The 113,425-nt window shown below is 74.8% G+C and carries 108 protein-coding genes, 2 pseudogenes and 1 riboswitch (2 of these 111 running past the window's edge); of the genes and pseudogenes, 59 read left to right on the forward strand and 51 right to left on the reverse strand.

The features are described from left to right. The 18 genes from C569_RS0101410 to C569_RS0101500 all read right to left on the reverse strand — a co-directional run. Positions 1-5: the 5' end (the start) of an HD domain-containing protein gene (locus tag C569_RS0101410; RefSeq protein WP_018784037.1), read on the reverse strand. It extends 721 nt beyond the left edge of the window; only the first 5 of its 726 coding nucleotides appear in the window; the start codon lies at positions 3-5; its stop codon lies beyond the left edge, outside the window. 7 nt (positions 6-12) lie between these two features. After that, the gene (locus C569_RS0101415; protein ID WP_018784038.1) at positions 13-471 is read right to left on the reverse strand and encodes an ATP-binding protein; all 459 of its coding nucleotides are present in this window, start codon (positions 469-471) and stop codon (positions 13-15) included. A gap of 408 nt (positions 472-879) precedes the next feature. Next, positions 880-1,644, reverse strand: a complete 765-nt coding sequence (locus C569_RS0101420; RefSeq protein WP_018784039.1) for a hypothetical protein — start codon at positions 1,642-1,644, stop codon at positions 880-882. A gap of 18 nt (positions 1,645-1,662) precedes the next feature. Then, positions 1,663-2,139, reverse strand: coding sequence for a hypothetical protein (locus tag C569_RS0101425; protein WP_018784040.1), 477 nt, complete (start codon positions 2,137-2,139; stop codon positions 1,663-1,665). After that, positions 2,136-3,056 (reverse strand): hypothetical protein, encoded by a 921-nt coding sequence (locus tag C569_RS0101430; protein ID WP_018784041.1) that lies wholly within the window; start codon positions 3,054-3,056, stop codon positions 2,136-2,138. The genes C569_RS0101425 and C569_RS0101430 overlap by 4 nt, the downstream gene beginning before the upstream one ends. Then, the gene (locus C569_RS0101435; protein ID WP_018784042.1) at positions 3,053-3,745 is read right to left on the reverse strand and encodes a phage tail protein; all 693 of its coding nucleotides are present in this window, start codon (positions 3,743-3,745) and stop codon (positions 3,053-3,055) included. Before C569_RS0101435 ends, C569_RS0101430 begins: the two co-directional genes overlap by 4 nt. Beyond that, positions 3,726-6,347: a putative baseplate assembly protein gene (locus C569_RS0101440; protein ID WP_018784043.1), complete on the reverse strand. Its 2,622-nt coding sequence runs from the start codon at positions 6,345-6,347 to the stop codon at positions 3,726-3,728. The genes C569_RS0101435 and C569_RS0101440 overlap by 20 nt, the downstream gene beginning before the upstream one ends. After that, the gene (locus C569_RS0101445; RefSeq protein WP_018784044.1) at positions 6,344-6,784 is read right to left on the reverse strand and encodes a GPW/gp25 family protein; all 441 of its coding nucleotides are present in this window, start codon (positions 6,782-6,784) and stop codon (positions 6,344-6,346) included. The genes C569_RS0101440 and C569_RS0101445 overlap by 4 nt, the downstream gene beginning before the upstream one ends. Further along, complete coding sequence (locus C569_RS0101450) at positions 6,781-7,119, reverse strand: hypothetical protein (protein ID WP_018784045.1); 339 nt, start codon at positions 7,117-7,119, stop codon at positions 6,781-6,783. Before C569_RS0101450 ends, C569_RS0101445 begins: the two co-directional genes overlap by 4 nt. Further along, positions 7,119-8,690, reverse strand: a complete 1,572-nt coding sequence (locus tag C569_RS0101455; protein WP_018784046.1) for a phage baseplate assembly protein V — start codon at positions 8,688-8,690, stop codon at positions 7,119-7,121. The genes C569_RS0101450 and C569_RS0101455 overlap by 1 nt, the downstream gene beginning before the upstream one ends. A 49-nt stretch (positions 8,691-8,739) precedes the next feature. After that, a complete protein-coding gene (locus C569_RS34830) occupies positions 8,740-9,498 on the reverse strand; it encodes a hypothetical protein (protein WP_018784047.1) in 759 nt (252 codons plus the stop codon). Positions 9,499-10,842: 1,344 nt separating this feature from the next. Then, complete coding sequence (locus tag C569_RS0101470; protein ID WP_018784049.1) at positions 10,843-11,325, reverse strand: phage tail protein; 483 nt, start codon at positions 11,323-11,325, stop codon at positions 10,843-10,845. Between the two features lies 1 nt (position 11,326). Continuing rightward, complete coding sequence (locus C569_RS0101475) at positions 11,327-12,559, reverse strand: phage tail sheath subtilisin-like domain-containing protein (RefSeq protein ID WP_018784050.1); 1,233 nt, start codon at positions 12,557-12,559, stop codon at positions 11,327-11,329. A 17-nt stretch (positions 12,560-12,576) separates the two neighbouring features. Continuing rightward, complete coding sequence (locus C569_RS0101480) at positions 12,577-13,257, reverse strand: carboxypeptidase-like regulatory domain-containing protein (RefSeq protein WP_018784051.1); 681 nt, start codon at positions 13,255-13,257, stop codon at positions 12,577-12,579. Next, positions 13,254-13,862: a hypothetical protein gene (locus C569_RS0101485; RefSeq protein WP_018784052.1), complete on the reverse strand. Its 609-nt coding sequence runs from the start codon at positions 13,860-13,862 to the stop codon at positions 13,254-13,256. The genes C569_RS0101480 and C569_RS0101485 overlap by 4 nt, the downstream gene beginning before the upstream one ends. An 11-nt stretch (positions 13,863-13,873) precedes the next feature. Continuing rightward, on the reverse strand, positions 13,874-14,218 hold the full coding sequence (locus C569_RS0101490) for a hypothetical protein (RefSeq protein ID WP_018784053.1): 345 nt from the start codon (positions 14,216-14,218) through the stop codon (positions 13,874-13,876). Between the two features lie 135 nt (positions 14,219-14,353). Then, the gene (locus tag C569_RS0101495) at positions 14,354-15,196 is read right to left on the reverse strand and encodes a DUF3153 domain-containing protein (protein ID WP_231394686.1); all 843 of its coding nucleotides are present in this window, start codon (positions 15,194-15,196) and stop codon (positions 14,354-14,356) included. A 66-nt stretch (positions 15,197-15,262) separates the two neighbouring features. Further along, entirely contained in the window at positions 15,263-16,477 is a 1,215-nt protein-coding gene (locus C569_RS0101500) for an FAD-dependent oxidoreductase (protein ID WP_018784055.1), read from the reverse strand. 68 nt (positions 16,478-16,545) lie between these two features. On the opposite strand from C569_RS0101500, the gene C569_RS0101505 reads away from it, so the two are divergent. Then, on the forward strand, positions 16,546-17,169 hold the full coding sequence (locus C569_RS0101505; RefSeq protein WP_026267573.1) for a TetR/AcrR family transcriptional regulator: 624 nt from the start codon (positions 16,546-16,548) through the stop codon (positions 17,167-17,169). Positions 17,170-17,178: 9 nt separating this feature from the next. Here C569_RS0101505 and C569_RS0101510 read toward each other — a convergent pair whose 3' ends face one another. Continuing rightward, on the reverse strand, positions 17,179-17,652 hold the full coding sequence (locus C569_RS0101510) for a nitroreductase/quinone reductase family protein (protein ID WP_026267574.1): 474 nt from the start codon (positions 17,650-17,652) through the stop codon (positions 17,179-17,181). 149 nt (positions 17,653-17,801) lie between these two features. Next, positions 17,802-18,791: a LacI family DNA-binding transcriptional regulator gene (locus tag C569_RS0101515; protein ID WP_018784058.1), complete on the reverse strand. Its 990-nt coding sequence runs from the start codon at positions 18,789-18,791 to the stop codon at positions 17,802-17,804. 118 nt (positions 18,792-18,909) lie between these two features. Between C569_RS0101515 and C569_RS29625 the strand changes: the two genes are divergently transcribed. Continuing rightward, positions 18,910-20,160 carry an MFS transporter gene (locus tag C569_RS29625; RefSeq protein WP_018784059.1) on the forward strand — a complete coding sequence of 417 codons (1,251 nt, stop codon included), beginning with the start codon at positions 18,910-18,912 and terminating at the stop codon, positions 20,158-20,160. A gap of 87 nt (positions 20,161-20,247) precedes the next feature. After that, positions 20,248-20,580 carry a hypothetical protein gene (locus C569_RS0101525; protein WP_013476546.1) on the forward strand — a complete coding sequence of 111 codons (333 nt, stop codon included), beginning with the start codon at positions 20,248-20,250 and terminating at the stop codon, positions 20,578-20,580. A 17-nt stretch (positions 20,581-20,597) separates the two neighbouring features. Here C569_RS0101525 and C569_RS0101530 read toward each other — a convergent pair whose 3' ends face one another. Then, positions 20,598-20,960: a CrcB family protein gene (locus C569_RS0101530; RefSeq protein WP_018784060.1), complete on the reverse strand. Its 363-nt coding sequence runs from the start codon at positions 20,958-20,960 to the stop codon at positions 20,598-20,600. Then, on the reverse strand, positions 20,957-21,427 hold the full coding sequence (locus tag C569_RS0101535) for a CrcB family protein (RefSeq protein WP_026267575.1): 471 nt from the start codon (positions 21,425-21,427) through the stop codon (positions 20,957-20,959). The genes C569_RS0101530 and C569_RS0101535 overlap by 4 nt, the downstream gene beginning before the upstream one ends. A 225-nt stretch (positions 21,428-21,652) precedes the next feature. On the opposite strand from C569_RS0101535, the gene C569_RS32945 reads away from it, so the two are divergent. Both C569_RS32945 and paaI read left to right on the forward strand, forming a co-directional pair. After that, positions 21,653-21,859 (forward strand): hypothetical protein, encoded by a 207-nt coding sequence (locus C569_RS32945; protein ID WP_018784062.1) that lies wholly within the window; start codon positions 21,653-21,655, stop codon positions 21,857-21,859. Between the two features lies 1 nt (position 21,860). After that, positions 21,861-22,268 carry a hydroxyphenylacetyl-CoA thioesterase PaaI gene (gene paaI, locus C569_RS0101545; protein WP_018784063.1) on the forward strand — a complete coding sequence of 136 codons (408 nt, stop codon included), beginning with the start codon at positions 21,861-21,863 and terminating at the stop codon, positions 22,266-22,268. A gap of 84 nt (positions 22,269-22,352) precedes the next feature. Here paaI and C569_RS0101550 read toward each other — a convergent pair whose 3' ends face one another. Next, a complete protein-coding gene (locus C569_RS0101550) occupies positions 22,353-24,365 on the reverse strand; it encodes an adenylate/guanylate cyclase domain-containing protein (RefSeq protein ID WP_026267576.1) in 2,013 nt (670 codons plus the stop codon). A 189-nt stretch (positions 24,366-24,554) separates the two neighbouring features. Between C569_RS0101550 and C569_RS0101555 the strand changes: the two genes are divergently transcribed. From C569_RS0101555 to C569_RS0101570, 4 genes are all read left to right on the forward strand, one after another. Further along, a complete protein-coding gene (locus C569_RS0101555) occupies positions 24,555-27,494 on the forward strand; it encodes a helix-turn-helix transcriptional regulator (protein ID WP_018784065.1) in 2,940 nt (979 codons plus the stop codon). Positions 27,495-27,610: 116 nt separating this feature from the next. Then, entirely contained in the window at positions 27,611-28,381 is a 771-nt protein-coding gene (locus tag C569_RS0101560) for a DUF5995 family protein (protein WP_018784066.1), read from the forward strand. Positions 28,382-28,477: 96 nt separating this feature from the next. Continuing rightward, a complete protein-coding gene (locus tag C569_RS0101565; protein ID WP_018784067.1) occupies positions 28,478-28,915 on the forward strand; it encodes a hypothetical protein in 438 nt (145 codons plus the stop codon). A 63-nt stretch (positions 28,916-28,978) separates the two neighbouring features. Further along, on the forward strand, positions 28,979-31,075 hold the full coding sequence (locus tag C569_RS0101570; protein WP_018784068.1) for a hypothetical protein: 2,097 nt from the start codon (positions 28,979-28,981) through the stop codon (positions 31,073-31,075). Positions 31,076-31,119: 44 nt separating this feature from the next. Here C569_RS0101570 and C569_RS0101575 read toward each other — a convergent pair whose 3' ends face one another. From C569_RS0101575 to C569_RS0101600, 7 genes and pseudogenes are all read right to left on the reverse strand, one after another. Next, on the reverse strand, positions 31,120-32,079 hold the full coding sequence (locus tag C569_RS0101575) for a TIGR03557 family F420-dependent LLM class oxidoreductase (protein ID WP_018784069.1): 960 nt from the start codon (positions 32,077-32,079) through the stop codon (positions 31,120-31,122). A 176-nt stretch (positions 32,080-32,255) separates the two neighbouring features. Next, the gene (locus tag C569_RS0101580) at positions 32,256-32,462 is read right to left on the reverse strand and encodes a hypothetical protein (RefSeq protein ID WP_018784070.1); all 207 of its coding nucleotides are present in this window, start codon (positions 32,460-32,462) and stop codon (positions 32,256-32,258) included. Between the two features lie 109 nt (positions 32,463-32,571). Then, positions 32,572-32,892, reverse strand: a complete 321-nt coding sequence (locus C569_RS33995) for a low temperature requirement protein A (protein ID WP_018784071.1) — start codon at positions 32,890-32,892, stop codon at positions 32,572-32,574. Between the two features lie 103 nt (positions 32,893-32,995). Beyond that, positions 32,996-33,433 (reverse strand): annotated as a pseudogene (locus C569_RS34000) (low temperature requirement protein A); the annotation flags it as partial. Between the two features lie 33 nt (positions 33,434-33,466). Continuing rightward, positions 33,467-34,447, reverse strand: a complete 981-nt coding sequence (locus C569_RS0101590) for a helix-hairpin-helix domain-containing protein (protein WP_018784072.1) — start codon at positions 34,445-34,447, stop codon at positions 33,467-33,469. Positions 34,448-34,700: 253 nt separating this feature from the next. Continuing rightward, positions 34,701-35,048, reverse strand: a complete 348-nt coding sequence (locus C569_RS0101595; RefSeq protein WP_026267578.1) for a TcmI family type II polyketide cyclase — start codon at positions 35,046-35,048, stop codon at positions 34,701-34,703. A 62-nt stretch (positions 35,049-35,110) separates the two neighbouring features. After that, entirely contained in the window at positions 35,111-35,935 is an 825-nt protein-coding gene (locus C569_RS0101600; protein ID WP_018784074.1) for a BTAD domain-containing putative transcriptional regulator, read from the reverse strand. 427 nt (positions 35,936-36,362) lie between these two features. On the opposite strand from C569_RS0101600, the gene C569_RS0101605 reads away from it, so the two are divergent. The 8 genes and pseudogenes from C569_RS0101605 to C569_RS0101640 all read left to right on the forward strand — a co-directional run bounded on the left by C569_RS0101605 (position 36,363) and on the right by C569_RS0101640 (position 44,073). Beyond that, on the forward strand, positions 36,363-36,710 hold the full coding sequence (locus C569_RS0101605) for a TcmI family type II polyketide cyclase (protein WP_026267579.1): 348 nt from the start codon (positions 36,363-36,365) through the stop codon (positions 36,708-36,710). Further along, positions 36,707-38,416 (forward strand): acetyl-CoA carboxylase carboxyl transferase subunit, encoded by a 1,710-nt coding sequence (locus tag C569_RS0101610; protein ID WP_018784076.1) that lies wholly within the window; start codon positions 36,707-36,709, stop codon positions 38,414-38,416. The genes C569_RS0101605 and C569_RS0101610 overlap by 4 nt, the downstream gene beginning before the upstream one ends. A 26-nt stretch (positions 38,417-38,442) precedes the next feature. Continuing rightward, positions 38,443-38,901 (forward strand): annotated as a pseudogene (accB, locus tag C569_RS0101615) (acetyl-CoA carboxylase biotin carboxyl carrier protein); the annotation flags it as partial. Further along, positions 38,901-40,394 (forward strand): acetyl/propionyl/methylcrotonyl-CoA carboxylase subunit alpha, encoded by a 1,494-nt coding sequence (locus tag C569_RS29635; protein WP_018784078.1) that lies wholly within the window; start codon positions 38,901-38,903, stop codon positions 40,392-40,394. The pseudogene accB and the gene C569_RS29635, both read left to right, overlap by 1 nt. Beyond that, the gene (locus tag C569_RS0101625; protein ID WP_018784079.1) at positions 40,391-41,098 is read left to right on the forward strand and encodes an SRPBCC family protein; all 708 of its coding nucleotides are present in this window, start codon (positions 40,391-40,393) and stop codon (positions 41,096-41,098) included. Before C569_RS29635 ends, C569_RS0101625 begins: the two co-directional genes overlap by 4 nt. Beyond that, entirely contained in the window at positions 41,095-41,505 is a 411-nt protein-coding gene (locus C569_RS0101630) for a cupin domain-containing protein (protein ID WP_018784080.1), read from the forward strand. Before C569_RS0101625 ends, C569_RS0101630 begins: the two co-directional genes overlap by 4 nt. After that, complete coding sequence (locus tag C569_RS0101635; protein ID WP_018784081.1) at positions 41,502-42,770, forward strand: beta-ketoacyl synthase; 1,269 nt, start codon at positions 41,502-41,504, stop codon at positions 42,768-42,770. Before C569_RS0101630 ends, C569_RS0101635 begins: the two co-directional genes overlap by 4 nt. A gap of 55 nt (positions 42,771-42,825) precedes the next feature. After that, entirely contained in the window at positions 42,826-44,073 is a 1,248-nt protein-coding gene (locus C569_RS0101640; RefSeq protein ID WP_018784082.1) for a beta-ketoacyl synthase N-terminal-like domain-containing protein, read from the forward strand. A 198-nt stretch (positions 44,074-44,271) separates the two neighbouring features. Here the strand turns inward: C569_RS0101640 and C569_RS0101645 are convergent, their stop codons facing one another. Then, positions 44,272-44,748 carry a GNAT family N-acetyltransferase gene (locus C569_RS0101645; protein WP_018784083.1) on the reverse strand — a complete coding sequence of 159 codons (477 nt, stop codon included), beginning with the start codon at positions 44,746-44,748 and terminating at the stop codon, positions 44,272-44,274. A gap of 220 nt (positions 44,749-44,968) precedes the next feature. Here C569_RS0101645 and C569_RS0101650 point away from each other — a divergent pair, with 220 nt between their 5' ends. The 13 genes from C569_RS0101650 to C569_RS0101710 all read left to right on the forward strand — a co-directional run bounded on the left by C569_RS0101650 (position 44,969) and on the right by C569_RS0101710 (position 57,803). Then, entirely contained in the window at positions 44,969-46,366 is a 1,398-nt protein-coding gene (locus C569_RS0101650; protein ID WP_051090443.1) for a class I adenylate-forming enzyme family protein, read from the forward strand. 179 nt (positions 46,367-46,545) lie between these two features. Further along, positions 46,546-46,809 carry an acyl carrier protein gene (locus C569_RS0101655; protein ID WP_018784085.1) on the forward strand — a complete coding sequence of 88 codons (264 nt, stop codon included), beginning with the start codon at positions 46,546-46,548 and terminating at the stop codon, positions 46,807-46,809. Beyond that, complete coding sequence (locus tag C569_RS0101660; protein WP_018784086.1) at positions 46,809-47,054, forward strand: hypothetical protein; 246 nt, start codon at positions 46,809-46,811, stop codon at positions 47,052-47,054. The genes C569_RS0101655 and C569_RS0101660 overlap by 1 nt, the downstream gene beginning before the upstream one ends. After that, complete coding sequence (locus tag C569_RS0101665; RefSeq protein WP_018784087.1) at positions 47,047-48,177, forward strand: beta-ketoacyl synthase; 1,131 nt, start codon at positions 47,047-47,049, stop codon at positions 48,175-48,177. The genes C569_RS0101660 and C569_RS0101665 overlap by 8 nt, the downstream gene beginning before the upstream one ends. 107 nt (positions 48,178-48,284) lie before the next feature. Continuing rightward, positions 48,285-48,785, forward strand: coding sequence for a beta-ketoacyl synthase chain length factor (locus tag C569_RS0101670; protein WP_018784088.1), 501 nt, complete (start codon positions 48,285-48,287; stop codon positions 48,783-48,785). Beyond that, positions 48,782-50,401: a class I adenylate-forming enzyme family protein gene (locus C569_RS0101675; protein WP_018784089.1), complete on the forward strand. Its 1,620-nt coding sequence runs from the start codon at positions 48,782-48,784 to the stop codon at positions 50,399-50,401. The genes C569_RS0101670 and C569_RS0101675 overlap by 4 nt, the downstream gene beginning before the upstream one ends. Continuing rightward, positions 50,398-51,660 carry a beta-ketoacyl synthase gene (locus C569_RS0101680; RefSeq protein ID WP_018784090.1) on the forward strand — a complete coding sequence of 421 codons (1,263 nt, stop codon included), beginning with the start codon at positions 50,398-50,400 and terminating at the stop codon, positions 51,658-51,660. The genes C569_RS0101675 and C569_RS0101680 overlap by 4 nt, the downstream gene beginning before the upstream one ends. A gap of 60 nt (positions 51,661-51,720) precedes the next feature. Then, a complete protein-coding gene (gene hppD, locus C569_RS0101685) occupies positions 51,721-52,797 on the forward strand; it encodes a 4-hydroxyphenylpyruvate dioxygenase (protein WP_018784091.1) in 1,077 nt (358 codons plus the stop codon). After that, positions 52,794-53,717 carry a phytanoyl-CoA dioxygenase family protein gene (locus C569_RS0101690; protein WP_020608571.1) on the forward strand — a complete coding sequence of 308 codons (924 nt, stop codon included), beginning with the start codon at positions 52,794-52,796 and terminating at the stop codon, positions 53,715-53,717. The genes hppD and C569_RS0101690 overlap by 4 nt, the downstream gene beginning before the upstream one ends. Before the next feature lie 2 nt (positions 53,718-53,719). Continuing rightward, entirely contained in the window at positions 53,720-54,517 is a 798-nt protein-coding gene (locus tag C569_RS0101695; protein WP_018784094.1) for a DUF3050 domain-containing protein, read from the forward strand. Then, entirely contained in the window at positions 54,514-55,485 is a 972-nt protein-coding gene (locus C569_RS0101700) for a thiamine pyrophosphate-dependent dehydrogenase E1 component subunit alpha (protein ID WP_018784095.1), read from the forward strand. Before C569_RS0101695 ends, C569_RS0101700 begins: the two co-directional genes overlap by 4 nt. Next, entirely contained in the window at positions 55,485-56,450 is a 966-nt protein-coding gene (locus C569_RS0101705) for an alpha-ketoacid dehydrogenase subunit beta (RefSeq protein WP_018784096.1), read from the forward strand. The genes C569_RS0101700 and C569_RS0101705 overlap by 1 nt, the downstream gene beginning before the upstream one ends. A 3-nt stretch (positions 56,451-56,453) precedes the next feature. Further along, positions 56,454-57,803 (forward strand): hypothetical protein, encoded by a 1,350-nt coding sequence (locus C569_RS0101710; RefSeq protein WP_018784097.1) that lies wholly within the window; start codon positions 56,454-56,456, stop codon positions 57,801-57,803. 203 nt (positions 57,804-58,006) lie between these two features. Here the strand turns inward: C569_RS0101710 and C569_RS0101715 are convergent, their stop codons facing one another. From C569_RS0101715 to C569_RS0101735, 5 genes are read right to left on the reverse strand one after another with little or no spacing between them, the layout of a single operon-like run. Then, on the reverse strand, positions 58,007-58,687 hold the full coding sequence (locus C569_RS0101715; RefSeq protein WP_018784098.1) for an SGNH/GDSL hydrolase family protein: 681 nt from the start codon (positions 58,685-58,687) through the stop codon (positions 58,007-58,009). Positions 58,688-58,728: 41 nt separating this feature from the next. Continuing rightward, positions 58,729-59,361 (reverse strand): HAD family hydrolase, encoded by a 633-nt coding sequence (locus tag C569_RS0101720; protein ID WP_018784099.1) that lies wholly within the window; start codon positions 59,359-59,361, stop codon positions 58,729-58,731. Beyond that, positions 59,358-59,750: an MmcQ/YjbR family DNA-binding protein gene (locus C569_RS0101725; RefSeq protein WP_018784100.1), complete on the reverse strand. Its 393-nt coding sequence runs from the start codon at positions 59,748-59,750 to the stop codon at positions 59,358-59,360. Before C569_RS0101725 ends, C569_RS0101720 begins: the two co-directional genes overlap by 4 nt. A gap of 36 nt (positions 59,751-59,786) precedes the next feature. Then, entirely contained in the window at positions 59,787-61,007 is a 1,221-nt protein-coding gene (locus tag C569_RS0101730; RefSeq protein ID WP_018784101.1) for an MFS transporter, read from the reverse strand. Beyond that, positions 61,004-62,566, reverse strand: a complete 1,563-nt coding sequence (locus C569_RS0101735) for a class I adenylate-forming enzyme family protein (protein WP_018784102.1) — start codon at positions 62,564-62,566, stop codon at positions 61,004-61,006. Before C569_RS0101735 ends, C569_RS0101730 begins: the two co-directional genes overlap by 4 nt. A gap of 285 nt (positions 62,567-62,851) precedes the next feature. On the opposite strand from C569_RS0101735, the gene C569_RS0101740 reads away from it, so the two are divergent. The 6 genes from C569_RS0101740 (at position 62,852) to C569_RS0101765 (ending at position 69,132) form a co-directional block, all read left to right on the forward strand. Continuing rightward, positions 62,852-64,162 carry an SGNH/GDSL hydrolase family protein gene (locus C569_RS0101740; protein ID WP_026267582.1) on the forward strand — a complete coding sequence of 437 codons (1,311 nt, stop codon included), beginning with the start codon at positions 62,852-62,854 and terminating at the stop codon, positions 64,160-64,162. Positions 64,163-64,226: 64 nt separating this feature from the next. Further along, complete coding sequence (locus tag C569_RS0101745; RefSeq protein ID WP_018784104.1) at positions 64,227-65,450, forward strand: cytochrome P450; 1,224 nt, start codon at positions 64,227-64,229, stop codon at positions 65,448-65,450. Continuing rightward, on the forward strand, positions 65,447-66,412 hold the full coding sequence (locus C569_RS0101750; RefSeq protein WP_018784105.1) for an alpha/beta hydrolase: 966 nt from the start codon (positions 65,447-65,449) through the stop codon (positions 66,410-66,412). The genes C569_RS0101745 and C569_RS0101750 overlap by 4 nt, the downstream gene beginning before the upstream one ends. Next, positions 66,405-67,508, forward strand: a complete 1,104-nt coding sequence (locus C569_RS0101755; protein ID WP_018784106.1) for an alpha-hydroxy acid oxidase — start codon at positions 66,405-66,407, stop codon at positions 67,506-67,508. Before C569_RS0101750 ends, C569_RS0101755 begins: the two co-directional genes overlap by 8 nt. Position 67,509: 1 nt before the next feature. After that, complete coding sequence (locus C569_RS0101760; protein ID WP_018784107.1) at positions 67,510-68,853, forward strand: PLP-dependent aminotransferase family protein; 1,344 nt, start codon at positions 67,510-67,512, stop codon at positions 68,851-68,853. Positions 68,854-68,880: 27 nt separating this feature from the next. Beyond that, positions 68,881-69,132, forward strand: coding sequence for a hypothetical protein (locus C569_RS0101765; RefSeq protein ID WP_026267583.1), 252 nt, complete (start codon positions 68,881-68,883; stop codon positions 69,130-69,132). Between the two features lie 58 nt (positions 69,133-69,190). Here C569_RS0101765 and C569_RS0101770 read toward each other — a convergent pair whose 3' ends face one another. The 5 genes from C569_RS0101770 to C569_RS0101790 form a co-directional block, all read right to left on the reverse strand. Next, complete coding sequence (locus C569_RS0101770) at positions 69,191-70,627, reverse strand: glycine hydroxymethyltransferase (protein WP_018784109.1); 1,437 nt, start codon at positions 70,625-70,627, stop codon at positions 69,191-69,193. Between the two features lie 18 nt (positions 70,628-70,645). Next, a riboswitch (ZMP/ZTP riboswitch) is annotated at positions 70,646-70,735 on the reverse strand. 180 nt (positions 70,736-70,915) lie between these two features. Continuing rightward, on the reverse strand, positions 70,916-71,416 hold the full coding sequence (locus tag C569_RS0101775) for a hemerythrin domain-containing protein (protein WP_018784110.1): 501 nt from the start codon (positions 71,414-71,416) through the stop codon (positions 70,916-70,918). A gap of 107 nt (positions 71,417-71,523) precedes the next feature. Beyond that, positions 71,524-72,993 (reverse strand): S8 family serine peptidase, encoded by a 1,470-nt coding sequence (locus C569_RS0101780; RefSeq protein ID WP_018784111.1) that lies wholly within the window; start codon positions 72,991-72,993, stop codon positions 71,524-71,526. Positions 72,994-73,141: 148 nt separating this feature from the next. Further along, the gene (locus C569_RS0101785; protein WP_018784112.1) at positions 73,142-74,005 is read right to left on the reverse strand and encodes an NAD(P)H-hydrate dehydratase; all 864 of its coding nucleotides are present in this window, start codon (positions 74,003-74,005) and stop codon (positions 73,142-73,144) included. Next, a complete protein-coding gene (locus tag C569_RS0101790; RefSeq protein WP_018784113.1) occupies positions 73,989-74,720 on the reverse strand; it encodes a histidine phosphatase family protein in 732 nt (243 codons plus the stop codon). Before C569_RS0101790 ends, C569_RS0101785 begins: the two co-directional genes overlap by 17 nt. On the opposite strand from C569_RS0101790, the gene C569_RS31945 reads away from it, so the two are divergent. The 7 genes from C569_RS31945 to C569_RS0101825 all read left to right on the forward strand — a co-directional run bounded on the left by C569_RS31945 (position 74,705) and on the right by C569_RS0101825 (position 86,164). Further along, positions 74,705-74,899: a hypothetical protein gene (locus tag C569_RS31945; RefSeq protein WP_081635883.1), complete on the forward strand. Its 195-nt coding sequence runs from the start codon at positions 74,705-74,707 to the stop codon at positions 74,897-74,899. The genes C569_RS0101790 and C569_RS31945 overlap by 16 nt on opposite strands. A 63-nt stretch (positions 74,900-74,962) precedes the next feature. Further along, positions 74,963-78,601: a DUF4132 domain-containing protein gene (locus C569_RS0101800; protein WP_018784114.1), complete on the forward strand. Its 3,639-nt coding sequence runs from the start codon at positions 74,963-74,965 to the stop codon at positions 78,599-78,601. Then, positions 78,598-79,728, forward strand: coding sequence for an AAA family ATPase (locus tag C569_RS0101805; RefSeq protein WP_018784115.1), 1,131 nt, complete (start codon positions 78,598-78,600; stop codon positions 79,726-79,728). The genes C569_RS0101800 and C569_RS0101805 overlap by 4 nt, the downstream gene beginning before the upstream one ends. Continuing rightward, a complete protein-coding gene (locus tag C569_RS0101810; RefSeq protein ID WP_018784116.1) occupies positions 79,725-82,025 on the forward strand; it encodes a DUF5682 family protein in 2,301 nt (766 codons plus the stop codon). The genes C569_RS0101805 and C569_RS0101810 overlap by 4 nt, the downstream gene beginning before the upstream one ends. Then, on the forward strand, positions 82,022-83,134 hold the full coding sequence (locus tag C569_RS0101815) for a VWA domain-containing protein (protein WP_018784117.1): 1,113 nt from the start codon (positions 82,022-82,024) through the stop codon (positions 83,132-83,134). Before C569_RS0101810 ends, C569_RS0101815 begins: the two co-directional genes overlap by 4 nt. 8 nt (positions 83,135-83,142) lie before the next feature. After that, positions 83,143-85,149, forward strand: a complete 2,007-nt coding sequence (locus tag C569_RS0101820) for a hypothetical protein (RefSeq protein WP_018784118.1) — start codon at positions 83,143-83,145, stop codon at positions 85,147-85,149. Between the two features lie 34 nt (positions 85,150-85,183). After that, complete coding sequence (locus C569_RS0101825) at positions 85,184-86,164, forward strand: DNA polymerase domain-containing protein (RefSeq protein ID WP_018784119.1); 981 nt, start codon at positions 85,184-85,186, stop codon at positions 86,162-86,164. Between the two features lie 4 nt (positions 86,165-86,168). On the opposite strand, the gene C569_RS0101830 is transcribed toward C569_RS0101825, so the two are convergent. Continuing rightward, entirely contained in the window at positions 86,169-86,675 is a 507-nt protein-coding gene (locus C569_RS0101830) for an Lrp/AsnC family transcriptional regulator (RefSeq protein WP_018784120.1), read from the reverse strand. Positions 86,676-86,747: 72 nt separating this feature from the next. On the opposite strand from C569_RS0101830, the gene pdhA reads away from it, so the two are divergent. The 5 genes from pdhA to C569_RS29645 all read left to right on the forward strand — a co-directional run bounded on the left by pdhA (position 86,748) and on the right by C569_RS29645 (position 92,763). Further along, positions 86,748-87,947, forward strand: a complete 1,200-nt coding sequence (pdhA, locus tag C569_RS0101835) for a pyruvate dehydrogenase (acetyl-transferring) E1 component subunit alpha (protein ID WP_026267584.1) — start codon at positions 86,748-86,750, stop codon at positions 87,945-87,947. Continuing rightward, the gene (locus tag C569_RS0101840; RefSeq protein WP_018784122.1) at positions 87,947-88,951 is read left to right on the forward strand and encodes an alpha-ketoacid dehydrogenase subunit beta; all 1,005 of its coding nucleotides are present in this window, start codon (positions 87,947-87,949) and stop codon (positions 88,949-88,951) included. The genes pdhA and C569_RS0101840 overlap by 1 nt, the downstream gene beginning before the upstream one ends. Further along, entirely contained in the window at positions 88,948-90,381 is a 1,434-nt protein-coding gene (locus tag C569_RS0101845; protein ID WP_369752898.1) for a dihydrolipoamide acetyltransferase family protein, read from the forward strand. The genes C569_RS0101840 and C569_RS0101845 overlap by 4 nt, the downstream gene beginning before the upstream one ends. Before the next feature lie 428 nt (positions 90,382-90,809). Continuing rightward, positions 90,810-92,081 carry an Ig-like domain-containing protein gene (locus C569_RS0101850; protein WP_026267585.1) on the forward strand — a complete coding sequence of 424 codons (1,272 nt, stop codon included), beginning with the start codon at positions 90,810-90,812 and terminating at the stop codon, positions 92,079-92,081. Positions 92,082-92,364: 283 nt separating this feature from the next. After that, a complete protein-coding gene (locus tag C569_RS29645; RefSeq protein ID WP_051090433.1) occupies positions 92,365-92,763 on the forward strand; it encodes an STAS domain-containing protein in 399 nt (132 codons plus the stop codon). 91 nt (positions 92,764-92,854) lie between these two features. Here C569_RS29645 and C569_RS0101860 read toward each other — a convergent pair whose 3' ends face one another. Next, on the reverse strand, positions 92,855-93,223 hold the full coding sequence (locus C569_RS0101860; protein WP_018784126.1) for an FKBP-type peptidyl-prolyl cis-trans isomerase: 369 nt from the start codon (positions 93,221-93,223) through the stop codon (positions 92,855-92,857). Positions 93,224-93,376: 153 nt separating this feature from the next. Continuing rightward, positions 93,377-93,940 (reverse strand): DoxX family membrane protein, encoded by a 564-nt coding sequence (locus C569_RS0101865; protein WP_026267586.1) that lies wholly within the window; start codon positions 93,938-93,940, stop codon positions 93,377-93,379. 219 nt (positions 93,941-94,159) lie between these two features. Between C569_RS0101865 and C569_RS0101870 the strand changes: the two genes are divergently transcribed. Next, on the forward strand, positions 94,160-94,489 hold the full coding sequence (locus C569_RS0101870; RefSeq protein WP_026267587.1) for a CBS domain-containing protein: 330 nt from the start codon (positions 94,160-94,162) through the stop codon (positions 94,487-94,489). On the opposite strand, the gene C569_RS0101875 is transcribed toward C569_RS0101870, so the two are convergent. Both C569_RS0101875 and C569_RS0101880 read right to left on the reverse strand, forming a co-directional pair. Then, complete coding sequence (locus tag C569_RS0101875; protein ID WP_018784128.1) at positions 94,413-95,135, reverse strand: helical backbone metal receptor; 723 nt, start codon at positions 95,133-95,135, stop codon at positions 94,413-94,415. The genes C569_RS0101870 and C569_RS0101875 overlap by 77 nt on opposite strands. 31 nt (positions 95,136-95,166) lie before the next feature. Beyond that, positions 95,167-96,258 carry a DICT sensory domain-containing protein gene (locus tag C569_RS0101880; RefSeq protein WP_026267588.1) on the reverse strand — a complete coding sequence of 364 codons (1,092 nt, stop codon included), beginning with the start codon at positions 96,256-96,258 and terminating at the stop codon, positions 95,167-95,169. Positions 96,259-96,364: 106 nt separating this feature from the next. Here C569_RS0101880 and C569_RS0101885 point away from each other — a divergent pair, with 106 nt between their 5' ends. Then, on the forward strand, positions 96,365-97,231 hold the full coding sequence (locus C569_RS0101885) for a DUF2726 domain-containing protein (RefSeq protein WP_018784130.1): 867 nt from the start codon (positions 96,365-96,367) through the stop codon (positions 97,229-97,231). Positions 97,232-97,540: 309 nt separating this feature from the next. Further along, positions 97,541-98,746 carry a hypothetical protein gene (locus C569_RS0101890; protein WP_051090434.1) on the forward strand — a complete coding sequence of 402 codons (1,206 nt, stop codon included), beginning with the start codon at positions 97,541-97,543 and terminating at the stop codon, positions 98,744-98,746. 206 nt (positions 98,747-98,952) lie between these two features. Here C569_RS0101890 and C569_RS0101895 read toward each other — a convergent pair whose 3' ends face one another. Next, a complete protein-coding gene (locus C569_RS0101895) occupies positions 98,953-99,300 on the reverse strand; it encodes an Lsr2 family protein (protein WP_026267590.1) in 348 nt (115 codons plus the stop codon). A gap of 235 nt (positions 99,301-99,535) precedes the next feature. Between C569_RS0101895 and lon the strand changes: the two genes are divergently transcribed. Continuing rightward, entirely contained in the window at positions 99,536-101,872 is a 2,337-nt protein-coding gene (gene lon / locus C569_RS0101900; protein ID WP_018784132.1) for an endopeptidase La, read from the forward strand. Positions 101,873-101,945: 73 nt separating this feature from the next. On the opposite strand, the gene C569_RS0101905 is transcribed toward lon, so the two are convergent. Further along, positions 101,946-103,703 (reverse strand): DEAD/DEAH box helicase, encoded by a 1,758-nt coding sequence (locus C569_RS0101905; RefSeq protein WP_018784133.1) that lies wholly within the window; start codon positions 103,701-103,703, stop codon positions 101,946-101,948. A 117-nt stretch (positions 103,704-103,820) separates the two neighbouring features. Continuing rightward, entirely contained in the window at positions 103,821-103,994 is a 174-nt protein-coding gene (locus tag C569_RS31950; protein ID WP_231394687.1) for a hypothetical protein, read from the reverse strand. A gap of 365 nt (positions 103,995-104,359) precedes the next feature. Between C569_RS31950 and C569_RS0101915 the strand changes: the two genes are divergently transcribed. From C569_RS0101915 to C569_RS0101935, 5 genes are all read left to right on the forward strand, one after another. Further along, positions 104,360-104,893 (forward strand): 2'-5' RNA ligase family protein, encoded by a 534-nt coding sequence (locus tag C569_RS0101915; RefSeq protein WP_018784135.1) that lies wholly within the window; start codon positions 104,360-104,362, stop codon positions 104,891-104,893. Between the two features lie 193 nt (positions 104,894-105,086). After that, entirely contained in the window at positions 105,087-105,830 is a 744-nt protein-coding gene (locus C569_RS0101920; RefSeq protein ID WP_018784136.1) for a helix-turn-helix transcriptional regulator, read from the forward strand. 143 nt (positions 105,831-105,973) lie between these two features. Next, positions 105,974-106,768, forward strand: a complete 795-nt coding sequence (locus C569_RS0101925) for an isocitrate lyase/phosphoenolpyruvate mutase family protein (protein ID WP_018784137.1) — start codon at positions 105,974-105,976, stop codon at positions 106,766-106,768. A 101-nt stretch (positions 106,769-106,869) separates the two neighbouring features. Then, positions 106,870-107,829 carry a hypothetical protein gene (locus C569_RS0101930; protein WP_026267591.1) on the forward strand — a complete coding sequence of 320 codons (960 nt, stop codon included), beginning with the start codon at positions 106,870-106,872 and terminating at the stop codon, positions 107,827-107,829. 3 nt (positions 107,830-107,832) lie between these two features. Then, positions 107,833-109,443: an asparagine synthetase B gene (locus C569_RS0101935; RefSeq protein WP_018784139.1), complete on the forward strand. Its 1,611-nt coding sequence runs from the start codon at positions 107,833-107,835 to the stop codon at positions 109,441-109,443. Between the two features lie 6 nt (positions 109,444-109,449). Here C569_RS0101935 and C569_RS0101940 read toward each other — a convergent pair whose 3' ends face one another. Continuing rightward, positions 109,450-110,325 (reverse strand): transglutaminase domain-containing protein, encoded by an 876-nt coding sequence (locus C569_RS0101940; RefSeq protein ID WP_018784140.1) that lies wholly within the window; start codon positions 110,323-110,325, stop codon positions 109,450-109,452. Positions 110,326-110,569: 244 nt separating this feature from the next. Between C569_RS0101940 and C569_RS0101945 the strand changes: the two genes are divergently transcribed. Continuing rightward, positions 110,570-111,565 (forward strand): carcinine hydrolase/isopenicillin-N N-acyltransferase family protein, encoded by a 996-nt coding sequence (locus C569_RS0101945; RefSeq protein ID WP_018784141.1) that lies wholly within the window; start codon positions 110,570-110,572, stop codon positions 111,563-111,565. 189 nt (positions 111,566-111,754) lie between these two features. On the opposite strand, the gene C569_RS0101950 is transcribed toward C569_RS0101945, so the two are convergent. Next, a complete protein-coding gene (locus C569_RS0101950) occupies positions 111,755-113,206 on the reverse strand; it encodes an LVIVD repeat-containing protein (RefSeq protein WP_018784142.1) in 1,452 nt (483 codons plus the stop codon). Between the two features lie 138 nt (positions 113,207-113,344). Between C569_RS0101950 and C569_RS0101955 the strand changes: the two genes are divergently transcribed. Further along, on the forward strand, positions 113,345-113,425 hold the 5' end (the start) of the coding sequence (locus tag C569_RS0101955; RefSeq protein ID WP_018784143.1) for a DUF305 domain-containing protein. It continues 642 nt past the right edge of the window; the window shows 81 of its 723 coding nt (coding positions 1-81); its start codon is at positions 113,345-113,347; its stop codon lies off the right edge, out of view.

Here is a 113,425-nt window from a genome sequence, read left to right on the forward strand (position 1 = left end):
TCCATGCGTCCCTTATAGCTGATCATCGCTCGATTCGGTGCCCGCCGGGCCGCTCGCGTCGCCGGTCAGGCGCTTGACCAGGCGTACGCAGGTGCCCGACGGTGTGCCGACGATGGTGGCCTCGTCCATCACCCGTGCCATGATCAGTCGCCCGCGCCCCCGGTCGCCGCTGTCGTCGCCGTCGGCCGCGCGCCAGCCGCCGTGGTCACGTACCTCGATCTCCAGCCGGTCGCCGCGCAGCTCGGCCCGCAGGGTGGTGATGCCCTCGCGGGCGAAGCGGTAGCCGTGCTCGATGGCGTTGGCGCACGCCTCACCGGTGGCGATGAGGACGGTGTCGACGTCCCACTCGCTCACGCCCCGGGCGTGCAGCCAGCCGCGTAGCCGCTCCCGGGTGTCGGCGAGCCGGGCCGGGTCGGCCGGCAGGTCGATGGCGAGGACCGGGCCGACGTCGCCGGATGTCCCACCCGTCACGTCCGGCCCTCCGTCCCGTGCCCGTCCCCGGACCTGGGCGCCCACTCGCGCTGTCACCGCCCGGTTCTCACCCTGTTGTCCCCGGTGGCCGCCGTTTCATTCCGCCGGCGGCGGTGTCCGTCAAACATGATCATTGCGCATCGGGGGCGGCGTGTCAGCCGGCGGGCCGGTGACGGCGCCGGGCCGGCGTCCGCAAAGGGACGCCGGCCCGGTCGCCGGAGAGGGCTCCGGCGCAGGTCAGAGCGGCAACCGGCCGGCGCCCGCCCAGGCTTCCACGACGAACGGGCCCACCGGGGTCGGCAGCGGCCGGGGGCCCGCAAGGTGGGCGTCCATCCGGCGTCGCCGCCGAGGTCGGGGGCGTGGGCGGCGTTGTACGCGGCGAGCAGGTCGACCGGCCGGGGCAGCCGGTCACCTGACCGTACGGCCGGACGTGGTGGCTGTGGTCCGGATCGCCTTGACGATCGCCGGGATCGACCCGATCAGCAGCACCAGCGCCCAGATCAGCGCCACCACGGCGAACACCACGGCGCCCAGGTCGTCGAGGATGCTGACCAGGATCACCGGCACCAGGCCGTGCAGGAACTGCAGCGCCACCGTGCACAGCAACGTGGTCAGCGCCAGCGCGACGAGGCCCTTGTTGCGCAGGAACCGGGGCTGGGCGGCGAGCAGCAGCCCGGCCCAGACCAGTTTGAGCAGCAGCACCAGCCCGAGCAGCACCGCCGCGTCGCCGACCGGGAAGAACCCCCACACCGCGAGGTACGCCAGCGTGCCGAACGGCGGCGCCAGGAACAGCGACACCATCACCGTCAGCTCGACGAACGCGACGATCAGCAGGACCAGCGACACCAGCAGCAGCACGATCGAGAAGACCAGCGTGGCCACGCCCTGCACCCGGCCCTGCACCCGGTCCGGCAGCACCAGGCTCAGGCAGAACAGCCCGGTCGTCCAGAGCGCCACCACGTCGATCAACGCCAGGTGGCCGATGCCCCGCCCGGCCGGTTCGGACACCGCGCCGACGTCGCCCAGTTCGACGCCGAGCCGACCGGCGTTGTCGCGGAGCGCGCCGCTCGCGTCCCCGCCGCCGGTCAGCGCCGCCGCGCCCAGCTCCACGCCTACCACGAGCGCCACCGCGAGCAGGGCCAGCAGCAGGAACGGTTTGCGCAAGTCACCCATTCCGCGCCTCCGCCCCGGTCAGGAGCGGGTCAGCGTGACCGAACATCCGCCACCTCCCGGACAGCGCAGGAGCACCTCGGTCACCCGGTCCACCGCCACCTTCGCCACCGCCGGGCCGTCCGCGCCGGGCGCGACCTCGTCGGTGACTGTGACGTCCGCGTCGCCGGGGGCGCGGGAGGTCACCTCGAACGGCGTCGTACCGCGCAGCACGAGCGTGCGCAGCGCGCCCGGGTCGGCCACCCGCAGCCGGCACGCGGTGCCGAAGGCCAGCGTCACCCCGTCGGCGGTGGCGGCGGGCTCGGCGGCCGGGGGCAGGCACGTCACGGCCACCGTCGCCGGGTCCACCGTCCCGGTCCCGCGCCCGAGCCGGGCCAGCGCACCCAGCTCGGCCGCCGGGTCGCCGCTGTCGTCGCGCCGCCCGGCCACCGCCACCACGTACAGCCCCACCAGCAGCACGGCCACCGCCACCAGCAGCACCTTCTGCCTGGTAGTCATGGCCGGACCACGGGCGTGAGGCGGATCTGGTCCACCCCGGCGAAGTACCTGTCGGTGCCCTGCGTCTTGCTCACTGCCACGAGCGTCAGCCTGTGCGGTCCGCGGGTCAGCTCCACGGTGCCCACATCCACCTCGTCGGTGCGGACCACAGTCGGGCTGAACCCGAAGAACGTGTCGCCGACCTGCCGGCCGTCGACCAGCCAGATCGTGTTCGCGTAGTCGAACGACGTGGTGCGCACGGTGGAGAACCGCCAGGTGCCGTCGGACGGCACGTCCACCTGCACCGTCACCCGGTCGCCGACGCCCCGGCCCAGGAAGAACAGTTGCGCGTCGCCGGACCACACCACGTCGCAGCAGTTCTCCTGCGCCACCACCTGCGCCTTCGCGCCGGTGGTGGACTGCACCGCCGCGCCGGAGACGAGCGTCTCCGCCTCCACCGTCACCGCGTCTGCGCGCGGCGGGGGCGGGGTGTCCGGTCCGCGGGTCACCAGCCAGGCCACCACCCCGGCCACGACCAGCACCAGCGCCGCGGCAGCGGCGATCCACGGCCACGGCGCGCGCTTCGGGGGTACGACGGCCCGCACGTCGTACGTGACCCGGCCGCTGGACCGGGAACTCTCCTCCGGCGCGGTGTTCGCCGAGTACGCGAACCCGGTCATGTCGTAGCGCCGGGGCGGCGTGCCGGGCGGCACCGCGAGCCGGACCAGGAACGACACCGACCCCTGCCCGGGCACCACCCGCTGCGGCTCGGCCACCGTGAACCAGGCCCGCTGGCTGCCCTCGCCGGGTGCCACGTCGAAGACGACTGTGTCCGGCGCGGTGCCCGGGTTCGACACGGTGAACGTCAGCTCGCCGGCGTTGCGGGCGTCCAGTGTGAACTGCTCGGCGGCGGCGACGACTGTCCATTCGGTGGTCATGACGGCTCCTCGGGCGGATCGTGGGGCAGGGGTGCGGGAACGTGGGCCCGACCGACCGCGCGGACCGTCGCCACCCCGGCGGCGGGTTCGGCGGCGTCCGGCCCGGCCGGCGCGGCATCGGAGGGCGGGCGCGGGAGGGCCGGAACCGGATCGGCCGGAACCGGATCGGCCGGTTCCGTGCCGGCCGGAGATGCGACGACCTCGACGGTGACCGCCGCCGGTTTCTCCGTCTCGACGATGCGGGTGACCAGCGCGAACCGGTCGGCGGCGGCCGGCGGCACCCGCACCACCAGGTGGAACGGCCGCTCGGGTGGCTCGTCCAGCACGAACCCGGTCACGCCGGTGGCCAGCTCCAGCGCGGTCCGCATGCCGTACGGGGTGCCGCGCCACCGGGCCAGCAGTGCGCCGTGCGCCACCAGGTCGCGCAGCCGGCCCACCGGCAACGGCAGCGGCGCGTCGGCGCGGGGCGCGGCGACCACGTGGTCCATCGCCACCCAGCGGGTCAGGTAGGCGACGAACCCGTCCGGCGTCCGGTACGGCCCGAACAACGCGTCGACGTCGGCGAGCACCGCCTCGTCCGGGGCGTGCAGCGCCTCCATCACGTCGAGCAGCGCGCCCAGCACGCTGCCCGGGCCGGCGGCCCGCTGGTACGCGGCCGGCAGCAGCCGCTCAATCGCCGCTCGGCGCATCCTGCCGCACCACCTCGATGTCGTGCTCGCCGGAGCAGAGCAGCCACGTGCCGGGAACGGTGACCACGTCGGCGGTGGCCTGGTTGGCGCTCGCCGTCCAGTCCTCGCCGTCGCCGCTGCGGAACACGCCGCGCTCACCGCCGGCCAGCACCAGCCGCCCGGCACCGGACGTGCCGGTGGGCGCGGTGGCGGCGATGGCGTCGACCGGGACGAACCGGGTCCGGTCCCGCAGCGGCAGGCCGCAGTTGACCATTACCGGAGACCACTGCGGCTGCCCGGCGAGCGGGTCGAGGCGGACCACGCCGCCGCTCTGCGTCGCCGCCAGCGCGAGCGGACCGCTGAACGCCAGATCCCGGCAGGTGCCGCCGATCCAGCCGGCCGCCATCGACTGCCACTTCACGTCCGACTCGAACAGCCGGGTGCGGTGGCAGCCCTGGCCGGGCTTCTTCGGGTCCGGCTCGCCCGCGCCGCACCACAGCAGCGTCGCCGGGCCGTCGTACTGCACGGCGAGCACCCGGTTGTCCGAGTTGGCGAGACCGGCGTGGGCGAACGTGCCCGGACGTCCGGCCGCGACGGACAGATAGACCCCGAATCCGGCCTGCGCGGCCACCGCCACGCCCGGTGCGCCGCGCTCGGAGACGAACGCGCGCACCGCGTAGAAGCCCCGGTCCGCGTCGGCCGGGTCGACCAGGATCTGCAACGGCACCGCGCCCGGCAGCAGCGGCACCTCGTACAGGCCGGTGTCGGTGGCCAGCAGCAGCGCGCCGGTGCCGTCCCGGTCGATCCAGGCCAGATCGCGGACGCCGGAGTCGAGGTCGGTCAGCAGCGTCCACGTCTCGCCCAGGTCGGTGCTCAGCCGGACCCGGGAGCCACCGGCGTCGCGGGTGGTCACCACCGCCACCGAGCCGGCCCGGGGGACCACGCCGGGGCGTACCGGGGCGGGCGCGGGCACCACCCGCACCACCGTCTCGTCGTCGAACCGGCCGGCCGGTTCCCAGCCCGCACCGGCGTTGGTGGAGCGGAACAGCACCGGGCCGCCGCCCGCGTACCAGGTGCCGGCCTGGTACTGGTCCACCGCCACGGTGCGCACCCGCGCGTCGGGCGCCTCGTCGACCACGAACCGCACCGACTCGACGTAGCGCACGCCCGGCTCGGCGTGCTCCAGCATCCGGTACACGTTGGAGGCGCGCAGCGGCTCACCGAACGCCCAGCCGGCCGGGTTCAGCGGCGTCGGCAGCGGGCTGAGCGTCTGGTGCAGCCGGTCGTGGATGCGGCGGCGCACCGCCTCCACGTCCTCCTCGCGGCGCACCACCACCCGCGCCCGGATGGACACCGCCTTGTACCGGGCCCAGCCCGCCCGCACCGCCGTACCCAGGGCGCGACGGTGCTCCAGGTCGGCCTCGACCCGGCGGCGGGCCTCCTCCACCTCGTGCTCCCGCAGCACCGCCACCGGCAGCCGCCCACCGGGGCGGGCCGCCTCCGGCACGTACGGCACCAGCACCACCTCGACCTCGCCGGGCCGGGCGAAGCTGTAGACGGCGGCCCGGGTGAACGCCCGCGCCCGCGCCACCGCCCCGGAGCCGGTGGCCAGGATCTCGAAGTCCCGGGCGGTCACCGCGCGTTGCTGGGCGAAGAACTCGTACGGCCCGCGCGCCAGCACCGACTCCAGCGACTCCAGATCCCGGCCGCCGGTGGCCGGGTCCGGGTTGTCCACCGTCACCCCGGGCAGCGGGTCGCGCAGGCTGGTCAGCACACCCGCCGCGACGTTGCCGGCGGGCCCGCCGCCGCAGCGGTACCAGAGCCGCACCTGCCGCCCGGCCGGTGGCACCGCCGCCACAGGGGTCGCCCCGGCCGCCCCCTCGACGGCCGGCGCCCCCACGTCCGGGCGCAGGTCCAGCGCCGGGGCGAACGTGACCACCCCGGAGGCCCGGTCCACCAGGTAGACCTTCGCCTGCGGGCCGACCCCGGCGAAGCTGACCACCGGACGCCAGATCTCGTACGTGCGCCCCTCGTGGTCCCGGGCCGCCGCGCCCAGCTCCACCGACCCGGCCGGCACCTCCACCCCCAGCAGCAGGTCCAGCGCCTCGGTGGTCCGGGTCAGCGGCGCGCGGGCGGCCCGGAACACCTGGCCGGGCTGCCCGGTTCCGGTGCCCAGCAGCTCCGCCTCGACCGGTTCGCAGTGATGCACGCGTACCGTCGTCGTGGTCTCCCCGGCGGGCAGTACCGCCGGTTCGGTGGTCACGAAGACGACCGGCCGGGGGTCGGCGCCGCGCGCCGCGGCGACGCGGGTGCCGGCCGGCACCCGCACCGGGCCCCGGTCCGGGCCGGTGCGGGTCAGCCGCACGTCCGCCCAGGCCGCCGCCGGTGGGTGCCGGGTGACGCCGAGCAGGTTCAGGAACGCCACGTACGCCTTCTCCGGCAACTGGTTCAGCCGGTAGATCATCACCTCGGTCAGGTAGGCGAACGCCTCCACCAGCGCCATGCCCGGGTCGTGCGCGGACAGGTCGGTCCAGTCCGGGCAGGACCGGGCGATCCGATCCCGCGCCTCGGTGACCAGGTCGAGGAAGGCGCGGTCGTCCAGGTGCGGCACCGGCAGCGTCATGACGTGCCCTCCTCGTCTGCGGTCTCCTCGTCGGCCGGGAGCAGGTCGACGGAGAACACCAGGTGGCCGGGGGAGAGGCTGGCCCGGACCCGGTAGTCCAGCCGGATCACCAGGCGCCACGGGTCGTCCGGGTCTCCGTCGGCGTCCACGTCCAGCACCTCCACCCGGGGCTCCCAGCGGCGGATCGCCTGCCGCACGTAGTGGATCGCCAGCCCGGCGGTGGTGTCGTCGTTGGGCGCGAACACCAGCCGGTGCAGCCGCGACCCGTAGCCGGGACGCATCAGCCGCTCCCCGGGCGTGGTGGACAGCAGCAGGTACAGCGCCTGGCGTACCGTCTCGTCGCCGTCGGTCATGGCGAGCCCGCCGGTGGCGGTGAGCGCGAGACCACCGGCGCGGCCGGCGTCGAAGCCGGCGCCGACGAAGCGGAAGGCCCTCATGCGTCCGCCCCCAGGAAGCCCTGCCGCACGTCGCGTACCTGGTGGTGCACGGTGCCCGGCGGGGTGCCGTCGGTGCGGCCGTCCAGGTGCGACAGCACCACCGGCTGCCGGTCCACCCGCACCCACGTGCTGTAACCCACAGTCACGGTCAGCGTGTGCAGGCACGGTTTGATCGTCGGGCCGTAGTTGGGGCAGGCGGTGATGTCGCGCCCCTCCGGGTCGGGCCGCACCAGCACCGGCACGTCCTGGACCGTCACCCACTGCTGGGACGGGCGGTTGCGCACCCGTCCGTCGTGCCCGCAGGTGATCAGCGAGTCGCGGTGGATCCAGCGCATCAGCCACCTCCGGCGGAACGGGCGAGCGTACGGGCCTGCGCGGCGGCGGTCTCCGCGTCCTCGGCCGCCGGGGCGTGCAGGAAGTCGACGGTGCGCCCGCGCACCACGACGGCCCGGCCGGGCGCGGAGAGCACCAGGTCACCGGCGGCGTGCACGGTGGTCAGTTCGGGCCGCAGCTCGACGAAGCTGCCCGCGTCGGTGGCCAGCCGCAGCGCCCGCCCGTCGTCGTCGATCACGATCGACTGCCCGGTGCCGGTCCGCATCGACCAGCGGCGCGACCGCCCGGAGACGATCCCCGCGTCGTACGGCTCGGCCGCGCCGAACAGCGAACCGAGCACCACGCCCGAGGCGGGCTCGCCGCCGGGCAGCGCCACCAGCACGGTGTCGTCCGGGTCGGGCAGCGCGACGATCCCCTTGCCCCGGCCCGCGCCCGGGCAGAGCACCGCGAGCCAGCCGGCGTCCAGATCGCCGTACGCGGGCAGCGTCACCCGGGCCCGGCCGAGCCCGTCCGGGTCGTCGACGTCGGTGACGGTGCCGAGCGTGACTGTCGCCGCCGGGGGCGCGGCCGACGGCGGCGGGCCGGGCGGCGCGGTGCAGAACCGGGTCAGGTGCCCGTCCGCGTCCACCGTGTGCACCACCTCGGTGAGCACGTACACCCCGGCGACCGGCTCCGGGACACCGGCGAGCGCGATCCGCCGGCCCGGCCGCAGCGCCGGGTCGCCCTCGGCCGTGCCCTCGGCGGTGACCAGCGCCGCCACCCGGGCGTCCAGGCCGGCCTGGGCCAGCGCGGCCAGCTCGTCGCCGCTGCGGCCCGGCTGGTCCACAGCCGTGCGCACGCCGTCCGCGCCCACGTCGCCCGGGTCCGGGCGCAGCGGGATCCGCCGCCCGCTGCGCGCCTCGCCCGCCCGCTCGCCCAGCGGCTCGGCGCGCTGCGGATGCCAGCCGAGGACGGCGCACTGGGCACCCGCCCGGTCCAGGTTCTCGGTGACCCGCAGCGCGTGCACCGTCTCGCCGAGCGTCAACGGCAGCGGATCCCCGTACCCGTCCAGCGTGAACAGCCGCAACCGGTCATCGTCGACGCCCAGGTGCAGCCCGGCCCGGCCGGCCACCTCGCACAGCAGTTCCAGGTCGGTGTGCCGGTGCTGGAGCAGCCGGTCCAGGCGCGGCCCGTCGACCTCGGCCGTCACACCCAACCCCAGCCCGGCGCACAGCTCACCGGCCAGCTCGGCGGCCGTCACCGACTCGAACACCCGCAGCTCCTGCCGCTTGCGCAGCCGGTGCAGCGGGTCGTACGCCCGGATCCGGGCCAGCGCTGAGCCGTCGCCGGCGTACTCCCGCTCGACCGCTGTCACCTCGCCGGTGAACAGTGCCTCCGCCCGCCCGTCGAGCCGTACGCCGACCGTGGCGCCGGGGCGTACCGGTGGGTCGAGAGGGCCCGCGCCGGGCGCGGCGGCCAGCGTCAGCTCGCACTGCGCCGGCCGGTCGAGCCGGGCGGCGACGCGGACGCCGCGCAGCCGGGCCGGGTCGGCCAGCGGCCGTCCGTCCACTGTCACCAGCACGGCCCGGTTCACGGCGTGCTCCCGGCGGCCGCTCGCCGCGCCGGGCTGGTGGCGTGGTGGGTCACGGGGTGCCTCCCGTGGTGGCGGCGTCCGGTGGGACGGTGGCGGCCCCGGCCGGGGGGACGGCGAGCGCGGTGCCCGCGGGCACGGTGAGCGGATCGGTGACGCGGTTGTGCTCGGCGAGCAGCCGCCAGCGCAGCGGCGAGCCCAGCGCGTCGTGGGCGAGCAGGTCGAAGCGCACCCCGGACCAGCCCGGCTCGGCCGCCCCGTCGGCCGCGGCGACCACCGCCGACCCGGGCGCGACACTCGGCGTGCTCGCCGCGGCCAGTTCCTCCTCGAAACCGGCCCGCGCCGCCTCCGCGCCCTCCGCGACGCGGACCAGCTTCAGCCGTAGCCAGGACCGCCGGGGTGCGCCGGTGAGGGTGAACGCGTCGAAGCGTTCCGCGATCGCGGTGATCACGCCGGGTACGTTCCAGGTCTTGCCCCAGACCAGGCGGACCAGCGGCGGGCGCAGCCAGCCGTGCTCGACCGCCGAGTTCTCGGCCAGCATCCACAGCGGCCGGGTCAGCGCGCGGACGTCCTCGGGCCGGGCCGGGGACTCCACGAAGTCGACGTCGAAGAGCAGGTCGAGGACCAGCTCGGTGCGCCCGCCGCCGGTGAAGACGAGCGGGTCGTCGGCCAGCCCGGCGCCGGTGAGCGGCCCGTCCGGTCCGCCGCGCGGGCGTACCCCGGCCAGCCGCGTCACCTGCACCGTCTCCGGGTTGAGCAGGCAGTCGACCCGGGTGCCGGACTCGTCCACGAGGAAGGCGACGCGCTCCATCAGTCACCCGCCTGTTCCCGGTCCAGCCGGGCCGTGTCACTCCACGGTGTGGCCCGGGTCGCCGGGTTCCACCACGCCGGTTCGCCCGGCAGCGCCGGCCAGGGATCCGCGTGTGCTCCGCGGTTCCCGGCCGCTCGGCCTGCGGCGGCCGGGGCCGTGATCGCCGTGCGGGCCGGGGCGGCGTCGTCCGGCAGGGCCGGCCACGGGCCGGCGGGCGCTGGCCGCGCGTGTCGCTGTCCCTGTCGTGCCCGGAGATCGCCATCGGGCACGGGGGCGTGCCCGTACGGCGTGGTGGCGGCCCGCACCGGGTAGTGGCCGGCGGATCCGTCCCCGGTCCCGCCGCGACCGTTCGCCGCTCCGACCGGGCTGCCCGGGGTGTGCGTGGCCGGTCCGTGCGGCGACGACCGTGGCGCGGCCGCGAACACGAGCGGACGTCCGTCCGATCGGCCGGGCGGAAGGTCCGTCGCGGACGGGTCATCCGGGTGCGGCTTCCGGCCGCGGTCGGCCGGCGCGAGGTGAGAGCGGCCGGACCGCCGCTCGGGTGGTTCCGCTCCGCCGGATGGTCTACCGCCGCGCGATGCGGCAGTGCCCGTTGTGTCGACCATGCACACCGGGCCGGCTGTGCCTGCTGGTCCGGACACGTGCGCCGGTTCCGTGAGGTGCGGCGTTCTCGTCGGGCCGCCTGACTCGGGCAGGGACCGGCACGCCGGCGCGATGGAAAGCGCCGCGTCGTCGTCCGGCCGCGACGATCCTGTTTCGGACGGTGCCGTGCCCCGTTCCGCCGGCCCGGCGTCGACCCCCGTCCCCGGAGCACCATGACCGGAGTCGACACACATCTCCGGCGCGGATCTCCCACCACCCGAGACGCCTGTCTCGTCCTCCGGAACCTGCCGGAGATCTTGGTACGACACGGCCCCCATGGGGGCCCTTTCGTACCAAGATCTCGACGGATCGGGCGTGAGAGGGCCTCTGCGGGATCGGGGGTCACCGAGCAACAGCGCTTTGCCGGTCCGCCACAGCCGGCCCACCTGAGCGCTTCGCGTCTGAGCCCGGTCCGCGTCGCCGCCACCCGGCCGGTCCGCGTCGCCGCCCGCTGGCCGGCCGGCACGCGAAGAGGCGACGGGCGGCCGGTCGGCGGAGGACAGGTGCTGGGGTGGGGACGAGGGCGGGGGAAGGTCGCGCAGCAGACCCGGGGCGTGCGCCGCCACCAGACGCCGCCAGTGCTCGGGCGGCTCGCCGGGCGGGCGCGGCACCTCGGCCGGCGACTCCGGTGCGGACGGCGCGGACGGTGCGGACGGCGCGGACAGGCGGTCGGCGGTGGCCCGCAGCACGCGGGCCAGCCGGTCACGCGGTCGCCGGGGCGGCGGCACCGCCGGCCTCCAGTTCCAGGCCCTCGTACGCCAGGGTCAGCGCCTCGATGGCGATCTCCTGCGACAGCGTGTTCAGGTGCGCGCCCCGCCACCGGGTCGGCCAAGCGTTGATCATGTTCCAGCGCAGTACCTCGGCGGTGCCGGCCGGGTCCAGCAGCACCACCGACACGTTGCGCCGGTTGACGGTGCCCTTCGCCGCCGCGTTCACCCAGTCCCACAGCTCGCGTGAGCTGGTCAGGCCGAAGTGGAGGGTCACCGGGGCGTACTCGACCTGGCCGGGCACGGCCCGGATGCGCTCGTTGCCGGCCTCCCGGTACGACAGCGCCGGTATCGTCACCTCGAAGCCGCTGACCTCGGTGAAGTGCCCGTTGGTGATGCCGTTGATCAGCAGCTTGAAGTGGTACGCCCGGTACGGGTCGACGGGCGCCCCCGGCTGCGGCGTCGCGGTGGTGGGCATGTCAGCCTCCGATCGTCTCGGTCTCGGTGCCGCCGGCCCACTGGCTCAGCCGGAACACCACGAACTCGGCGGGCTTGACCACCGCGATGCCGATGTGGGCCACCACCATCCCGGCGTCGCGGACGTCGGCCGGGTTGGTCTCCTCGTCGCACTTGACGAAGAACGCCTCCTCGGGCGTACGGCCGAGCAGCGCGCCGTCGCGCCACACCCGGGTGAGGAACGCCCCGATGTCCCGGCGGATCGAGCGCCACAGCGTGAAGTCGTTCGGCTCGAACACCATCCACCGGGTGCCATTGGCGATGGCCTGCTCGATGGAGATGGACAGCCGCCGCACGTTCAGGTAGCGCCACTCGCTGGCCTCGGCGGCGAGCGTCCGCGCGCCCCATAGCCGGATGCCCTCCCCGGCGAAGAAGCGGATCACGTTGACGCCCTTGGGGTTGAGCACGTCGTGCTCCGGCCGGGTCACCCGGTACGCGAGGTCGACCGCGCCGCGCACCGGCTCGTTCGCAGGCGCCTTGTGCACGCCGCGCAGCGCGTCGGTGCGGGCCCAGATACCGGCGACGTGCCCGCTCGGCGGGGTGGACACGAGGTCGCCGCCGAGCGGGTCGCGGACCCGGATCCACGGGAAGTAGAAGGTGGCGTAGTCCGTCTGCCGGGGCCGGTCGCCACCGGTGCCGGGTGGCTCGCCGTCGCCCGGCGTACCCTCGGCGGGCTTGCCGACCGACGCGGCCGACGCGGGCTTGCCGGGCGTGGCGACGCGGGTGAGCCGGGAGACGTCGGTGACCTCCGGCGGCGGGTCGCAGATCGCCACCATGGTGCGCAGCCGCTCGGCCATGCTGATCAGGGCCTCGTGCGAGACCGGGTCGTGGTAGCCGGGCGCGGCGAGGATGGAGATCTCGTCGATGGCCTCCAGCAGTTGCAGGCCCGCACGCCGCCCGCCGGTGCCGGTGAGCCGGCCGCCCTCGCCGACGTTGACCACCCAGCAGCGGGTACCGCCGTTGTCCAGGAAGCCGAACACGGCGCGGGCCAGCGGGGTGCTCTCCAGCTGCTCGCCGTCGGCGTACAGCCGCAGGAACTCGGTCCAGCTGTTCACCGCCAGCGCCTCGCCGACGTGGGCGCCGCGGTCGGGCGCGACGCCGACGAACGCGGCGGTGCTCATGCCGACCGGCCCGATCGGGCGGGCCCCGCCGGGCACCTCCTCGACGTAGATGCCGGGGGAGAAGTAGGTGGGCATCGGTCCTCCTCGGGACGTCAGTCGGGGGCGCGGACGACGATCAGGCCGTCGCCGTGCGGGTCGAGCTCGGCGGTGTGGACGCGCCCCGCGCCGGTGAGCCGGATCCGCACCGGGGCGTCCGGCGCGTCGGGGTCGTGCGGGACGCCGGCCAGCCGGAACCGGCCGGCCGCGTCGGTCTCGGTGGCCTGGGCGGCGCCCACCAGCTCCACCCGGACGGCGGCGAGCGGCTGGTCCTGCGGTCCGACCACCCGTCCGTCGAGCGTGCGCATGCCGAGCTGCCGCAGCCGCAGCGGCTGCCGCACCGGCGGCGCGACCGGGACCGGCCGCTGCACCCGGGCCGGCGCGTCGAGCAGCAGCGCGGGCCGGGGCGCCACGCCGAGCGCCCGCCACAGCGCCGGGTCACCGGCGGCGAGCACCAGCTCCGGCCGGCCCGCCGCGGTGGCGGCGGCGAGCACCCGGTCCAGCGCGGGCAGCGCCGCCGGCCCGCCGCCGGAGACCAGCAGGCGGACCACGAACCGGTACGGCTCGCGCGTCGCGCCGCCGGTGGCGGTCTGCCGGGCCGGCCGCAGCTCCAGCGGCCAGAGCGTGAGGCCGCCGTCGGGGTCGTCGCGCGGCGGACCGACCGGAACGGGTTCACCCGCGGCCCCGGCCAGCCAGCTCGCGACGTCCGCGACGGCCGCCTCGATCGCGCCGGTCATCGCGGTGGCGTCCCCTGGACGCGGTACGCGATGGCCTCGTTCCACACGTGCGGGTAGACGCCGATCTCGAAGTAGCGGGCGAACCGGTTGATCGGCGCGTTGGTGTGGTCGTGCCAGAGCAGCCACACCGGGGCGATGGTGAACAGCACGTAGTTGAGCGCCACCAGCGGCAAGTAGAACGGGCCGAGCAGCCGGGCCTGGAACACGTGCACGTCCTCGTGCCGCTGGATGCCGGGGCTGGACCCGGCGCACACGGTGCCGATGGTGGTGGCGTACCGGGGGGAGACGCCCTCGACCACGTTGACCCGGCCGCTGCCGGCCGAGACGACCCGGTCGAGCTGGTGGCCGAAGACCAGGTGCAGCGCCAGGAACAGCGCCCCGGCGAACGTGTTGAGCAGGCTCCAGGTGTGGTCGACCACGAAGAGGAAGATCCCCTTCGGATCGGCCCCGTACGTGCCGGCCGAGGCGGACGCCCAGCCGAACGGTGCGCCGAGGAGCAGTCCGACGACCGTGCCGACCAGCAGGCCGACGGTGCCGGCGGCGAGGTGCCCGAGTACGGCGCCGAAGACGACCTGGACGGTCGCGCTGAGCATGCCGAAGATCATCGGGTCACCTCTCAGACCCAGGAGCGGACGAAGCGGGGCGCGTGCCCCTGGGCGAGCTGGGTCGGCGACGCCTGCGTCGCCTGCCGGTTGCCCGGGGGGAGCTGGTTGACGCCGAGCGCGGCGGAGAAGATCACCAGTCCGTTGAAGAACGCGATGACCCACCTCTCCGGGCCGGCGTCGGTGGCGAACGCGGCGGTCAGGTACGACAGCAGGAGCGCGACGCCCAGCGCGATCCACTTGCGCGCCTTGTCGCCGCTCGGGCCGATCAGCCCGCCGATGACGTTGGTGGCGAGCAGGGTGGCGGCGCTGGCGCCGGTGAGGCTGCCCAGGGCGGCCCAGGTGAAGAGATCGTTCACGGCGATCCCCCTCTTTCCACGGTGCGGTGGTGCGGTCGGGGTGGATGGTGCGGCGGTGCCCGGGGTTCACTGCCCGGGTTCCGCCCGGTGTGCTGGTGGGCCGCCGGCGCGGGCGCCGTCGGTGGTCGGTGGGTCTCAGGCCGGCGGACCGGCGGGCGGTGCGGGTGCGGCCGGGCCCCCGGTGGCAGGCGGTGCCGGTCCGGCGGGCGCACCCGGGCCGGTGGCGGTGTCCGGGCCGGTGGTGGCCGCTGCGCCCGCGCCGTGGCGGGAGCGCCGCCGTATCAGCAGCACGACCGCCACGGCGACGGCCAGCAGCAGGACGACCGCGCCGGCGACGACCGGCAGCCAGGGGAAGGAACCGTCCCCGGTCACCACGGCGGCGGGGCTGGTGGCGGGCGGCGGGGGCGCCTGGGCGACGGCCCGCAACTCGGCCGGCTTGGGCTGGTTGGCGACCACCTTCCAGCTGACCGAGCGTCCGGTGATCGTGCCGTTGGTGTCGAGCACCCGGCCGGGGAACGTCACCGAGATCTCGAACGCCATCAAGGTCATGAAGGCCTGCTGCTGGCGCGGATCCTGCTGCCCGAATTTGCCGCCGTACTTCTTCGGGTCCAGCGGGAGCGAGAAGCGATAGAGGTCGTCGTCGCGGACAAGATTCACGCTTTCGCTCGTGAATTGCGCCAGCGGCGTTTTCCGGTACGTGATCTGAATGCCGTACGAGGTGGCGTCCTCGTACCCGGTCTCCGCTCCGGGCGGAAGTGAGGGAATGTTCGGCCGCAGTTCGGCGAACGCCACCGCCGGGTCCGGGTTCCGCTGCTTGAGCAGGGATTTCGGCGCGGTGAGCAGGAGCTGACCGGAGACGGTGTCGTCGTCGTTCACGGTCAGCCCGAGGTTGAGCTGCATGCAGCCGCTCATTATCGCCACGAGGGCGAGACACACCGCGAGGCCGAGTGCCCGGCTGCGGCGGAGTCTCGTGTTCATGCGCTCAGTGTGAGCCGGTGCCGGCCGCCGTGCAGTCCGTGATCGGTCGCCGTTCTGTCGCCGATCTTACCGGCTCCCTTTCCCGTTCGGACGACCTCGACAAGGCGAGCGATATTTTGACGGGTTTCGGTGCGGCGGCTGCCGGTCGGTGTACCGGGCCATGCCGCGCAGCGCCGTCCTCGACGGGATCAGCCGGATCGTCGTGTCGCGCAGAGCCACCGCCACCGGGTGGCGCAGTTGCTGGCCGTACCGGGCGGTGCGCAGGGCCGCGCGGGCGACGGCCTGACTGCGCGGCCGCCGCTGCCGGTCGTACGCGGCCAGCGCGCCGGCCAGGTCAGCCGTGCCGTTCGCGCAGACGGCGCCCAGCACCACGGCGTCCTCGATCGCCTGACCCGCGCCCTGACCCAGGTGCGGCGTCATCGCGTGCGCGGCGTCACCGAGCAGCGCCACCCGTCCCCGTACGTAGGTCGGCAGCGGGGTGTCCAGGTGCAGCAGGTCGGTCCGGAGCACCGCGTCGGGCGGCGTGGCCGCCAGCAACGCCGGGATCGGCTCGTGCCAGTCGCCGAAGCGCTCCCGCACGGCGGCCAGTTCGTCCGGCTCGCGCCCGCCCGGCGGCGCGACGTCGGCCGCGTACCAGTAGAGCCGGCCGTCGCCGAGTGGAACGGTGCCGAACTCGCGGCCGGGCCCCCAGGTGACCGCCGTCGCCACCGGTGCGGGCCAGGTGATCGCCGCCCGCCAGGCCGTCGAGCCGGAGTACGCCGGTGGCGGCGCTTCCGGCCACAACCGGCGGCGCACCGTGCTGTTCAGCCCGTCCGCGCCGACGACCAGGTCCGCCGCGAGGACGTCGGTGGTGCCGTCCGTCCGGCAGGTCACCGACGGCGTGGTGGCGTCGATGCCGACCGTCTCGACGCCGGTGCGGAGTGCCCCGGACGGCAGCGCGTCGCGTAGCAGGCGGTGCAGGGCGGTCCGGTGGATGCCGAGCGCCGCGGTGCCCAGGGCGGCCTCCAGGTCGGCGCCCTCGATCCGGGACAGCCACCGGCCGGCCCGGGTGCGGAGTCCGCCGGGCGTGTCGGGGCGGCCGTCGCGCCGGACGGCGTCACCGAGGCCGAGCGCGTCGAGCCCGCGCAGCGCGTTGGCCATCAGCGTCAAACCGGTGCCGAGTTCGCGCGGCCGTTCGGCGCGCTCCAGCACTGTGACGCGCCATCCGCGCCGGTGCAGCGCGACGGCCGCGGCCAGCCCACCGATGCCGGCGCCGACCACCGCCGCGTGTGGTTCGCCCACCCCGCACCTCCTTCTACAGCTGTAGAAAAGCGATACTACGCCGGTACGGCGTGGTTGAGGAGAGTGACGTGAGCGCACGAACGGCCCGGGTGGCCCTGCTCGCCGACGCGGCGGTGCGCCTGCTCGCCGCCGGCGGCATGCGCGCGCTGACCCATCGGGCGGTCGACGCCGCCGCCGGGGTGCCGCCCGGCACCACCTCGGCGTATCTGCGTACCCGGCAGGCGCTGATCGAGGCGGTGGTGCAGCGCCTGGCCGACCTCGACCGGGCGGACCTCGCCGACCACGACCTGCCCACCGCCCCGACCGGGCCCGCGCCGGCGCTCGGGCCGGACGGGCTCGACCACCTCGCCGCCGGGGTGGCCGACGTGCTCGACCGGTGGCTGACCGCAGGACGCGACCGGACCCTGGCCCGCTACGCCTGCCTGCTGGAGGCGACCCACCGGCCGGAACTGCGCCCGATCCTGCACCACGGCAGCGTCCTCCGCGTGCAGGCCCGCGAACTGCTGTCCCGGGCGGGCGCCGCGGACCCGCACCGGCAGGGCGACCAGTTCGTGGGGTTCGTCGACGGACTGCTCTTCGACCGCCTGGTCGGCGCGGGCGCGCTCAGCGCGCCACCGCCCGGCACGCCGGCGAGCCGGGACGACCTCCGGGCGGCCGTCCGCACCCTGCTGCGCGCGTTCACCGGAGCCTGAGACCGGCCCTCACCGCGCCGAGGATCCCTCCGCGACGATCCGGAACACCGGAATGCCGGCGGCGACCCGGGCGAAGTCGGCGAGCGGGGCGTGCCGGTCCACCGGCACGTGCGCCCGGGCGCCGGGGGCGAGCGCGAGGTGCCGGCGCAGGATCGGGGGGCGCCGCGCCACCGGCACCTCGACCAGCCGCACCGGCTCGCGGCCGCGACGGCGCAGCACCACCCGTCCGCCCGCGGCGCGCACGTTCGCCACCCAGTTGACCCGCTCGCCCAGCATCGACACCACGTACCGCTCGCCGTCGTGGTCGGCCACCACGATCGGCACCGAGACGGTCCGGCCGGTACGGCGGCCCGGCACCTCCATGGTCACCCAGTGTCGCGGGGCGAGGCCGGCACCGTACTGCCAGGCCGACAGCGCGTTCATCGTCCGGGCCAGCCGGTTCGGCCGGCCACCCCGGTACATCCACCTCATGACTCCGCCCATCGAACCCACCTTCTCCTGTGTGCGCCGACGTCCCGTGTCCATTGACGGGCGGGCGCACGGCGGCGGCCAGGGCCGACCGGCCCGAACACGTCCCGGCAGCGTGAACCACCGCCGGACGGGGCCACCGGCCGGGCCGCGGGTGGCTGCGCTCAGGCGCTCTCCCGGGTGACGAGCGTCGACGGGAAGGCGGTGCTCGGGGCGACCGGCGCGCGCGTCAGCACGGCCGTGGCCGCAGCGGCGGCGATCCGGTCGACCGGGTGGGTCGCGGTGGTCAGCGGCGGGCTGCTGATCGCCGCGTACGGCAGGTCGTCGAACCCGGCCACCGCCACGTCGTGCGGCACCCGCACACCGCGCCCGCCCAGCGCGGCGATCACACCGAACGCGGTGGCGTCGCTGGCCGCGTACACCGCGTCGGCGTCCGGCCACCGGCGCAGCGCCGCCAGCGCCGCCCGGCCGCCCCGCGCCGCGGTGAAGTCGCCGGTCACCAGCCGCTCCGGCGACCCGGTCTCCCGCATCAGCTCCCGGTACGCGGTGACCGAACGCTCGGCGCAGCTCAGCCAGCGCGGCCCGGTGACCATGACGATGCGGCGCCGGCCGGTGGCGTACAGGTGGCGCAGCACCTCACCCGCACCGCCGGCGTTGTCGACGTCGAACGACGGCACCGTCGCCGAGCCCTGACCGATCGAGGCGACCCGGCCGCGCAACCTCGGCGGCACCGCGTCCAGCGCCGCCTGGGTGGTGTTGACCAGGATCGCCCCGCAGACGCCCCGGTCGGTGCCGAGCCGGGTCAGCCCCGACGGGTCGGCCAGCGGCAGCCACTCCAGGGCCACGCCGACGCCGTGCGGCGCGCACACCCGCGACGCCGTGCTCACCACCCGGTGCACGTACGGGTCGTCCAGCACCGTGTCGTCGCGGCCCCCCACCGCCACCACCAGGCGTACCCCGCCGCCGCGCACCAGCGCCCGGGCCGCGAGATCCGGCACGTAGTCGAGCCGTTCGGCGGCGGCGCGTACCCGGGTGCGGGCGTCCGCCGAGGTGAACCCGTAGCCGCCGAGCACCCGGGAGGCGGTGGCCCGGGACACCCCGGCGTCGCGGGCCACGTCGTCGAGCGTGGCGGGACGTGCGGTCGGCGAACCCATGCCCGCATCATGCCTGCTGCGGCGCGAACGGGCTAAGCCATAACGGCGCTTGTGGTGGTAGCGCTCTCAGGTGTGCGATTGTCGTCGGGATCCATACGGGGGAAGGAACTGACGCACCGTGAGCAGCACCATCGACGCGCCGGCCGGAAAGCGGCCACCGGCGCCAGAGGCGGTGCTGACCGCCCGCAACGGCGTCGCCGTGGTCTTCGCCCTCAACGGGCTCGCGGTGGCGAGCTGGTTCTCCCGCGTCCCGGCGGCCCGGGAGGCGCTCGACCTCAGCCCGAGCCGGCTCGGGCTCCTGCTGCTCTGCGTCTCGGCCGGTGCGCTGCTGGCCATGCCGACCGCCGGCCTGGTCACCCAGCGGCTCGGGCCCGCGCGCACGGTGGCCGTGTCGGTGGTGCTCGTCATGCTCGGCCTCACCGGCGCCGGGCTCGCCGCCGGCCTGGCCGGATCGGTCGTCGGAGTCGGGTTCGGGCTCGCCGCGTTCGGCTTCGGCTCCGGCATGTGCGACGTGGCGATGAACGTCGAGGGCGCGACGGTGGAGAAGCGCCTCGGCTACACCATCCTGCCCCGGTTCCACGCCGCCTGGAGCCTCGGCTCGGTGGCCGGGGCCGGGCTGGGCGCGGCGGCCGCGCGGTTCGGCGTACCCGTCGGGGTGCACCTGCCGGTCCTGTCCGTGCTCGTTCTGGCCGGCACACTGCTCGGCGCCCGGGCGTTCCTCGCCGCACCGGCCGACCCGGCCGGCGACGGGGAGCCGGCGGCCCGGCGGCGGGCGCTGCTCGCCGCCTGGCGCGAGCCCCGCACCCTGCTGATCGGGCTGCTCGTGCTGGTCATGGCGTTCACCGAGGGCAGCGCCAACGACTGGCTCGCGGTCGCCTTCGTGGACGGGTACGGGGTCGACGAGTCCGTCGGCGCCGCCGTGTTCGGCGTGTTCGTGGTGGGCATGACGCTCGGCCGCACCGTCGGCACGGTCGCCATCGACAGGTGGGGGCGGGTGCCGGTGCTGTTCGCGACAATCGCGATGGCGTCCGCCGGTGCCGCGCTCGCCGTGCTGGCCGGCTCCGGCCCCCTCGCCGTGGCCGGCGTCGCGCTGTGGGGACTCGGCGCCTCGCTCGGCTTCCCGGTCGGGATGAGCGCCGCCGCCGACGACGAGGACAAGGCCCCGGCCCGGGTGAGTGTGGTCGCCGTGATCGGCTACACCGCCTTCCTCGCCGGCCCGCCGCTGCTCGGCTTCCTCGGCGACCACTTCGGGGTGCTGTCCGCGCTCGGCGTGGTGCCGCTGCTCCTGTTGCCCACGCTCGCGCTGGTGCCGGTCCTGCGGGAGCGCCCCGCCGCGCCGGCCGGCACCCCGGCGGCGAAGGTCGGTTGAGCCGGTCCAGCCGACTCCCACCGCGCTCCCAGCCGCCTGCCAGGCGGGCGTGCTGCACTGGAACGAACGCGAGGAGAGGAGGCGGGCATGGGCTGGTTCAGCCGCCGGGCCGCCGACCCGACGACGCCCACGAAGCTCGACCGCGAGGCGAACAAGGAGGACCTGGCGCAGCTGGAGGCGTTCGTCACCAGCCGGCGCGGGGTCGAGTTCTACCTGGAACCGGAGACCACCGCCACCGACACCACAGTCGTCGCCATCGCGGACGACGGCGAGTGGATCCGCCGCCGTACCGGCTCGCCCCGGGTCGCCGGCCGGATCGCCCAGAAACACGCGGTGCCGCTGTACGAGGCGGCCCGCACCGGCTACCCGGAGCGGATGCGGGCGTGGAACCGGGCCCACCCGGAGCGCCGGGCCCGCTGACCGGCCGACTGGCGCGGTCAGCCGGCCAGCGCGGTGACGAGGACGTAGCCGAGGAACGCCGCGCCGAGCCCGGCGACCACACTGAGCGCCATGTTCGCGTACGCGACGCGGCGCTCGCCGGTGCGGGCCAGGCGCAGCGTCTCGTAACCGAGCGTGGACCAGGTGGTAAGCGCGCCGCAGAAGCCGGTGCCGACAAGCGCGGTCACGCGCGGGCCGACGGGCGCCGCGAGCAGGCCGCCGAGCAGCAGCGACCCGGCCACGTTGACGGTCAGCGTGCCCCACGGGAACGGCGCGGCGTGCCGGGACTGCACCGCCCGGTCGGTCAGGTAGCGCAGCGGGGCGCCGATCGCGGCGCCGAGCGCGATGAGCAGGACGGTCACCGCCGCCTCCCGTCCCGGGCGGCCAGCGCTCGCGCGGTCACCGCGTCCCCGGCCGCGACCGCCGCCAGCGCGGCGAGCACCGTCGCGGTCAGGTAGCCGCCCGCCGTGACGGCCGCGCCGTCGGCCAGCAGCCGCTGCGCGTCGACCGCGTACGCGGAGAACGTGGTGAACCCGCCGAGCACGCCGACGCCGAGGAACGGCCGGGTCAGCGGGTGGGCCGGACGGGCGGCGAGCGCCGCCGTCAGCACGCCGATGAGCAGGCACCCGGTGACGTTGACGGCGAACGTGGCCCAGGGGAAGCCATCGGCCTGGTGCGGCACCGCCGACTGGGCGCCCGCCCGCGCGAGCGCCCCGAACACACCACCGGCGGCGATCACGCCGAGTACCGCCGCCGGGTGCGCGGACAGTTCCGCCCGGTCCGCCGGTACGCGCAGGTCGACGTCGGGGTCGACGCGGGGATCGGACACCACACCTCCCACCAGCACCCGCGAGCATAACCCCGCCCTCGCGCCCGGCTCTCCGGTCTCCGCGATCTTGCAGGTTCTGCCCCGGCGGACCGGACATTCGGGGCGCCTGAGGGGCGGGAAGTGCAAGATCGCGGGGGAGAGAGCGGGGGAGGGGTGGCGGGCGTACGGTGGGCGGCAGCGCCCGGCGCGGCGGTGCCGGGCCACTCCCGTGCCAGGAGGTGCCCCGTGCAGGACCGCACGCCCCGTCCGGACGAGCTGGATCCCGTCGAACGGATCGGCGTCGACGAGGCCGAGCGGGCCGGCGCCACGCTGGTCGAGCAGGTCAAGAACACCGTCGGGGTGTCGGTGGCGGTACGGGTGATCGAGCCGGACGGGGTGGAACGCTCGATGGGCAAGACGCGCCGCATCGTCGACCGGCGGCGGGAGTCCTGAGATGGCGGGCGACGGCGGCCGTACCGCGGCGCACGACATGTTCGACGCCGACGTGGCGTCGAAAGGGCTCGGCATCGAACTCGTCTCGGCCGGCGCCGGTGCGGCGGTGGCCCGGATGCGGGTCACTCCGGCGATGCTCAACGGGCACGCGATCGGGCACGGCGGCTTCGTGTTCCTGCTCGCCGACACCGCGTTCGCGCTGGCTTGCAACAGCCACGGCCCGGCCACGGTGGCGGCCGGCGGCGAGATCAGCTTCCTGCGTCCGGTACGCGAGGGCGACCTGCTGGAGGCGTACGCCACCGAGCGGGTCCGGTACGGCCGCAGCGGCATCTACGACGTGACGGTGCGGCGTGGCGACGAGGTGGTGGCCGAGTTCCGGGGCCGCAGCCGCACCATCGCCCGCGACTGACCCGCCCGCCCGGCCCGTGTTCGCGGGCCCGCAGGCCGGTGACGTCCGGGCCGGAGCGGCCCCGTGCCCGCTCCGGCCCGGACGTCATGCGGCCGGCCCGAGCGCGTGCCCGCCGGGCCCGGTTCTTCGCCGGCCCACCCGCCGGAGCGGAACGGGCTGCGCGGGAGCGCCGGCCGTCGCCGGTCCGGCGCGCGCCGGCTGCCCCGCCGGCCCGGGCACCGCCCGGAGCGCACCGGCCCGTCCGGGCGGTGCGAGGACCGGATCCCCGGACACCCGACGGAGCGGGCCGCGACGATCGAGCCGGTCCGGCGGGTCGGGCGCCGGTCGGGCCCCTCCACCCGACCGGCGCGACCGCCCCGCCCCGAGCGGGCAGACCTCCCGCCCGCCGGCGTCCCGGGACGGGACACCGGTTCCCGCTCCCGGCGCACGGCCGGCAGCGGTGTCCTTCGCGGCGCGCAGGCGGCGGGCGAAGTCCGCCCGTACCGCACGGGACAACCGCAGCGCGGCCACCCGCGCCACCAGCACGTCGATCGCCCAGCCGCCCGCCGCGACCGGGCGCAGCAGCCCCGCCGAGGCCAGCGCCCGCAACGCCGGCCCGGCCCGGCCGGCGGGCCAGCCGAGCATCGCCTCGACCGAGGCGGCCACGACCGGGCCGCTGCCGGCGGCACCGGCCAGCAGCACCGCCCGGTGCGTACCGTCGAGCCGGTCCAGCCGGGCGTCCACCAGACGGCGCGCGGCGGCCGGCACTCCGCCCGGCTCGCCGGCCGGGTCCGCCGACGCGTACGCGGCCGCGAGCGCCGGACTGCCACCGACCAGCCCGACCAGGCGCGCGGCGAGCGCGGCCGGCCGCCCGGCCCGGTCGAGCAGGTGCCGCAGCAGCCGCCCGGTGTCCGGCGGTCCCAGCGGCTCCACCGGGATCCGCCGCGCCGGGGTGGGCAGCGGGTCGGCCGAGCCGGAGCCGCACGTGGTGACCACCGCCAGCGGCAGCCCTCGCTCACCCGCCGCCACGTGGAGCTGGTGCAGGAACCGGCGCAGCGCCGGGGCCGCCCGGTCCAGGTCGTCCACGGCCACCACCACCGGCGCGCCGGCGGCCAGGCCGAGCAGCGCCTCACGGCAGGCGCCCACGGCGCGGGCCGCCACCGTGTCGTCGTCCGGCGCGGCGAGGAACGCGGCGAGCACGCCGCCGCCCGGACCGTCCGCGACAGTGCCGTCGGGCCGTGGCCGGACCAGGTCGGCCAGCGGCGCCAGTTCCCCGCACGGGTACGGCGGGCAGGCCGTCACCCGCCGGCGCACCGGCACCCCGTCCACGTGCGGCACGGCGCGGGTCACCTCGTGCAGCAGCCGGCTACGGCCGCTGCCCGGCGGTCCGACCAGCGAGATCCACCGGGGACGGCGCTCGCGCAGCGCCCGGGCTACCTCGTCGGCCGCGCTCGCCAGCTCCCGGCCGCGGCCGACGAGCGGGACGCCGTGCCGGGCCGGCCCGCTCCCGGCCACCCCGGTCACCCGCCACACGTCCAGCGGAAGCGCCTTGCCGGCGAGCGCCAGGGTGGCGAGTGGACGTTGCTCGACCAGTCCCGCCACCGCCGCGCGGGTCACCGGGCAGACCACGACCCCGCCGGGCGGCGCGTGCTCCTGGAGGCGGGCCGCCGTGGTGATCACCGCGCCGCTGGCCGCGCCGTGGCCGCCGTCGCGGAACCCGGTCAGGTCCAGCAGTACCTCGCCGGTCGCCACACCGACCCGCACACGCAGCCGGACGCCGGCCGGTCGCCGCCGCTGGAGCGCGGCCTGGATGTCCAGCCCGGCCCGCACCGCCCGGTACGCGTCGAAACCGTCCGAACCGGACGCGCCGAACAGCGCCATCACCGCGTCGCCGACGTACTTCTCCACCACGCCCCGCCAGCGGCGCAGCACCGAGGCGACGGTGCCGAAGTAGGCGCGCTGCAACGCCCGTACGTCCTCCGGGTCGAGCCGCTCGACCAGTCGCGTCGAGCCGACGATGTCGACGAAGAGGACGGTCGCGGTACGTCGTTCCTCGGGCACCGGCCGGCACGCCGCGACGACGGCTTCCCGACTCCCTGCGGGCGTGGTGATCAACATCGCACCCACCCTTTCGCGATCGTGGTGCCCGATGACCTCAGCAGACTTTCACCACCGGGTTCTCGGCGGATCTGTAGGACGACGTATGTCGGGCACCCGCAACCATTAGTCGTGTAGTCGACGCGAGAGGTACGAGTCCGGCCCCGAGGCCGTAGAACGGTGCGGGGACCTGTGACTAGGCTGCGTCCCATGGCCAGCGACGTGGACACGGCACCTCTCGTCGGCCGTACCGGGACCATGGCGACGCTGCGGTCGGCGCTCTACGACGACCTGCGGCCCGGGCAGACCGGCGCGGTGTTCCTCACCGGAGAGAGCGGGGTGGGCAAGACCCGCCTGCTGACCGAGGTCGGCGAGCAGCTGCGGCAGACCGGCGCGCTGGTGCTCACCGGCGCCTGCCTCGACATCGGAGACGCCTCGCCGCTGCACCCGGTACGGCAGGCGCTGCGCCGGCTCGACGCCGAGCAGGCGCAGGCGCGCACCACGTCGGCGATCCGCGGGGTGCTGCAGGTCTTCGACGAGGAGACCCCCGGCCCGGACGGCGCCGGCGCGCTGCTGGAACGCGTCGCCCAGGGCCTGCACGTGGTGGCCGGTGGACGGCCGCTGGTGCTCGTCCTCGACGATCTGCAGTGGGTCGACCGCAGCACCCGGCAACTCCTGCTCTACCTGCTGGCCGGGCTCGGCGACCTCCAGCTCTCCGTGCTGGCCGCGATCCGGGCCGAGTCGCTGCGCGGCGCGCACCCGCTGCGCCGGGTGCTCACCGAGCTGCGCCGGCTGCGCTCGGTGCGGGTGATCGACCTGCTGCCGCTGGACCGGTCCGCCACCGACGAGCTGGCCGCCGCCGTGGTCGGCGCGCCGCTGCCCCCGGAGGCCGCCGACCAGCTCTGGCAGCGCAGCGGCGGCAACCCGTTCGTGGTGGAGGAACTGGCCCGCGACCGGCGTGACGGCCGCGACGGACTTTCCGACACGCTGCGCGAGGTGTTCCTCGACCGGGTCGACGCGCTGCCGCAGCCGGCGCACGCGGTGGTGCACGCGGTGGCGGTCGGCGTCGAGCCGGTCGAGCACTGGCTGCTGGCCCAGGTGGTGCGGCTGCCCGAGGAGGAACTGCTCGACGCGGTCCGCGAGGCGGTCGCGCACCGCCTGCTGGTCGGCGCCGACGACGGCTACCGGCTGCGGCACCGGCTGGCCGCCGAGGTGCTGGCCCACGAACTGCTGCCCGCCGAGCGGGCCGCGCTGCACCGCCGCTACGCCGAGGCGCTCACCGCCGTACCGGCCGAGCTGCACCAGGCCCGGCTGGCCCACCACTGGCGGCACGCCGGCGAGCCGGGCCGGGCGCTGCCCGCCGCGATGGCCGCCGCCCGCGAGGCGGAGCGGCTGCACGGGTACGCCGAGGCGCACCGCCACTGGTCCGCCGCGCTGACCCTGGCCACCGAGCCGGCCGCCGTCCTGCCCGACGGGGCGCGCCCCGAGCCGGTCGAGGTGGACCGGGCCGAGCTGCTCAGCCACGCCGCCGAGGCCGCGCACCACAGCGGGGAGCACGCGCGCGCCCTGACCCTGCTGGAGGAGCTGACCGACGACCCGTCCGGCCCGCCGGTCTGCGCGCTGCGCATCCGCCGGGCCCGCTACCTGGCCGCGGCCGGTCGGTCGGCCCCCGCCGAGCAGGAGTACCGGGGGGTGCTGGACGCGCCCGACTGCACACCGCGGGAGCGGTGCACGGCCGCAGCCCGGCTGGCCGAGCTGCTGCTGCACCTGGGCCGCTACGCCGAGGCCGGCGACCAGGCCCGGGAGGCCCTCGCGCTCGCCGCCGACGTTCCGGGTACCACCTCCGAGGTGGTGACGGCCAGCGCCGCGCTCGGGTTCAGCGAGGCGTTCCTGGAGGATCCGGCCGCCGGGCTGGCGGTGATGCGCCGGGCGCTGGACACCGCCGAGCGGTCCGGCCGGCCGGAGGACGTGGCCTGCGCCTACCTGCACCTGGCCGAGCTGCTCACCGGTCCGCTGAACATCCTCGAAGAGGGGGTGGTGGTGGCCCGCCGGGGCGCCGACCGGGTCGCCGAGCTGGGGCTCGGCCGCACCTGGGAGACCCGTTTGCTGGCGGTGGCGACGAACGGGCTGTTCCGGGTCGGGCAGTGGGCCGAGGCGGAGAAGGTCGTCGCGGCGGCGCTGCGGCACCGCCCGTCCGGGGCCGACGCGGTCGAGCTGCTGCTGGCCCGGTGCCGGCTCTCGGTCGGGTACGGGGACGTCGAGGCGTCCGACCGCGACCTGGAGGCGGTCGCGACGGTGCTGGCCGGCGGCGGCGCCCGGCACGTGCTGCCGATGCTCATCCTGCGCGCCGGCCTGGCCATGTGGCAGGGCCGGCACGACCTGGCCCGGCAGGCGGTGCAGCGGGGCCTGACCGAGAGCCGCTCCGACGACGTGATCGTGCTGGCCACGCTGGCCTGGCACGGACTGCGGGCGGAGGCCGAGGCGGCGGCCGGCCGGACGATCGAGGTGGACCCGAACGCGGTACGCCGGCTGCGCGAGGTGGTCGACCGGGTGGCCGGCAAGAGCGCCAAGGCGGGCGCACCGGTGCGCTACGTCGCCGAGGGGTTCCTGGCGCTCTGCGACGCCGAGCTGAGCCGGCTCGACGACGGCCGGGGCGACCCCGCGCTGTGGGAGCGCTCCGCGCTCGAGTGGGACCGGCGCAACCACCCCTACCCGGCCGCGTACTCGCGGTTGCGGCAGGCCGAGGCGCTGCTGGCCCGCCGCAGCCGGGTGGCCACCGCCGGCAAGCTGCTGCACCGGGCGTACGCGATGGCCCAGTCGCTCGGTGCGGTGCCGCTGACCGCGGAGATCCGTACCATCGCCTCGCGGGCCCGGGTGGCCCTGGACGCCGCGCCGGATCCCGCGCCGGTGCCCCGGCCGCGGGCGGCGGCGCCCGCCGGGCCGGCGGTGGACGAGCTGGCGACGCTCACCGCGCGGGAGCGGGAGGTGCTCGCCGCCGTCGCCGAGGGGCTGACCAACCGGGAGATCGGGCAGCGGCTGTTCATCAGCGAGCGGACCATCGGCGTCCACGTCTCGCACATCTTCGACAAGCTCCAGGTCCGCACGCGGGTGCAGGCCAGCGCCATCTTCCTGCGCAACGGCGCGGAGTAGACGTACGCCGGCAATACGTCGTTCGACGGATCCGCGATGTGGACGGCGGCTGGCAGGCTGTCCCGCGGAACGCCGGTGGTGGCGTCGTGGGGGGCGCCGGCCGTTGTGGAGGAGAGATGACCGAACCGGTCTGGGGTCCTGTGCACCAGGACATCGTCGGCCTGCTCGCCGACCATCCCGCCGACGTGCCGGCGGTCGTGGACCATCTGACGAAGTTGCAGGACCTGCTGGTCCGGCTGCCGCCGCTGGAGCAGAGCTGCCCGCTCGCCGACTTCAACAAGCTCTACCTGGTCATCACCAGCACGGTGCTCGACGGCCTGTACGACGACCGGTTCTGCGACCCGGCCTTCCTGGCGCGGCTGGACGTGGAGTTCGCGGCCCGCTACTTCGAGGCGCTGCGGTTCTGGACCGACTCCAGCCCGAGCACCCCGAAGGCGTGGTCGTGCCTGTTCAAGCGGATGCGCGGCCCGGACGCCCGGCCGTTGCCGTCGGCCGCCGCGGGCGTCAACGCGCACATCAACTACGACCTGCCGTTCGCGCTGGTGACCACGTTCGACAGCCTGGAGTCCGAGCCGATCGACGGCAGCGACCAGCACCGCGACTACCTGGAGATCAACAAGATCTTCGCCGAGCGGATCCCGGAGCTGCGCCGTGGCTATCTGGACAACTGGCAGCTCATGATCGACATGGTGAACGGCGACATCGACGACTGGTACCAGGGCGAACTGGTGGAGTACACCCGGAACGTGGCCTGGCGCAACGCGCAGAAGATCTGGCGCTGCCGGCACGACCCGGACGCCCGTGAGTGTGAGCGGACGCGGTTGGACGACAACGCCGCGCTGCTCGGCCGGCTGCTGTTGTCGCCCCTCGGGGCGTTCCTGCAGTAGCCGGGACGGGGGGTTCCCGCGTCCCGCCGTCCGGGCGCGGGACGCGGGAACGCCGCCCACGGGTGTCGAGCCCGCCGCACCGGGTACGTCGCCGTCGTGCCGCCAGACGAACCGGCCGGCCCCGGAGCGCTCCCGCCGGGCCCGGTCCGCCGCTTCCCGTTCCGCTTCGACCCGGCGTTCCGGCTGCCGCTGGCGCTGCTCGGGGTGCGGCCCGCCACGGCCTGGCTCGGCTGGGGCCCGGACGCGCTCGTCGTCCGGTTCGGGCCGTGGCTGCTGCGTACCACCCCGGGCAACGTGACCGGGGCCGAGCTGAGCGGGCCGTACCGCTGGTGGCGGGCGATCGGCCCGCACCTGTCGGCGGCCGACGGCGGGGTGACCTTCGGCACCAGCGTGGCCGGCGGCCTCTGCCTGCGTTTCGCCGATCCGGTGCCGGCGCTGGCCCCCGGCCCCCGGCCGCGGCACCCGGCGGTCACCGTGACGGTGGCCGACCCGGCGGCGGTGCGCGACGCGCTGGCCCGCGGACCGGATCTTTGACCGGTTCGGCCGGGTCGGGGCGGGGACAACCCCTACCGTCTTCATAGGGACGAAGGGGAGCAGATGGGGCAGGCGGGCGGGCCGGAACAGCCCAGGCGCACGCGGGAGCGGCGCCGGGAGGCGCACGCGGCCGCGGCGGCCCGGGCCGGCCGGCACGGCGATCACGCCGAGCGGTCCGGCCGAGCCGTGCCGGAGCTGCCGGAACGGGTGGCGGCGCCGGCGCGGCCGAGGCCGCCGGCGGGCCGGCTGCACCGGTGGTTGTTCGCGCACCGGGTCGAGCCGGTCGGCCCGGAGGTCCGCGAGCACCAGACCCGGTCCCACCCGTGGTGGCAGGTGATGTGCCTGACCGGCGTCGACTACTTCTCCACGCTGTCCTACCTGCCCGGCATCGCCGCCGTGGCGGCGGGCGCGCTCAGCCCGCTGGCCACGCTGCTGATCGTGGCGCTGACGCTGCTCGGGATGCTGCCGATGTACCGCCGGGTGGCCCGGGAGAGCCCGCACGGGCAGGGGTCGGTGGCCATGCTGGAGCGGCTGCTGCCGTTCTGGCGCGGCAAGGTCTTCGTGCTGGTGCTGCTCGGCTTCGTCGCCACCTCGTGGATCATCACGATCACGCTCTCCGCCGCCGACGCCAGCGTGCACCTGCTGGAGAACCCGGTCCTGCCCGCGTCGTTCCCGCACGGCGACACGGCGGCGGTGCTGGTCACCGTGGCGCTGCTGCTCGTGCTCGGCGGCGTGTTCCTGCTCGGGTTCAGCGAGGCCGTGCAGGTCGCCATCCCGCTGGTGGCGGCGTTCCTGGCGCTGAACGCGGTGGTGGTGGCCGCCGGCGTGGCCGAGGTCGCCGCCGACCCGGGTCTGCTCGGCGACTGGACCGGCCGGCTGGCCGACACCGGCGGCGCCGGCGACGTCCTGGCCACGAGCGTGCTCGCGTTCCCGCTCCTGGTGCTCGGCCTGTCCGGGTTCGAGACCGGGGTGAGCATGATGCCGCTGGTGCGCGGCGAGGGCGAGGACGCGCAACGGCGGCTGGACGCCCGGATCCGCAACACCCGCCGGCTGCTCACCGCCGCCGCATTGATCATGTCGGTCTACCTGATCGCGACCACGTTCGTCACCACGCTGCTGATCCCGCCCGAGGCGTTCGACCCCGGCGGCCCGGCGGACGGCCGGGCGCTGGCGTTCCTCGCCCACGAGCACCTGGGCGAGGTGTTCGGCACCGTCTACGACATCAGCAGCATCCTGATCCTCTGGTTCGCGGGCGCGTCGGCGATGGCCGGGCTGATCAACATCGTGCCCCGCTACCTGCCGTCGTACGGCATGGCGCCGGAGTGGGGGCGGGCGGTGCGCCCGGTGGTGCTGGTCTACACCGCGATCAGCATCGCCATCACGATCGCCTTCTCCGCCGACGTGAACGCCCAGGCCGGGGCGTACGCCACCGGCATCCTCGCCATGATGGTCTCGGGCGCGATAGCGGTGACCATCGCGGCGCTGCGTGCCCGCAGCCGCGCCGCCGCGGCCGGGTTCGCGCTCCTCACCGCCGTGCTGCTGTACGCGCTGGTGGAGAACGTGGTGGCGAAGCCGGACGGCATCACCATCTCCGGGTTCTTCATCGCCGGGATCATCGCGGTGTCGCTGATCTCCCGCGTCACCCGGACCACCGAGCTTCGCGCCGAGCGGATCGAGTTCGACGAGGCGGCCCGCCGCTTCGTCGACGAATCGGTCGCCCGGGACGGGCGGCTACACCTGATCGCCAACAAACGGCAGCGCGGGTCGGTCAAGGAGTACCGGGTCAAGGAACGAGCGCAACGGTCGATGAACCCGGTGCCGGGCGCCGCCGACGTGCTGTTCCTGGAGATCGACGTGAGTGACCCGTCCCAGTTCAGCCAGGTGCTGCGGGTGCGCGGGACGGAGTCCGGCGGCCACCGGATCCTGCGCGCGAGCAGCTCGGCCGCGCCGAACGCGATTGCCGCGATCCTGCTGGCGTTGCGCGACGCGACGGGCGTGCGCCCGCACTGCCACTTCGAGTGGTCGGAGGGGAACCCGATCGCGCACCTGCTGCGCTACCTCATCCTCGGCCGGGGCGACACCCCGCCCGTGGTGCGGGAGATCATCCGCAAGTCCGAGCCGGACCCGACCCGCCGCCCCGGCATCCACGTGGGCGGCTGAGCGCGGGTCCGGCCGGGCAGCGCGACTAACCGAGCGCGCGGACGCTAACCGAGCGCGCGGACGCGGGCGAGCAGGTCGCGGGCGCAGAAGTCCAGGAAGCCGTCCGGGTCCGGTCCGGCGTTCTGGAGCACGATGTGGTCGAAGCCCGCCTCGACGTACGTCCGGGCCTTTTCCACGTGCGGCGCGGCGTCCGGGCCGACGGAGAACTGCTGCCGGATGTGGTGGTCCTCGACCCAGGCGGTGGCGGCGTCGAAGTTCACCGGGTTCGGCAGTTCGCTCATCACCTTCCAGCCGGTGACCGCCCAGCGGCTGGTCTCCCGGGCCGCGCGTACCGCCGCCTCCTCGTCGGTGGCCCAGGCCATCGGCACCTCGGCGTAGCACGGGCCCTGGCCGCCGGCGTTGCGGTACTGGTCGACGATCGACGCCTTCGGTTCGGTGGCGAACAGGCCGGTGCCCAGCTCGGCGGCGAGACCGGCCGATTGCCGGCCGCTCGCCGCCACGGCGATCACCGGCGGCTGTTCGGGCAGGTCCCAGACCCGGGCGTCCTCCAGCTGCAGGTGCCGGCCGTCGTAGGAGCGGTAGCCGCCCTGCCAGAGCAGCCGGATGATCTCCAACGCCTCGCGCAGCCGCTCGTGCCGCCCCCGGACGCTGGGGAACCCCTGCCCGACGACGTGCTCGTTGAGCCGCTCGCCGGCGCCCACCCCGAGCGTGAACCGCCCGTCGGAGATCAGCGCCATGGTGGCGGCGGCCTGCGCGACGATCGCCGGGTGGTAGCGGACCGACGGGCAGGTGACGCCGGTGGCGAGGCCGAGGGTGGTGGTGCGGGCGGCGATCGCGCCGAGCGCGCTCCAGGTGAAGCAGGAGTGGCCCTGCACCTCCAGCCAGGGATGGTAGTGGTCGCTCATCTCGACGAAGTCGAACCCGGCCTCCTCGGCCCGGACCGCCTGCCGGATGAGTTCCTGGGGCCCGAACGCCTCCGAGGCGAGCTTGTAGCCGATCCGCATGCCCGGTTCTCCGTTCCGTCGTCGGCGAACCGCTGCCGTTCCCACCGCTGCGGCGGGCAAACTCCGCGAAACCCAGCCTCCTAGGATGCCGTAGGGGTGGTGGCGGTCCGCACCGCGGACACGGAACGGCCCGCGCTCGCCGGGCGGGCGCGGGCCGGAGGTACGGGAGCGGACGCCTACTTCGACGGTTCGGGGAGCTTGCAGTCCACCTTCGGGTTGGCGCCGATGTAGTTCAGCGGGCCGGCCACGATGGTGACCAGGATCGTGCCCGCCTCCGCGCAGTTGGTGTCGTCGTTGCCGTAGTAGCCGCGCTGACCGGCGGCGATGGCGCCGATGATGAGCCAGATGACGACCAGGACGCCGACTATCGAGGTGCCGCGCATCAGTTGCCTCCACTGGGGTCGTGGTGGATTTCGAGGTGGAGGCCATGTACCCCGTGCGGGTGATCCGCCAAACGGCGCAGCGGTGCCGGCACGGCCGATTCCGATTACGTCAGTGCGGTGGCACCGGCTCCTCCGGCGGACGGCCGCGGCTGCGGCGATAGTCGGCGCACGCCACCCCGCCCAGCACCAGCATCGCCCCGGCGCAGACGTAGACCGGCGCGAGGAACAACCCGGCCGGGGCGATCGTGAGCAGCGCCAGCACCCCGCCGGGCCGCGACGTCGACACCCGGCTGAACACCTCGTACTCGAAGGCGCCCCGGCCGACCAGGAACAACGCCGGCCCGCCGAGGATCACCGCCAGCCAGGCCGGCGGCGTGTGGCCGGCCGGCTCCAGCAGGACCAGGTCGAAACCCGCCGCGGTGGTCACCACCCCGGCTACCATCAGCAGATGGGTGTACGGGGCGGTGTCGAGAAACCAGCACGGCGTCGCCGAGCGCGATGATGAAGAACTGCTGGTACCGCTCGGACAGATGCTCGGCGGTGACCCGGCGCTGAGCGTCGGGCACCGCGCCCAGCCCGGGCACCGGGTACGCCAGCCGGAACCCCAGATAGTCGATGGCCAGGGCACCGGCCCAGAACCACAACCGGGCGGTGCCGTGCGCGGCCAGCGCGCCGACCAGCCAGGGCACCGCCGACAGGGCGAACCAGACGAAGATGCGCACGGCCCGGCGGTTCGTCTGCACGTCCCGGCGCACGGTGGGCATCAGGAACACCCCGCGTCCGAGATGGATCGCCACGTACGTGCCGGCGAACACCAGCCCCCGGGAGCCGAACGCCTCCGGGATGGCGGTGGTCATCAGCAGCGCGCCGAACATCGTAGTCATGCTCGCCCGCGCGCGGTCACTTTTCCGCCATACCGACCCGGGCGGGGGTGACGGGGTGGGGAAGGGCGCCGGGCCGGTGGCGACCATCGTCACCACCGGCCCGGGAATGTGGCGGAATGTCTACTCGGTGCTGGCCGGGAGCGCCCGGTCGGCGTCGGCGGGGGCACCCGCCAGCACCTTGGCCTGCTGCGGCCAGGTGGCCAGCCCGGGTGCGGCGCGCAGGCCGGCGGCCTTCACGGTCTGCCGCAGCGCGGCCTCGTCCAGCTCGGCGAGCTGCCGGTAGGTTCGGATACCGGCGTCCTGGAGCGCGGCGGCCATCTTCGGCCCGATGCCCTGGATCCGCCGGAAGTCGTCCGGCGTGTCCCCGGCCGCATCCGCAGCCGCGTCGTTCTCGACCGAGGCCCGCGGCGCGGGCACGACGGCCGGCTCGGCGGCTACGGGCTCGACCGGCTCGGCGGCCTCGACCGGCGAGGGCGCCGCCTCCACAGCAGCCGCATCCGCGGCCGCCGAATCAGCAGACGACGCCGTCGCCGGCGCCTCCGGCTCGTCGGCGGGCGTCGACTGCGCCGGGACGGCGACGGGGGCGCGCTCCGGCTCCGCCGCGAAGGGTTCCGACTCGACGACGAGCGCCGGAGAAGCGGCCGGCTCGTCCGTGTCGGTGGAGGCCGGGGTGCCGGCGGGCTCGTCCGCACCGACCGACGCGGCGGCCGGCACCGGCTCGTCCACCGGACGGTCCACGGCGGCCGGCTCGGCCTCGGCCACCGGCGCCGCAACCGGCTCGGCGGGGGACGACACCGGCTCGGAGACGGTGGGCGACGCCGCCGGCTCGTCGGCGGTACGGGCGGCGGTGGCGACGGCCGGCTCGGCGGTCGTGGCCTCGGTGGGTGCGGGCTGCTCGGCGACCGTGGCGGCCGCCGCGGGCTCGTCGACCACCGCGACCGGGCGCGGCGCGTCGACGGTGGCGGTCACCTCGGGTGCGGTCTCCACCGTGGGCGTCGCCGGGGCGCCGGACCGGCGGCGGCCGACGACCACCCAGCCGGCACCGAATCCGATGAGCAGGGCCAGTATCACGAACAGCCACTGCCCGAAGCTCGACGGCATGGGCCAACCTCCTTGTATGTACGTGCACGACGGTGGCGAAAGACTCGGGGCAGCTTCGCACACGCGCGCGGCGCACGACAGGCAGGCCGGGGCCGGACCACGGCGGTGGGACCGGCGGTGTCGGCCGGTGCCCGGAGGATGACCGAGCGTGTGCCGGAAACCCGGGTCGAGCGGCGTGACAGGGCGGGGAGACGCCCCGGAACCCGGGTGCCGTGCGTGGTTCCGGGGCGCCCCGTCCGTCGCCCGTGGCCGGTCAGTGGATCCGGTCGGGCGCAGGCGAGCCGGCGGCGTCCCAGCTGTAGAAGCAGCCGGCCACGGCGTCGCGGGGGGAGTGCCAGGTCGGCAGGTACGGGGAGGTGTGCGCGGAGAGCCGCTTGTTCACCTGCTCGTAGAGCGGGTTGTCGCGCAGTTCCGCGGTCAGGCCGGGGGCGACGTCGACGGTCTCCATCAGATGGACGCACAGGTCGTGCAGGTAGTACAGCGACCGGTGCCGGACGCCGGTGAGGTGGGGCAGTTCGGTGGCGTCGGACTCGGCGAAGATCTGCGCCACCCGCCCCTGTGCGCCCGGCACGATCCGGCTGACCACCAACAGTCGACTCATCGTGACCCCTCTCGCCGCCGCGGTGCTGGCCTCACGGTGCCGGTCGCGCTGTCACCTCGCCGTCACCGCGTACTCCGGGGCATTGATGGTGGTGGCGACGGCGCGGCGGGGGCGCGCGGCGCCGGTTTGGCGGTCCGGTCCGTGCGGCGCGGCGGCGGGTCCGACCGGCTGGCCCGGCGGATCGGCGCGAGGGTGTCGTCGAGCAGCGCGGTCATCGCCGGGGACGGTTCCAGGCGCAGTTCGCGCAGGAGCAGATCCCGGTAGACGTAGAAGGAGTGGACCGCCTCGAACGCGTTGCCCTCGGCCAGGTGGATGCGGACCACCAGGCGGTGCGGGGTCTCCCGCAGCGGCTCGGCGGCCATCGCCTCCAGCGCCGCCTCCAGCGCCTCGCCGTGCCGCCCGGCGTCGAGGTGGTTGCCGGCGAGTTCCTCCAGCATGTGCAGGCGCAACTGGCGCAGCCGTTCGCGTTCCAGCAGCACCCAGTCGTCGTACCAGCCGGGGAGCAGGTCGTGCCGGCCGGCACCGGTGGCGCCGCGCGGGACGGCGCCCTCGCGGACCAGCGCCGCGGTTTCCACCAGGTCGTCCACGTCGAGGCGGACGGTCGGTCCGAGCCGGACGGTGTCACCGTCGGTGCGCAGCGGGCAGCACGGGTCCTGCCGCAGCCGCCACAGCGCGGTCCGCAGCGACGACAGCGCCCGCTCCTCCGGCGTCTCGGACCACAGCAGCCCGGCGAGGTGGCTGCGGGTCGCGGCCGGGCGCAGGCCGATCAACGCGATGACGCGCTGCAACCCCCGGGGTACGACCACCGGTGTGTCGTCGTGCAGCAGCTGGAAACCGCCGAGCAGGTGCAGTGACACCCGTGGGCCGGGTTCGCCCGCCGTCGGCATTCTCGATCCACCCGACACGGCGCACCCCCCAGCACCGGAACCCTCGTCCCGACGTTTCGCGTTGCCCGGACCGCCGCCCGCGACGCCGGTGTCGGAACGCCTCCGCCACGGCCGGAAGCTTCGCCGTGGCCGGGCTGACCGAGACGGAGAATATCAACACCTGTTACTCTCAGTCAACAGGCGGTCGGTCACTTGACTGTCCGTAGTGGGCTCGGTAATACGCCTGTGATCTGCGAATAAGTGTCGTCACCGGAAACCGGAAGGCGATCTTCCCATAGCTCACGCACAGCTTGCGTCAACGCAGCGTCACCATGTTTGTGGCGCAATGGGGCCCGGTTGACGCCCGGTAGACGCCACCGGCGCGACCGTGTGGTGATCCGTGCGGCGCGACCGGTTCGCCGCGCACCGGGACGTGCAGGAGGCGCGAATGGACCGTTCGCTCATCGTCGCCAAGGTGGTGCCGACGGCCGAGGACCGGGTGGCCGAGATCTTCGCCGAGTCCGACGCGACCGAGCTGCCCGGCCTGGTCGGGGTCCGGCACCGCTCGCTGTACCGGCTGTACGATCTCTACGTCCATCTGCTGGAGACGGAGACGCCCGCGCAGGGCGCGGTGGAGGACAACCGCGGGCATCCGGAGTTCGTCCGGATCAGCGAGCGGCTGCGGCCGTACATCTCGCCGTACCTGCCGACCTGGCGATCGCCGCGCGACGCGATGGCGCACTGCTTCTATCGCTACGACGCGCCGGCCCACGACACCGCCGGGCGGCCACGGTGACCACGACCGCCCCGCGCGACGAGCAGCTCTGGTCGAGGTGCGACGGATGCGCGTCGCTGCTCTACCGCAAGCGGCTGCGCCGCAACCTGGACGTCTGCCCCGAGTGCGGGTCGCACGCCCGGCTCGACGCGCCGGACCGGGTGGCGCAGCTGGCCGACCCGGACTCCTTCGTCCCGCTGCCCGACCGGGCGGTACGCGTCGACCCGATCGAGTTCGTCGACGAGCTGCCGTACCCGCACCGGCTCGGCGCGGCCCGCGCGGCGACCGGCCTGGACGAGGCGGTGCTCTGCGGCACCGCCCGGCTGGGCGGGCACCCGGTGGCGCTGGCCGTGATGGACTTCCGCTTCCTCGGCGGCAGCCTCGGCAGCGCGGTCGGTGAGCTGATCACCCGGACCGCCGAGCGGGCGCTCGCCGACGGCATCCCGCTCGTGCTGGTGACCGCGTCCGGTGGCGCGCGGATGCAGGAGGGCGCGCTGTCGCTGATGCAGATGGCCACCGTCAGCCAGGCCCTCGCCGGGATGCGGGAGGCGGGCCTGCTCACGGTCAGCGTGGTCACCGACCCCACGTACGGCGGGGTGGCCGCCTCCTTCGCCACCAACACCGACCTGGTGCTGGCCGAGAGCGGCGCCCGGCTGGGCTTCGCCGGGCCCCGGGTGATCCGCCAGGTCACCGGTGCCACGTTGCCGGAGGGCTTCCAGACCGCGGAGTACCTGCTGCGGCACGGGCAGGTCGACATGGTGGTGCCCCGGCACGCGTTGCGGGGCCGGCTCGCCGCGCTGCTCGCCGCCGCCGAGGCGGGCCGCCGCCCGCCGGAGACCGCGTCCGCCCCGCGCCCGCCGGTCACCGCGCCGACCGTGACCGCGCGGCCGGACCGCGACCCCTGGGAGACGGTACGCACGGCGCGGCACCCGGGCCGGCCGACCACACTGGACTATCTGGAGACGGCGTTCGACGGGTTCGTCGAACTGCACGGCGACCGGCTCGGCGCGGACTGCCCGGCGGTGGTCGGCGGCATCGCCCGCCTCGACGGACGGCCGGTGATGGTGATCGGTCACCAGAAGGGACACACGACCGCCGAACTGGTGACCCGCAACTTCGGCATGGCCAGTCCGGCCGGGCACCGCAAGGCGCTGCGGTTGATGCGTCTCGCGGCGCGGCTGCGGCTGCCGGTGGTGACGCTGGTGGACACGCCCGGCGCGGACCCGGGGGTGAGCGCCGAGCAGCAGGGTCAGGCGGCGGCGATCGCGGAGAACATCCTCGCGCTCACCGTGCTGCCCACGCCGGTGGTGGCGGTGGTCACCGGGGAGGGCGGCAGCGGCGGCGCGCTCGCGCTCGCCGTCGCCGACCGGGTGCTCATGCTGGAGCACGCCGTCTACTCGGTGATCAGCCCCGAGGGCTGCGCGGCGATCCTCTGGCCGGACAGCTCGGCCGCTCCGCAGGCGGCCCGCGCGCTGCGGCTCACCGGCGCCGACCTGTGCCGCCTCGGCGTGGTCGACGAGTTGGTGCCGGAGCCGCGCCCGGCTGCCCACAGCGATCCGGGTGGCGCCGCCGAGTTGCTGCGCGCGGCGGTCGCGGCGAATCTCGCCCCGCTGCTCACCGTGCCCCCGGCCACCCTGGTCCGCCGCCGCCGGCAGCGCTTCCGCCGCTTCGGTGCGGCCCGCTCCGCCGGCCCGTCCCCGGCCGGTGGCCGGGCGGAGGTGGCGTGATGGCCGACGCCGAGGCCGAGCAGGTGCTGGACGGGCTGCGCCGGCAGGCCCGCAAGCTCGTCGCCGACCTCGCCGGGCCGGTACGCCGGGTGCGGCTGCGCAGCGGCGAGTCGGTGCTGGAGGTCGAGTGGCACGACCCGTCGCCGCCGGTGCAGCGCGCCGCCGAACCGGCCGAGGCGCTGCCCGCGCGGGCCGCCGAACCCGCCGCGCGTGCCGCGCCCGCGCCCGACCGGCCGGCCGTGCGCTCACCCGTGGTCGGCACGTTCTACCGCGCCCCCGAACCCGGGGCGATGCCGTTCGTCGCGGTCGGCGACCTGGTCCGTCCGGGCCAGGTGGTCGGCATCGTCGAGGCCATGAAGCTGATGAACGAGGTGACCGCCGGCCAGGCCGGACGGGTGGTCGAGGTGCTCGTCGACGACGGCAAGCCCGTCGAGTACGACCAGCCGCTGATCGCCCTGGAACCGGTCACCGGACAGGACTGCTGATGTTCGACAAGGTGCTGATCGCCAACCGGGGCGAGATCGCGCTGCGGGTGCTGCGCGCCTGCCGGGAACTCGGCGTGCGCACGGTGATGGTGCACTCCAGCGCCGACGCCGACTCGCTGCCGGTGCGGCTGGCCGACGAGGCGGTAAGGATCGGCCCGGCGGCCAGCCGCCGCAGCTACCTCAACGCGGCGGCCATCGTGGAGGCGGCCCGGCAGACCGGCGCGCAGGCGGTGCACCCCGGCTACGGCTTCCTGTCCGAGGACGCCGACTTCGCCGAGATCTGCGCCGAGAACGGGCTGGTGTTCGTCGGCCCGCCGCCGCAGGTGATGGCCGCGCTGGCGGACAAGTCGACGGCGCGGGCGCTGATGAGCAGGGCCGGGCTGCCGCTGCCGCCGGGCAGCGTCCGGACGCTGCCGACCGTCGCCGAGGCGCAGGAGGTGGCCGCCGAGGTGGGCTACCCGGTGATCGTGAAGGCCGCGGCGGGCGGTGGCGGGCGCGGCATGACAGTGGTGCGCTCGGCCGCCGAGCTGCCCCGCGCGTACGCCCGGACGCGCGCCGCCGCCCAGGTCGCGTTCGGCGACGACCGGGTGTACGTCGAGCGGTACCTGGCCGACGCCCGCCACGTGGAGGTGCAGGTGCTCTGCGACGGCCACGGCAACGGCGTGCACCTGGGCACCCGGGACTGCTCGGTGCAGCGCCGGCACCAGAAGCTGATCGAGGAGGCGCCCGCGCCCGCGCTGCGGCAGGCCACGCTGGACACCGTGGCCGAGGTGGCGCTGCGCGGCGCGCTGTCGGTCGGCTTCACCGGCGCGGGGACCGTGGAGTTCCTGGTCGACGAGGCCGAACGCTGCCACTTTCTGGAGATCAACTGCCGGATCCAGGTGGAACACCCGGTCACCGAGATGGTCAGCGGCATCGACCTCGTGCAGGAACAGCTGCACGTGGCGTTCGGCACCCCGCTGCGGCTGCGCCAGTCCGACGTACGCCTGGACGGCGTGGCGATCGAGTGCCGGGTCAACGTGGAGGATCCCGACCGCGACTTCGCGCCCGCACCGGGCCGGCTGGACCGGTTCCGGCCGCCGGGTGGACCGTTCACCCGGGTCGACACCCACGGACACGTCGGCTACCTGGTCAGCCCGCACTACGACTCGCTGCTGGCGAAGGTGGCGGTGTGGGCGCCGGACCGGGACGCCGCGCTGGACCGGCTCGACCGGGCGCTGGCCGAGTTCGACGTGGCCGGTCCCGGTGTGCATACCACCATCCCGTTCGCCCGGCGGGTGCTGCACGACCCGGCGTTCCGCGCCGCCCGGCACACCACCGCCCTGGTGGAACGTCTGCTCACCCCGCCCGCCGACGATGCCCCGCCCGCCGAAGCCGCGGCCGGGGCGCCCCCGGCACGGGCCGTCGTGCCCGACCCGCGCACCGAGCCGGGCGACCGTACCCCCGTCAGCGCCGTGCCCGCCGCCGGCCCGACCACCTGGAGGAACCGATGACCGTCGCCCCCGACCGCCCGCTCGCCCGCGAGATCACCGACATCCTGGTCACGCACTGCGGCCTGGACCCGGACGCCGCCGCCGACGCACCCGCCGCGAGCCTGGAGGAACTGGGCATGGACTCGCTGGCGCTGCTCGAACTGTCGGCGGTGGTGGCCGACAGGTGGCGGGTGAAGATCCCCGAACAGGCCGGGCAGCTCAGCATCGCCGGCGTCGCCGACCTGGTGGCCGGCAAGGCGGACCCGCCCGGGCACACCGAGAACGCCGTGGAGATCGCCGCGCCGCTGCCGCTGGTCTGGGAGATCACCAACGACGTGGCCCGGTGGCCGGAGCTGTTCACCGAGTACGCGACCGCGGAGATCCTGCACCGCGACGGCGACACCGTGCGCTTCCGGCTCACCATGCACCCGGACGAGAACGGTGTGGCGTGGAGCTGGGTCAGCGAACGCACCGCCGACCCGGCCAGCCGCGAGGTGCACGCCCGGCGCGTCGAGACCGGCCCGTTCGAGTACATGCGCATCCACTGGCGCTACGACGAGACGCCCGCCGGCACCCGGATGACGTGGACGCAGGACTTCGCGATGAAGCCCGACGCACCCGTCGACAACGCCGGCATGACCGACCGGATCAACACCAACAGCACGATCCAGCTCGCCGTGATCAAGGACAAGATCGAGCGGGTGCACGCGGGAGGCGCGCGATGACCGACACCACCACCGCCCGGGTCTCCGTCCACGACGTACCGGCCGACCGCCGCCGGGGCGGGGAACTGCGGGTGCTGCTCGGCCCGAAGACGGTCGGCAGCACCTCCGGATTCATGGGCGTCGCCACGCTCGCGCCGGGGGAGCGGATCGCCGAGCACTACCACCCGTACAGCGAGGAGTTCCTCTACGTCGCCCGCGGCGCGATCACCGTCGACCTGGACGACGTGCCGGTGCCGGTCGCCGCCGGGGAGGCGCTCTACGTGCCGAAGGACGTCCGGCACCGGCTGCGCAACACCGGCGACGAGCCCGCCGAGGTGGTGTTCCACCTCGGACCGCTCGCCCCGCGCCCGGAACTCGGCCACGTCGACACCGAGAGCGCGGCCCCGCCGCCACGGGAGCCATCGTGACCGGCCGGCGCACAGTGGTCACCGGCATCGGCGTCGTCGCGCCCGGCGGCGCCACCCGGGACCGCTTCTGGAAGACGATCACCGAGGGGCGCACCGCCACCCGCCGGATCAGCTTCTTCGACCCGTCGCCGTTCCGGTCGCAGATCGCCGCCGAGTGCGACTTCGACCCGGACGCCGCCGGGATCACGCTCGCCGAACGGCAGCGCGCCGACCGGTACGTGCAGTTCGCGCTCGCCTGTTCCGCCGAGGCGCTCGCGGACAGCGGCCTGGCCCTCACCGACGCGCAGCGGGAACGCGCCGGGGTGGTGCTCGGCACCGCGGTCGGCGGGACCATGGCGCTGGAGCAGGAGTACGTGCGGGTCAGCGACTCCGGCCGGCACTGGCTGGTTGACCACGCGCTCGGCGGGCCGTACCTCTACCAGGCGCTGGTGCCCAGCAGCCTGGCCGCCGACGTGGCCTGCCGGCACGGCCTGCACGGCCCGGCGCAGGTGATCTCCACCGGCTGCACCTCCGGCATCGACGCCATCGGGTACGCCCACCAGCTCGTCGCCGACGGCGAGGCCGACGTGGTGCTCGCCGGCGCCGCGGACTCGCCGATCTCCCCGGTCACCGTCGCCTCGTTCGACGCGATCGGCGCGACCAGCCCGGACAACGACGACCCGGAGCACGCCTCCCGGCCGTTCGACGCCGACCGGCACGGCTTCGTCCTCGCCGAGGGGGCCGCGGTGCTGGTGCTGGAGGAGGCCGAGCACGCCCGCCGCCGGGGCGCGCACGTCTACTGCGAGGTCGCCGGGTACGCCAGCCGCAGCAACGGCTTCCACATGACCGGGCTGCGTCCCGACGGCGCGGAGATGGCGGTGGCCATCAGCGACGCGCTGCGGCAGGCCCGGCTCGCCCCGTCGGCCGTGTCGTACGTCAGCGCGCACGGCTCCGGCACCCGGCAGAACGACAGGCACGAGACGGCCGCGTTCAAACGGGCGCTGAGGGAGGCGGCGTACCGGGTGCCGATCAGCTCGATCAAGTCGATGGTCGGTCACTCGCTGGGCGCCATCGGCTCGATCGAGATGGCCGCGTGCGCGCTCGCCATCGAGTACGGCGTGGTCCCGCCCACCGCCAACTGGGCCACCCGCGACCCGGAGTGCGACCTGGACTACGTACCGAACGAGGCGCGGGAGGTGCCGGTGGACGTGGCGCTGTCGGTGGGCAGCGGCTTCGGCGGCTTCCAGTCGGCGATGGTGTTCCGCCGGCTGGCGGTGACACCGTGAGCGCGAGGAGTGAGCCGGTTTTGCGAGCCCCGCAGTCGCGAACAAGGACGGCGCCATGACCGCGCGGGCCGTGGTGACGGGCATCGGCGTGGTCGCGCCCAGCGGGATCGGCGCCGAGGCGCACTGGAACACGGTGCTCGCGGGCGCCCGGCGTACCGGGCCGATCACGCTGTTCGACCCGCAGCGGTACCCGGCCCGGTTGGCCGGGGAGGTGCCCGGCTTCGACCCGGCCGGGTTCAGCGACACCCGGCAGCGGGTGCAGACCGACAGGTGGACCCACCTCGGCTTCGCCGCCACGAAACTGGCGCTCGCCGACGCCGGGCTGCCCGAGGTGTCGCCCGACCCGTACCGGTGGGCGGTCACGCTCGCCAGTTCGTCGGGCGGCAACCTGTTCGGGCAGCGGGAGCTGCAACGGCTGTGGGGCGGGCCGAGCCGCACCGTCGGGGCGTACCAGTCGATCGCCTGGTTCTATGCCGCGAGCGTGGGGCAGTTGTCGATCCGCCACCAGTTCAAGGGACCGTCCGGGGTGACCGTGTCCGAGTCGGCCGGCGGGCTGGACAGCCTCGCGCACGCGGTGCGCACCATCCGGCGGGGCACCCCCGTGGTGATCGCCGGGGCGACCGAGTGCCCGCTGAGCCCGTACGCGCTCGCCTGTCAGCTCCGCTCCGGCCTGCTCAGTGACGTGTCCGATCCGGAGCGGGCGTACCGGCCGTTCGACGTCACGGCGAGCGGGTACGTGCCGGCCGAGGGCGGTGCGGTCTTCGTGGTGGAGGAACTGGGCCACGCGCTGTCCCGGGGTGCCCGCGTCTACGGGGAGGTCACCGGCTGGGCCGCCACCCACGACGCGGCGCCCACCGACCCGGCTGCCGGCCCGGACCCGGTCCACTACGCCCGCGCGCTGCGGCTGGCGCTGGAGCGCGCCGGGGTACGCCCGCACGACGTGGACGTGATCTGGCCGGACGCGCTGGGCGTGCCCGCGTACGACCGGGCCGAGGCGGCGGCGCTGCGTACCGTGTTCGGTGACCGGACTCCGCCGGTGACCACGCAGAAGCCGCTGACCGGGCGGGCGCACCAGGGCGGGTCGGCGCTGGACGCGGCCACCGCGCTGCTGGCGTTCCGCCGCGGGATGCTGCCCGCCTCGGCCGGCCCGGAGGAGCCGGCGCCCGGTTGCGAGCTGACGTTCCTGCGGCAGCCCCGCCCGCCGCGCAGCCGGATCGCGCTGGTCGGCGCGCGTGGCTTCGACGGGTTCAACAGCGCGCTGGTGCTGCGCGGCGCAGCGCCCCCGCCGGCCGGGGCGGGCTGACGAAGCCCGGTCGGTCGCGTCCGTCGATGCGCTGCCGGAGGGAGCGGCCGGCCCGGAAGGCACGCCGGGGGAGCCACACCCGCAACCCGACGAGAACGAGGATCAGCACGAGGAGCAGGGCCAGGTAGAGCCAGCGCATCACGCCTGCGCTCGCTCGGGGCGGACCGCCGCGCCCCGCCGGCGGGCGGACGCTGACCGTCACGACGGGCGGGCCAGGTACGCCGTCTTGGCGTTACCGGAGAACCCGCAGGCCAGATAGAAGGCGTGGGTCGCGGGCGAGCGCGAACCGGTCATGAGCATCGCCTTGTAGCAGCCCGCGTCCCAGGCGGCCCGCAGCGTGGCGGCCATGATCCGCCTGCCCAGGCCGGTGCCGCGCCGCGACTCGTCGACCACCACGTTCTCGATCACCGCGTACGGCGACGCCGACCGGCTCAGGTTGGGGATCACGTTGAGGTACGTGGTGGCGACGACCGCGCCGTCCACCTCCAGCACGAACAGGTGCAGCCCTTCGGCGGCCAGGATCCGCGCGAAGGCCCGTTCGTCGGAGCCGTCGCTCAGGTGCGGGTCGTCCGGATTCAGCTGCCGGTAGAGGCGGATGAGCTGCGGGAAGTCGTCGGGCCGGGCCGCACGGAACATGCCGTGAGCGTAGCCGCCCCGGCCGTCCGCGCGGGTCACCGCGAGCGCACAGCATCCGGCGGCCGGCGGACTACCTTGCCGGCGTGGCCCCGATCCTGCCTGTCCGATCGAGCCTGAGCAATCCACCCAGCCGCCGTTTTGGATCTAGCCATTTGCATCTGGCGATGCGGAAGAGGGCCGTCGTAGGGTTCGCCCATACCCCGAACGACGTACCCGCTGGGCGGATCCGCCCAGTTCCTCAGTGGAACGGTGGCTGGTCGTGACTGCACATCCCGTGGCGGAAGATCCTGCCTCGACGACGGTGGACTGGGTGGACGACATCCTGTTCACCGGCCGCGACACCGACGTCTGCCTGCGGCTGCCCGAACCGGTCGACAAGGGCACGCTGCGCCGGCTCGTCGGCGAGGCGCAGGACCGGCTCGCCGGGGCCGGGCTGCACGCCGGAGGCGCCGCCGTGCTGCGCCTGCCGCCCTCGCTCGCGTACGTGGCGCACCTGCTCGCCACCTGGCGTACCGGCGCCCAGGCGGTGCTGCTCGACCACCGGCTCACCGACCACGAGGTGGACCAGGCGCTGCGCCGGCTCAGCCCGCAGGTGGTGGTCGCCCCGATCCGGACCGGCGGCGGCGCGCTGCGGGTCTTCGTCGACGTCACCGCCGGGGTCAGCGCGTACTCCGACCGCCCGGCGGGCAGCCCGCACGCGGTGATCCAGCTCAGCTCCGGTTCCACCGGACCGTCCAAGGTGATCGGCCGCACCGCCGCCGGCCTGGTCGCCGAGGTGCACCGCTACACCCGCATCGACGGCGTCGCGCTGCCCGGCGAGCGGATCGTCCTGCTGCCCAGCATGGTGCACGTGCTCGGCCTGGTCGGCGGCCTGCTCTACGGGCTGCACGCGGGCGTCGAGCTGTGCCCGCCGGAGCGGCTCGGCGGCGACGCGATCCTCGCCGCCGTCGCCGCCCAGGACACCCCGGCCACCGTGCTCGGCGTCCCGTTCCACATCGGGCTGCTCGCCTCCACCACACCCGCCGGGCCGCTGCCCCAGCTCAAGCGCATGACCACCGGCGGCGAGCTGGTGCCCGCAGCCGTGGCGGACGCGTTCACCGACCGCTACGGCGTGCCGCTGGGCAACATGTACGGGATGACCGAGGTCGGCGTCATCGGCACCGACCTGCACGGGCGGCACCGCCCCGCCGTCGCGCCCGCCCCCGGCATCGAGGTACGCGAGCGCGACGGGGAGCTGTGGGTGAGCTGCCCGGCCAACCCGTACGTCGGCCCGGCCGACCCGACCCGCTGGGCCGACGGCTGGCTGCACACCCGTGACGCCGGCGTGGTCGACCCGGACACCGGTCTGGTCACCATCAAGGGCCGGCTGGACTCGCAGGTGTCGGTGGGCGGCCTGAAGGTCGACCTGACCGAGGTGGAGGCGGCAGTCGCCGGACTGCCCGGCGTCGTCGCCGCGGTGGTGGTGTGGGACGACGGCATCACCGCGTACGTCCAGACCGACGGCTCGCTGACCGAGGAGACGCTGGACAAGCTGATCGCCGAGCGACTGGCCGGCTTCAAACGTCCCCGCATCCTGCGCCTGCTCGACCAGATGCCCCGCACCACGACCGGAAAGCTGGTCCGGTCCGTCCCGGCGCTGCGGGACGCGGCGTCGTGACCGGCCCGCTCTACGAGCCGCGCACCCACCGGACGCCCGCCGGACGTCCGGTCCACCCCGAATCCCGCCCTGGACCGGCCGGGCAACGCGCCACCCGCGCGCCCGACCCCGCCGGTTCACACGCACGCGGTGTCCCGACCGGGCACCGTCAGCCGGTACACGGAGAAGAGGTCTGAATCATGCGAGACGAGGTCCGCACCTTCGTCGTCGAACAGCTCGCCGACATGAACTACGACGTGGAGGAACTCGACGACGACACCACGCTCGGCCCCTCCGGCGTCGACCTGGAGTCGCTGGCCCTGGCCGACCTCGCGGTCCGCGTCGAGGACCGATACGGCCTGAAGTTCGCCGACGACGAGTCGGAGAAGCTGGCGCTGATGACGGTCGGTGAGTTCACCACGATGGTCGCCGACCGGGTGGCCGCGAACAGCGACAAGTCCTGATGCCCGGTCAGCCCGACCTGGGGCGAGCTGACCTGGTGAGCATGCTCGCCGAACTGACCGCGAAACCCGCCGACCAGGTGCCGGACCGGCTCGGCTCGATGGAGCTGGCCTGGCTGGTGCACATGGTCGAGCAGCGCTACGACCGCCGGCTGGACCTGAGCGACGACGACCTCGCCGGCATCCGCACCGTCGACGACGCGCTCGTGGTGTTCCGTGGCTCTCTGACCGCTCCCGCAGATGGCTGAGCGGGAGACCGTACGGATCACCGGCACGTACGCGCTCAGCGCCCTCGGCAGGGGCGCCGACGCGCTGCTGGCCGGGGTGCTCACCGGCACCCCGGCGTTCACGCCGGTGCGCCGCTTCGACACCACCGGCCGCCGGGTGACGGTGGCGGCCACAGCGCCGGACGTCGGCACGCTCGCCGGCGAGCTGACCGACGCGATCGACACCGCCGTCCGGGCCGCCGGACTGGACCGGGCCGGGCGGGCCGAGTCGGCGCTGTTCCTGGCCACCCACGGCGGGCCGTACTCGCTGCCCGTACCGCAGGGGTGGGACGAGCCGACGGTGCCGGCGCTCGCCGGTCACCTGGCCGCGCGGTGCGGCCTGCGCGGGCGTACCCGGACCTACACCACCGCCTGCGTGTCGGCGAGCAGCGCGGTCGCCGACGCGGCGGCGCTGATCCGCCGGGGTGACCTGGAGCGGGTCGTGGTCGCGGCCGGTTATCTGGTCGAACCGGACCAGTACGCGCTGTTCGACGCCGGCCGGGCGCTCGCCGCCGACGGCGCGGTACGCCCGTTCAGCGCCGGCCGCAAGGGCCTGCTGCTGGGCGACGGGGTGGCCGCCGTGGTGCTGGAGTCGGCCGGCGCGGCCGCGCGGCGGGGCGCCGAGTCGCTGGCGAGCGTCGCCGGGTGGGGCCGGGCGGGGGACGCGTACCACCCGTGCCAGCCGCACCCGGACGGGCTCGGGCTGGCCCAGGCGGCCGAGGCGGCGCTGCGGCGGGCCGGGCTGCCCCCGGAGGCGATCGGCTACGTCAACGCCAACGCCACCGGCACCACGTTCAGCGACGCCTCCGAGGCGGCGGCGCTGACCCGGGTGTTCGGCGGGGACGCCGGACGGCTGCCGGTCAGCTCCACCAAGTCGGTGCACGGGCACGCGCTGGAGGCGTCCGGGTTGCTGGAACTGCTGGTCACCGTGCTGGCCCTGCGGCACGGCAAGCTACCGGTGACCGCCGGCTGGCTGGGCCCCGACCCGCAGTGCCCGCTGGACGTCATCCGGGCCGCACCCCGCCCCGCGCGCACCGAACACGCCCTGACCCTCAACGCCGCGTTCGGCGGCGCCGACACGGCCCTCCTGGTGAGCACCTCATGACCGCCTCCGTCCCCAGCCCTCCGCGATCCTGCACGTCCGGCCCCGGCGAAACGGGCACGACGCCCGCCGAGGGGGCAGCAACCGCACGATGGCGCAACGACGGGGTGATGGTGCTCGCGGAGGCGCGGTGGCCCGAGGCGGGGGACGAGGGCGCGGGACCGGCGGGGGTGGCGGGGTTCGTGCACTCGCCGTTCGCGCCGCTGGTGGCGGCGGTCGCCGAGCGGTGCCTCGCACGGCGGTACGGCACCGGGCCGCTGCCGCCGGGCAACCGCACGGCTGTGGTGCTGGTCAGCGCGGGCGGGGACACCGCCGGTGCGGCGCACGTCCGCGCCACGGTGGCCGCGGGCGGGCGGATCGGGCCGCTGTTCTTCTTCCAGTCGGTGCCGAACAGCGTGGCCGGGCACGTCGCGGCGCGCTGGGGACTGGACGGGCCGGTGGTGTGCCTGAGCCCGGCCGGCGACCCGCGGGCCGAGGGGGAGGCCGAGGCGGACCTGCTGCTGTACGACGGCGACGCCGCACAGGCGTTGCTGATCCTGATCGAACTGGCACCGGACGGTACGCCGGGCGAGGCGACCGCGGTGCTGCTGGGGGAGGGAACACGTCAATGAGGACGAAGGGACTGCGCGGCGCGCTCGCGGCTGACACGGAGCTGGGCGCGGGCAACGTGCTCGCCCGGGTGCTGGCCCACGGCGCCGACCCGGACGGGCCGGGGCTCACGTTCGACACAGGCGTCGACGGCCACCCGGCCGAGACCTTACTGACCCTGGGCCAGGTCGACCGGATGGTCGCCGGCCGGGCCGCCTGGCTGCACGAGCGCGGGGTGAAGCCCCGCGACCCGGTCGCGGTCTGGGCCGGCACGGCCGCCGACATGGTGCTGTCGTTCCTGGCGCTGACCCGCCTCGGCGCCGTCCCGGCGCTGATGAACGGCAGGCTGCGCCCCGAGATCGCCGCCGAGTACGTCCGCCGGCTGCGCGCCGCGGGTGTGCTCGCCGACGAGGCGCACGCGCAGGCGCTGGCCGGGCACGACCTGGGCGCGCCGATGCTCGGCGCGCCCGCGCGGGCCGGGACCGGCGACCCGGACGCCGCGCCCGCGCACTACCGGCACCACCCGGACGACCCGATCGTGATCACGCACACCTCCGGCACCACCGGCGTGCCGAAGGCGGTGCTGCACTCGCACGCCAGCCTGTTCGCCGCCACCCGCCACCTGCTGTCCATGCCGCAGGCGCAGGGCACCACGCGCATCCTCAACGCGCTGCCCGCCCCGCACACCGCCACGGTGCTCATGGTCAACCAGGCGCTCGGCAACCGGGCGGAGATGTTCCTGCTCTCCGACCAGGGCGGTGAGCGGGTGCTCGACGCGATCCAGCGGTGGCGACCGGACGGCGTGTTCGGCTTCTCCGTCACCTGGGCCGAACTGGCCCGCTTCGACCTGTCCGGCTACGACCTGGACTCGGTGCGGCTGTGGTTCAACACCGGCGACTGCTCGCACGAGCCGCACGTACGGCGGCTGGTCGCGGTCGGCTCCCGGGACGTGGTGACCCGCGGCGGCGTGACCCGGGTACCCGGCTCGGTGTTCATCGACGGCCTGGGCTCCAGCGAGATGGGCCACTCGATGTTCCACATCACCCACGCCACCGGCACCGACCGGTACGGCCGCTGCGTGGGCCGCCCGTACCGGTTCACCAAGGTCGCGGTGCTCGACGCCGACGGCAACGAGCTGCCGCCCGGGCAGGTCGGCTGGCTCGGCATCGACTCGCCGTCGCTGTTCCGCGGCTACTGGAACGACTCGGTCACCACGTACCGGTTCCGGCTGCGTGGCTGGTACCTCACCGGCGACCTGGTGTACGCCGACGACGACGGCCGCTACTACCACCTGGACCGGGCGGTCGACTCGGTCGAGGCCGGCGACGGGAAACGGTTCTTCACCGCGCTGTCCGAGGAACGCATCCTCGCCGCCTGCCCCGACGTGACCGACTGCACCGTGGTGATCGTCAAGGCGGACGACGGCACAGTCACCACTGACGTGCTGCTGGAACTGGCCGCCGGCGCCGACCCGGACGCGGACCGCACCGAGCAGATCCGTACCGCGCTGGGTGCGGACGTGGCCGCCACCCTGCGCCGGGTCGTCCCGGTACGCGCCGACGACATCCCGGTCACCGTCACCGGCAAGGTCCGCAAGGTGGCGCTGCGCGAGCGCTACCTGACCGAGGCGCCGTCGTGACCGCCGTCATCACCGGCATGGGCCTGTTCACCCCGGCCGGGCGCGGCGTGGCGGACACGTTCGACGCCCTGCTCACCGGCCGGTCCGGGCTGCGCCGCCCACCCGAGGGACACCCGGCGGCGGGCAGCCTGGAGGTGGCCGGCGTGCTGCCGGACATCGACCCGCGCAGCGTCGCGTCCGGACCGGAGACGAAGGTGCTCGACCGGGTGGTGCTGCTCGCCCTGGTCACCGCCGCCGAGACGCTCGCCGACGCCGGCATCGAGGTGGGCCGCGACGTCGACCCGGAACGCGTCGCGGTGATCGTCGGCGGCGTCGGCGGCATGTCCACGCTGGAGGGTCAGGTGCTCGCCCGGGCCGCCCGGGGCCGGGCGGCGGTCAGCCCGTACCTGCTCACCGGCATCCTGCCGAACATGCCCTCGGCTCGGATCGCCATCGCGCACGGCATCCGCGGCTACAGCTCGTCGGTCGGCACGGCCTGCGCCTCCGGCGCCCAGGCCGTCGCCGACGGGGTACGCCTCATCCGCGCGGGCGAGGCCGACGTGGTGGTGTGCGGGGCGAGCGAGGCGCCGCTGTTCGGCACGTTCGCCGACACGTTCGGCAACGCCCGGGCGCTGGCCCGCGGCTGGGACGAACCGACCGAGGCGAGCCGCCCGTTCGACAAGCGGCGCAACGGTTTCGTGCTGGCCGAGGGCGCGGCGCTGCTGGTGCTGGAGCGCGCCGGGCACGCCGACGGCCGGGGTGTGCGCGGGTACGCCGAGGTCGCCGGTTTCGGGGCGAACACCGACGCGTACCACCCGACCGCGCCGCGGCCCGACGGCGCCGGTGCGGCGGCCTGCATGCGCCGGGCGCTGGCGGCCGGCGGGGTCGGGCCCGCCGACGTCGGGTACGTCAACGCGCACGGCACCGGCACGAAACTCGGTGACGTCGCCGAGACGACAGCGCTGGCCGGGGTGTTCGGCACCGGCGGTGTGCCGGTCAGCTCGACCAAGGCGCTCACCGGGCACCTGCTCGGCGCGTCAGGGGTGCTGGAGGCCGCGGCCACCGCGCTGGCGCTCGACAGCGGCCTGCTCCCACCCACCTACCACCTGGACGACCCGGACCCGGAGTGCGAGGCGGACCACGTCCGCGCCGTGCCCCGGCCCACCCGGGCCAGCCACGCGCTGACGAACTCGTTCGGGTTCGGCGGCCAGAACGTCAGTCTGCTCCTGCGCCGGCTCTCCGGGCCGGCCCGCCGGGCCGCCACCCCGGCCGCGGGCTGACCGGACTCCAGTCCCGGGCGTCCGTCCGGGGCGTGATCACGGGGGGAACAGGGGAAGCCCATGACCATCAACGGGATAGACCATCTCGAACTGTACGTGGGGGACGCCCGGCAGGCGGCCTTCTACTTCGACAACGCGGTCGGGTTCCGGCTGTGTGGGCAGGGCGGTCCGGAGACCGGGCTGGACGGGCAGCGCTCGCTGCTGCTGGCCCAGGCCGGCATCCGGCTGCTGCTCACGACCGGACTGTCCGCGGAGCACCCGGCGGCGACGTACGTGCACCGGCACGGCGACGGCATCGCCGTGGTGGCGCTCGCCGTGGACGACGCCGCCGGGGCGTACGCGGAGCTGGTGGGCCGGGGCGCGAAGGCGCTGCGTTCGCCGCGCACCTTCACCGGCGCGGACGCCGAGGTGGTGGTGGCCGAGGTCGGCGGCTTCGGCGACGTGGTGCACCGGCTCGTCGAGCGGCGCGGCGACCCGGGCGTGTTCCTGCCCGGCGCGATCGAGCCGGTGACCGCCCCCGGTGGAACGGACACGCTGCTGGCCGAGGTGGACCACCTGGCGGTCTGCGTGCCGCCGGGGCAGCTCGGCGAGACGGTCGCGCACTACGAGAAGGTGTTCGGCTTCGCCGACATCTTCACCGAGCACATCGAGGTCGCCGGTCAGGCGATGAACTCCAAGGTGGTGCAGAGCCCGTCCGGGGCGGTCACCTTCGTGCTGCTGGAGCCGGACACCGGCGCCCGGCCGGGACAGATCGAGGACTTCCTGCGCTGGCACGCCGGCGCCGGGGTGCAGCACCTGGGCCTGCGCACCGACGACATCGTCACCGCCGTCGGCGCGCTCGCCGGGCGCGGGGTGCGGTTCGCCAGGACGCCCGGCGCGTACTACGACGGCCTGGAGCAGCGGGTCGGCCGGCTGGACGCGCCGGTGGACCGGCTGCGCGAGCTGAGCATCCTGGTCGACTCCGACCACGACGGCCAGCTGCTGCAGATCTTCACCGAGTCGATGCACGTGCGCCGCACCCTCTTCCTCGAACTCATCGAGCGGCGCGGGGCGCGCACCTTCGGCAGCGGCAACATCAAGGCGCTGTACGAGGCCAAGGAACGCGAGCTGGCCGCGGCGGAAGGGGGCAAGGCGTGACCACCATCGATCCCGGGCTGACCGCCGAGGAGGAGGCGCTGCTGCCCTCCGACGAGGACGTCCGGCACTACGCCGAGCACGGCTGGTACCTGTCGAAGAAGCTGCTCACCGACGACGAGGTGGACGAGCTGGTCGCCGCCACCGACAGCTACTACGCCGGAGAGCGTGACCGCCGGCTGCCGGTACGGCCGCCGAAGCTGGCCTACTGGGAGCCGTCCCGGGGTGACGTGCAGCGGCACAACGACTACGTCCACCACGAGCACGACGGCATCGCCCGCATCCTGCGCAAGCCGCTGATCGGTGCGGTAGCCGCCCGGCTGGCCCGCGCCGCCGAGATCCGCATCTTCCAGTCCACGCTGATCTGGAAGCCGCCGATCGCCGGTGAACCGTCGAACATCGTGCCCTGGCACTTCGACAAGCACTACTGGGCGTCCTCGTCGTCGGAGAACATGCTCACCGCGTTCATCCCGTTCCACGACTGCGACGAGGAGATGGGCACCATCACCATGGTCGACGGCTCCCACCGGTGGCGGGAGATCGGCGCCGACGACACGGTGGTGCGGCACTTCGCCGACCGGGACCGCGACCAGCTCGAAACCATGCTCGCCGAGAACGCGGCGTACAACGGCGCGCAGATCCGCAAGATCCCCATGGTGATCCCCAGGGGACACATGAGCTTCCACCACTGCCGCACCTACCACGGCAGCGGTGCGAACGTCAGCGGGCGGCCCCGCCGGGCCGTCTCGCTGCACCTGCAGGACGGCGACAACGCCTGGCGGGAGTATCCGCTCTCCGACGGCACGCTCGCCGCGTACAACCACGACGTGCTGGTCCGCCGCACCCACGAGGGCCGGCCGGACTACGCGGACCCCGATTACTGCCCGGTCATCTGGCGCGACCGCGCCCAACAGGGAGGCTGACAATGTCACGATACGACTGGGGCAAGACGCACCCGGGCATCGAGCGGCTGGAGCGGGCGGTGACCGAGCGCCGCGACGTGGTGGTCAAGCACCCCCTCTACGCCAACCTCGACACCCACGACGCGCTCGTCACGTTCATGGAGCACCACGTCTTCGCCGTCTGGGACTTCATGTCGCTGCTGAAGTCGTTGCAGCGGCAGCTCACCTGCGTCACGGTGCCGTGGATCCCGACCGGGCCGACCGGCAGCCGCCGCCTGATCAACGACATCGTCATGGTCGAGGAGAGCGACGAGCTGGGCGACGGCTACATCAGCCACTTCGAGCTGTACGTGCAGGGCATGACCGAGGCCGGTGCCGACACCTCCGCCGTGAACCAGCTCGTCGACCTGCTGCGCGACGGCACCCCGGTCACCGAGGCGCTCGGCGCGGCGGGCGTCCCCGCGCCGTCCGCGGCCTTCGCCGGCACCACCTGGCGGATCATCGAGACCACCCCGGTGCACTGCCAGGCCGCGGCGTTCGCGTTCGGCCGCGAGGACCTCATCCCGGAGATGTTCACCCAGGTCGTCGCCGTCAACGAGCGCAGCAACCGGCTGAACAAGTTCGTCGACTACCTGGAGCGGCACATCGAGGTCGACGGCGAGCAGCACACCCCGATGGCCATGCAGATGCTGGCCGACCTGTGCGGCGACGACGACACCAAGTGGCAGGAGTGCGCCGACACGGTGAACGCCGCGCTCGCCGCCCGCGCCCGCCTCTGGGACGACATCCTCGCCGCCGTCAAGGAGGGCCGTCCGGCGTGACCGGCGCCGACCCGCTCCGGCTCTACCGGACGGTCCGGCTGATCCGCCGCTTCGAGGAGCGCGCGATCGAGCTGGTCCACGCCGGGCAGATCGTCGGCGGCATCCACCCGTACCTCGGTCAGGAGGGGATCGCCGCCGGCGTCTGCGCGGCGCTGGACCGCGAGGACCTGGTCACCGGCACCCACCGCGGGCACGGGCACGTACTCGCCAAGGGCGCCGACCCGGCCCGGATGCTGGCCGAGCTGTGCGGCCGGGTCACCGGGCTCAACCGGGGCCGGGGCGGGTCGATGCACGCCGCCGACTTCGGCGTCGGCGTCCTCGGCGCCAACGCCATCGTCGGGGCCGCCGGCGCGATCCTCACCGGAGCGGTGTGGGAGCGGCGGCGGCGCGGCGCCGGCATCGTCGGCGCCACCTTCTTCGGCGACGGCGCGGTCAACGAGGGCATGCTCCTGGAGGCGTTCAACCTGGCCGCGCTCTGGCGGGTACCGGTGCTGTTCGTCTGCGAGAACAACGGCTACGCCACCACCATGCCGGTCGACGGCGCGGTCGCCGGCACCATCGCCGGGCGGGCCGCCGCCTTCGGCATGCCGGCGACCGTCGTCGACGGGCAGGACCCCGAGGCGGTACGTGAGGTCACCGCCGCCGCCGTCGCGCGGATGCGCGCCGGCGCGGGCCCCGAGCTGGTCGAGGCCCGCACCTACCGCTTCGACGCCCACCACACCTTCGAACATCAGGTACGCCTCGACTACCGGCCGCCGGAGGAGGTGGCCGAGGGCCGGTCCCGCGATCCGGTGGACATCGCCGGAGCGCGGCTCGACCCGGCGGCCCGGGCCGCCGTGGACGCCGGCGTCGAGGCGGAACTGGACGCTGCAGTCGAGTACGCGCTCGCCGGGCCGCACCCCGACCCGGCGACCGCCCTGGACCACCTGTACGCCAGCGGGCTCACCGCCCGGACCGGAGGTGGCTGATGCCCCGGCTCTCCTACCGCAGGGCGCTCACCCGGGCGCTCGCCGACGAGATGACCCGCGACGAGTCGGTCGTGGTGCTCGGCGAGGACATCCGGGTGGCCGCCGCGAACGTCACCACCGGGCTGCTGAAGAAGTTCGGCCCGGAACGGGTCCGCGACACCCCCCTGTCCGAGCAGGCGTTCACCAGCTTCGCCACCGGCGCGGCGCTGGCCGGGGCCCGCCCGGTGGTGGAGTTCCAGATCCCGTCGCTGCTGTTCCTGGTCTTCGAGCAGATCGTCAACCACGCGCACAAGTTCCCGCTGATGACCGGCGGCCAGTGTGCGGTGCCGGTCACCTACGTGGTGCCCGGCTCCGGCTCCCGTACCGGCTGGGCCGGGCAGCACTCCGACCACCCGTACGCGCTGTTCGCCCACGTCGGGGTGACCACAGTCGTACCGGCCACCCCGGCCGACGCGTACGGGCTGCTGGTCTCCGCGATCCGCTGCGACGACCCGGTGGTGGTCTTCGCCCCGGCGGGCGCCCTGGACCTGCGCGCCGACGTCACCGACCTGGCACCGGTGCCGCTGGGCCGCGGGGTCGTCCGCCGTTCCGGCACCGACGTGACGGTGGTGGCGGTCGGGCACCTGGTGCACGACGCGCTCGCCGTCGCCGAGGAACTCGCCGGCCAGGCGTCGGTGGAGGTCTTCGACCCCCGCACGCTCTACCCGTTCGACTGGGATGGGCTGGTCGAGTCGGTGAGCCGCACCGGGCGGCTGGTCGTCGTCGACGACGGCAACCGTTCCTGCGGCATCGCCGCAGAGATCATCGCCACTGTGGTCGAGCGGGTCCGGCTGGCCGCGCCACCCCGCCGCGTCACCCGCCCCGACGGTGCGGTGCTGCCCTTCGCGCCCGCCCTCGACCGGGCCGTGCAACCCGGCCGCGACCAGCTCACCGCCGCCATCCAACTGACCCTCAAGGACGGATGAACGATGGACCCGAACTACACGTGGCCGCCGCTCGGCCAGGCGTGGACCGACCTGCCCGAGTCCACCCGTACCGCGATGGTGACCACCGGCGCCGAAGCGTGGGAGGAGATCTTCCACGGCCGGGCCACGTACAACAAGCAGTGGCGCCTGGCCCGCCCGCCCGTCATCACCGCCGACGCGTTCCGCGAGCTGAACGAGGTCTGCGACCGTATCGCCCAGCTCATCCTCGAAGCCTGCCGGCGCCGCGCACGCACCGCCGGTGAGCTGCGCCTGCTGCTCGACGTGCCGGACGGCGAGACCCGTCTGCTCGACCCGGACGAGGAACTGCGCGAGGGGCTGCTCGCCGCGTACCGGCCGGACGTGCTGTTCTCCGGCGGCGTGCCGTGCATCGTGGAGTACAACATCGACAGCAGCCTCGGCGGCGGCTTCGACGCCGACACCGTGATCCAGCGGTACGCCGAGCTGTACCGCGCGCACGCCCTGCTCGACGGCGCGCGGCCCGCGCCGTCCCTGCTGGACCAGCGGTTCGTGGCCATCCGGGACACGCTCGGCCTGCCCGACGGCGCCCGGGTGGCGCTGCTGATGGACTTCGACGCCGACTACCCGGGGCTGGACGACCCGGAGACGTTCATCCGTATCCTGTCCCCGCTGATCGACCAGGCCCGCCCGTTCGGCATCGACCTGGTCATCGCCCCGGTCGCCACCGCCGGCCTGGACGCGCAGAACCGGCTGGTCGTCGGCGGTGCCCCGGTCGACGCCCTGTTCCGGCTGTTCGTGCCCAACCGGGTCACCCCCAGTGCCGGGCTGGACGCGGTGGCCGGCGCGCTCGCCGCCGGCACGCTGCCGATGTTCGTCAGCAGTGCCGCCTGGCTGCTCAGCAACAAGCTGAACTACGCCTGGCTCTGGGACGACCTGGACCTGCTGCCGGAGGACGACCGGACGCTGATCCGGCGGTACGTGCCGCACACCGTCGCGCTCACCGCCGACCAGTTCGACCGGGCGCTCGCCGAACAGGCCGACCTGGTCGCCAAGCCCGCCGGTGGCTCGGCCGGGCACGGCGTGCTCATCGGCCGGGAGATGACAGCGGTGGCGTGGGCGGACGGGATTCGCGCGGCGATCGCCGCGGGCGGCCACATCCTGCAGCGCTACCACGAGGCGGACCGGGTGGCGATGGACTTCGTGCAGATCGAGACCGGTGAGACGGTCACCGCCGACGTCCCGTACAGCCTCGCTCCGTACCTGTTCGCCCGCACCGGGTCGGGCGCGCTCGCGCGGGTCGGCTACCCGGGCTGCGACGAGGTCCTCAACCTGGCGAGAGGCGTCCTCCTGACCGGCATCCTCCTAACCGACTGACCCACCCACCCACCCCCACCCCCACCCCACCCACCCCCGTCCCCCCTCACTCCCAGCGTTGATCAAGGAGTTTGGGTCCTCACGGGGCGCGTCAGCGACCCAAACTCCTTGGTCAACAAGGTGGATCCGGCCCGCAGGTCGGCCCCCACCCGCGGCTACCGGGCACCGAGTCTGCCAACGGCTGACCCGGTAGCTCCCTCCCATTAGGGGTGGGGGAGGTGGGTGGAGAGGACCTTCAGGGTTTCGGCGGTGGCCACCGCGTCGCTGCGGGCGCTGCCGTGCCGGCCGTCGCTGCTGTACAGCGACGGGTCGGCCACCAGCGGATGGTCGGTCAGGTGGACGTGCAGCGTGCCCAGGCGCTCGGCCACGCCTCTCGTGTGCCGGGACAGCCGGCGCATCCGCTCGCCCAGACCCGCGCGCAGCGCGTCCGGCACCGCCGGGCTGTGCGACACGTCGAACATGCCCACCGTGATCACGTCCGCGCCCGCCTCCCGCAACGCGGTGATCATGGCGGTCAGCTCGGCGTCGACCGCGTCCGGGTCGTAGGCGGACCGGAACGCGTCGTTGCCGCCGCACACCACCAGGGCCAGGTCCGGTTCGAAGGCCAGCGCGTCGGCGAGCTGGGTGGCCCGGACCTCGTGCGCCCGCAGCCCTCGCCGGCCCAGGTTCAGGTAGGCCAGTTCCGGCCGGATCGCGCGCAGCTCGGCCGCGATCCGGTCGGCCCACTGGAGGTCGGGGTAGCCGTCGGCGGATTCGCACAGCCCTTCCGCGACGCTGTCACCCAGCACCGCGAACCGCCGCCACGGGTGCCCGCGCAACAGTTCGGCGGCCTCTCCCGGCCGCAGGCACCACGGGTCGGTCGCCTCGGTCAGCGTCGATGGCATGCCCGGCACGCTAGCCGAGCGTCCCGCGCGGCGAAAGGGGCTCAGGGCAGCAGGGCCAGCAGCTCCCCGGGCCGGGTCAGGCTGAGGTCGGCGGGCTCGTCGGGGTCGTACTGGTGACCCCATGCGGCGGCCACCGCGACCGCGCCGCTGTGCCGGGCGGCGCGTACGTCGAGCGGCGAGTCGCCCACGTACGCGGCGCGGCCTGGTGGCACGCCGAGCCGGCGGCAGGCCGCCTCCACGCCGTCGGGCGCCGGTTTGGGGCGGTCGACCTGGTCTCCGCCCAGGACGGCAGTGAAGTGTCCGAGCAGGCCCGCCCGGTCGAGCAGGATCTCGGCGGCCCGGTGGCTCGCGCCGGTGAACACGCCGACGGGCACCCGGGCGGCGATCGCGGCGAGCGCGTCCGCGACGCCGGGGTAGACGCGTACCCGGCCGGCGAGCGCGGCCAGCTCGGCGTGGTAGCGGTCCAGGTCGTCGCCGGAGGCGGGCCGCCGCAGCAGGTGGGTCAGCAGGTCCGCCGGGGAGCCGATCGAGTAGCCGGCGATGACCTCGGCGTCGGTGTACGACGGGCCGCCCCCGGCGCGCACCGCCGCCCGGTACGCAGCGGGCACCACCGCGTGCGACTCGACGAGCGTGCCGTCCATGTCGAACACGATCGCGTCCACCGGCCCGGTCACGCGTGCTCCGCCCGGTGTGCCGTGGCGAGCCGCTTCGGGGCGCGCGCGTACCACGCCTCGGTGATCAGCTCGGTCAGCTCGTCCACGTCGATCCGGTCGAGCCGCACCAGCACCACGGGGTAGCCGTCGAGGTGCGGCGTGGTGAAGTAGACAGCCGGGTCGTCGGCGATCAGCGCCTCCTTGGCGCCCAGGTCGGGCACCCGGACCCCGAGGATCGGGCCGTCGGGCGCGGCGTCGCCGAGCGCCTCGATGTCGCCGCGGCGCAGCGGCCGTTCCCAGACGAACATCTTGTCGCGTACCCGCCAGGCGGGCAGGTCGTCGTGCGAGCCGCGCTCGGTGGTCTCGGGCAGGGCCAGCGCGATGCGCCGCACGTCGTCCCAGGTCGCCATGGCCCCGACCCTACCGAAACCCCCCGACACGACGGCTCAGACCGGCGTGGGCGTGGCCGGTTCCGCGGCCGGGCGTCGGGACGCGCGGGCCAGCAGCAGCGGCCCCACGGTCAGCACCAGGCAGACCACCGACATCACCAGCAGCGCCGGGGTCAGGTCGAGCAGCGCCACCGACCAGCCGCCGAGCAGCGCGCCCACGGGCAGGCCGAGGAACGCCACCGATCCGGAGATGCCCAGCACCCGGGTCTGCAGCTCGCCCGGCACCCGCTGGTAGAGCGTCGCGCCGAGCAGCGGGTTGACCGCCGCGATGCCGATGCCGGACAGGAACGTCACCACGAGCACCACGACCAGGTCGTCGCTGAGCGCCAGCGCGAGCAGCCGGGGCGCGCCGCTGAGCGTCAGCCCCAGCGCGAACGTCGTACCGGCCGGCAGCCGGGTGCCGAACATCGTGAACAGCAGGTTGCCCAGCAGGGCGCCGGCCGAGAAGACACCCAGCAGCAGACCGAACCCGGCCGGGTCGCCGAGCACCTGGCTGACCCACAGCGGGATCCAGACCGCGACGCTGGCGTTGGCGAACATGTTGGACACCGACACCACGATCAGCATGGTCATCAGCGTCCGGTCGGTGCGCAGGTACGCGAAGCCGCCGCGCAGCGCCCGCAGGTACGGCTCCCGGGGCGCCGGTTGCGCCGGTGCGGGCGGCCGGACCAGCACGCCGATCAGCAGCGCGCAGACCGCGAACGTGGCCGCGTCGATCCAGATGGCCCGGGTCAGCCCGACCCAGTCGATGAGCAGCCCGCCGAGCACCGCGCCGAACAGCGTCATGCCGCGGGCCAGGCCGTCGTAGGCGCTGGTGAGCCGGATCAGCGGCACCCCGGCCCGCTCGGCCGCCGGTTTGAACAGCACGTGCTTGACCCGGTCGCCGATGCCGCGCAGGCCGCCGGCGACCGCCACCAGCACCAGCAGCGTGCCGAAGCCGAGCCACGGCGCCAGCGCCACCACGGCCATCGCGACGGCGCTCGCCGCGTCCACGAACACCGAGGTACGGCGTACCCCGAACCGGTCCGCCCACGGGGTCGCGAGCGCGCTGGAGAGCATGTACGGAAGCGTCTCCGCCGCCGCGACGAGCCCCATCTTGGTGGGGCTGCCGGTGGTCTCCAGCACCAGCCAGGGGATGGCGACCACCGAGATCCGGGTGCCGAGGTTGGACAGCAGGTCGGCGCCGACCAGGGTGTACAACTCCCGGCGCGGGTTCACGCCGGAGTGCCGATCGGGTCGGCGCCGGTCGGGTGCGCGGCCGCGTACCGGGCCCGCAACGCGCGCTTGTCCACCTTCGCGGACCGGTTCAGCGGCAGCGCGTCGACGAACTCCACGGCGCCGGGCGCCCACGTCTCGCTCAGTTCCCGGACCACGAGCGCGATCAGCTCCGCACCGGTCACCGACGCGCCCGGCGCGGGCACCACGTACGCGTGCGGCAGTTCCCCGGCCGCCGGGTCCGGCACGCCGATGACGGCGGCGGCGCGCACCTCGGGGTGACCGGCGAGCACGTCCTCGATCGGGCGGGAGTAGATCGGCCAGCTGCGCTGCCGGGTGAGGATCCGGTCCTGTAACCGGTCGACCAGGTAGACATAGCCGTCGGCGTCGAGGTGCCCGATGTCGCGGGTGCGGACCCAGCCGTCGACGAGCGTCTCGGCGGTCAGCTCCGGCCGGCCGTGGTAGCCGGCGAAGCTCAGCTTGGTGCGCACCCACACCTCGCCGTCCTCGCCGGCCGGCAGCACCCGCCCGCCGGCGTCGCGGATCTGGACCGAGACGTCCCCGTACGGGCGGCCGCAGGAACGCAGCCGCTCCGGGTGCTCCGGGTCCTCGGTGAGCCCGGGCAGCGCGCAGATCACCACCGCCTCGCTGAGCCCGTACACGATGCGCAGGCACGGGCCGAAGCGGGCGATGGCCTGGCGCAGCCGGGCCGGCGCGGCGGGCCCGGCGCCCACGTTGAACATGAACATCGCGGAGAAGTCGGCGCCCGTCAGGTCGGGGTGGTCGAGCACCTCGTAGAGCATCGGCGGGGTGACGAACGTGGAGGTGAGTCGTTCGGCGTCCACGGTGGCGATGAACGCGGCCGGATCCCACTGCTCGCGCAGGAACAGCACGCCGCCGGTGAACAGGTTGAACAACGTGGTGATCTGCCCGCTGGCCAGCCACATCGGGGAGTGCGACAGGTGCCGCAGCAGCGGGAACCCGGCACCCCGGAAGTCGGCGGCGAGCGTGAGCACCTGCCGGTAGAAGCTCTCCCGGTGGTGCACCAGCTTCGGCGTGCCGGTGGTGCCGCTGGTCTGCAGGAACGACTCGGGCGTGGGCACCTCGGCGGGCAGCTCAACGGCCGCGCCGGCGGTCCCGGCGGTCAGGTCCGGCCCGCCGCCGCCGGGACCGAGGCAGAGCACCGGTACGTCGGACAGGCCCGCCGCGACCCGGACCGCCTGCGCGTCGCGCGGGTCGTGGACGAACGCCTCCGGCGCGGACAACGCGACGAACTCGTCGACCTCCCGCCGGGACGTCACCGGGGCCACCCACATGCTCCGGCAGCCCAGCAGGTGCAGGGCCAGTTGCAGCAGCGGACCGTCGATCGTGTTGCCGAGCATCACCAGCACCGCCGCGCCGGGGCGTACCCCGTGGTGGCGCAGCGCGGCGGCCAGGCCGCGCACCTCGGCCGCTACCTGGGGGTAGGTGAGGCGGCGTCCGCCGCCGACGAGCGCCTCCCGGTCGCCGAACCCGGCGAACAGCTCCAGCGCCTCGTGCACATAGGTCGGCCGGTCGGTCATCGGGCAGCCCCCATCATCGTCCGCGAGCGGCGTCCGGCCAGGTCAGGGCCGGGACGAGACGGCAGGTGCCAGGGTCGGCGACCGCACCGCCGCCAGCCCCGAGCCTAGGCAGCCCCGATCCACGGCGGACAGAGCCGATCGTCGCTGCGTCACATCCCCCGGGCATTTGATCATGTCGATCAGGTTGATTGACGCTCGTCACAGCCGGAAGCTAGTTTCCGGTCCATCGCCCGGGCCGGTGCCGCCGACCGCGTCACGCCCGGGGCTGCCGACCATGGAGGATCGATGCCGACCCCGAAGAGATGGCACGTCGTAGCTTCCGCCGTGACACTGTTGATCGCCGCCACCCCCGCGGTGACCGCCAGCGCCGGCCCGACCGGGAACGACCGCGCCGGGCACGGGCGCGCCGAGTGGGCCGGAACCTGGGCCGCGGCGGTGACCCGCGGGAACACCGTGGGCCTGACCGAGACCGGCCTGAACAACCAGAGCATCCGGATGACCGTGCAGACCTCGGTCGGCGGGCCGCGCCTGCGGGTGCGGCTGACCAACCTCTACGGCCAGCAGGCCATCCAGGTCGGCCGCGCCACCATCGCCCGGCCGAACACCGCCACCCCCGACGACCTGTCCGACATCGTCCCGGCGAGCGTGCGCCAGCTGACGTTCTCCGGCGCCGGCTCGACGACCATCAACAAGGGCGCCGAGCTGCTCAGCGACCCGGTGGCCTTCCCGGTGGCCGAGCAGGAGGACCTGGTGGTCACCCTGTACTTCCCGGTGCTCACCGGGCCGGTCACGTTCCACGGCCAGTCCCGGGTCACCAACTTCATCGGCGCCACCGACCTCACCTCGGCGGCCGACGGCACCGGCTTCACCATCCGGCCCAACTGCTGCTGGATGTTCCTGTCCGGCATCGACGTGGAACGCCGGGCCACGCCCGGTTCGGTGGTGGTGCTCGGTGACTCCATCAGCGACGGCAACGGCAGCACCGTCAACGCCGACCGCCGCTGGCCGGACCTGCTGGCCAAGCGGCTGATCGACGCCCGCCCGGAGCCGCGTACCCCGGGTGTGCTCAACCTCAGCCTGGCCGGCAACCGGCTCAACCACGAGGGCACCGAGCCCGGCGCGGGCGGGTTCCCCGGCTACTACGAGCTGGGCCCGAACGCGCTGGCCCGGCTCAACGAGGACGTGTTCCCGCAGACCGGGGTGCGGACCGTCATCACCCACCTGGGCATCAACGACATCTGGATGAACGGCGACAGCCCCGAGGCGATCATCGCCACGCTGCGCCAGCTCAACCGGCAGGTCCAGGCGCGCGGCCTGACCAGCATCGCCGGCACGCTCATGCCGTACGAGGGCAACGGCGGGCCGGGCGTGTGGACCCCGGAGAAGGACGCCACCCGGCAGGCCGTCAACACCTGGCTGCGCGGGCCCGGCCGGGCCGAGTTCGACGGTGTCGTCGACTTCGACGCGGTGATGCGCGATCCGGCCCAGCCGAGCCGGTTGCTGCCGGCGTACGACTCGGGGGACCACATCCACCCGAACGACACGGGCGCCGCGGTGATGGCGAACGCCGTACCACTGAAGCTGCTCGGACTGTGACACCGGGCGGGGGCGGCGGTCGACACGACGCCGCCCCCGCCGTCGTTTCCTGGGGAGGAAGACAGTGGACGTCAGCGAGATCCTGACCGGTCTCTACAGCGAGCAGGGCCGGCAGAACCCCTATCCCTTCTACGCGGCCCTGCACGAGCACGGGCCGATGAACGCCGTTCCGGCCCGGGCCGAGCACAGCACCGTGAGCGCGGTGGCGGGCGGGTACGACGTGGTGGACCAGATCCTGCGCGACCCCGGCTGGTACAAGGGCTTCCCGCCCGGCTGGGAGGAGCAGGAGATCCTGCGCACCTTCCGGACCTCGATGATGTTCGTCAACCCGCCGGACCACACCCGGATGCGCGCGGTGTTCGCCAGGACGTTCACCCCGCGCCGCCTCGGCGCGCTGGAGCCGGCGATCGAGCGGATCGTCGCCGAACGCCTGGACCACATGGCCGAGGTGGGCGCGGACGGCCACGAGGTGGACTTCGTGGCCGACTTCGCGTACCCGGTCCCGGCGCTGGTGATGGCCGAGTTCATCGGCCTACCCGCGACCGACCTGTCCTGGTACCGGCAGCGGGTCGACTGGATCGACGAGTACATGGACGTGGCCGGCAAGACGCCGGAGCGGCTGGCCCGGGCCAACCAGGCCGCCGGACAGCTGCGCGCCTACTACCGGGATCTGATCGCCCACCGGCGCCGCACGCCCGGCGACGACCTGATCAGCGGGCTGACCGAGGTGCTCGACGCGGGCGGCGTCGACCTCACCGAGGACGAGTTGATCAGCAACCTGATCGTGCTGTTCAACGCCAGCTTCGTCACCACCGTCTACATGTTCAGCAACGGCCTGCCGCTGCTGCTGGAGCATCCGGACGTGACCGCCGCGCTGCCGGGCGACGACGCGCTGGCCCGCGGCTGCGTGGAGGAGGTGCTGCGGATGGAGAGTCCGGTGCACTTCCTGGCCCGCTCCGCGCCGGCCGGCGTCGACCTCGACGGCGTGCCGATCAGCCGCGACGGCAACGTGCTGCTGCTGATCGCCGCCGCCAACCGGGACCCGTCCCGGTTCCCCGACCCGGACCGCTTCGACCCGCACCGCGACGGCCCGCCGTCGCTGGCCTTCGGCGTCGGCCTGCACTTCTGCCTCGGCGCGGCGGTGTCCCGGCTGGAGGGGCGCCTGGCGCTGCCGAGCCTGTTCGCGCGTTTTCCCCGGCTCGCCGTCACCCAGCCCTACACGTACAGCGGGAGCCTGTTCCTGCGCGGTATCGACAAACTCTTCGTCACCACAGGGGAGGCCCGATGACACTCGATCCGCAGGTGGTCGCGTGGCGGGCCGCGCGGGCCGCCGCCGGCACCGTGCCGCTCTACACCCAGACCCTCGCCGAGGCCCGTGCCGCCGACCTCGCCGCGATCCGCGCCGGCTCCGGCGCGGTCGAGCCGGTCGCGGAGGTACGCGACACGACGGTACCCGGCCCGGCCGGGCCGCTGCCGGTGCGGATCCACCGGCCCGGCGGCGACGGCCCGCTGCCCACGCTCGTCTACTTCTTCGGTGGCGGCTGGACGCTCGGCAGCGTCGACACCGCCGACGGGATCTGCCGCCGGCTGGTCAACCTCACCGGCGCGCAGACCGTGACGGTCGGCTACCGGCTCGCCCCGGAGCACCCGTTCCCGGCGGCGGTGGAGGACTGCCACGCCGCGCTGCGTCACCTCGCCGCGCACGCCGCCGAGTTCCACGTCGACCCGGACCGGCTGGCGGTGGGCGGCGACAGCGCGGGCGGGAACCTGGCCGCGGCGGCCACGTTGCTGGCCCGCGCCGACGGCGGTCCCCGGCTCGCCGCCCAGTTGCTGGTCTACCCGAACACCGACCAGCGCCCCGGGCGCCGGCCGGCCGACGACGAGGACCCGATGCTGTTCAACAGGCACTCGGTCGGCTGGTACCGCGGCCACTACCTCGCCGACCCGGGCGACGCGGCCCACCCGCTGGCGTCGCCGCTGCTCGCCGAGGACCTGTCCGGCCTGCCACCGGCGTTCGTGGTCACGGCCGGGCACGATCCGCTGCGCGACGAGGGCCTGCGGTACGCGTCTCGGCTGCGCGAGGCCGGCGTGCCCACCGAGACCGACGACCACCCGGGCATGGTGCACGGCTTCTTCGCCATGCCCGGCGTGTTCGACGCCGGCCGGCTGGCGCAGGAACGCGCCGCCGCCTTCCTGCGCCGCGCGTTCGGGCTCGACCCGGCGGCGGCGACGGATGCCGACAATGGCTGATCCGGCGGACGGGTTCGTGTCGCCGGCCAGCCTGGCCGAGTTCGCCGCGCCGGCCCGGGCGGTGCTCCCGGCCGACGTGTGGGACTTCGTCGACGGCGGCAGCGGCACCGAGACCGCCCTGGCCGCGAACCGGGCCGCGCTGGACCGGGTGGCGGTGCTGCCCCGGATGCTGGCCGGGATCGACGACCCGTCCACCGAGGCGACGCTGCCCGGCGGCCGGGCCGCGTTGCCGGTGGCCGTCGCGCCGATGGCGTACCAGCGTCTGCTGCACCCCGACGGCGAGCCGGCGCTCGCGGCGGCGGCCCGCACGGCGGGCGTGCCGTACGTGGCGAGCACCCTGTCCAGCGCCCCGATCGAGGAGATCGCGGCGACCGGCGCGACGGTGTGGTTCCAGCTCTACTGGTTGCGCGACCGGGCGCTGGTGGCCGACCTGCTCGACCGGGCGGCGGCGGCCGGATGCGCGGCGGTGATGGTGACTGTGGACGTGCCGGTGCTCGGGCGGCGCCTGCGCGACGCCCGCAACGGGTTCGCGCTGCCGCCGCACGTCACCGCCGCGAACCTGCCGGGTGGGCGGGACGACCTGGCGCACCAGGGCACACCGGGCGTCTCGGCGGTGGCGGTGCACACCGGCGCGGTGTTCGCCCCGGCGCTGAGCTGGGCGGACCTGGAGTGGCTGCGGGAGCGTACCCGGGTGCCGTTGCTGGTCAAGGGCATCCTCGACCCGCGGGACGCGGTCCGCGCGGCGGACGCCGGCGTCGACGCCGTGGTGGTCTCCAACCACGGCGGGCGGCAACTCGACGCCGCCCCGGCCAGCGCGGCCATGCTGCCCGAGGTGGTCGAGGCGGTCGACGAGCGGTGCGCGGTGCTGCTGGACAGCGGCGTCCGCAGCGGCGTCGACGTGCTGCGCGCGCTGGCGCTCGGCGCGGACGGCGTGCTGCTGGGTCGGCCGCTGCTCTGGGCGCTCGCGGCCGGTGGCCGGGCCGGTGCCGAGGCGGCGCTGGCGCTGCTCGCGGCCGAGTTGCGCGACGCGCTCATCCTCAGCGGCTGCCCCGACCCGGCCTCGGCCCGGCGGCTGCTCACCCGGATCGGAGGCTGACGTGGAGCCCGTCGACCTGGCCGTCACGGCGCTGCACGGCAGCGTCGGCGACCCGGCGCTGAACTCGATGAACTTCCTCAACGAGGTGGCGCAGCACTACCCGGACGCGGTGTCGCTGGCGGCCGGCCGCCCGTACGAGGAGTTCTTCGACTCCGCGCTGCTGCACACGCACCTGGACCGCTTCCGCCGCCACCTCGCCGAGGAGGTCGGGCTGGACCGGGCCGGCGTGGACCGGACACTGCTGCAGTACGGGCGCACCAAGGGCATCGTGCACCACCTGATCGCCCGTCACCTCGACGTCGACGAGGGGCTCACCGTCGACCCGGAGTCGATAGTGGTGACGGTCGGCTGCCAGGAGGCCATGTTCCTGGTGCTGCGCGCGCTGCGGACCGGCCCGGCCGACGTGCTGTTGGCCGTCGCACCCACGTACGTCGGGCTCACCGGCGCGGCCCGCCTGGTCGACCTGCCGGTGCACCCGGTGGCCGGTGGACCGGACGGCGTCGACCTGACCGACCTGCGCGCCGCTGTGCGCCGCGCCCGTGCCGGAGGGCTGCGGCCCCGGGGCTGCTATGTGATGCCCGACTTTGCCAACCCGTCGGGCGTCAGCATGGACACCACGCAGCGGCGGCGGCTGCTCGACCTGGCCGCCGAGGAGGATATCCTGCTGATCGAGGACAACCCGTACGGACTGTTCCCGGCCGACGGCACCGACCGGCGGCCCACCCTGAAGGCGCTGGACACCGCCCGCCGGGTCGTCTACCTCGGCTCGTTCGCCAAGACCGTGCTACCCGGCGCCCGGGTCGGCTACGTGGTCGCCGACCAGCGGGTGGGGGAGGCGGACGGCGCTGTGGTCCCGCTCGCCGACCACCTCGCGAAGATCAAGAGCATGGTCACGGTGAACACGTCGCCGATCAGTCAGGCGGTGATCGGCGGTGCGCTGCTGGCGCACGACTGCTCGCTGGTGGCCGCGAACGTCCGGGAGCGGGCCGCGTACGCCCGCAACCTGCGCCACCTGGTCGACGGCCTGACCCGGCGTTTCCCGGCCGGCGGCCCGGTCTCCTGGACCGTGCCGGCGGGCGGGTTCTTCGTGGTGGTGAGCGTGCCGTTCGCGGTCGACGACGCGCTGCTGCACCGCTCGGCGCGTGAGTACGGCGTGCTCTGGACCCCGATGGCGCACTTCTACGACGCGGGCACACCTGTCGACGCGCTACGGCTGTCGGTGAGCGCCGTCACACCGGAGTCGATCGATGTGGGTCTGGACCGGCTCGCCGCGCTGGTCACCGACACCATGGCCGTAGGTGTGACGCCGCAGTGTCAGGGCTCCGGCACCGTGCGTGTTCCCTGACTCCGGTCGTCTGTTGATAATGGACGAATGGTTGCCTGGGAGTACGCGTTGCTCGTTCGTCGGTATCAGGGTCAGGGTCGCAATTTCCACGTCTCGTTCGTGTGGTACGGCCCGGACGGGTCACGCACCGACGTGACCGCGTACGGCGACACCGCGGTCGCGCACCTCAACCGGGTCGGCCGGGAGGGCTGGGAACTGGTCTCCGCCGCCGAGGACGTGAACAACGTGCAGGGCAGCACCGAGGTCCACCGCTACCACCTGAAGCGCCCGCTGAGCTGACCCCCTTCGCAACGGCGCCCCGGGAGATCGTCCTCCCGGGGCGCCGCCGTCACGACTGTCAGCCCAGGTCGACCGCGGGGTAGAGCGGGAACGGCGTGAGCAGGTCGGCGGCCTGCTTGCCGACGGACTCGGCGACCGCCGGGTCCAGCACGTACTTCGCCTTCGACGGCGCGCCGTCCGGGCCGGTGCCGGGCGTGGTCTGGCTGAGCACGGTGTGGATCAGCTCGGCGGTGGCGTCCATCTCGGTGGCGCCGAGCCCACGCGTGGTCAGCGCCGGGGTGCCGATCCGGATGCCGGAGGTGTACCAGGCGCCGTTCGGGTCCTGCGGCACCGAGTTGCGGTTCGTGACGATGCCCGAGTCCAGCAGCGCCTGCTCGGCCTGCCTACCGGTCAGGCCGTACCCGGACACGTCGATGAGTACCAGGTGGTTGTCGGTGCCGCCGGTGACCAGCGTCGCGCCCCGGCGCAGCAGCCCGTCGGCGAGCGCCTGCGCGTTGTCCACGATCCGCTGGGCGTAGTCGGCGAAGTCGGGGCGGCGTGCCTCGGCCAGCGCGACCGCCTTCGCGGCCATCACGTGCGGCAGCGGCCCGCCGAGCACCATCGGGCAGCCCCGGTCCACCTGGTCGGCCAGCTCCGGCCCGCAGAGCACCATGCCGCCACGGGGGCCGCGCAGCGACTTGTGCGTGGTGGTGGTGACGATGTGCGCGTGCGGCACCGGGTCGAAGTCGCCGGTGAAGACCTTGCCGGCGACCAGCCCGGCGAAGTGGGCCATGTCGACCATGAACGTGGCGCCGACCGAGTCGGCGATCTCCCGCATGATCCGGAAGTTGACCTTCCGCGGGTACGCGGAGTAACCGGCGACCAGGATCAGCGGCTTGAACTCGCGGGCCGCCTCGGCCACCCGGTCGTAGTCGATCAGGCCGGTGGCCGGGTCGGTGCCGTAGCTGCGCTGGTCGAACATCTTGCCGGAGATGTTCGGCCGGAAGCCGTGGGTGAGGTGCCCGCCGGCGTCCAGCGACATGCCGAGCATCCGCTGGTTGCCCAGCTCACGGCGCAGCGCGAACCAGTCGGCCTCGGTGAGGTCGTTGACCTGCCGCGCCTGCGCCTTGCGCAGCGCGGGGGACTCGACCCGGTCGGCCAGGACCGCCCAGAACGCGACCAGGTTGGCGTCGATGCCCGAGTGCGGCTGCACGTACGCGTGGGACGCGCCGAACAGCTCCCGGGCGTGCTCGGCGGCGAGCGCCTCGACGGTGTCGACGTTCTGGCAGCCGGCGTAGAACCGGCGCCCGACCGTGCCCTCGGCGTACTTGTCGCTGAACCAGTTGCCCATTGCCAGCAACGTCGCCGGGGAGGCGTAGTTCTCGCTGGCGATGAGCTTGAGCGACTCGCGCTGGTCGGCCAGTTCCGCGGCGATGGCGTCGGCCACGCGCGGCTCGACGCCGCGGACGACCTCAAGCGCGCTGCGGAAGGCGGTGGACTCGGCGTTGCGCGACATGCGACCTCCAGGTGACGTGCGGAAGGCCCAGGCGCTCGGCATGCGTCCTCATGACGAGGCCGCTCCCCGATGGTGCTCCATCTCCACGCGCCAGTCACGGCCCGGTGCCGATCCTACCGGCCCGGCCGGGACCTGCGGGGCTGGGCCGCCCGTCCCGGGGCACACCTGGGGGGCCGGCCTCGACCCGGCCCGGGCGAGAGATGGCCGAGCCCGGCTCGGGCGACTGAGCACCGACGCGAGCGGGACCGCCCCGGAAGAAGGGGCGGTCCCGCTCGCGTCGGGGTGCTGTCAGGCGACCACGGCGTCCAGCGACTTCTTCAGCGCCTCCGGGGCGGTAGGGGTCTTCGGAGCCTTCGGCCGCAGGTCGAGCATCCGCTGGCCGATCTCCTGGAGCTGGTTACGGCCGAGCGCCTCGCGGACCTTCGGGAACCACTCCTGCTCCTCCTCCTCGATGTGGTGCGACACGTTCTCGATCAGCACCGTCGTCTTGGCGTTGAAGCGCTCGTCGTCGGCGTCCATGGTGAACAGCTCGAAGCAGAGCACGTCCGCGACGTGGTGCTCCTCGTACGACTCCAGGACGTCGTCCTCGACCTCGGGCACCAGCTTGCGGACCTCCGGGTACATCACCTCGTTCTCCAGGTAGGTGTGCACCGTGAGGGCTTCGAGGATCTGCGTGACGATCTTCCCGCGCTTGCTCGCCGGTCCCTCCTCGGCCTCCTGGAAGGCCCTGAACAGGCGGCGGATCTCCTTGTGGTCCTCCTTGAGCAGGACGATCGCGTCGGTGGACACCGGTTACCTCCTAAGTCGGCTGACGGTGCCCCCCTACCCGGGGCCTCACCAGGACAAACAGACCGGGCCCGGCAATCGCTGCCGGGCCCGGTCCACGCGGATCAGAGTTACTTCACCGCGTTGTACGCGTCCACGACACCGGCGCCGTAGAACCCGTTGCGGTTCCCGCCGGAGCAGGTCGCGTCGTACGCGTCCGGCCCCGCCGGGATCAGCGGAACCGGGTTGTAGACGCCCGACGGGCAGGACTTCGCGACCGCCGTGCGCTCCAGGAACGAGGCCAGCTGGCCCGGGTTCATGCCCGGGTGCGCGGACAGCGCCAGCGCCGCGACGCCGGTGGCGTGCGGGCTGGACATCGAGGTGCCCTGCTTGTAGCCCCACCCGTTGGTGCGGGTGGTGGTGTTGAAGGTGGTGGACAGGATGCCGTCGGCGGACGTCGAGCGGGCGCCCTGGGTCCGGAACCGGGTGTCGCCACCCGGCGCGGTCACGTCGATCACGCCCTGCCCGTACGACGAGTAGTAGCTCTTCTCACCGGTCGGGCCGACCGCGGCGACGGTCACCACGCCCGGCGCCTCGGCCGGCAGGACCAGGCAGGCGTTGGTGAGGTTCTCGCGCTCCTCCGGCGTGCCGTTGTTCGGGCTGCCGGTGTCGGTGATCTTGTGGGCCAGGTCCCAGTTCGAGTTGCCGGCCGACGCGAGGTGCAGCACGCCCTGGGACTGCGAGTAGCGCAGGGCCCGCTGCACGGCCTTCCACACCGGGCGCTGGCGGGCGTCGTTGCGGCAGTTCAGCTGCCACGGGTCGATGTAGTAGCTGTTGTTGGTGAGCTGGAAGCCGTGCTCGGCGGCCCACATGAACCCGCAGACCGCGGCCTCCGGGAAGATGTAGCCGTCGTCGTTGACGACCTTGACGGCGGCGACCTGCACGCCCGGGGCGACGCCGGTGACCCCGACGCCGTTCACGGCGGCGGCGATGGTGCCGGCCACGTGGGTGCCGTGGTCGCTGGTGGTGGGGTTCCACGCGGCCTCGGCGGTGTTCGGGACACCGCCCACGCAGGAGGCGCTCTTCTCCCTGGCGATCTGGGTCGCCAGGTCCGGGTGGCTGCTGGAGATGCCGCTGTCCAGCACGCCCACCACGACCGACGGGTTGCCGCCGGTCACCGCGTGCGCCTGCGGGACGCGGATCATGTCCATGTCCCACTGAAGGTTGTAGAGCGGCTCGGTGGTCGGGTCGCCGGTGGCGGCCGGCGCCTCGACCGTCTCGCCCTCGTCCAGGGCGGTGCCCAGGCCGGCGGTGGAGGCGACCGACTCGACGCCGGCGCCCGCCACCCGGGTGGTGAAGTCCGGGGCGGACGAGCGCACGACCAGCACGCCGATCTTGTCGTACGCGGCCACCACTGTGCCGTCGGCGGCCGCCACGCGGGCGGCGGCCTTGGCGGTGCCGTTGCCCTGCGGGGCGAGTACCAGATACGAGGTCTCCGGTCCGGCGGCCGCGACCGGCGCCATGCCGCCGGTGAGGGCGAGCCCGGCGCCGAGCGTCACCGCGGACGCCGCGGCGAGTGTCTTGCGACGGAGATTGTTCACACAGACTCCCAGGGGTGCGTGCGGGTGGACCGCACCCCTGCACGGGCTGCGGTCCGGGCGGAGGTACGGCGAAGTACCGGCCTCGCCCGGACCAGCGCCACCGCATCACGTGGTGTTACACGTGATGGGAGCCCGGTGAAGTGGATCGTCAGACGGTGGCGATCGTGTACGGGATCTCGTCCAGCAGCTCCCGGGCGAGGAAGCCGATCCGCCCGTACCGGGGGACCAGCCGCTGCCCGCTCACCGCGTGCGCGAACGCCGCCCAGCAGGCCGCCTGCGCCGGGTCGGCGCCCCGGGACAGCAGGCCCGCGAGCAGTCCCGCCCGCACGTCGCCGCTGCCCGAGGTGCCCAGCCCGGCGTCCCCGCTCTCCTCCCGCCACGCCCGGCCGTCCGGCGTCGCGATGTGCCCGTACAGCGACACGACCGCGTCGTACCGGCCGGCCAGTTCCACCGCCTCGGCGTCCAGGTCGTCGCCCGGATCGCGGCCCAGCAGGTGGCGGGCCTCGGTCAGGTTGGGGGTGAGCACCACCTTGCGGCCGGAGCCGGCCAGCAGGTCCGGCGCGTGGCTGAGCGCGCCGAGCGCGTACGCGTCGAGCACCAGCGCGGTCTCCCGACCGGCCGCGTCGAGGACCAGGCGCAGCAGCTCACCGGTGGCGTCGATGTCTCGCAGCCCCGGACCGACGGCCACCACGTCCGCCTCGGCGACCAGGCCGCCGAGCAGGTCACCCGGGTCGCCGCGGACCGCGCCGTCGTCGGTCTCCGGCAGGCCGATCACGAGCGCCTCGGGCACCTGGATACTCAGCGACGCGGCTGTCGACTCGGCCGCGGCGAGCTGGAGCACGCCGGCCCCGGCCCGCAGCGCGGCCACCCCGGCGAGCAGTACCGCGCCCGGCGTGAACCGGGAGCCGCCGACCACCAGCACGGTGCCCCGCGCCTCCTTGCCGCCGGTGGGCACCGGCAGCGCCCAGTCCCGCAGCAGCGCGGGGGTGATCACGTCAGACCGGCTCGGCATGGACCTCGTCCTCCCTGGTGGGCTTCGCCCCCTGCTGGTGCAGGTGGGCGACGTCGTTGAACACGTCCGGCACGAGCCGGCCGTCGTCGTCGGCGTGCCAGCCGGTGACCGAGCAGTTGGCGATCACGTGCTCCCGGGTCAGCGCCATCAGCTCCGCCTCGGTGAGCCCCTCCACCAGGTAGCGCAGCAGGAACACGAGCGCGTCGTGGCCGAACAGCAGCACCCGGCCCCCGTCGTGGTCACGGCGCAGGTCGCCCAGCAGCGCCCGCAGCCGCAGCGCCACGTCGGTCCAGGACTCGCCGCCGGGGGGCCGGTAGTAGAACTTGCCGAGCCGGGTACGCCGCTGCGCCTCCTCCGGGTAGCGCCGGGCCACGCCGTGGCCGGTGAGACCGTCGAGGATGCCCAGCTCCCGGTCGCGCAGCCGCTCGTCGACGCTCGCCGGGATCCCGGTGCCGTCGAGCGCCAGCTCGGCGGTGCGCACCGCACGCAGGTACGGCGACACCACCGCCACGTCCGGTCGCCCCGACTCCGGCAGCCCGGCCAGCCAGCGGGCGGTCGCCCGTGCCTGTTCCTCGCCGGTCGCCGACAGCGGCACGTCCGCGTCCCGGTGGGTGAGGTCGATCAGCTCGGCGCCGGACGTCTCGGCCGCAGTGGCCGCGACGTTCGCCGTGCTCTCGCCGTGCCGGACGATCCAGAGCGATGCCATCTCCGCCATGCGGCTCCCGGTACCCGGGCTCGGCGGAGGATAACCGCGCCGGTCGGGCGGCGCGCGGGGCGGCGTGGACCGGCATCGACTTCACGCACCGGGTGGGAGTAGCGTTCATGATCGTCGGCGCCGTGATCGGGATGACCGGTGACCTGACGCTGAGCCGCATCGGCCTGCTGATCACCTGATCTCCGCGCTGTCGGTGGGGCCGGTTATGGTCCCGGCACACTGCGGGCGATCAAGGAGACGGTGTGCGCAGATTCGAGTTCGTGGGCGGCGGTTCGGCCAAGTTCTGGGAGGTCGGGCAGCGCGACGCGACGGTGACGGTCCGCTACGGAGCCATCGGCGCGCAGGGCCGCACCCAGGTCAAGGAACTGGGTTCGCCGGCCGAGGCCGCCGCGCACGCCGACCGGCTGGTCGCGGAGAAACTGCGCAGGGGATACGCCGAGACGACCGGCGCGTCCCCCGCCGGGCCCACCGGAGCGCCCGCCGTCGAGCCGGCTGCGCCGAGCCGCGACCCGGAAACGGCCGGGGCGCCGTCGGCCACGTCGCCTGCCGGCGAGCTGCCGGACGAGGACGCGTTCGAGGTTCCGGCCGGCTGGCGGCGGATGCTGATTCCGCGCCGCGGCGGCACGCCGGGCCCGGCGCTGCCGGGCGCCGCGAAGGGCCGCGCCGCCGGGCGGAAGGTGCTGGACGCGGTGGCCGTCCCGGTGGCCGCCACCGCCCGGGCCACCGGCGATCCGGAGCTGGGCCCGGCACTGCGCGGCTACCTCGACGGCGAGCCCGGTCCGCTGGGCGGGGCCGCGCTGGTGGCCGCAGTGGCGGCGGCACTCGGCTACAACGGACGCGACCAGCAGGGGGTGGCTGTCGCCGACCTGCTGGTCGCCGATCTCGGCCCGGTCGGCGCGGCGGTCGCCGCGACCGAGCAGATCACCGTGGCGGCCGCCGGGCCGGGGTCCCCGCTTCTGCTCAACCGCACCGAGGCGGAGAAGTCACACAACTACGGCCAGTGGCGTCTGCGGCAGTCCGTGCTGCGCCGGGTCCGCGCGCATCTCGCGGCGGCCGGCGACGAGGACTACGCCGCGGCCCGCACCGCGCTGGTCCCGTACCGGTCCCGGCCGCTGGCGACGCGGGCGGTCACCTCGTTCCTGCTGCCGACCGAGCGGGAGTGGGTGGCCCAGGACGTCGCCGACGTGGCACGCGCCGGGGGCCCGCTGCTCGCCGAGCTGCTGCTCGGCGCGGTCGACGAGGTGGACGCGATCCACGCCCTCGCCGGCCACCTGGTGGTCTACCGGCTGATGTACGACCAGGCGCCGATCGTCACCGCCACCGCGGCGGTCGGGCCGCCCGTCGCGCCGGTGCTGGCCGGGTGGTTCGACCACGAGCACACCGGCGCGGACGGGCGGCAGCGGCTGGTGTCGCTGCTGGCGGCCCTGCCCGGCGACGAGCCGATGACGGCGCTGCTCGGCCGGCTGGACCGCAAGTACGTCCCGCCCGCGGTGACGGAGACGCTGCGCCGCTTCCCGGTGCGCGGCGTGCGCCTGCTGTCCGCGGCCGTCGAGGGGCGCAGCCCGGCCGCCCGGGAGGCGGCCACCCTGCTGCGCGCCCATGTGCTGGCCAACCCGGCCGCTGTCGAGGCGGCGCTGCCGGCGCTGGACGCGGCGCAGCGGGAACGGGTCGAGCGGATCCGCGACGACGCGTCCGCGCTGCCGGTCGCCGGGCCGGACCGGCTGCCGCCGGTGCTGGTGTCCCCGCCCTGGTCGGTGCGGCGCCCACGGTCCACCCCGCCGGTGGTGGACGGGCTGACCCGTCCCGCCGGGTCCGCCACGGCCTGGCTGCCGGGCGAGCGGGAACGGTGGGCGGCGGTCGTGCCCCGCTGGTCCGGCTGGTGGCGGGGCGACGACCTGACCGTGCTGGCCGCCGAGGTCGCCGCCGGGCGGGCCGGCTCGTACGAGGCGATCCACTTCTTCGTCCGGGCGACCGAGGAGCTGGCCCGGCCGCTGCTGCCGGCCTGGCGTCCCGACGAGTCCTGGGGCGCCGACGAATGGATGACCCGCCTGGCCGGCCGGTACGAGTTGGACGCCCTGCCCGCCGCCCTGCACCTGGCCCGCACCGCGCCGAAGAGCGTCGGCGAGGTGCTGCTGCCGTACGCCGACGGTGAGGTCGCCGACCTGATGGCCGACTGGCTCGACCGGCTCAGGTCGGCCCGCCCGACCGCCCGCGCCTGGCTGCGGCGGCACCCGGAGTACGCCACGCGGGCGCTGCTCCCCGCCGCCCTGGGCACGCCCGGCCCGCGCCGCCGGGCCGCCGAGCGGGCGTTGCGCCTGGTCGCCGCGGAGCACCGCGAGACGCTCCTGGGCGTGGCCCGGGAGTACGGCGACGAGGCGCTCGCCGCCGCCACGGCGATGCTCGACGCCGACCCGCTGGCCCAGCTCCCGGCCCGGATGCCGAGCCTGCCCGCGTGGCTGGACCCGGCGGTGCTGCCGCAGGTGATGCTGCGGGACCGCTCCGCGGCGCTGCCCGCCGACGCGGTCCGCCACCTCTGCACCATGCTCGCCATCTCCTCGCCCGGCGAGCCGTACCCGGGGGTGGAGATCGTCCGCGCGGCGTGCGACGCCGACTCCCTGGCGGAGTTCGCCTGGGCGCTGTTCGAGAGCTGGCAGAGTGCCGGCGCGCCGTCGAAGGACGGCTGGGCGTTCACCGCGCTGGGGCTGCTCGGCGACAACTCGACCGCCCGGCGGCTCGCGCCGCTGGTGCGGGCCTGGCCCGGCGAGAGCCAGCACGCGCGGGCGGTGACCGGCCTGGAGGTGCTGGCGCAGATCGGCACCGACGTGGCGCTGATGCACCTCTACGGCATCTCGCAGAAGGTGAAGTTCCGGGGCCTGCGGGAGCAGGCGGCGCGCAAGGTCACCGAGGTCGCCGACGGGCTGGGCCTGACGCCCGAGCAGCTCGGCGACCGGCTGGTGCCCGACCTCGGCCTGGACGCCGACGGCAGCCTGGTCCTCGACTACGGGCCGCGCCGGTTCACCGTCGGCTTCGACGAACAGCTCAAGCCGTACGTGGTGGACGGCACCGGCGCCCGCCGCAAGGACCTGCCGAAGCCCGGCGCCCGGGACGACGCGACGCTGGCGCCCGCCGCGCACAAGCGCTTCGCCGGCCTGAAGAAGGACGTGCGCACGCTCGCCGCCGACCAGATCCGTCGCTTCGAGGCGGCGATGGTGACCGGGCGGCGCTGGCCGGCCGCGGACTTCCGCCGCTACTTCCTGTCCCACCCGCTGCTCTGGCACGTCGTGCGCCGGCTGGTCTGGGGCACAGTGGACGACGCGGGGACGGTGGGCACCGCGTTCCGGGTGGCCGAGGACCGCACGCTCGCCGACGCCGACGACGAGACGTACGCGCTGCCCGACGACGCCACCGTCACCATCGCGCACCCGTTGCACCTCGGCGCGGCGGTGCCGGCCTGGGCGGAGGTCTTCGCCGACTACGAGATCCTCCAGCCCTTTCCGCAGCTCGGCCGCGAGGTGCACCGGCTGGAGGCGGCCGAGCGCGGCGAGGCGCTGCTGCACCGGCACATCGGCGTCACGGTCCCGGCCGGGCGGCTGCTCAGCCTGGAACGGCGGGGCTGGCGACGCGGCACCCCGCAGGACGCCGGCATCCAGAGCTGGCTGGAGCGCGAGGTCCCCGGCGGCCGGGCCGTGGTGATCGACCTCGATCCCGGCATCGCTGTCGGCGTGGTGGACATGTTCCCCGACCAGAAGATCGAGGCGATCTGGGTCAACGACGTGCCCTACGGCGACTGGTACCAGCGCGGCGGCAAGGTCCGCCTCGGCGACCTGGACGACGTCACCGTCTCCGAGGTGCTGCGCGACCTGGCGGAGGTGACCCGGTGACCGCCCTCGACCCGGCCGCCGACCGAGCCCAGCGGCCCCCGGCCGCCGAGCGGGCGCAGCGCCCGCCGGCCGAGGTGCGGTACGCCGACGAGCTGGCCGCGCTGGCCGCCGACGACGGTGACCCGCGCCCGCCGGGCTGGCGGCTGAGCCTGCGTGCCGCGCGGCGGTTCATCCTCGGCGACCCGGCGGCCGGGATCCGGCGCAAGTTCGTCGGCGACCCGTCGCTGATCGACCGGTCCCTGGTGGCACTGGCGACCAGCCGTGGGCTGATGCTCGTCGGCGAGCCCGGCACCGCCAAGTCGCTGCTGTCGGAGCTGCTCGCCGCCGCGGTCAGCGGCGACTCCACGCTCACCATCCAGGGCGGCGCGGCCACCACCGAGGACCAGATCCGCTACTCGTGGAACTACGCGCTGCTGGTCGCGGACGGCCCGACGCCGCGCGCGCTGGTGCCGGCGCCGCTGCTGCGCGGCATGGCGGAGGGGCGGGTGGTCCGGTTCGAGGAGATCACCCGCTGCCCGCTGGAGGTGCAGGACTGCCTGCTCTCCCCGCTGTCGGACCGCGTGCTCGCCATTCCCGAGCTGCCCGGCGCCGACGCCATGGTGTTCGCCCGCGAGGGGTTCAACGTGATCGCCACCGCGAACACCCGGGACCGGGGCGTCAACGAGATGAGCGCCGCGCTCAAGCGGCGGTTCAACTTCGAGACCGTGTTTCCGATCCCCGACCTGGGCACCGAGCTGGAACTGGTCGAGGCGGAGGCGGGCGAGTTGCTGCGCCGTTCCGGCGTGGCCGCGCCGCCCCGGCGCGACCTGCTGGAGGTGCTGGTCACCACGTTCCGGGAGCTGCGGACCGGGATCACCGAACGCGGCGACGCGATGGAGCGGCTGTCGGCGGTGATGAGCACCGCGGAAGCGGTGTCGGTGGCGCACGCGGTCGGGCTGCGCGGCTGGTTCCTGCGCGGCGAACCCGGCGACGCCGCCGACCTGGTCGCCTGCCTGGCCGGCACCGCCGCGAAGGACGACGCCGAGGACCTGGCCCGGCTGCGGCGCTACCTGGAGCAGCAGGTGCCCCGCCGGTCCGGCGCGCAGTGGCGGGCGGTGCACGACGCCCGGCACCTGCTGCCCGGGTGAGCGCCGTCGAGGCGCCCGGCGGCGTCACGTTCCTCGGCGTCCGGCACCACAGTCCGGCCTGCGCCCGGCTGGTCGCGGCCACCGTGGCGCGGCTGCGGCCGGCGTACGTGCTGGTGGAGGGGCCGGCGGACCTGAACGGGCGGATGGACGAGCTGCTGGCAGACCACGAGCTGCCGATCGCCGTGTTCACCGCGCACCGCGACGGCACGCGGCGGCACGCCTCCTGGAGCCCGTTCTGCGCGTACTCGCCGGAGTGGGTGGCGCTGACCGCCGGCCGGGAGGTGGGCGCGCAGCTGCGCTTCATCGACCTGCCCGCGTGGCATCCCGCGCTGTCCGACCGCGCCAACCGGTACGCCGACGCCGACCAGCGGTACGCCGAGGCGGTCCGCCGGCTCTGCGCCACGCTCGCCGTGGACAACGTGGACGCGCTCTGGGACCACCTGTTCGAGATCGGCCCGGACGACGGGCTGGCCGAGCGGCTGGACACGTACTTCGACGTGCTGCGCGGCGAGTCGGCGGCCGGGGCCGACGACACCGCCCGGGAGGCGTACATGGCCCGCTGGGTCCGCGCCGCCCGGCATCGCGCCGCCGGCCGCCCGGTGCTGGTGGTGACGGGCGGCTTCCACCGTCCCGCACTGGTCCGGCTGACCGCCGGCGACGACGGGGCGGACGACGACTGGCCGGAGATCCCCGCTCCCGCACCGGACGCGGTGGCGGGCAGCTACCTCGTGCCGTACTCGTTCCGGCGCCTCGACGCGTTCGTCGGCTACCAGTCCGGCATGCCGTCCCCGGCGTACTACCAGCGGGTCTGGGAGGACGGCCCGCGCCGGGCCGCGGAGGCGCTGACCGAGGCGGTGGCGGCCCGGCTGCGTACCCGGCGGCAGCCGGTCTCCACCGCCGACCTGATCGCCGCCCGGAGCATGGCCGGCGGCCTGGCCCGGCTGCGCGGCCACGCCCACCCGGGCCGGGTCGACGTGCTCGACGGGCTGGTGTCCGCGCTGGTCACCGACGCGCTCGACCAGCCGCTGCCGTGGGCGACCCGGGGCACGCTGGCGCCGGGCGCGCACCCGGTGGTGGTGGAGATGGTCGCCGCGCTCAGCGGCGACCGGGTGGGCCGGCTGCACCCGGACACGCCGCTGCCGCCGCTCGTGCACGACGTCGACGCCGAGCTGGCACGGCACCGGATCGATCCGCGCGAGGCGGTCGAGCTGGACCTGACCGACGCCGACGACCTGGGCCGGAGCCGCCTGCTGCACCGGCTGCGGCTGCTCGACGTGCCCGGTCACACCCGGGAGAGCGGCCCGCGGGTGGGCGCGGACGCGCTGCTCACCGAACGCTGGTCGCCCGCGCCGTCGGCGGACCGGCTCGCCCGGGTGATCGAGGCCGGCGGGTACGGCCCGACGGTCCTGGACGCGGTCACCGCCCGGATCGAGGAGCGGGTGACGCTGCTCGGCGCGGACGTGGACGGGCTCGCCACGACGTTGTTCGACACCGCACTGGCCGGGCTGCCCGAGCACTCCACGCGCACGCTCACCGCGATCGGCCGCGCCGCAGGCGGGGTCACCGACCTGCGGGCGCTGGGCCGGGCGCTCGCCGTGGCACTGGCCCTGTGGCGGCACGACCGGCTGCTCGGCAGCGCCGGGACCGCACCGCTGGGCGTGCTGATCACCGCCGCCGTACGCCGGGCGCTCTGGCTCGTCGAGGGCGTGCGGGCCACGGCCGCGCCGGCCGACCCGGGCCGGCTGACCGCGCTCGTCGCGGTCCGGGACGCGGTCCGCCACGCCGGGCCGACGCTGGGGCTCGACCGGGACGGCGCGCTTGCCGTGTCCGGCCGGGTGGCGGCCGACCCGGCGGCTCCGCCGGACCTGCGCGGCGCCGCGCTGGGCCTGGCCTGGTCGCTGGGGGACGTGCCGGACGCCGCCCGCGCGGTCCGGGCCGTGGCCGCTCCGGACACGCTCGGCGACTGGCTTGGCGGGCTGTTCGCGCTGGCCCGGGAGGAGGTGGTGTCCGGCGACGCGGCGCTGCTCACAGTCGTGGACGAGCTGCTCGCCTCGATGGGCGCGCACGAGTTCCTGGTGGCCTTGCCGGCGCTGCGGCAGGCGTTCGGCTGGTTCCCGCCCCGGGAGCGGGCCGAGGTGGCCCGGCACGTGCAGGCGCTGCACGGCGGTGACACGCCGCCCGGTGACCTGCTGCGGCTGGACGCCGACCCGCTGCTGGTGGCCGCCGCCCGTGCGGTGGAGGAGCGGGTCGACGAGCTGCTGGCCCGGGAAGGGCTGTGGGAGGGGGACGGGGCGTGAGCGACCCGATGCGGGAACGCTGGCGGCTGGTGCTCGGCGACGCCGCGCAGGACAGCCTGGGCGGCCTGTCGGCCGAGGCGGCCGGCCGGGACGCGGCGCTGGACTGGCTCTACGGCCGCGACGCCGACCTCGGCCGCCGCGATGTGCGGCGCGGCGGGTCCGCGCCGTCCGCGCTGACCACCGTGGACTGGCTGGACGGGATCACCAGGCTGTTCCCGAAGGAGACGGTGCAGCGGCTGGAACGCGACGCGGTCGAGCGGTACGGCATCCACGAGGTCGTCACCGACCCGGCGGTGCTGGCCCGGGTAGAGCCGAACCCGGCGCTGCTGCGCGCGGTGCTGCGCACCAAGCACCTGATGGACCCGCAGGTGCTGGGGCTGGCCCGCAAGCTCGTCGAGACTGTGGTGCGGCAACTGGTCGAGCGGCTCGCCGCCGACGTCCGGCAGTCGTTCTCCGGGCCCCGGGCGCGCCGCCCCAGCCGGTTCCGGCAGGCCCGCAACTTCGACGTCCGGCGCACCATCCGGGCCAACCTGGCGCACTGGCGGCCGGACGAGCGCCGGCTGCACGTACGGCAGCCGCACTTCTTCTCCCGCACCCGCCGCCACCTCGACCGCTGGCAGGTGATCCTGCTGGTGGATCAGTCCGGTTCGATGCTCGGCTCGGTCATCCACGCCGCGGTGACCGCCGCCTGCCTGTGGGGGCTGCCGGGCGTACGGACCCACCTGGTCGCCTTCGACACCGAGGTGGTCGACCTGACCTCCGACGTGGACGACCCGGTGGAGTTGCTGATGAAGGTTCAGCTCGGCGGCGGCACCGACATCGCCCGCGCGGTCGCGTACGGCGCGCAGCTCGTGGAGAACCCGCGCCGGACGATCGTCGCGCTGGTGTCCGACTTCTACGAGGGCGGGGACGCCGGTCGTCTGGTCCGGTCGGTGAAGCACCTCGTGGAGCAGGGCACGCACGTGCTGGCCCTCGCGGCGCTGGACGAGGAGGCCGACCCGGCGTGCGACCGGGCCACCGCCCAGCGGCTGGCCGACGTGGGCGCGGCGGTAGGGGCGATGACCCCGGGCGAGCTGGCCGCGTTCGTGGCCGAGCACGTGGGCCGGTAGGAGGACGGGTGGCACGTGACGACCTGATCGCGCTGACCCCGGACGTGCTCGCCGCGCTGAGCAACAGGGGCCTGGTGAAGCGCGCCACGAAGGAGGTCGAGGCCGGTGGGCGGCAGACGCTCACCGAGGACGCCGACGGCACGGTGCGTGCCGCGTACCCGGACGGGGTGGCCGTGACGCTGCCCGTGGGTGGCGGCCTCGCGGCTGGGATCTGCTCCTGCCCGGCGCCCGGGGTGTGCCGGCACCTGCTCGCCGTGGTGCTGACGTACCAGCGCGCGCACGCCCAAGCCGCGGGCCGTGTGACCACGCCCGACCTGGACGCCACGCCGGACCGGGACGACGCCGGAGCCGGTGGGGAACCGTGGCGGTGGTCGCCGGGCGACGTCAGCGACGACGAGCTGGCCGCCGCTATCAGCGCGCCCGCGCTCGCCGCCGCGCAGCGGCGCCGGCGGCGCGGCTACACCGCCGTCGTCCACCGGCCGACCGCCGCCGACCCGGTGCCGCGCGTGGAGCTGCCCACCGGCACGGTCCGCTTCCTGGTGCCCCGCCAGATCGGGTACGCGCGCGGCGACGCGGCCGACGACGGCGGTGAGGCGGTCGCGCTCGCGGTGTGGGCGTGCCGGGCGGCCGACCGGGAGCACCCGGACCGCCCCGAGGCCCAGGTGCGCGTCGGCGGACCGGCCACCGTCACGGAGCATCCGGCGCTGGACGCGGCGGTGACGCTGGCCGCCGACGTGCTGCTGACCGGGGCCGCGCACCTGGGTTCCGGGGTGGACGCCCGGCTCGCGGCGGCCCGGCGTGACCTCGACGCGGCCGGTCTGCGCTGGCCGCTGCTGGCGGTGGACGACCTGGCCGGGCAACTGGAGGCGTACGCCGCGCGTGGCGCCGGGTACCGGCCGGAGACGTTCGCCGACCTGCTCGCCGAGCTGCCCGCGCGGCGGCGCGCGGTGGTCAACGCCGGCGCCACGCCACCGGAGCGGGTGCTCGGCACCCACGAGCCGGCGGAGACGCCGCTGCGGCGGGTACGCCTGACCGGTCTCGGCGCCCGGGTCCGCGACAGTGGCGGCGAGGTGGGCGTGGATGTGGTGCTCGCCCACCCGGCGGCCGTCTCGGTGCTCGTGCTGCGCCGCGCCTACCCGGTCACCGACGACGGCCCGCCCACCGGGCACGAGCTGGCCGGGCGGCGAGTCGCCGGCACCACCCTGGGCGCACTGGCCACCGGCAACGTCGTCTCCGAGTCGGCGGTGCGCAGCGCCGCGCACCAGCTCCGGTTCGCCGCCGGGCGGCTCGCCCGCACCACAGTGACCCCCGGCGCGGGGGAGTGGTCCGGGCTGCCGCCCGGCCTGCTCGTCCGTGACCCGGACGCGCTCGCCGCCGAGCTGGCGGGACGGCCACCGCGGCTGCTGCGTCCCCGCACCGCCGCCGAGTCGGTTCGGGTGCTCGCGCTCGGCGCGGTGCGCACCATCGGGTACGCGGCCGGCGACCAGCGCCTCGACGCCACGGTGACCGGGGCCGACGGCGGCACGGCGACGATCAGCGCCACCCACCACGGCGCCGCCCCTGGTGCACTCGACGCGCTCGCGGCGGCGTTGGACGGTACACACGGGCCGCCGCGCTACGTCAGCGGGACGGTACGCCGCGGCGCGGACGGGCTCGTCGTCGAGCCGCTGGCGGTGGTCGCCGACGCGGTGGTCGTACCCGATCTCTCGCCCGGGGTGGGCGACGGCCGGTTGGCCGGTGCGGTCGGCGCCCGGCCCGACCCGGTCGCCGCCGCGCTGGGTACGGCCTCGGCGCTGCTCGCCCAGGCCGCGCACACCGGTCTGCGGCACCTGCCGGCGGGCTTCCCCGACCGGCTGCGCGCGACGGCCGCCGCGCTCGCCGGAGTCGGCCTGGACCGTTGCGGCGCGGCGCTGTCCGGGCTGGCCGGTGCGCTCGGCGCCGACCCCGGCGAACCGGCGGTACGGGCCTGGGTGGACACCTGGATCCGGCTGTCGGTGACGGCGGAGTCCCGGTGAGCCGGTCCCCGCGGCCGGGAAGGGTCGCTACCCTGTGGCGGTGGCGACCACGGCGGCGCAGGAGATCCAGGTGGGGGAGCGGCTGGTCCGCGTCTCCAGCCCCGACAAGCCCTACTTTCCGGAGCGCGGGCTGACCAAGCTGGACGTGGTCCGTTACTTCCTGTCCGTCGGCGACGGCATCCTGCGCGCGCTGCGGGACCGGCCGACCATGCTGGAACGCTGGCCGCGCGGCGTGTTCGAGGGTGCCACGGTCGCCACCCGGCAGACGAACAAGGGCGACGCCTTCTACCAGAAGCGGCTCCCGGCCGGCGCACCCGACTGGGTCCGCACCGCGCACATCACGTTCCCCAGTGGCCGAACCGCCGACGAGGTCGCCCCGAACGAGCTGGCGGTGGTGATCTGGGCGGCCAACCTGGGCACGCTGCGGTTCCACCCGTGGCCGGTGTCGAAGGACGACGTGGAGCACCCCGACCAGCTGCGCATCGACCTCGACCCGATGCCGGGGGTGGACTTCGCGCAGGTGGTGCCGGTGGCGCACGAGGTACGCGCGTTTCTCGCCGAGCTGGGCCTGGAGGGCTTCCCGAAGACCACCGGCGGGCGCGGCATCCACGTCTACGTCTCGATCGAGCCGCGCTGGAGCTTCGGCGAGTGCCGGCGGGCGGTGCTCGCACTGGGCCGGGAGATGCAGCGCCGCCTGCCCGACCTGGTCACCACCACCTGGTGGCGCGACCAGCGGGACCGGCCGGTCTTCGTCGACTACAACCAGATGGCCCGCGACCACACGATGACCTCGGCGTACTCGATCCGGCCGACGCCCGCGGCGCTGGTCTCGGCGCCGCTGGACTGGGCCGAGCTGGACGACGCCCGCCCGGCGGACTTCGACGTGCTGAGCATGCCCGCGCGGTTCGCCGGGCGCGGCGACCCGCACGCCGGGCTGGACGGGCGGCGGTACTCGCTGCGACCGCTGCTGGAGCGGGCCGACGCCGAGGGGCTGGAATCGCCGCCGGAACGCTGACCGGTCAGTCCCAGGGGCTCTGCGTGCCGTCGAACTCCTCGAACACCAGCCAGGTGCGGGTGGACAGCACCCCGGCGATGCTCTGCACCCGGTCCAGCACCACGTCCCGCAGCGTCGCGTTGTCCGGCGCCCGGACCAGCGCGAGGACGTCGTGCTCGCCGCTGAGCAGTGCCGCGTGCTCGATGTAGCGCACCCGGGCCAGCTCGGCGGAGACCTCCCGCCAGGTGTTCTGCTCAATGGTCAGCGCGATGTACGCCGACGTGCCCAGCCCGGCCGGCTCCGGCGCGACCCGCGCGGTGAACCCGGTCAGCACACCGTCGCGTAGCAGCCGCTCCACCCGGGCGTACGCGTTGGTGCGGGAGACGTGCACCCGTTCGGCGAGCGTACGGATGGACGTCCGGGCGTCGCGGACCAGCTCGCGCAGGATCCGCCGGTCGACCTCGTCCAGCGGCCCGGCCGAACGTCCCGTTCCGCCCGCCGGGCCCGGTGTGGCGCCGGTCTCCTGGCTCACCTCAGCCGCCCTCCCGTGCCATTCGTCCCGCGTTCATCCCGGATGTTGAGTCAATCATCCACGACCGGGAGCATAGGGCCACCACACGTCCAGGAGGTCCCCGCCGTGACGACCACACCCCAGGCGGTCCGCAGGGCATCCCCGCGCACCCGCCGGAAGACCACCCCGGCCGCACCCGACCCGTCGGCCGGCTTCATGCCGCAGCGGGACCCGGTCCGGCTGCTCGAACCCGACGGGACCCCGCTGCCGGCCCGCGACGACTACCCGGAGCCGCCGGTCGAGGCGCTGCGCGAGATGTACCGGCGGATGGTCGTCGGCCGCCGCTTCGACGTGCAGGCCACCGCGCTCACCAAGCAGGGCCGCCTCGCCGTCTACCCGTCCGCGCGCGGCCAGGAGGCGTGCCAGATCGGCGGTGTCCTCGCGCTGCGCGAGGACGACTGGGTGTTCCCCACCTACCGCGAGTCGATGGCGCTGACCGCGCGTGGCCTCGACCCGGTCGAGGTGCTCACGCTGCTGCGCGGCGACTGGCACTGCGGGTACGACCCGGCCGCCACCCGCACCGCGCCGCAGTGCACCCCGCTCGCGACCCAGTGCGTGCACGCCGCCGGGCTGGCCTACGGCGAGTCGTACCAGGGGCGCGACACGGTGGCGCTGGCGTTCATCGGCGACGGCGCCACCAGCGAGGGCGACTTCCACGAGGGCATCAACTTCGCCGCCGTGTTCAAGGCGCCGGTCGTCTACCTGGTGCAGAACAACAAGTACGCGATCAGCGTGCCGCTGTCCCGGCAGACCGCCGCGCCGAGCCTGGCCTACAAGGGCGTCGGCTACGGCGTACCCAGCGAGCAGGTCGACGGCAACGACCCGGTGGCCGTCCTGGCGGTGCTGGATCGCGCCGTGGCGCACGCCCGTGCCGGCAAGGGCCCCTACCTGGTCGAGGCGCACACGTACCGGATGGAGCCGCACACCAACGCCGACGACCAGACCCGCTACCGCGACGCCGACGAGGTCGAGGCGTGGCGCGACCGCGACCCGATCGCCCGGCTCGAGGCGTACCTGCGGGCCAGGGGCGTGCTGGACGACGCGGCCGTCGCGGCCGTCGCGGAGGAGGCCGAGGAGTACGCCGCGACGCTGCGCCGCCGGATGGACTCCCAGCCGACCGTGGACCCGCTGAGCCTGTTCGACCACGTGTACGCCGAGCCGACGCCGCAACTCGTCGAGCAGCGCGAGATGGTCCGGGCCGAGTTGGCCGCCGATGGGGAGGGGGACGCCTGATGGCCACCATGACCATGGCGAAGGCGCTCAACGCCGCACTCGCCGACGCGATGCTCGACGACGAGCGGGTGGTCGTTTTCGGCGAGGACGTCGGCCAGCTCGGCGGCGTCTTCCGGATCACCGACGGGCTGCAGGCCCGGTTCGGTGACAAGCGCTGCTTCGACACCCCGCTCGCGGAGGCCGGCATCGTCGGGTTCGCGGTCGGCCTGGCCATGTCCGGCCTGCGGCCGGTGGTCGAGATGCAGTTCGACGCGTTCGCGTACCCGGCGTTCGAGCAGATCGCCTCGCACGTGGCGAAGCTGCGCAACCGCACCCGCGGCGCACTCAGCGTGCCGATCGTCATCCGGGTGCCGTACGCCGGTGGCATCGGCGGCGTGGAGCACCACTGCGACTCGTCCGAGGCGTACTACGCGCACACCCCCGGCCTGAAGGTGGTCACGCCGGCGACCGTGGACGACGCGTACTCGCTGCTGCGCGCCGCCGTCGACGACCCCGACCCGGTGGTGTTCCTGGAGCCCAAGAAGCTCTACTTCACCAGCGCCGAGGCCGAGCTGCCCGCCCGCACCGCGCCGATCGGCACCGCCGTGGTGCGTCGCCCCGGCAGCGACGCGACGCTGATCGCGTACGGGCCGGCGGTGCCGGTCGCGCTCGCCGCCGCCGAGGCCGCCCGCGAGGAGGGCTGGGACCTGGAGGTGGTCGACGTGCGCAGCATCGTGCCGTTCGACGACGCCACCGTCACCGCCTCGGTACGCCGTACCGGCCGGTGCGTGGTGATCCAGGAGGCGCAGGGCTTCGCCGGTGTCGGCGCGGAGATCGCCGCCCGGGTCCAGGAGCGCTGCTTCCATGCCCTGCACGCGCCGGTGTTGCGGGTGTCCGGGCTGGACATCCCGTACCCGGCGCCGATGCTGGAGCACACCCACCTGCCCTCGGTCGACCGGGTGCTGGACGCCGTGGCCCGCCTGCAGTGGGACGACCAGCCCGACACGCGGTGGGTGGCGGCATGACCGCGGCGGTCGGAACCCGCGACTTTCTCCTGCCCGACCTCGGGGAAGGGCTGAGCGAGGCGGAGATCGTCGAGTGGCGGGTCGCCGTCGGCGACGTGGTCACCGTGGACCAGAGCGTGGTCGAGGTGGAGACCGCCAAGGCCGTCGTCGACGTGCCGTGCCCGTACGCCGGCCGGGTCGTGGCCCTGCACGGCGCGGCCGGTGAGGTCCGCCCGGTGGGCCAGCCCCTCATCACCATCGCGCCGCTCGACGACGCCCCCGACCCGCACGCCACCTACCGTGAGGAGGAGCGGGCCGGGTCCGGCAACGTCCTGATCGGCTACGGCACCGGCCACGGCGGCACGGGCCGGCGGCGGCGCCGCCCGCGACTGGCCCTGACTCCCGGGACCGGCGCACCCGCCTCGGCGGGCCCGGCGGCCGGGACCGGCTCTCCGGCCCCGGCGGGTCCGGCTCCGGCCGTTTCGCCGGTTCCGAGCGGCACGGCCGCGCCGGCGGACCGCACCGCCGAGCGGGCGCAGCCCCACGGACCGTCGGCGCCGCTGGTCATCTCGCCGATCGTGCGGCGGCTGGCGAAGGAGCACGGCATCGACCTGGCGTCGCTGCGCGGCACCGGGCCGGGCGGCGTGATCCGCCGGGCCGACCTGGACGCCGCGGTGGCCGCCCCCGCTCCGGCGACCCGGCTGGCGGCGGTGCCGGACGTTCCGGCCGCGCACGTCGGGCTCGCCCCGGCCGGCGACGGCGACGCGGTCATCCCGCTCACCGGCATCCGCAAGGTGATCGCCGACAAGCTGTCCCGCAGCCGCCGGGAGATCCCCGAGGTGACCATCTGGGTCGACGTGGACGCCACCGGGCTGCTGGAGACGCGTGCGGCGATCAACGCCGCCACCCCGGACACGCCGGTGAGCATCCTGGCGCTGCTGGCCCGGATCTGCCTGAGTGGCCTGCGGAGGTATCCGCAGCTCAACGCGCACGTCGACACCGAGGGCCAGCGGATCGTCCAGTCCGCGGGCGTGCACCTGGGCATCGCCGCCCAGACCGACCGTGGCCTGGTCGTGCCGGTGCTGCGCGACGCGCAGCGGCTCACCACCCGGGACCTGGCCGCCGCGCTCGCCGAGACCACGGCGGCGGCCCGGGCCGGCACGCTCCCGCCGGCGCGGCTTACCGGTGGGACGTTCACGCTCAACAACTACGGCGTGTTCGGCGTGGACGGCTCCACGCCGATCATCAACCACCCCGAGGCGGCGCTGCTCGGCGTCGGCCGGATCGTGGACAAGCCGTGGGTGGTGGACGGGCAGCTCGCCGTCCGCAAGGTGACCCAGATCAGCCTCACGTTCGACCACCGGGTCTGCGACGGTGGTGTGGCCGGCGGCTTCCTGCGCCACGTCGCCGACTGCGTCGAGCAGCCCGCGCTGCTGGTCGCCAACGTCTGACCCGTCACGTCCGGCCCCGGCCCGCACCACGAGGGCCGGGGCCGCTCGCGTCCCCGCTGCTACCCGTTCGCGATCTTGCACTTGCCGCCCTCGATGCGCCCGATCCTGCGTGTTTGTCCGTCCGGTGCGGCCCCTGTGCCCTCACGCCCCTCTCCCAGTCGATCATGAGGTTGGCGGGGACGAATCGGACGCCGGTGCGCTGTCAACTTCGTGATCGGCGGACGAGGGGCAGGCGGGCGGGGTGCGGGGCGCGGGGTGGGCGGGGGTGGGGAACCGGGCGGAGGGGGCGTGGGGCGCAAGCCGGGACGGGAATTACCTGTCCGGCACAATTCGCGCAGCTGTTTCCGAGCAATTCCGCCGAAGGTGCCACGGCGCGATCCCGGGCGTACAGAATGTGGGCGAGAGGGTTCGGAAATGGGGGGCGAAATATGTTTGCGAGGCGCCGACTGACGCTTTTCGCGATGACCGTCGCAGCCGCGCCGCTGGCGGTCGGCGCGTGCACCGCCGGCCCGAAGTCGGTGGCGAAGCGGGCCGAGGCGGCGCCGCCGTCGGTCTCCGTGACGCCGGTCGACCGCACGCGGGACGTGCCGATCAGCGCGGAGGTGGGGACGAAGGTCAGCAACGGTAAGGTGACAGCCGTCAAGCTGACCGACGACAAGGGCAACGCCGTGCCGGCCCAGCCGCGTGAGGACGGGTCCGGCTGGGTGCCGGACCGGCCGCTCGCCAATTCCCGGACGTACACTGCGGAGGTGACCGCGACCGGCGATTCCGGCAAGACCGCCACGCAGAAGACGACGTTCACGACGATGGCCAAATCCACCAAACCGGCAGTCACCAGCGAATTGTATTTCCGATCGAACCAGACGTACGGGACGGCGATGCCGGTCGTGCTCGGATTCGACCCGCCGATTCCCGAGGAGGCCCGTGCGGACGTGCAGCGCCGGCTGTTCGTGAAGACCGACCCGCCGCAGCCGGGCACCTGGTCCTGGGTGGCCGACGGCAAGCAGGCCGAGTACCGGGCACCGGACCGCTGGAAGCCGGGTACCACGATCAGCGTGCGCAGCGGGCTGCAGGGGCTGCCCATCGGCAAGGACGCGATCGGCGACTCCGACCGGATCGCCACCGCCAAGGTCGGCCGGCAGGTGACGCTCGACATCGACAACGGGACCAAGCAGATGACCGTCTACCAGGACGGCAAGGTGCTCAAGAGGATCCCCGTCAGCCTCGGCAAGCCGAGCACGCCGACGTCCAGCGGCGCGATGGTGATCATGGAGAAGCACGAGCACACCACGTTCGACACCCGCGGTGAGCCCGACGGTGGCTACGTGGTCGACGTGGACGACGCCCAGCGGCTGACCTGGGGCGGCGAGTTCATCCACTCGGCGCCGTGGTCCGAGGGGGACCAGGGCAGCACGAACGTCTCGCACGGCTGCACCAACGTCTCGGCCACCGCCGCGGACTGGCTGATGGGCATCACGCAGGTCGGTGACCTGGTGACGGTCAAGGGCACCGAGGTGAAGCTCGACCAGGGCAACGGCTTCACCGCCTGGAACGTGGGCTGGGACGAGTTCGCCAAGGGCAGTGCGCTGCCCGTACCGGCGGGGCTGAAGCCCACGCAGAGCGCCACGCCGCACCCGGGCGCGGTGGCCGGTGGGTCGTCACCGGCCCCGGCCCCCTCGCGGAGCAACAGCGGCGGCTGAACCTGGGGAGGAACGGCCCCGGGGCCGGCCCGCGTCCGCGCGGGCCGGCCCCGCGCCGTGCTCGGTCCAGGCCGACGCGGGCCACCCCGTTCGCGGTCAGGCTGCCCAGCCAGAGGTGGCGTCCGCGCGGGGCAGCCCGACGGCGTTTCGCCGGCTCCCGCGCGGCGTGGCGTGGCGGCTGCGGGGGCGACCCTGAGACCGCTCGGGGTCGGTTCCCGGACACTACCCGGAACCCCCGCCGCGAGGTCCGGAAATGTCGGTGGGCCCGAGTAGGTTTGGCCGCATGGTACCCAGCGTTGAGCGCTTCCACGTGGCGACGGACGTGCACGATCACGTGGTCGAGCTGCGACCGGTCGGCGAGATCGACATCGCCACCGTGACGGCGTTCCGGGCCGCGCTCTGGGCGGCGCCGGCCCGGCCGGTGCTGCGGGTCGACCTGTCCGGTGTGCGGCTGCTCTCCGCCGCCGGGGTCCGCGCGCTGGTCGCCACCCACCTGCGGGTCCGGGCCCGCGGCGGTGAGCTGGTGCTCACCGACCCCGACCCGGTGGTGGCCCGGGTGCTGCGGGTGACCGGCCTGCACCGGGTGCTTCCGGTGCGCTGCTCCGACCGCTCGCGAGCCCTGCCCGACCGCGACCAGGGCCTGCCCGGCCGCGCCCCCGAACTGGTGGCCTGCGCGGCCTGAACGGCTGCCGGCCCGGGCGCGCGCAGCCGGGCCGGGCGCACGTCGGGCCGCCGGCGCGACTGCCGACGGCCCGACGGGAAGGGGGCGCTGCTCAGCGCACGCCGAGCAGGTCCACCACGAAGACGAGCGTCTCATTCGGCTTGATGACGCCACCCGCGCCCCGGGCGCCGTAGCCCAGGTGCGGCGGGATGGTGAGCTTGCGCCGGCCGCCCACCTTCATACCCACGACGCCCTGGTCCCAGCCGGCGATGACCTGGCCGCCGCCGAGCGGGAACTCGAACGTCTCACCCCGGTTCCACGAGGCGTCGAACTCGCGGCCGTTGGAGTGGGCCACGCCCACGTAGTGCACGCTCACCAGTTGGCCCGGGCGGGCCTCCGGGCCGTCGCCGACGGTGATGTCCTCGACGACGAGATCAGCGGGCGGTGCGCCCTCGATCGGGCCGACCTCGGGCTTGTCCATGAGCGGGTCTCCTCGGATGCTGACGGTGTGGTCACCGTCGATCCTGCCGGATCGTGACCGGCCGATACGCGCCGGTCCCCGCACACAGGTGTGGCGGGGACACGAAGAGGGCGGGCGCCGCCTGCCGGCGGCGCCCGCCCGGGGGCGAACTGGTCACTTCAGCCAGGGGAGACGCTGGACCAGGGGGAGCTTCGCCCAGGCCCGGCCGAGGCCGAGGGTGTTGCCGGCGCCCACCAGGGCCAGGCCGGCCAGCAGACCCGCGTAGATGAGGTGGTCGTCCATGAAGGGGTTGTTCGCCGGGGGCAGCACGGCCGTCCACATCAGGACCAGGAGCAGCCCTCCCGCGGCGGCGGCGATCCGGATGCCGACGCCGAGCATCAGCGCGACACCGATGCCGAGCAGGCCGACCATGAACAGCCAGTCCGCCCAGGCCGCGCCGGCCAGGTTCTGGTAGAAGCCCGCGAACGGTCCCTCGACCGCGTTGCCCAGGAAGCCCCTGGTGGGGCTGCCGCCGTTGATCCAGGCGTTCTTCGCCGGGGTCTCGTGGCCCAGGCCGAACATTTTGTCGAGGAAGGCCCAGAGGAACACCCAGCCCAGCGCGAGTCGCAGCCCGGCCCAGACGTACCGGGTGGCCTTCCGGCGGGTGGTCCCGGTGTGCGCCGCCGGAGCGTTGGTGGCGGCGGTGGTCCGCTCGATTGTCGCGGTCATTGTCTCCACGTCCCTTCCTGTGCCTCGCACCGCGCTTCCCGGTGGCACATTCATTCCACCGCCGCGTGACGTCCGGCAGCAGGGCCGAGAGGTGCCCTCGTGACCGGGTCGTTGGTCCCGTCCCCACCCGGTCCGGTCGGCCCGTCGCCGCCGGTCCGCCGCCCCTGACCGGGACCTGATGACCACTCCCGCTGTCACCACCCACGAGCGGGCGTCACCGCCCGGCTGATGGACCACGAGGCGGTCAGGCGGCTCCCGGTGCTCGACGACCTGGGCCGGCTCACCGGCATCGTCACCCGCGGTGACCTTCTGCGCGTGCACCTGCGTACCGACGCGGACATCCGTGCGGAGGTCGTGCACGAGGTGCTGCGCCGGGTGCTGTCCGTGCGCGACGGCCTGGTCACGGTCCAGGTCCGCGGCGGCGAGGTCACCACGGACGGGCGGCTGGACCGGCGCAGCGCCGCCACCCGGGCCGCGCCGGTCAGGTGGGGCCCGCGGTGGCGAGCTGGGCGGCGAGCAGCGCCGGAGCCTCGGCCAGCGACGGGCCGTACCAGGTGAGGTGCCGGCCGGACACCAGCGCCGCCGGCACCCCCGGGAACGCCTCCGGGCCGTCGCCGGCGGTGAACCGGTACGGCTCGTCGGGCAGCACCACGAGGTCCGGTGCCCGGGCGCGCAACTCGTCCAGGCTCGGCCGGGGATAGCGGTCCGCGTCGCCTGCCCAGCCGTTGCGCACCCCGAGCCGGGCCAGCACGTCCCCGGCGAACGTGTCCCGCCCCAGCACCACCCACGGCCGCCGCCACACCGGCACCACAGCCGTGCGGGCTCGTCCCGGCGGGGGCAGCGCGGACCAGGCGTGGCGGGCCGCCCGCAGCCACGACGGCTCGGCCGGCGCGCCGAGCGCGACGACCAGCTCGCCGAGCTGGTCGAGGGCCTCCGGCACGGTACGCGGGAAGGTGACCCGGACCGGGACCCCGGCCGCGCGCAGCGCCTCGGCGTCGGCCAGCCGGTTCTCCTCCTCGTTGAGCAGCACCAGATCCGGCTCCAGCGCGAGCACCCGGTCCAGGTCCGGGTACTTCGTCCCGCCGACCCGGGCGACGTCCAGCCCGGCCGGATGGGTGCACCAGTCGGTCGCACCGACCAGCACCTCCGGGCGGGTGGCCGCGACCGCCTCGGTCAGCGACGGCACCAGCGAGACCACCCGCACCGCGTCTCCTCTCCTCGACCCGGACCGCCGGTCAGCGGGCCGCCGCGGTCACCGCGTCGGCGGTCTCCGGCGGCAGGCCGGCCACCGGCAGGCCCTTGCGTACCGCCCAGTCGACCGCTGCGCGCAGGTCAGCGGTGGGCAGCGGCCGCCGGGTGGTCACCCCGACGGCCGCGTGCACGGTGTACGCCATGAACGGGTACGACCGGGCCAGCGCGCCGATCGCGTCGTGCAGCCGGCGTACCACCTCCAGCGCGGCCGGTTCGTCGAGCCCCGGCAGGAGGAGCTGGAACTCGTTCTCGGTGACGCGCAGCGCGCGGTCGACCGGCCGCAGCACGGCGGTGATCGCGGTGAGCACGGCGTGCCCCTCGCGGGCGACGCCGCGGCGGCCGAAGCGTTCCGGCGAGCCGGGCGGCGCGTCCACCCGCAGGCCGACCAGCGCCACCGGCAGCGTGCCGGAGGCGGTCACCCCGTCCGCGCCGGACCACCGGGCCAGGCCGGCCTCCTCCAGCATCGTCTCGGCCGGCTCGACCGGCTGGTCGATCCGGTCGCCGCGGCGCGCCAACAGCCGCAGCGCCGCCTCGGCACGCGGTTCGCCCGGCCCGGCCGGGATGTCCCGCACCCGGGCGATCGCCTCGTCCAGCGCGGTACGAGCCGCTGCGGGCAGCCGCTCGGCGAGCTGTTCGCGCAGCCGGATCGCCTCGTGCAGCGCCTCGTCGCGGCGGAAGCCCCAGCGTCCCTCGAACAGGCGGCCGGACTCCAACGTCGGCGCGGGCACCACCTCGGCCCGGTCGTGGGCGACGAGTGTGGCGCCGAAACGCGGGCTCAGCGCCACCACCGTCCACTCCCGGGCCAGCGCCTCCGCCTCGTCGAGCGGCACGCCGTAGGCGCCCTCGGGCAGGTCGGGCGGCGGTCCGCCGACCATCGCCACCACCGTCACGGCGGCGCGGCCGGCGATGCGCCGGTAGACCTCGCGCTCCCGGGCGAAGTACGGCAGCCGCTGGAACAGCGCGAGCACGACGAGCGGGCCGTCCTCGGCCTCGGCGAGCGCGGCGCGTTCGATGGCGTGGGACACGGCGACGAGACTGCGTTTGGTGAACTGTTCCGGGGTCCGTCCGCTGGGCACGGGCAGAGCCTAGAGGGACGGGCGTGCCGGCGCACCGGTCGGCCGGACCGGTCGTGCCCCACCACATAGACTCGGGCGTCGACCGGACGAGGGGGATCGGGGCGAGATGACGAGCACAGGCAGCGTGACCGCGTCCTGGCTGCGGCCGATCCCGCCCGGCGCCGCGCCGTCCCTGGTGCGTGCCGGTCACCTCGGTCACGGCGGGCGACGGCTCGGCGACCTGGTGCAGGGCCGCCCGCCGGGGGTCACCGGCAGCCAGTGGAGCACCGCCGGACGGGCGTCGCTCGACCTGGTGGTCTGCGCCGCCGACACCGGGCTGCCGCGCTTCGCGGTGCGGTTCACCGTGCCCGCCTCCGACGGGTCGCCCGCCCGGCGGTCCGAACGGCTGACCGACGCGGTCTGCGCCGCCGTGGGCCTGCCGCTGCTGCGCGTCGAGTCGCCGGCGCTGGGCGGCGCGGACCAGGTCCGCCGGTTCGTCGCGTACGTGCTGGACGCGCGGGCGTACGCCGACGGCACCGACCCGGACGCCGGTGACGCGGTCGGGTTCCGGGACATCGTCGGCCGGCTGCCGGACGGCCGGCGCGGGCCGGTGAACGACCTGGGCGCGCTGGCCCGGGTCGAGGCGGTCGAGGCGTACGTGGCCGGCCGCATCGCCGATCCGATCGTGCGTGGCCTGCACGTGCGTTGGACCGGCGGCCCGGCGGAGGGCTGGGCCTGGGCCGAGGTGCGGCCCGGCCGCTGCCTGCTGGAGCGGGTCCGGCTGACCTCGCGCGGCTTCGCCTGCGGCGTCGACCCGGGGCGGCTCGCCGAGGACCTGGCCGCTGCGGCGCTGGGGGAGCGGCTGCGGGACCTCGACGGCGCAGCGCCGTCCCTGGTGGACCGGGACGAGCTTCTCCGGCGGGTACGCGCGCTGGCCGCGCAGCGGGACTCCTTCGACGGTGGGTTCGCCTTCGACCATCTCTGCGCCGACTGAGCCGTCCTCGCCGCCGAGGACGGCGGCTTTCGATTTTTTTTCCGATCTCCGGTGAACCTTCGCCGACGGCGCTCCGTACCTCATCGGGAATGGACGCGGATCTTCCCCGCCGCGCCCCGACGGCGCGGAGACGGTGCGGAAAGGGCATCGTCGGCCATTGACGTGCGACCGAGCGTCGCAGTGATCTCACACCGCGAATTCGTCGGCCCGCCGGGATCACCAGTCAACTACCGGATCGAGAAGGAGAGCAATTCGATGCGCAGGTCCACACGGGCGCGCCGGTCATCCGGTAACGCGCGGAGCAAGCGGATGCTGGCGGTTGTCGGCACGCTCGCGGTATTCGGCGGCGTCGTCGCCGTCACCCAGATCTCGTCCGCCCAGGACCGGCGGACGACCACCCGCGCCGCCTCGGCGTCCTGCGTGCCGGCGAGTCCCGGGGCGACCGCCCCGAAGGGGCAGGGCAGCACCACCCGTACGTGGCAGGACGGCCGCTGGGTCCGCAACCACTGGGGCGACGGCCAGATGTCGCCGGCCGAGTGCGAGCAGACGAACGCGGGCGGTGCCGGCGCCGGCACCCCGACCGTGGCCTGCCCGGACGTCCGCGGCCGGCTGCCGCAGGTGCCCGACCGGGCCCGGGCCGAGGTGGACCGCAACCTGGCGCTGCTGGAGAGTCAGATCGCCGAGGCGAACCGCCGGCTCGCGGCCGACGGCCGCAACGGCGGCGAGTTCATCAACAATGCGATCCTGCGTCCGTTGGCGGACAAGCGGACCGCCACGCTCAACCGGATCGCCACTGCCATCGGCCGGGTCGCGCAGCGCCCGGAGGGGCTGGACCAACTCGCCCAGTGCGCGGTGACCGACATCCCTCAGAACGGCGGCGACAACGGCGAGAACAATGGCGGGAACGACGGCGGCCAGAATGGCGACGGGAACGACAACGGCGGTGGTCAGGACAACGACGGCGGCAACGGTCTGGACGTGCTCGCCAACGACTGCTCCGACAGCCGGCTCGAGGCCCACGACGGCTTCCAGAACGGCAACCGGTGCGTGAGCACCGCGTTCGGTGAGGTGGGCGCCGCGGCGAACAACCCGTCGCTGCTGATCACGCAGTTCCCGGACCAGGTGCGGCGCAACCAGCCGTTCACGCTCCGGGTCACCACCAAGAACCTGGTGCGGGACCGCTTCCTCGCCGCCGGCCAGGGGGGCTACTACCTGGAGAGCTCGCTGCTCAACGGGGAGGGCCTGGTGCGCGGCCACTTCCACACCGCCTGCCGGATGCTCGGCAGCACCCGGCAGCCCCCGAACCCGCAGGACGTGCCGGCCTTCTTCGTCGCCACCGAGGACGGGCGGGGCAGCGAGCAGCCGGACGACGTGCTGATCCAGATCCCGGGTCTGGCGCAGTCGGGCGTGGCGCAGTGCGCGGTCTGGGCCGGTGACGGCTCGCACCGCATCCCGATGATGGAGCGGGCGAACCAGACCCCCGCCATCGACGTGGTGCGCATCCGCGTCAACTGAGCGGGCGAACGGTAGCGGCCGTCCGGAGGGCTCCTCCGGGCGGCTGCTGCCGTTCCCGCGTACGGGGCACGGTGGGAGGTGGTCCCGAAAGAAATCTCGGGCGGCGGTAGCCGGCGGGATGGAAATCGCCGGCCGTGGAAAGCCGATCGGGGCCACGCCGATTTCTCAGCGTGACCCCGGGATGCCCGACGGTGAACCGGCGGCGGTCAGCGGTTCTTGTACGCCTCGACGACCGACACGGGGATGCGTCCGCGCTCGGAAATCTCGAACCCGTTCTTGGCGGCCCATTCCCGGATGGCGCGGTTCTGCTCGCGGTCCATTCCCGAGGTGCTCGGCCGGGTGGTGCGGCGGGCGCCGCGGGGGGCCTCTGCCGCTCCCCGGCCCATTCGCCTGCCAGCGTTGATGTAGGGATCCAGCGCCTTGCGCAGGACGCCCGCGTTCTCGTCGGAGACGTCGATCGTGTACGCCACGCCGTCCAGGCTGAACTCGACGGTCCGATCGGCCTTTCCGCCGTCGAGGTCGTCGGTCAGAACAGTGATTACTTTCCTTGCCATCGCCATTACTCCCTGTGTCGGGCGGGGTGTGGCTAAGAGTTTGACCTACCATGCGGTAATTCCGCAAGAATAGCCGACTGTTTCCATTCGGCGGGTCCGTGGTAAAGGGTGCCGTCATTGGGCCGCGAGCGCGGGAACGCACCGCCTCGCAGTGGTGTGGCTCACAACCCGGAACAAGGGGCACGGTTTGTTACTTGAGCCAAGCACGCTCAACCAACGTGATGGCAGGTGCTCGATGGCAACTCTTCCGGTACTTCCCCTGACCGACGCCGTCCTGCTGCCCGGGATGGTCATTCCGGTGACCCTCGACCCGACCACCCAGGCCGCCGTCGACGCGGCGCGCGCCACCGGCGACAAGCAACTCCTGGCCGTACCCCGCATCGACGGCGAGTACGGCTCCGTCGGCGTGGTCGCCACGATCGAGAAGGTGGGCCGGCTGCCCAGCGGCGAACCGGCGGCGGTCATCCGCGGTCTGACCCGCGCCCGCATCGGCTCCGGCGTGCCCGGACCCGGCGCCGCGCTCTGGGTCGAGGCGACCGCACTCGACGAGCCCGCCCCGGCGGGCCGTGCCCGGGAACTCGCCCGCGAATACCGCGCGCTCATGACATCAGTGCTCCAGCAGCGCGGCGCCTGGCAGGTGATCGACGCGATGGAGCGGATGACCGACCTGTCCGAGCTGGCCGACTCGGCCGGTTACGCGCCCTGGCTCAGCCTGACGCAGAAGACCGAACTGCTCGCCGCGCCGGACGTCACCGCCCGGCTGGAACTGCTCGTCGGCTGGGTGAAGGAACACCTCGCCGAGCAGGAGGTCACCGAGCAGATCAACAGCGACGTCCGCGAGGGGCTGGAGAAGTCCCAGCGGGAGTTCCTGCTCCGCCAGCAGCTCGCCGCGATCCGCAAGGAACTGGGCGAGGACGAGCCGGACGGCTCCGCCGACTACCGCTCCCGGGTCGAGTCCGCCGACCTGCCGGAGAAGGTCCGCGAGGCGGCGCTGCGCGAGGTCGGCAAGCTGGAGCGGGCCAGTGACGCCTCACCCGAGGCAGGCTGGATCCGTACCTGGCTGGACACCATCCTGGAGATGCCGTGGAACACGCGTACCCAGGACGACACGGACCTGGCCGCGGCCCGTGCCGTGCTCGACGCCGACCACGCCGGCCTGGCCGACGTGAAGGACCGCATCCTGGAGTACCTCGCGGTGCGCAACCGGCGCTCGGAGCGCAACCTCGGCGTGGTCGGCGGCCGCGGCTCCGGCGCGGTGCTGGCCCTGGCCGGTCCGCCCGGTGTCGGCAAGACCAGCCTCGGCGAGTCGGTGGCCCGGGCGCTGGGCCGCACCTTCGTCCGCGTCTCCCTCGGCGGCGTCCGGGACGAGGCGGAGATCCGGGGCCACCGGCGCACCTACGTCGGCGCGCTGCCCGGCCGGATCGTGCGGGCGCTGCGCGAGGCCGGCTCGATGAACCCGGTCGTGCTGCTCGACGAGGTCGACAAGCTGGCCGTCGGCTACTCCGGCGATCCGGCGGCGGCCCTGCTGGAGGTGCTCGACCCGGCGCAGAACCACACGTTCCGCGACCACTACCTGGAGGTCGACCTCGACCTGTCCGACGTGCTGTTCCTCGCCACCGCCAACGTGGTCGAGGCGATCCCCGGCCCGCTGCTGGACCGGATGGAGCTGGTCGCGCTGGACGGCTACACCGAGGACGAGAAGGTCGCCATCGCCCGGAACCACCTGCTGCCCCGGCAACGGGAACGGGCCGGGCTGACCACCGACGAGGTCACGGTCGCCGACGAGGCGCTGGCACTGATCGCGGGCGAGTACACCCGGGAGGCCGGCGTCCGGCAGCTCGAACGGGCCCTCGCGAAGATCCTGCGCAAGGTCGCCGTCGCGCTCGCCACGGACTCCGCGCCGGTGCACGTCGACGCCGGCAACCTGGCCCGCTACCTGGGCCGGCCGAAGTTCACCCCGGAGTCGGCCGAACGCACCGCCGTGCCCGGCGTGGCGACCGGCCTGGCCGTCACCGGCGCCGGCGGCGACGTGCTGTTCATCGAGGCCACCACGATGGAGGGCGAGCCGGGGCTGACGCTCACCGGCCAGCTCGGCGACGTGATGAAGGAGTCCGCGCACATCGCGTGGTCGTACCTGCGGTCGAACGGACGGCGCCACGGGCTGGACCCGAACGCGCTGGCCGGGCGGCGGATCCACCTGCACGTCCCGGCGGGCGCGGTGCCCAAGGACGGCCCGAGCGCCGGCATCACCATGGTGACCGCGCTGGCGTCCCTGGTCACCGGGCGGCCGGTGCGGCCCGAGTTCGGGATGACCGGCGAGGTGACGCTCTCCGGCCGGGTGCTGCCGATCGGCGGGGTGAAGCAGAAGCTGCTCGCCGCCCGCCGGGCCGGTCTCACCGAGGTGATCATCCCGAAGCGCAACGAGCCGGACCTGGACGACCTGCCGGCGCAGGTGCGGGAGGCGCTGACCGTGCACACCCTGTCCGACGTGGCGGACGTGCTCGCGCTGGCGCTGCGCCCGGCCGAGATCGGCACGGAGTCGCTGGACGGCCCGGCGCTCGCCGCGGCCTGACGACCGTCGCCCCGGCCACCGTACGCGTGGTGGCCGGGGCTCTCGTCGCGTCCGCCCGCCGGGGACGCCGGGCTCAGCGGCGGTCGCGCCGCTCGTAGCCCCGGTCGCGGCGCTCGCCCGGCCCGTCGCCGTCCCGGTCCCGGCGTACCGTGGCCTTGCGCCCCTTGATGGTGGTGCCGCGCAGCCCCGCGATGATCTCGTCGGCCACCGCCTGCGGCACCTCGACCAGCGAGAACCGGTCGGCGATCTCGATCGAGCCGATGTCCCGGCCACTGATCCGGGTCTCCCCGGTGATCGCGCCGACCAGGTCCTGCGGCCGAACCCCGGCCCGGCGGCCCAGCCCGATGAAGACCTGGGTGGTGCCGCCGGTACGCGGCCGGCCCGGGCCGCGGCGCTCGCCCCGCCCGCCGGTCTCCGGCCGGCCCTCGCGCGGGCCGCGGACCGGAACCTGCGGGATCTCCTCCTCGTCGTCCGAGCCCGGCGACGTCGCCTCGTGCGCCAGCTTCACCGCCGCCAGCGCCACCTCGACCAGGTCGAACTCGTCGGTGAGCGACTCCACGATCGCCCGGTACGGGTCGAGGTCGTCCTCCAGCAGGCTCTCCCGCAGCGCGCCCTGGGTCAGCTCCAGTCGCCGGGTACGCATGTCCGCCACCGTGGGAATCTTGTCGATGGCGATCCGCTGCCCGGTGACCCGCTCGATGGTCTTGAGCATCCGGTGCTCACGCGGCTCGGCGAGCGTGATCGCCACGCCCTCCCGGCCGGCCCGGCCCACCCGGCCGATGCGGTGCACGTACGACTCCGGGGCGGACGGTACGTCGTAGTTGACCACGTGGGTGAGCTGCTCGACGTCCAGCCCTCGGGCCGCCACGTCGGTGGCCACGAGCAGGTCCGCCGTTCCGGACCGCAGCCGGCCCATCACCCGGTCCCGCTGCTCCTGGCTCATCCCGCCGTGCAGCGCCTCGGCCCGGTAGCCCCGGCCGTTCATCGTCTCGGTGAGCCGGTCCACCTCCTCCCGGCTGCGGCAGAACACGATCGCCGCGGTGGGCGACTCCACGTCCAGCACCCGGCCCAGCGCGGCCGGCTTGTGGCCCCGGGCCACGATGTACGCGCTCTGCCGCACCCGGGGGGCCTCCCCGGCGACCGGCCGCTCCCGCTCGATCCGGATGCGGACCGGGTCGGTCAGGTGCTGCCGGGCCAGCCCGTCGATGCGGGCCGGCATGGTGGCCGAGAACAGCACCGTCTGCCGGCCGGCCGGGGCGTGCTCCAGGATCGCCTCGATGTCCTCGGCGAAGCCCATGTCGAGCATCTCGTCCGCCTCGTCCAGCACGACCGTGGCCAGCGCGCCGAGCCGCAGCGTGCCCCGGGCGATGTGATCGAGGGCCCGGCCCGGCGTCGCCACCACCACGTCCACCCCGTGGTCGAGGGCGCGTAGCTGCCGGCCGATCGGCTGCCCGCCGTAGATCGGCAGCACCCTCGCCCCCAGGTCCTTGCCGTAGCGGTGGAACGCCTCGGAGACCTGCACCGCCAGCTCCCGCGTCGGCACCAGCACCAGCGACACCGGGTCGCCCTCGACCCGCCCCACCGGCATCCGCTGCAACAGCGGCAGCGCGAACGCGGCGGTCTTGCCCGTACCGGTCGCCGCCTGGCCCAGGAGATCCTGCCCGGCCAGCAACGGGGGGATGGCCTCCCGCTGGATCGGGGTCGGTTCCTCGTAACCGAGCGCGGACAGCGCGCCCAGCAACTCGGTGCGCAGCCCGAGGTCGGCGAACGCGATGGCCTCCTCGGCGTCGGCGGGAACGGCGGGGTCGGTCGGGGTCGGTGCGGCGGTCATGCGACAAGTTTTTCATCACCGCCGCGCGGCGGTCGCGGCGACCGGGGCAAACGTTCGCCGCGCCACCTGCGTGCCGTCCCGTCCGGGTGATCCGGCGCGGCCCGTGCCCCCGCCGGATCACCGGCACAGGACGGCCAGCAGCGTGGTGAGGCCCACTCCGACGTCGAACAGCGCGTACCCGCGCGGCGCCACCGTGCCGGTGCGGTGGTACCAGGCGTCCCAGGCCGCATGGACGAGCCAGCCCACACCCACCAGCGCCCCGGCGAGGTCGGTGCACGCGGTCTTCGCCACGACCGCCAGCCCGCCCCACACGGCCGCCCGGCGAGCTGCGCCGCCAGCGCGCGCCGGTCGGCCCACTGCCGCCGCCCGGCGGCGGCGAGGTCGCCGCCGAGCTGACCCGGGCGCTGCCCGGCTGCGCCCCGGTGATCCTCACCGGACACGGCCGGCCCGCCCAACTCCGCCCGGCGCTCACCGCCGGGGTGCGGGGTTCCTCGCCGAGGGTGCCCCCGGCGGCGCGCTGGCCGACGTGATCCGCCGGTGCACTCCGGGGCGCGTCACGTCGATCCCGCGCTGGCGGCGGTCCGGCGGGCGCGCGACGCCGGCTGGCTCTGACGTACGGGGCGTCGCGCGCGGTCGCCGGCGACTAGCCTGATCACGTGCGGACGGTCGAACTGCTCTGCTCGCCCGAACTGGAAGCGGCGGTTCGCGCCGCCTGGCACCGGCTCGCCGCCGCCGGGCTGCCCAGCCTGGCCCGCAACACGCACCCGACGAACCGGCCGCACCTGACGCTCGCCTCGGTGGAGGATTTCCCGCCCGGCGCCGAGCAGCGCCTGGCCGACCTCTGCGACGCGGCGCTGCCGCTGCCGGTGCGGCTGGGCCGGGTGGCGGTGCTCGACGGCAGCGCGCCACTGGTGTGGCTGGTCCGCCCGGCACCGCAGCTCGTCGCGCTGCACGGCGCGGTCTGGGACGTGCTCGCCGAGGCGTCCGGCGGGCACTCGTGGCACCAGCCCGGCCGATGGGTGCCGCACCTGAGCCTGGCGTTGCGGTTCGGTGCGGCGGACCGGCGCCGGGCCCGGGCGGTCGCCGGGGCGCACCCGCCGGCCGGTGCGTTCGTGGCGGCGCGCAGCTACGACGGCGACACCCGCACGGTCAGCGAGCTGACCACCGCCTCTCCCCGTACCGGCGGCTGAGCCGGGGCGGCCCACACGGGGACGGCTCCGCGGTCGTGAGCGGTGGAAGCGCGGGTAGGCGGACTCCGCGGTCACCGCTGGCGACGCGCCGCCGTGCGCCACCAGCCCGATCCGTGGCGTCGTGTCCGCCGGGAACGTCCACACCGCGGACTCTTCGGCGCGGCCCGAACCGTGCCCGTGCCAGCATGGGCCGATGACCACTGGCGCCGACGGCCGCGGCCTCGCCGGGTTCGCCGCGCTGCTCGCCGACCCCACCCGGGCCGGCTTCTGCCTCGCCCTGCTCGACGGCCGCGCCTGGACCGCAGGCGAGCTGGCCCGCGCCGCCGGGGTCGCCGCGTCCACCGCCAGCGACCACCTCACCCGGCTGGTGGCCGGCGGCCTGCTCGCCGAGGAGCGGCAGGGCCGTCACCGGTACGTCCGCCTCGCCGACCCGGGCGTCGCCCAGCTCGTCGAGGAGCTGGCCGCACGGGCGCCGACCCCGGCCACCCCGCCCCGCACGTTGCGCGCCGCGTCCGAAGGCGCCGCCCTGGCGTACGCCCGCACCTGCTACGACCACCTGGCCGGGCGCCTCGGCGTGCTGCTGCACGACGCCCTGCTCACGCGTGGCGTGCTCGACCGCTCCGGCGGCCTCGCGCTGACCGGCACCGGCGTGACCTGGCTGGCCGGTCTCGGCGTACCCGTCGAGCCGCTGCGCGCCACCCGGCGGCCCCTGGTCCGCGACTGCCTGGACTGGACCGAACGCCGTCCGCACCTGGCGGGTGCGGTCGGGGCGGCACTGTGCGGGCGCTTCCTCGACCTCGGCTGGACCGTGCGCGGCACCGGCCGGGCGATCCGGGTCACCCCGGCGGGGCGGGACGCGCTGGCCGAGACGCTCGGGCTCGACCCGGCGCTGCTGGCCCCGCCCGCGTCCCGCGGCAGCGGTCCCGCCCGCGCCTGACCTGCCCGCGCCTGACCTGCCCGCGCCCCGCGGCACCGGTCCCGCTCGCCCGGACCGCCGGGTGTGCCCGGCCGGATCGTTCGGTCCGGACCGAACTGTCAGCGCCCTACGGTGGGGCGATGGAGTCACCGACGATCCCTGCGATGACCGACCGGTACCGCGTGTTCCGGGAGCTGCACCGGCCCGGCGACCCGCTGCTGCTGCCGAACGCCTGGGACCACGCCTCCGCCGCGGCGCTCGCCGCCCGGGGCCATCCGGCGATCGGCACGACGAGCCTGGGCGTGGCTGCTGCCGCCGGCCGGCCGGACGCGGTCCGCGCCACCCGCGCCGAGACGCTGGAGCTGGCGTACCGGCTGCGAAACCTGCCGGCGCTGCTGACGGTGGACGTCGAGGACGGCTTCCACGACGATCCGGCGGAGGTGGCGGCTTACGCCGGCGAGCTGGCCGCGCTCGGCGTGGCCGGCGTGAACCTGGAGGACGGCCGCCCGGACGGTCGCCTGGCCCCGGCGGAGCACGTCGCCGCCGTGGTCGCGGCGGTCCGCGCCGCGGTACCGCAGGTCTTCGTCAACGCCCGCACCGACGCCTGGTGGCTGGGTGTGCCGTCGCCGCTGGACGAGGCGCTGCGGCGGGCGGCGCTGTTCCGGGCCGCGGGCGCCGACGGGCTGTTCGTGCCGGGCGCGCCCGACGACCTGGTCGGCGTGCTCGCCGCCGAGGTGGGGTTGCCGCTCAACGTGCTGTACCGGCCGGGCGGGCCGGACCTCGCCGCCCTCGGACGGCTCGGGGTGGCCCGGGTCAGCACCGGCTCGCTGCTGTTCCGGGCGGCCCTCGGGGCGGCGCTGCACCTGACCGACGCGATCGGCGCCGGGCGCGACGCGGGCCTGCCGGCAGCGCCCGGATACGAGGAGGTGCAGGCGCTGGCATCGCCGTCCGCCACCTGATCGGGCACATCGGGGGAGATGGGACGATTGCGGACGCCCGGCTCATTACGCTGTGTGCAGGCCCAATCACGCCGTGTCCTGACCGAGAGGGGACGGAGACCATGCGAGTGCCCAGCCGCAGCCCCGGTCGCCAGCCCGGTCCCGCCGTCACGTCCACCGCCCCCGCGCGGCGGGTGCCCGCCGCCGGTCCCCGGGCCGGTGCCGAGCCGGACCTGTCCGCATACCGCGCGGCGGTGGCGGAACTCCTGGTCGAGGTGGGCGCGCTCGCCGACGCGCCGTCGGTCACCGCCCGCCAGGTGCTGCTCGACCAGCGGCTGCGCGAACCGGCCATCGCCGCCGTCCTCGACGCCACGCCGCAGGGCCTGATCGGGGCCCGGGAGACGCTGCTGCTGGAGATGGCCCGCTACCAGCCCAACGCGCGCAGCTCGGCGCAGGACCTCACCGCGCTGGTCCGGATCTACCTGCTCTCCCGCGTCGATGTCCTCTGGTGGCGGGACAGCCCGACGTTCCTCACCGACGACCAGGTCAGGGCCAGCACCGAACTGGTCGACCTGGAGTGGCTGCGCCGTCGCGGCCTGATCGAGTTCCGCTACCAGGAACAGCCTGCCACAGTGGTAGGGCGCGGACTGCGGGCGGTGCGGCGGCGGCTGCGCCCGGCCGCCACCCCGCGTACCGCCGGGCTGCTGTTCCGCCGGGCCCGCCGCGAGATGATCGCGTTCCTCAACGACCTGGCCCGGGAGTTCACGGCCGTCGCGCCGGACGGCACGCCGCCGCTGTGGGTGACCAGCCTGGCCCGCAGCGCCGAGCACCAGTACCGGCTGCGCCGCCTCGGGTACGCCGCCATGGTGCCCAGCGGGCACTGCCTCGGCTGGGCCGCCGACGTCGAGCTGGAGTGGTACGACCGGTTCGGCGCCCGCCCGGTGCTCGCCGGGCTGCTGCTGGCCCGCCAGGACGCCGGCGAGGTGAACGTGGTCGACGAGGGCCAGGCCTGGCACGTGTGCCTCGCCCCGGCCGCCCGCCGCCGTTACCGGCGGGCGTACGAGACCGAGATGGGGGTGTGACAGGTGTGCGGCATCGCGCTGAGCATCGGCCCCGACGCGGACCCGGCCACCTTCCGGCGGATGCTCGCCGCGCTCGCGCCACGTGGTGAGGTCACCGAGACCCGGCAGGAGAAAGGCCTCCTGGCGGGCGTACGGCGGCTGCGGATCGTGGACCGGGAACGCTCCGTCCAGCCGTGGATGTCGCCGGACGAGCGGCACCTGCTCTGCTTCAACGGCGAGATCTTCAACCACCACGAGCTGCGCGCCGAGCTGACCCGGCTGGGGCACCGGTTCACGACCGCCGGCGACACCGAGGTGGTGCTCGCCGCCTTCCGCCGGTGGGGCGGGAACGCGGTACGCCGGCTGCGCGGCGAGTACGCGTTCGTGGTCGTCGAACGCGACACCGGCCGGGCGTACCTGGCCCGTGACCCGCTCGGCGTCAAGCCGCTGTACTGGTCCCGCCTGCCCGGCTGTCTGCACCTCGCCTCCGAGGTCAAGGCGCTGGTCGGGCACGGCGCGCCGATCGGCGAGGTGGCGCCCGGGCATCACGGCTGGGTCGAGCCGGGCCGACCGGTCCGGATCGGCCCGCACGTCGACCTGCTCACCCTCGGCGACGGCCTGCCCGTGATCGACGACCCGGACGAGGCGGCGCTACTGGTGCGCGTCGCCCTCACCGACGCCATGCGCGCCCGACTGGACACCGACCTCACCGTCGGCGTGGTGCTCTCCGGCGGCCTGGACAGCTCACTGGCGCTGCTGCACGCCCGGGAACTGCACCCGGACTGCGTGGCGGTCACCATCGGCGTGCCGGAGAGCCCGGACGTCGCGTACGCCCGGCGGCTCGCCGCCGACCTCGGCGTCCCGCACGAGGTGATCGAGCTGCGGCCGCGCGACATCCGGCTCGCCGACGTCCGCGAGGCGATCCGGATCTCCGAGCTGACCGAGTACGGCGACATCATCAACGCTGTCGTCTCGGTGCCGATCTTCCGGCGGCTGCGCGAGATGGGCGTCCGGGTGGTGCTCACCGGCGACGGCTCGGACGAGCTGTTCGGCGGGTACCCGATGTACCGCCGGGTCGGGCCGGAGCGGTCCCGCCGGCTGTTCCTGCACAAGATCCGCAACCTGTGCCGGACCGAGCTGCAACGGGTGGACCGGGCCAGCATGGCGCACGGTGTGGAGGCCCGGGTGCCGTTCCTCGACCTCAGCGTCGTCGAACTGGCCATGCGGCTGCCGCTGGACGTGAAGCTGCGCGACGGGCAGGAGAAGTGGATCGTCCGGCGGGCCTTCGCCGACGTGCTGCCCGCCTACGTGAGGCAGCGGCCCAAGAACCCGATGTCGTACTCGTCCGGGCTGCACGAGCGGGCCCGCCTCTACAAGCCGCTGTTCGCCCGGCTGCACCGGTCCTTCGGCTACGACCTGCTGGAACCGGTCCGCCGGGACTTCGACAGCGTGCTCACCCGGTGCGGCAACGACCTCGACCGGGCCATCGCCGAAGGCATGGCGCGGCCCGACTACACGGTGCTGGAACACGCCCGGGACCTGGTCGGCGCGGCCCGCTGGAACGCCGCCCCGATGGTCCGCCGGCTGGTCAACCCGCGCCGCACCCGAGGCGACGAGGCGCCCCTGCCCGGCTGAGCCCGGTCAGCGACGCAGGTCGACCTCGGCGGCCGTGCCGGACACCGGGTCCATGCAGTGGACGGTCGCACCCGGACGCAACCGGTCGTCTGAGACGTACCGCCGGGCCAGCTCCCGCCCGGCGGCGGCGTCGCCGCGGTCGGCGGCCACCAGCAGCGCGGCGACCTCGTCGACGAGCGGCAGGTCGGCGTCGGTCAGGTCCTCGGTCATCGCCCCGAAGCCGTCCCAGAGCAGCACCTCGTCCTTCTGCCGGTGGGCCAGCTCCAGCAGCACGTAGTCGTGGACGAACCAGTCGCCCCGGAACGGCAGCGACGGGTCCACGCCGTAGGTGTCCGGGTCGATGCGCCCCGCCCGGTGCGCCAGCCAGACCCGCGCCGCCGAGTCGAAGTGCCTCGCCTCCGGGTCGATGTCGTAGCCGTCGAACGGCCGGTCGTCGGCCGGGTCCAGCTCCGGGTCGGACCACACCCAGCGCCCGCCGTCCCACCACTCCGTCAGCACGTGGTCGTGATGCCACCCGGGGACGAAGTAGCTCGCGAACCCGACCCGGCTGCGGGCCGGGATCCCGTGCTGGCGCAACGCCGCGACGGTGAGCAGGGTGTGGTCCCGGCAGCAACCGCCGACCCGCTCGGCGGCCGGGCGCCCGGCGGTCAGCGGCAGCGGGAACCGGGACTGGTCGGCGTCGAGGATGCGGTCCAGCCAGCGCAGGTTCGCCTCGGCCCGGCGGGCGTCCGGCAGCTCCACGCCACCGGCCCGGTAGTGGACGATCACGTTGCGGGCGGTCGCCGCGACAATGGGCAGGTCGGCCGGCACGGCGTCGAGCAGCGCCGCGTGGTGGCGGGGATCGCTGTACGGGGAGTGCGTCCGGTAGTCGTCGACGTCCATCCACCCATTGTCGGCGCCCGACGCGGCCCGCGGAGGCCCGCTCGAAGCGCAATGTCGCGTACCCGAACGCCAGGTCCGATCGCCGCCAGCGCCGCCGTCGGGGCCACACCAGACTGGGACCGTGACGACGACCCGGACCGCATTCCTGATCCGCCCGCTGCCCGCCGCGACGCTCGCCGACCTGCGGAGGAGCTGACCGACTCCCGGATGGACATCGGCGGTCGCCTCTTCTAGCGTCGCTGTCATGCGGAGGACCCTCATCGCCGGCGGGCTCGCGCTGCTCCTGCTCGGCACGGCCTGCGGGGAGAGCAGCCGGTCCGGCCCGCCGGCCGCGCCCGGCGGGCCGACCGCGTCGCGGCAGGACGCCGGGCAGGTCGAGCGGACCCTGGCCAGCCTCCGTAAGATCGACGATCTGCCGATGTACGAGATGACCTACGACGGCGACTACGACCCGACCGCCGGACTGGCCGGCTCGACACCCCCGAGCCCGTTCGGCTGCTCGCTGTTCGCCGCCCTCGGCGACCGGGACCGGCCGCTGTTCGCCCGCAACTTCGACTGGGAGCCGAACCCCGCGCTGGTGCTGCGCACCGACCCGCCGGACGGCTACGCCTCGATCTCGCTTGTCGACATCTCGTACCTGGGCGTTTCCGCAGACCCGGCGGGGGACCGGCGGCTGCTGGACGCGCCCCTGCTGCCGTTCGACGGCATGAACGAGCGGGGTCTCGCGGTCGGGCTGGCCGCCGACGACGGGGCACGCGCCGAGCCGGTGCCCGGACTGCCGGCTGTGGGCTCGGTGCGCATCCTGCGCCTGGTGCTCGACTCGGCCGCCACTGTGGACGAGGCGGTTGCCGTGTTCCGGCGCTACAACCTCGACTTCGACGGCGGGCCCCCGCTGCACTACCTGCTGGCCGACGCGACAGGCGTCTCGGCGGTGGTGGGGTTCGTCGACGGCAAGCTCACAGTGGACCGGCGGCCGGGCCCGTGGCAGGCGCTGACGAACGTGCCGGCGGCGGGAGTGCCGGACCGGGAACTGCGCCGGGACCACAGGTACGGGGCGCTGGCGAAGGAACTCGACCGCGCCGGCGGGGTGGCCGACGCGGCCGGGGCGCTGCGGTTGCTGAACGCGGTACGCCAGTCGCACACCCGCTGGTCGGTGACGTACGGACTGCGCAGCGGTGAGGTGCGGGTGGTGACGGCGGGCGGCGGCTCCCGCGACTACCGGCTGCCGATGAGCGACTGACCGCGACCGCGGCGGTGCCGCCCTCCCGGTCGGTCGGCTGCCGGCACCTGTCGGCGAGCGCGGGCAGATCCGGCTCGCCGAACCGCTCGGTCGTCGATCGTCACTGGCACGGGTCCGTTCCGTCGCGGTACCGCACCGGGCCCGGCGCCCTCCGCGAGGGGAACACCGGGCCCGGCGACGGTCAGCGGGTCACCAGCTCAGGTAACCGGCCTGCGTCTGCACGTTCAGTTCGGGCACCAGCAGGAACTTCGCCAGCCAGGTACGCGGGTCACGCAGCTCCAGCACGTCCAGTCCCTTCTGGATGTCGCTGGAGTAGATGTGGCCGTTGTACCAGTAGGCCGACCAGGACCCGCCGGTACGCAGCTGCGAGGCGTCCAGCGGCCCGCGCTCCCAGTAGGCGATCTCCTTGGGCTTGCGCGAGTCGGTGAAGTCCCACACCGAGATGCCGCCCTGGTACCAGGCCTGGACCATGATGTCGCGGCCGGGTACGGGGATCAGCGAGCCGTTGTGGGCCACGCAGTTCTCGGTGTCCGCGTTCGCCCGCGGGATCTTGTAGTAGCTGCGGAACTCCATCTTGCGGGCGTCACCGCGGCCGGTGATGTCGTAGATGGCGTCCGCGCCGCGGTTCGGGCCGACCACCTCGTTGCAGGTGGCCGCGCCGCCGCCGCCCAGCTCGTCGGTGAAGACGACCTTGGTGCCGGCGTTGTTGAACGTGGCCGAGTGCCAGAACGCGAAGTTCTCCGCGTCGGTGACCCGCTCGATGACCCGGGGCGCCTCACGGTTGGAGATGTCGAACAGGACGCCGTCACCCATGCAGGCGCCGGCGGCGATGTCCTTCGACGGGTACGCGGTGATGTCGTGGCACCCGGTGGTGGCCGACGACTGGCCCGGGACGCCAGGGTAGCCGCCGTCCGGGAAGAGGTTCGGCGTGGCCACCACGGAGGCCGTGGTGGGGTTCTTCACCGGCACCTTGACGATGGAGATGGAGTCGTGCGGCGGCTGGCAGTCCGGGAACTCGGCCCGCGGGCTGTACGAGGCGACGTACAGGTAGACGTTCCGCCTGTCCTTGCCGGGCACCAGGGTGTGGGTGTGCGAGCCGCACGCCGTCTCCACCGACTTGATGTAGCGCGGGTTGCGCTTGTCCCGGATGTCGAAGATCTTGATGCCCTCCCAGGACTCCTTCACCGTCGCCGACTGGCTGGTGCTGGCGCAGGAGTCGTCGTTGCGGGAGGAGTCGGTCGACAGGAACAGCAGGTTCCCGTGGACCGAGATGTCGTTCTGCGAGCCGGGGCAGAGCACCTGGGACACGATCGTCGGGCGACTGGGGCGGGCGATGTCGTAGACGACGAACCCGTCGTAGTTGCCGACGAACGCGTACCGCCCCTGGAAGGCGATGTCGGTGCCGAACGCGGCGGAGGTGTCGAACGGCGCCTGTTTCGGCAGGTTGGCCACCTGGCGCAGGTTGGGGCTGCTGGAGATCTCGTCGACCCCGGGGACGGCGCTGTCCACGGTGGCCGGCGCGGCTTGGGCTCGGGGGATCTCCTGGGCGCTGCTCGGTGGCGCGGTGAACACGCCGGCGAGCAGCAGGCCGGCGGCGGCCAGGCTGACGATCCGGATGCGGGACGTGCGGATGTTGATCATCGGCAACACCCTTCGAAAGGGGGTCATGATTGGCCACACCTTACCTATTGGAGACGGCCATCAATGTGAGCTGGGTCACACTCGGGAACTTTCGTCTATGGATAGGATCGCTGTCACCTTGACCGGAGGAGGCGTCGTATGACCAGCCGGCGGGCACGCGTGTGGGTGGGTGTCACAGCACTGGTGACCCTCGTCGTGGTCGGCGCGATCGCGCTGACC

The organism is Micromonospora sp. CNB394, assembly GCF_000374985.1.
Taxonomy (GTDB): domain Bacteria; phylum Actinomycetota; class Actinomycetes; order Mycobacteriales; family Micromonosporaceae; genus Micromonospora; species Micromonospora marina.

What these genes read in the sequence shown, in the direction of transcription:
- C569_RS0101420 (WP_018784039.1), bottom strand. Translation starts at nt 1,644, where the DNA reads ATGGGTGACTTGCGCAAACCGTTCCTGCTGCTGGCCCTGCTCGCGGTG.
- C569_RS0101425 (WP_018784040.1), bottom strand. Translation starts at nt 2,139, where the DNA reads ATGACTACCAGGCAGAAGGTGCTGCTGGTGGCGGTGGCCGTGCTGCTG.
- C569_RS0101430 (WP_018784041.1), bottom strand. Translation starts at nt 3,056, where the DNA reads ATGACCACCGAATGGACAGTCGTCGCCGCCGCCGAGCAGTTCACACTG.
- C569_RS0101435 (WP_018784042.1), bottom strand. Translation starts at nt 3,745, where the DNA reads ATGCGCCGAGCGGCGATTGAGCGGCTGCTGCCGGCCGCGTACCAGCGG.
- C569_RS0101440 (WP_018784043.1), bottom strand. Translation starts at nt 6,347, where the DNA reads ATGACGCTGCCGGTGCCGCACCTGGACGACCGCGCCTTCCTCGACCTG.
- C569_RS0101445 (WP_018784044.1), bottom strand. Translation starts at nt 6,784, where the DNA reads ATGAGGGCCTTCCGCTTCGTCGGCGCCGGCTTCGACGCCGGCCGCGCC.
- C569_RS0101450 (WP_018784045.1), bottom strand. Translation starts at nt 7,119, where the DNA reads ATGCGCTGGATCCACCGCGACTCGCTGATCACCTGCGGGCACGACGGA.
- C569_RS34830 (WP_018784047.1), bottom strand. Translation starts at nt 9,498, where the DNA reads ATGGAGCGCGTCGCCTTCCTCGTGGACGAGTCCGGCACCCGGGTCGAC.
- C569_RS0101470 (WP_018784049.1), bottom strand. Translation starts at nt 11,325, where the DNA reads ATGCCCACCACCGCGACGCCGCAGCCGGGGGCGCCCGTCGACCCGTAC.
- C569_RS0101475 (WP_018784050.1), bottom strand. Translation starts at nt 12,559, where the DNA reads ATGCCCACCTACTTCTCCCCCGGCATCTACGTCGAGGAGGTGCCCGGC.
- C569_RS0101480 (WP_018784051.1), bottom strand. Translation starts at nt 13,257, where the DNA reads ATGACCGGCGCGATCGAGGCGGCCGTCGCGGACGTCGCGAGCTGGCTG.
- C569_RS0101485 (WP_018784052.1), bottom strand. Translation starts at nt 13,862, where the DNA reads ATGATCTTCGGCATGCTCAGCGCGACCGTCCAGGTCGTCTTCGGCGCC.
- C569_RS0101495 (WP_231394686.1), bottom strand. Translation starts at nt 15,196, where the DNA reads ATGAACACGAGACTCCGCCGCAGCCGGGCACTCGGCCTCGCGGTGTGT.
- C569_RS0101510 (WP_026267574.1), bottom strand. Translation starts at nt 17,652, where the DNA reads ATGGGCGGAGTCATGAGGTGGATGTACCGGGGTGGCCGGCCGAACCGG.
- C569_RS0101515 (WP_018784058.1), bottom strand. Translation starts at nt 18,791, where the DNA reads ATGGGTTCGCCGACCGCACGTCCCGCCACGCTCGACGACGTGGCCCGC.
- C569_RS0101525 (WP_013476546.1), top strand. Translation starts at nt 20,248, where the DNA reads ATGGGCTGGTTCAGCCGCCGGGCCGCCGACCCGACGACGCCCACGAAG.
- paaI (WP_018784063.1), top strand. Translation starts at nt 21,861, where the DNA reads ATGGCGGGCGACGGCGGCCGTACCGCGGCGCACGACATGTTCGACGCC.
- C569_RS0101550 (WP_026267576.1), bottom strand. Translation starts at nt 24,365, where the DNA reads ATGTTGATCACCACGCCCGCAGGGAGTCGGGAAGCCGTCGTCGCGGCG.
- C569_RS0101555 (WP_018784065.1), top strand. Translation starts at nt 24,555, where the DNA reads ATGGCCAGCGACGTGGACACGGCACCTCTCGTCGGCCGTACCGGGACC.
- C569_RS0101560 (WP_018784066.1), top strand. Translation starts at nt 27,611, where the DNA reads ATGACCGAACCGGTCTGGGGTCCTGTGCACCAGGACATCGTCGGCCTG.
- C569_RS0101570 (WP_018784068.1), top strand. Translation starts at nt 28,979, where the DNA reads ATGGGGCAGGCGGGCGGGCCGGAACAGCCCAGGCGCACGCGGGAGCGG.
- C569_RS0101575 (WP_018784069.1), bottom strand. Translation starts at nt 32,079, where the DNA reads ATGCGGATCGGCTACAAGCTCGCCTCGGAGGCGTTCGGGCCCCAGGAA.
- C569_RS0101580 (WP_018784070.1), bottom strand. Translation starts at nt 32,462, where the DNA reads ATGCGCGGCACCTCGATAGTCGGCGTCCTGGTCGTCATCTGGCTCATC.
- C569_RS0101590 (WP_018784072.1), bottom strand. Translation starts at nt 34,447, where the DNA reads ATGCCGTCGAGCTTCGGGCAGTGGCTGTTCGTGATACTGGCCCTGCTC.
- C569_RS0101595 (WP_026267578.1), bottom strand. Translation starts at nt 35,048, where the DNA reads ATGAGTCGACTGTTGGTGGTCAGCCGGATCGTGCCGGGCGCACAGGGG.
- C569_RS0101600 (WP_018784074.1), bottom strand. Translation starts at nt 35,935, where the DNA reads ATGCCGACGGCGGGCGAACCCGGCCCACGGGTGTCACTGCACCTGCTC.
- C569_RS0101605 (WP_026267579.1), top strand. Translation starts at nt 36,363, where the DNA reads ATGGACCGTTCGCTCATCGTCGCCAAGGTGGTGCCGACGGCCGAGGAC.
- C569_RS29635 (WP_018784078.1), top strand. Translation starts at nt 38,901, where the DNA reads ATGTTCGACAAGGTGCTGATCGCCAACCGGGGCGAGATCGCGCTGCGG.
- C569_RS0101625 (WP_018784079.1), top strand. Translation starts at nt 40,391, where the DNA reads ATGACCGTCGCCCCCGACCGCCCGCTCGCCCGCGAGATCACCGACATC.
- C569_RS0101630 (WP_018784080.1), top strand. Translation starts at nt 41,095, where the DNA reads ATGACCGACACCACCACCGCCCGGGTCTCCGTCCACGACGTACCGGCC.
- C569_RS0101640 (WP_018784082.1), top strand. Translation starts at nt 42,826, where the DNA reads ATGACCGCGCGGGCCGTGGTGACGGGCATCGGCGTGGTCGCGCCCAGC.
- C569_RS0101655 (WP_018784085.1), top strand. Translation starts at nt 46,546, where the DNA reads ATGCGAGACGAGGTCCGCACCTTCGTCGTCGAACAGCTCGCCGACATG.
- C569_RS0101660 (WP_018784086.1), top strand. Translation starts at nt 46,809, where the DNA reads ATGCCCGGTCAGCCCGACCTGGGGCGAGCTGACCTGGTGAGCATGCTC.
- C569_RS0101665 (WP_018784087.1), top strand. Translation starts at nt 47,047, where the DNA reads ATGGCTGAGCGGGAGACCGTACGGATCACCGGCACGTACGCGCTCAGC.
- C569_RS0101670 (WP_018784088.1), top strand. Translation starts at nt 48,285, where the DNA reads ATGGTGCTCGCGGAGGCGCGGTGGCCCGAGGCGGGGGACGAGGGCGCG.
- C569_RS0101675 (WP_018784089.1), top strand. Translation starts at nt 48,782, where the DNA reads ATGAGGACGAAGGGACTGCGCGGCGCGCTCGCGGCTGACACGGAGCTG.
- hppD (WP_018784091.1), top strand. Translation starts at nt 51,721, where the DNA reads ATGACCATCAACGGGATAGACCATCTCGAACTGTACGTGGGGGACGCC.
- C569_RS0101695 (WP_018784094.1), top strand. Translation starts at nt 53,720, where the DNA reads ATGTCACGATACGACTGGGGCAAGACGCACCCGGGCATCGAGCGGCTG.
- C569_RS0101705 (WP_018784096.1), top strand. Translation starts at nt 55,485, where the DNA reads ATGCCCCGGCTCTCCTACCGCAGGGCGCTCACCCGGGCGCTCGCCGAC.
- C569_RS0101710 (WP_018784097.1), top strand. Translation starts at nt 56,454, where the DNA reads ATGGACCCGAACTACACGTGGCCGCCGCTCGGCCAGGCGTGGACCGAC.
- C569_RS0101715 (WP_018784098.1), bottom strand. Translation starts at nt 58,687, where the DNA reads ATGCCATCGACGCTGACCGAGGCGACCGACCCGTGGTGCCTGCGGCCG.
- C569_RS0101725 (WP_018784100.1), bottom strand. Translation starts at nt 59,750, where the DNA reads ATGGCGACCTGGGACGACGTGCGGCGCATCGCGCTGGCCCTGCCCGAG.
- C569_RS0101735 (WP_018784102.1), bottom strand. Translation starts at nt 62,566, where the DNA reads ATGACCGACCGGCCGACCTATGTGCACGAGGCGCTGGAGCTGTTCGCC.
- C569_RS0101740 (WP_026267582.1), top strand. Translation starts at nt 62,852, where the DNA reads ATGCCGACCCCGAAGAGATGGCACGTCGTAGCTTCCGCCGTGACACTG.
- C569_RS0101750 (WP_018784105.1), top strand. Translation starts at nt 65,447, where the DNA reads ATGACACTCGATCCGCAGGTGGTCGCGTGGCGGGCCGCGCGGGCCGCC.
- C569_RS0101755 (WP_018784106.1), top strand. Translation starts at nt 66,405, where the DNA reads ATGGCTGATCCGGCGGACGGGTTCGTGTCGCCGGCCAGCCTGGCCGAG.
- C569_RS0101765 (WP_026267583.1), top strand. Translation starts at nt 68,881, where the DNA reads ATGGTTGCCTGGGAGTACGCGTTGCTCGTTCGTCGGTATCAGGGTCAG.
- C569_RS0101770 (WP_018784109.1), bottom strand. Translation starts at nt 70,627, where the DNA reads ATGTCGCGCAACGCCGAGTCCACCGCCTTCCGCAGCGCGCTTGAGGTC.
- C569_RS0101785 (WP_018784112.1), bottom strand. Translation starts at nt 74,005, where the DNA reads ATGCCGAGCCGGTCTGACGTGATCACCCCCGCGCTGCTGCGGGACTGG.
- C569_RS31945 (WP_081635883.1), top strand. Translation starts at nt 74,705, where the DNA reads ATGCCATCTCCGCCATGCGGCTCCCGGTACCCGGGCTCGGCGGAGGAT.
- C569_RS0101790 (WP_018784113.1), bottom strand. Translation starts at nt 74,720, where the DNA reads ATGGCGGAGATGGCATCGCTCTGGATCGTCCGGCACGGCGAGAGCACG.
- C569_RS0101840 (WP_018784122.1), top strand. Translation starts at nt 87,947, where the DNA reads ATGGCCACCATGACCATGGCGAAGGCGCTCAACGCCGCACTCGCCGAC.
- C569_RS0101845 (WP_369752898.1), top strand. Translation starts at nt 88,948, where the DNA reads ATGACCGCGGCGGTCGGAACCCGCGACTTTCTCCTGCCCGACCTCGGG.
- C569_RS0101850 (WP_026267585.1), top strand. Translation starts at nt 90,810, where the DNA reads ATGTTTGCGAGGCGCCGACTGACGCTTTTCGCGATGACCGTCGCAGCC.
- C569_RS29645 (WP_051090433.1), top strand. Translation starts at nt 92,365, where the DNA reads ATGGTACCCAGCGTTGAGCGCTTCCACGTGGCGACGGACGTGCACGAT.
- C569_RS0101860 (WP_018784126.1), bottom strand. Translation starts at nt 93,223, where the DNA reads ATGGACAAGCCCGAGGTCGGCCCGATCGAGGGCGCACCGCCCGCTGAT.
- C569_RS0101870 (WP_026267587.1), top strand. Translation starts at nt 94,160, where the DNA reads ATGGACCACGAGGCGGTCAGGCGGCTCCCGGTGCTCGACGACCTGGGC.
- C569_RS0101885 (WP_018784130.1), top strand. Translation starts at nt 96,365, where the DNA reads ATGACGAGCACAGGCAGCGTGACCGCGTCCTGGCTGCGGCCGATCCCG.
- C569_RS0101890 (WP_051090434.1), top strand. Translation starts at nt 97,541, where the DNA reads ATGCTGGCGGTTGTCGGCACGCTCGCGGTATTCGGCGGCGTCGTCGCC.
- C569_RS0101895 (WP_026267590.1), bottom strand. Translation starts at nt 99,300, where the DNA reads ATGGCAAGGAAAGTAATCACTGTTCTGACCGACGACCTCGACGGCGGA.
- lon (WP_018784132.1), top strand. Translation starts at nt 99,536, where the DNA reads ATGGCAACTCTTCCGGTACTTCCCCTGACCGACGCCGTCCTGCTGCCC.
- C569_RS0101905 (WP_018784133.1), bottom strand. Translation starts at nt 103,703, where the DNA reads ATGACCGCCGCACCGACCCCGACCGACCCCGCCGTTCCCGCCGACGCC.
- C569_RS0101920 (WP_018784136.1), top strand. Translation starts at nt 105,087, where the DNA reads ATGACCACTGGCGCCGACGGCCGCGGCCTCGCCGGGTTCGCCGCGCTG.
- C569_RS0101925 (WP_018784137.1), top strand. Translation starts at nt 105,974, where the DNA reads ATGACCGACCGGTACCGCGTGTTCCGGGAGCTGCACCGGCCCGGCGAC.
- C569_RS0101930 (WP_026267591.1), top strand. Translation starts at nt 106,870, where the DNA reads ATGCGAGTGCCCAGCCGCAGCCCCGGTCGCCAGCCCGGTCCCGCCGTC.
- C569_RS0101940 (WP_018784140.1), bottom strand. Translation starts at nt 110,325, where the DNA reads ATGGACGTCGACGACTACCGGACGCACTCCCCGTACAGCGATCCCCGC.
- C569_RS0101945 (WP_018784141.1), top strand. Translation starts at nt 110,570, where the DNA reads ATGCGGAGGACCCTCATCGCCGGCGGGCTCGCGCTGCTCCTGCTCGGC.
- C569_RS0101950 (WP_018784142.1), bottom strand. Translation starts at nt 113,206, where the DNA reads ATGATCAACATCCGCACGTCCCGCATCCGGATCGTCAGCCTGGCCGCC.